The 112546-nt window shown below is 60.7% G+C and carries 116 protein-coding genes, 2 tRNA genes and 3 pseudogenes (2 of these 121 cut by a window edge); 49 read left to right on the top strand and 72 right to left on the bottom strand.

From position 1 onward, the window contains the following. Window positions 1–642 carry the 3' portion of an O-linked N-acetylglucosamine transferase, SPINDLY family protein gene (locus J3P73_RS04180; RefSeq protein WP_207579779.1) on the top strand. Its footprint begins 1332 nt before the window's first position, so only the last 642 of its 1974 coding nucleotides appear in the window; its start codon lies off the left edge, out of view; the stop codon is at window positions 640–642. Window positions 643–826: 184 nt separating this feature from the next. On the opposite strand, the gene fliP is transcribed toward J3P73_RS04180, so the two are convergent. The 13 genes from fliP to flgF form a co-directional block, all read right to left on the bottom strand. Next, window positions 827–1564, bottom strand: coding sequence for a flagellar type III secretion system pore protein FliP (gene fliP / locus J3P73_RS04175; RefSeq protein WP_130654613.1), 738 nt, complete (start codon window positions 1562–1564; stop codon window positions 827–829). After that, window positions 1561–2067 carry a flagellar basal body-associated FliL family protein gene (locus tag J3P73_RS04170; RefSeq protein WP_018072573.1) on the bottom strand — a complete coding sequence of 169 codons (507 nt, stop codon included), beginning with the start codon at window positions 2065–2067 and terminating at the stop codon, window positions 1561–1563. The genes fliP and J3P73_RS04170 overlap by 4 nt, the downstream gene beginning before the upstream one ends. Before the next feature lie 12 nt (window positions 2068–2079). Next, a complete protein-coding gene (gene flgH, locus J3P73_RS04165) occupies window positions 2080–2796 on the bottom strand; it encodes a flagellar basal body L-ring protein FlgH (protein WP_130771116.1) in 717 nt (238 codons plus the stop codon). Beyond that, window positions 2793–3335: a MotE family protein gene (locus tag J3P73_RS04160; protein WP_018493763.1), complete on the bottom strand. Its 543-nt coding sequence runs from the start codon at window positions 3333–3335 to the stop codon at window positions 2793–2795. Before J3P73_RS04160 ends, flgH begins: the two co-directional genes overlap by 4 nt. Next, entirely contained in the window at window positions 3332–4453 is a 1122-nt protein-coding gene (locus J3P73_RS04155) for a flagellar basal body P-ring protein FlgI (protein ID WP_003556532.1), read from the bottom strand. Before J3P73_RS04155 ends, J3P73_RS04160 begins: the two co-directional genes overlap by 4 nt. Beyond that, complete coding sequence (gene flgA / locus J3P73_RS04150; RefSeq protein WP_018072569.1) at window positions 4450–4932, bottom strand: flagellar basal body P-ring formation chaperone FlgA; 483 nt, start codon at window positions 4930–4932, stop codon at window positions 4450–4452. The genes J3P73_RS04155 and flgA overlap by 4 nt, the downstream gene beginning before the upstream one ends. Window positions 4933–4947: 15 nt before the next feature. Beyond that, the gene (gene flgG / locus J3P73_RS04145; RefSeq protein WP_018072568.1) at window positions 4948–5736 is read right to left on the bottom strand and encodes a flagellar basal-body rod protein FlgG; all 789 of its coding nucleotides are present in this window, start codon (window positions 5734–5736) and stop codon (window positions 4948–4950) included. A gap of 19 nt (window positions 5737–5755) precedes the next feature. Next, window positions 5756–6097 carry a flagellar hook-basal body complex protein FliE gene (fliE, locus tag J3P73_RS04140; RefSeq protein WP_018072567.1) on the bottom strand — a complete coding sequence of 114 codons (342 nt, stop codon included), beginning with the start codon at window positions 6095–6097 and terminating at the stop codon, window positions 5756–5758. 3 nt (window positions 6098–6100) lie between these two features. After that, complete coding sequence (flgC, locus tag J3P73_RS04135) at window positions 6101–6517, bottom strand: flagellar basal body rod protein FlgC (RefSeq protein ID WP_018072566.1); 417 nt, start codon at window positions 6515–6517, stop codon at window positions 6101–6103. 4 nt (window positions 6518–6521) lie between these two features. Further along, the gene (gene flgB, locus J3P73_RS04130) at window positions 6522–6914 is read right to left on the bottom strand and encodes a flagellar basal body rod protein FlgB (protein WP_018072565.1); all 393 of its coding nucleotides are present in this window, start codon (window positions 6912–6914) and stop codon (window positions 6522–6524) included. A 179-nt stretch (window positions 6915–7093) separates the two neighbouring features. Beyond that, complete coding sequence (locus J3P73_RS04125) at window positions 7094–7636, bottom strand: hypothetical protein (RefSeq protein WP_018072564.1); 543 nt, start codon at window positions 7634–7636, stop codon at window positions 7094–7096. 2 nt (window positions 7637–7638) lie between these two features. After that, complete coding sequence (gene fliI, locus J3P73_RS04120) at window positions 7639–9039, bottom strand: flagellar protein export ATPase FliI (RefSeq protein ID WP_018493761.1); 1401 nt, start codon at window positions 9037–9039, stop codon at window positions 7639–7641. Between the two features lie 119 nt (window positions 9040–9158). Next, window positions 9159–9893 (bottom strand): flagellar basal-body rod protein FlgF, encoded by a 735-nt coding sequence (gene flgF / locus J3P73_RS04115; RefSeq protein WP_017967023.1) that lies wholly within the window; start codon window positions 9891–9893, stop codon window positions 9159–9161. 254 nt (window positions 9894–10147) lie between these two features. On the opposite strand from flgF, the gene motA reads away from it, so the two are divergent. The 6 genes from motA (at window position 10148) to J3P73_RS04085 (ending at window position 15557) form a co-directional block, all read left to right on the top strand. Beyond that, window positions 10148–11020, top strand: coding sequence for a flagellar motor stator protein MotA (motA, locus tag J3P73_RS04110; RefSeq protein WP_003556508.1), 873 nt, complete (start codon window positions 10148–10150; stop codon window positions 11018–11020). Further along, window positions 11021–11971: a FliM/FliN family flagellar motor switch protein gene (locus J3P73_RS04105; RefSeq protein ID WP_130771114.1), complete on the top strand. Its 951-nt coding sequence runs from the start codon at window positions 11021–11023 to the stop codon at window positions 11969–11971. A gap of 65 nt (window positions 11972–12036) precedes the next feature. After that, window positions 12037–12624, top strand: coding sequence for a flagellar motor switch protein FliN (gene fliN / locus J3P73_RS04100; protein WP_130690831.1), 588 nt, complete (start codon window positions 12037–12039; stop codon window positions 12622–12624). Window positions 12625–12652: 28 nt separating this feature from the next. After that, complete coding sequence (fliG, locus tag J3P73_RS04095) at window positions 12653–13693, top strand: flagellar motor switch protein FliG (protein ID WP_003556501.1); 1041 nt, start codon at window positions 12653–12655, stop codon at window positions 13691–13693. Window positions 13694–14028: 335 nt separating this feature from the next. Further along, on the top strand, window positions 14029–15108 hold the full coding sequence (gene flhB / locus J3P73_RS04090; RefSeq protein ID WP_024320945.1) for a flagellar biosynthesis protein FlhB: 1080 nt from the start codon (window positions 14029–14031) through the stop codon (window positions 15106–15108). A gap of 5 nt (window positions 15109–15113) precedes the next feature. After that, window positions 15114–15557, top strand: coding sequence for a hypothetical protein (locus J3P73_RS04085; protein WP_024320946.1), 444 nt, complete (start codon window positions 15114–15116; stop codon window positions 15555–15557). A 210-nt stretch (window positions 15558–15767) separates the two neighbouring features. Here the strand turns inward: J3P73_RS04085 and visR are convergent, their stop codons facing one another. The 14 genes from visR to J3P73_RS04015 all read right to left on the bottom strand — a co-directional run bounded on the left by visR (window position 15768) and on the right by J3P73_RS04015 (window position 28971). Then, the gene (visR, locus tag J3P73_RS04080) at window positions 15768–16514 is read right to left on the bottom strand and encodes a transcriptional regulator VisR (protein ID WP_130685925.1); all 747 of its coding nucleotides are present in this window, start codon (window positions 16512–16514) and stop codon (window positions 15768–15770) included. Between the two features lie 8 nt (window positions 16515–16522). Then, window positions 16523–17269 carry a transcriptional regulator VisN gene (visN, locus tag J3P73_RS04075; RefSeq protein ID WP_075224312.1) on the bottom strand — a complete coding sequence of 249 codons (747 nt, stop codon included), beginning with the start codon at window positions 17267–17269 and terminating at the stop codon, window positions 16523–16525. A gap of 346 nt (window positions 17270–17615) precedes the next feature. Beyond that, entirely contained in the window at window positions 17616–18572 is a 957-nt protein-coding gene (locus J3P73_RS04070; protein WP_130771931.1) for an IS481 family transposase, read from the bottom strand. A 184-nt stretch (window positions 18573–18756) separates the two neighbouring features. Beyond that, on the bottom strand, window positions 18757–20448 hold the full coding sequence (gene fliF, locus J3P73_RS04065) for a flagellar basal-body MS-ring/collar protein FliF (protein ID WP_207579778.1): 1692 nt from the start codon (window positions 20446–20448) through the stop codon (window positions 18757–18759). A gap of 111 nt (window positions 20449–20559) precedes the next feature. Next, window positions 20560–20949, bottom strand: a complete 390-nt coding sequence (gene cheT / locus J3P73_RS04060; RefSeq protein WP_018072555.1) for a chemotaxis protein CheT — start codon at window positions 20947–20949, stop codon at window positions 20560–20562. Window positions 20950–20965: 16 nt separating this feature from the next. Further along, a complete protein-coding gene (gene cheD / locus J3P73_RS04055; RefSeq protein WP_003545509.1) occupies window positions 20966–21520 on the bottom strand; it encodes a chemoreceptor glutamine deamidase CheD in 555 nt (184 codons plus the stop codon). Next, window positions 21517–21906: a response regulator gene (locus J3P73_RS04050; protein WP_003556488.1), complete on the bottom strand. Its 390-nt coding sequence runs from the start codon at window positions 21904–21906 to the stop codon at window positions 21517–21519. Before J3P73_RS04050 ends, cheD begins: the two co-directional genes overlap by 4 nt. Further along, window positions 21907–22947, bottom strand: coding sequence for a protein-glutamate O-methylesterase CheB (gene cheB, locus J3P73_RS04045; protein WP_018072554.1), 1041 nt, complete (start codon window positions 22945–22947; stop codon window positions 21907–21909). Beyond that, window positions 22944–23852 carry a protein-glutamate O-methyltransferase CheR gene (gene cheR / locus J3P73_RS04040; protein WP_017992932.1) on the bottom strand — a complete coding sequence of 303 codons (909 nt, stop codon included), beginning with the start codon at window positions 23850–23852 and terminating at the stop codon, window positions 22944–22946. Before cheR ends, cheB begins: the two co-directional genes overlap by 4 nt. Continuing rightward, window positions 23849–24316, bottom strand: a complete 468-nt coding sequence (locus tag J3P73_RS04035; RefSeq protein WP_018072552.1) for a chemotaxis protein CheW — start codon at window positions 24314–24316, stop codon at window positions 23849–23851. The genes cheR and J3P73_RS04035 overlap by 4 nt, the downstream gene beginning before the upstream one ends. Before the next feature lie 4 nt (window positions 24317–24320). Then, window positions 24321–26597 carry a chemotaxis protein CheA gene (locus J3P73_RS04030; protein WP_130690829.1) on the bottom strand — a complete coding sequence of 759 codons (2277 nt, stop codon included), beginning with the start codon at window positions 26595–26597 and terminating at the stop codon, window positions 24321–24323. Between the two features lie 17 nt (window positions 26598–26614). After that, window positions 26615–26980, bottom strand: a complete 366-nt coding sequence (gene cheY1, locus J3P73_RS04025) for a chemotaxis response regulator CheY1 (protein WP_003545492.1) — start codon at window positions 26978–26980, stop codon at window positions 26615–26617. Then, entirely contained in the window at window positions 26977–27273 is a 297-nt protein-coding gene (locus J3P73_RS04020; RefSeq protein WP_003545491.1) for an STAS domain-containing protein, read from the bottom strand. The genes cheY1 and J3P73_RS04020 overlap by 4 nt, the downstream gene beginning before the upstream one ends. A 63-nt stretch (window positions 27274–27336) precedes the next feature. Beyond that, window positions 27337–28971 (bottom strand): globin-coupled sensor protein, encoded by a 1635-nt coding sequence (locus J3P73_RS04015; protein WP_130719654.1) that lies wholly within the window; start codon window positions 28969–28971, stop codon window positions 27337–27339. 728 nt (window positions 28972–29699) lie between these two features. Between J3P73_RS04015 and J3P73_RS04010 the strand changes: the two genes are divergently transcribed. Further along, window positions 29700–31142, top strand: coding sequence for an ArnT family glycosyltransferase (locus J3P73_RS04010; RefSeq protein WP_024320950.1), 1443 nt, complete (start codon window positions 29700–29702; stop codon window positions 31140–31142). Window positions 31143–31193: 51 nt separating this feature from the next. Here the strand turns inward: J3P73_RS04010 and J3P73_RS04005 are convergent, their stop codons facing one another. Further along, a complete protein-coding gene (locus J3P73_RS04005; protein WP_017990271.1) occupies window positions 31194–31493 on the bottom strand; it encodes a helix-turn-helix transcriptional regulator in 300 nt (99 codons plus the stop codon). 34 nt (window positions 31494–31527) lie between these two features. Here J3P73_RS04005 and ybaL point away from each other — a divergent pair, with 34 nt between their 5' ends. From ybaL to J3P73_RS03985, 4 genes are all read left to right on the top strand, one after another. Continuing rightward, window positions 31528–33348 carry a YbaL family putative K(+) efflux transporter gene (gene ybaL, locus J3P73_RS04000; RefSeq protein ID WP_018072548.1) on the top strand — a complete coding sequence of 607 codons (1821 nt, stop codon included), beginning with the start codon at window positions 31528–31530 and terminating at the stop codon, window positions 33346–33348. A gap of 54 nt (window positions 33349–33402) precedes the next feature. Beyond that, entirely contained in the window at window positions 33403–33783 is a 381-nt protein-coding gene (locus tag J3P73_RS03995; RefSeq protein WP_024320951.1) for a hypothetical protein, read from the top strand. A gap of 83 nt (window positions 33784–33866) precedes the next feature. Next, entirely contained in the window at window positions 33867–36413 is a 2547-nt protein-coding gene (gene secD, locus J3P73_RS03990) for a protein translocase subunit SecD (RefSeq protein ID WP_018072546.1), read from the top strand. Between the two features lie 262 nt (window positions 36414–36675). Further along, window positions 36676–37392: a sensor histidine kinase gene (locus J3P73_RS03985; RefSeq protein ID WP_018072545.1), complete on the top strand. Its 717-nt coding sequence runs from the start codon at window positions 36676–36678 to the stop codon at window positions 37390–37392. A gap of 3 nt (window positions 37393–37395) precedes the next feature. Here J3P73_RS03985 and J3P73_RS03980 read toward each other — a convergent pair whose 3' ends face one another. The 3 genes from J3P73_RS03980 to J3P73_RS03970 all read right to left on the bottom strand — a co-directional run bounded on the left by J3P73_RS03980 (window position 37396) and on the right by J3P73_RS03970 (window position 39426). Continuing rightward, window positions 37396–37833 carry a response regulator gene (locus tag J3P73_RS03980; protein ID WP_018072544.1) on the bottom strand — a complete coding sequence of 146 codons (438 nt, stop codon included), beginning with the start codon at window positions 37831–37833 and terminating at the stop codon, window positions 37396–37398. A gap of 30 nt (window positions 37834–37863) precedes the next feature. Continuing rightward, window positions 37864–38568, bottom strand: a complete 705-nt coding sequence (locus J3P73_RS03975) for a helix-turn-helix transcriptional regulator (RefSeq protein WP_018072543.1) — start codon at window positions 38566–38568, stop codon at window positions 37864–37866. Between the two features lie 480 nt (window positions 38569–39048). Beyond that, on the bottom strand, window positions 39049–39426 hold the full coding sequence (locus J3P73_RS03970; protein ID WP_130716703.1) for a response regulator: 378 nt from the start codon (window positions 39424–39426) through the stop codon (window positions 39049–39051). A gap of 28 nt (window positions 39427–39454) precedes the next feature. Between J3P73_RS03970 and J3P73_RS03965 the strand changes: the two genes are divergently transcribed. The 4 genes from J3P73_RS03965 to J3P73_RS03950 are packed head-to-tail and all read left to right on the top strand — an operon-like array spanning window position 39455 to window position 45411. After that, complete coding sequence (locus J3P73_RS03965) at window positions 39455–41758, top strand: sensor histidine kinase (protein ID WP_197726819.1); 2304 nt, start codon at window positions 39455–39457, stop codon at window positions 41756–41758. Then, window positions 41745–42170, top strand: a complete 426-nt coding sequence (locus J3P73_RS03960) for a response regulator (RefSeq protein WP_018072540.1) — start codon at window positions 41745–41747, stop codon at window positions 42168–42170. Before J3P73_RS03965 ends, J3P73_RS03960 begins: the two co-directional genes overlap by 14 nt. Window positions 42171–42174: 4 nt before the next feature. Continuing rightward, a complete protein-coding gene (locus J3P73_RS03955) occupies window positions 42175–43770 on the top strand; it encodes a response regulator (RefSeq protein WP_130654604.1) in 1596 nt (531 codons plus the stop codon). Window positions 43771–43791: 21 nt separating this feature from the next. Continuing rightward, window positions 43792–45411, top strand: a complete 1620-nt coding sequence (locus J3P73_RS03950) for a VOC family protein (RefSeq protein ID WP_174826518.1) — start codon at window positions 43792–43794, stop codon at window positions 45409–45411. 3 nt (window positions 45412–45414) lie between these two features. On the opposite strand, the gene J3P73_RS03945 is transcribed toward J3P73_RS03950, so the two are convergent. The 3 genes from J3P73_RS03945 to J3P73_RS03935 form a co-directional block, all read right to left on the bottom strand. Then, window positions 45415–46308: a DMT family transporter gene (locus J3P73_RS03945; RefSeq protein ID WP_130821388.1), complete on the bottom strand. Its 894-nt coding sequence runs from the start codon at window positions 46306–46308 to the stop codon at window positions 45415–45417. Window positions 46309–46519: 211 nt separating this feature from the next. Then, complete coding sequence (locus tag J3P73_RS03940) at window positions 46520–47971, bottom strand: FAD/NAD(P)-binding protein (RefSeq protein ID WP_207579777.1); 1452 nt, start codon at window positions 47969–47971, stop codon at window positions 46520–46522. An 87-nt stretch (window positions 47972–48058) separates the two neighbouring features. Further along, the gene (locus tag J3P73_RS03935; RefSeq protein ID WP_018486365.1) at window positions 48059–48487 is read right to left on the bottom strand and encodes an OsmC family protein; all 429 of its coding nucleotides are present in this window, start codon (window positions 48485–48487) and stop codon (window positions 48059–48061) included. Window positions 48488–48629: 142 nt separating this feature from the next. Here J3P73_RS03935 and J3P73_RS03930 point away from each other — a divergent pair, with 142 nt between their 5' ends. The 3 genes and pseudogenes from J3P73_RS03930 to ku (J3P73_RS03920) all read left to right on the top strand — a co-directional run bounded on the left by J3P73_RS03930 (window position 48630) and on the right by ku (J3P73_RS03920) (window position 50064). Continuing rightward, window positions 48630–48890: a hypothetical protein gene (locus J3P73_RS03930; protein WP_018072534.1), complete on the top strand. Its 261-nt coding sequence runs from the start codon at window positions 48630–48632 to the stop codon at window positions 48888–48890. Window positions 48891–48960: 70 nt separating this feature from the next. Next, complete coding sequence (locus tag J3P73_RS03925; RefSeq protein WP_018072533.1) at window positions 48961–49191, top strand: DUF2188 domain-containing protein; 231 nt, start codon at window positions 48961–48963, stop codon at window positions 49189–49191. Window positions 49192–49209: 18 nt separating this feature from the next. After that, window positions 49210–50064, top strand: a pseudogene (gene ku / locus J3P73_RS03920) (non-homologous end joining protein Ku). Between the two features lie 180 nt (window positions 50065–50244). Here ku (J3P73_RS03920) and ku (J3P73_RS03915) read toward each other — a convergent pair. Next, window positions 50245–51051 (bottom strand): non-homologous end joining protein Ku, encoded by an 807-nt coding sequence (gene ku / locus J3P73_RS03915; RefSeq protein ID WP_207579776.1) that lies wholly within the window; start codon window positions 51049–51051, stop codon window positions 50245–50247. Window positions 51052–51288: 237 nt separating this feature from the next. Between ku (J3P73_RS03915) and J3P73_RS03910 the strand changes: the two genes are divergently transcribed. From J3P73_RS03910 to J3P73_RS03900, 3 genes are all read left to right on the top strand, one after another. Beyond that, window positions 51289–52023 carry a GDSL-type esterase/lipase family protein gene (locus tag J3P73_RS03910; protein WP_130660923.1) on the top strand — a complete coding sequence of 245 codons (735 nt, stop codon included), beginning with the start codon at window positions 51289–51291 and terminating at the stop codon, window positions 52021–52023. Between the two features lie 43 nt (window positions 52024–52066). After that, window positions 52067–53422: an O-antigen ligase family protein gene (locus J3P73_RS03905; RefSeq protein ID WP_018072529.1), complete on the top strand. Its 1356-nt coding sequence runs from the start codon at window positions 52067–52069 to the stop codon at window positions 53420–53422. A gap of 67 nt (window positions 53423–53489) precedes the next feature. Beyond that, window positions 53490–54515 carry an acyltransferase family protein gene (locus J3P73_RS03900; RefSeq protein ID WP_018072528.1) on the top strand — a complete coding sequence of 342 codons (1026 nt, stop codon included), beginning with the start codon at window positions 53490–53492 and terminating at the stop codon, window positions 54513–54515. 101 nt (window positions 54516–54616) lie between these two features. Here J3P73_RS03900 and J3P73_RS03895 read toward each other — a convergent pair whose 3' ends face one another. Continuing rightward, a complete protein-coding gene (locus tag J3P73_RS03895) occupies window positions 54617–55762 on the bottom strand; it encodes a right-handed parallel beta-helix repeat-containing protein (protein WP_130654600.1) in 1146 nt (381 codons plus the stop codon). Window positions 55763–55836: 74 nt separating this feature from the next. Beyond that, on the bottom strand, window positions 55837–56487 hold the full coding sequence (locus tag J3P73_RS03890) for an esterase/lipase family protein (protein ID WP_130690819.1): 651 nt from the start codon (window positions 56485–56487) through the stop codon (window positions 55837–55839). 667 nt (window positions 56488–57154) lie between these two features. Between J3P73_RS03890 and J3P73_RS03885 the strand changes: the two genes are divergently transcribed. The 10 genes from J3P73_RS03885 (at window position 57155) to J3P73_RS03840 (ending at window position 66113) form a co-directional block, all read left to right on the top strand. Then, entirely contained in the window at window positions 57155–57637 is a 483-nt protein-coding gene (locus tag J3P73_RS03885) for an MSMEG_0572/Sll0783 family nitrogen starvation response protein (RefSeq protein ID WP_130690817.1), read from the top strand. A gap of 76 nt (window positions 57638–57713) precedes the next feature. Beyond that, complete coding sequence (locus tag J3P73_RS03880; RefSeq protein WP_207579775.1) at window positions 57714–58760, top strand: Nit6803 family nitrilase; 1047 nt, start codon at window positions 57714–57716, stop codon at window positions 58758–58760. Continuing rightward, a complete protein-coding gene (locus J3P73_RS03875; RefSeq protein ID WP_130690813.1) occupies window positions 58687–59805 on the top strand; it encodes an MSMEG_0568 family radical SAM protein in 1119 nt (372 codons plus the stop codon). Before J3P73_RS03880 ends, J3P73_RS03875 begins: the two co-directional genes overlap by 74 nt. Continuing rightward, window positions 59802–60344 (top strand): MSMEG_0567/Sll0786 family nitrogen starvation N-acetyltransferase, encoded by a 543-nt coding sequence (locus J3P73_RS03870; RefSeq protein ID WP_018072521.1) that lies wholly within the window; start codon window positions 59802–59804, stop codon window positions 60342–60344. Before J3P73_RS03875 ends, J3P73_RS03870 begins: the two co-directional genes overlap by 4 nt. A gap of 2 nt (window positions 60345–60346) precedes the next feature. Continuing rightward, on the top strand, window positions 60347–61321 hold the full coding sequence (locus tag J3P73_RS03865) for a sll0787 family AIR synthase-like protein (protein ID WP_018072520.1): 975 nt from the start codon (window positions 60347–60349) through the stop codon (window positions 61319–61321). After that, the gene (locus tag J3P73_RS03860) at window positions 61318–62487 is read left to right on the top strand and encodes an MSMEG_0565 family glycosyltransferase (RefSeq protein WP_018072519.1); all 1170 of its coding nucleotides are present in this window, start codon (window positions 61318–61320) and stop codon (window positions 62485–62487) included. Before J3P73_RS03865 ends, J3P73_RS03860 begins: the two co-directional genes overlap by 4 nt. Then, complete coding sequence (locus tag J3P73_RS03855; RefSeq protein ID WP_011650432.1) at window positions 62480–62767, top strand: MSMEG_0570 family nitrogen starvation response protein; 288 nt, start codon at window positions 62480–62482, stop codon at window positions 62765–62767. The genes J3P73_RS03860 and J3P73_RS03855 overlap by 8 nt, the downstream gene beginning before the upstream one ends. Window positions 62768–62779: 12 nt before the next feature. Beyond that, window positions 62780–64051, top strand: coding sequence for an MSMEG_0569 family flavin-dependent oxidoreductase (locus tag J3P73_RS03850; RefSeq protein WP_130654592.1), 1272 nt, complete (start codon window positions 62780–62782; stop codon window positions 64049–64051). 2 nt (window positions 64052–64053) lie between these two features. Further along, window positions 64054–64914 (top strand): Pnap_2097 family protein, encoded by an 861-nt coding sequence (locus tag J3P73_RS03845; protein WP_130719651.1) that lies wholly within the window; start codon window positions 64054–64056, stop codon window positions 64912–64914. Window positions 64915–65093: 179 nt separating this feature from the next. Next, window positions 65094–66113, top strand: a complete 1020-nt coding sequence (locus J3P73_RS03840; protein WP_207579774.1) for a LacI family DNA-binding transcriptional regulator — start codon at window positions 65094–65096, stop codon at window positions 66111–66113. Between the two features lie 14 nt (window positions 66114–66127). On the opposite strand, the gene J3P73_RS03835 is transcribed toward J3P73_RS03840, so the two are convergent. From J3P73_RS03835 to J3P73_RS03780, 12 genes are all read right to left on the bottom strand, one after another. After that, window positions 66128–67138 carry a zinc-dependent alcohol dehydrogenase family protein gene (locus tag J3P73_RS03835; RefSeq protein WP_207579994.1) on the bottom strand — a complete coding sequence of 337 codons (1011 nt, stop codon included), beginning with the start codon at window positions 67136–67138 and terminating at the stop codon, window positions 66128–66130. Between the two features lie 107 nt (window positions 67139–67245). Then, window positions 67246–68034: an L-iditol 2-dehydrogenase gene (locus J3P73_RS03830; RefSeq protein WP_130654589.1), complete on the bottom strand. Its 789-nt coding sequence runs from the start codon at window positions 68032–68034 to the stop codon at window positions 67246–67248. Window positions 68035–68168: 134 nt separating this feature from the next. Then, entirely contained in the window at window positions 68169–69227 is a 1059-nt protein-coding gene (locus J3P73_RS03825) for a carbohydrate kinase family protein (protein ID WP_130716683.1), read from the bottom strand. After that, window positions 69227–69898 carry a D-lyxose/D-mannose family sugar isomerase gene (locus tag J3P73_RS03820; RefSeq protein WP_130660893.1) on the bottom strand — a complete coding sequence of 224 codons (672 nt, stop codon included), beginning with the start codon at window positions 69896–69898 and terminating at the stop codon, window positions 69227–69229. Before J3P73_RS03820 ends, J3P73_RS03825 begins: the two co-directional genes overlap by 1 nt. Next, complete coding sequence (locus J3P73_RS03815; RefSeq protein ID WP_130660892.1) at window positions 69898–71052, bottom strand: Gfo/Idh/MocA family protein; 1155 nt, start codon at window positions 71050–71052, stop codon at window positions 69898–69900. Before J3P73_RS03815 ends, J3P73_RS03820 begins: the two co-directional genes overlap by 1 nt. A 22-nt stretch (window positions 71053–71074) precedes the next feature. Further along, complete coding sequence (locus J3P73_RS03810) at window positions 71075–71899, bottom strand: class I fructose-bisphosphate aldolase (protein ID WP_018072509.1); 825 nt, start codon at window positions 71897–71899, stop codon at window positions 71075–71077. A 137-nt stretch (window positions 71900–72036) separates the two neighbouring features. Then, on the bottom strand, window positions 72037–72810 hold the full coding sequence (locus J3P73_RS03805) for an SDR family NAD(P)-dependent oxidoreductase (RefSeq protein ID WP_130719649.1): 774 nt from the start codon (window positions 72808–72810) through the stop codon (window positions 72037–72039). Window positions 72811–72821: 11 nt separating this feature from the next. Further along, on the bottom strand, window positions 72822–73547 hold the full coding sequence (locus tag J3P73_RS03800; protein WP_018493718.1) for an SDR family oxidoreductase: 726 nt from the start codon (window positions 73545–73547) through the stop codon (window positions 72822–72824). 30 nt (window positions 73548–73577) lie between these two features. Then, window positions 73578–74855: a D-tagatose-bisphosphate aldolase, class II, non-catalytic subunit gene (locus J3P73_RS03795; protein ID WP_130719648.1), complete on the bottom strand. Its 1278-nt coding sequence runs from the start codon at window positions 74853–74855 to the stop codon at window positions 73578–73580. After that, window positions 74855–75832 (bottom strand): tagatose kinase, encoded by a 978-nt coding sequence (locus J3P73_RS03790; RefSeq protein WP_130719647.1) that lies wholly within the window; start codon window positions 75830–75832, stop codon window positions 74855–74857. The genes J3P73_RS03795 and J3P73_RS03790 overlap by 1 nt, the downstream gene beginning before the upstream one ends. Window positions 75833–75862: 30 nt before the next feature. Continuing rightward, entirely contained in the window at window positions 75863–77077 is a 1215-nt protein-coding gene (locus J3P73_RS03785) for an ROK family transcriptional regulator (RefSeq protein WP_130690797.1), read from the bottom strand. Window positions 77078–77139: 62 nt separating this feature from the next. Then, window positions 77140–78024, bottom strand: a complete 885-nt coding sequence (locus J3P73_RS03780; protein WP_062942414.1) for a sugar phosphate isomerase/epimerase family protein — start codon at window positions 78022–78024, stop codon at window positions 77140–77142. Between J3P73_RS03780 and J3P73_RS03775 the strand changes: the two genes are divergently transcribed. From J3P73_RS03775 to J3P73_RS03745, 7 genes are all read left to right on the top strand, one after another. Next, window positions 78004–78294 (top strand): hypothetical protein, encoded by a 291-nt coding sequence (locus tag J3P73_RS03775; RefSeq protein ID WP_130723058.1) that lies wholly within the window; start codon window positions 78004–78006, stop codon window positions 78292–78294. The two genes, J3P73_RS03780 and J3P73_RS03775, sit on opposite strands and share 21 nt — an antisense overlap. Window positions 78295–78321: 27 nt before the next feature. Continuing rightward, window positions 78322–79755: an extracellular solute-binding protein gene (locus J3P73_RS03770; RefSeq protein ID WP_012756006.1), complete on the top strand. Its 1434-nt coding sequence runs from the start codon at window positions 78322–78324 to the stop codon at window positions 79753–79755. 97 nt (window positions 79756–79852) lie between these two features. Continuing rightward, entirely contained in the window at window positions 79853–80728 is an 876-nt protein-coding gene (locus J3P73_RS03765) for a carbohydrate ABC transporter permease (RefSeq protein ID WP_003545408.1), read from the top strand. Window positions 80729–80732: 4 nt separating this feature from the next. Further along, window positions 80733–81569, top strand: coding sequence for a carbohydrate ABC transporter permease (locus tag J3P73_RS03760; RefSeq protein WP_003556379.1), 837 nt, complete (start codon window positions 80733–80735; stop codon window positions 81567–81569). Window positions 81570–81573: 4 nt separating this feature from the next. Continuing rightward, window positions 81574–81780, top strand: coding sequence for a DUF2160 family membrane protein (locus tag J3P73_RS03755; protein WP_003556377.1), 207 nt, complete (start codon window positions 81574–81576; stop codon window positions 81778–81780). Window positions 81781–81839: 59 nt separating this feature from the next. Further along, window positions 81840–82901, top strand: coding sequence for an ABC transporter ATP-binding protein (locus J3P73_RS03750; RefSeq protein ID WP_018493710.1), 1062 nt, complete (start codon window positions 81840–81842; stop codon window positions 82899–82901). 11 nt (window positions 82902–82912) lie between these two features. Beyond that, window positions 82913–83638 carry an SDR family oxidoreductase gene (locus J3P73_RS03745; protein WP_130690795.1) on the top strand — a complete coding sequence of 242 codons (726 nt, stop codon included), beginning with the start codon at window positions 82913–82915 and terminating at the stop codon, window positions 83636–83638. Between the two features lie 3 nt (window positions 83639–83641). On the opposite strand, the gene J3P73_RS03740 is transcribed toward J3P73_RS03745, so the two are convergent. The 3 genes from J3P73_RS03740 to J3P73_RS03730 form a co-directional block, all read right to left on the bottom strand. Further along, window positions 83642–83899 (bottom strand): hypothetical protein, encoded by a 258-nt coding sequence (locus J3P73_RS03740; protein ID WP_130690793.1) that lies wholly within the window; start codon window positions 83897–83899, stop codon window positions 83642–83644. Between the two features lie 118 nt (window positions 83900–84017). Next, entirely contained in the window at window positions 84018–84782 is a 765-nt protein-coding gene (locus tag J3P73_RS03735) for a response regulator transcription factor (RefSeq protein WP_130690791.1), read from the bottom strand. Between the two features lie 837 nt (window positions 84783–85619). Further along, window positions 85620–86714, bottom strand: a complete 1095-nt coding sequence (locus J3P73_RS03730; protein WP_130690789.1) for a hypothetical protein — start codon at window positions 86712–86714, stop codon at window positions 85620–85622. A gap of 590 nt (window positions 86715–87304) precedes the next feature. Here J3P73_RS03730 and J3P73_RS03725 point away from each other — a divergent pair. From J3P73_RS03725 to J3P73_RS03710, 4 genes and pseudogenes are all read left to right on the top strand, one after another. Then, window positions 87305–87880: a hypothetical protein gene (locus J3P73_RS03725; RefSeq protein WP_018072494.1), complete on the top strand. Its 576-nt coding sequence runs from the start codon at window positions 87305–87307 to the stop codon at window positions 87878–87880. A 90-nt stretch (window positions 87881–87970) separates the two neighbouring features. Continuing rightward, complete coding sequence (locus J3P73_RS03720; RefSeq protein WP_027689564.1) at window positions 87971–89686, top strand: type I secretion system permease/ATPase; 1716 nt, start codon at window positions 87971–87973, stop codon at window positions 89684–89686. Between the two features lie 14 nt (window positions 89687–89700). Continuing rightward, window positions 89701–91146: an HlyD family type I secretion periplasmic adaptor subunit gene (locus J3P73_RS03715; protein WP_130660885.1), complete on the top strand. Its 1446-nt coding sequence runs from the start codon at window positions 89701–89703 to the stop codon at window positions 91144–91146. 7 nt (window positions 91147–91153) lie between these two features. Continuing rightward, a pseudogene (locus J3P73_RS03710) lies at window positions 91154–91417 on the top strand (transposase); the annotation flags it as partial. 302 nt (window positions 91418–91719) lie between these two features. On the opposite strand, the gene J3P73_RS03705 reads toward J3P73_RS03710, so the two are convergent. From J3P73_RS03705 to J3P73_RS03650, 12 genes are all read right to left on the bottom strand, one after another. After that, on the bottom strand, window positions 91720–92067 hold the full coding sequence (locus J3P73_RS03705) for a helix-turn-helix domain-containing protein (RefSeq protein WP_003545376.1): 348 nt from the start codon (window positions 92065–92067) through the stop codon (window positions 91720–91722). Window positions 92068–92076: 9 nt separating this feature from the next. After that, complete coding sequence (locus J3P73_RS03700; protein ID WP_003545373.1) at window positions 92077–92322, bottom strand: type II toxin-antitoxin system RelE family toxin; 246 nt, start codon at window positions 92320–92322, stop codon at window positions 92077–92079. A gap of 151 nt (window positions 92323–92473) precedes the next feature. Then, window positions 92474–92549, bottom strand: a tRNA-Phe gene (locus J3P73_RS03695). Window positions 92550–92727: 178 nt separating this feature from the next. Continuing rightward, window positions 92728–92940 carry a DNA gyrase inhibitor YacG gene (yacG, locus tag J3P73_RS03690; protein ID WP_018072488.1) on the bottom strand — a complete coding sequence of 71 codons (213 nt, stop codon included), beginning with the start codon at window positions 92938–92940 and terminating at the stop codon, window positions 92728–92730. Window positions 92941–93075: 135 nt separating this feature from the next. Further along, window positions 93076–93696, bottom strand: coding sequence for a Maf-like protein (locus J3P73_RS03685; protein ID WP_003545339.1), 621 nt, complete (start codon window positions 93694–93696; stop codon window positions 93076–93078). A 57-nt stretch (window positions 93697–93753) separates the two neighbouring features. Next, a complete protein-coding gene (gene infA / locus J3P73_RS03680; RefSeq protein WP_003545338.1) occupies window positions 93754–93972 on the bottom strand; it encodes a translation initiation factor IF-1 in 219 nt (72 codons plus the stop codon). A gap of 123 nt (window positions 93973–94095) precedes the next feature. Beyond that, window positions 94096–94581, bottom strand: a complete 486-nt coding sequence (locus tag J3P73_RS03675; protein ID WP_018072487.1) for an arsenate-mycothiol transferase ArsC — start codon at window positions 94579–94581, stop codon at window positions 94096–94098. Further along, window positions 94578–95051, bottom strand: coding sequence for a UPF0262 family protein (locus J3P73_RS03670; RefSeq protein WP_018072486.1), 474 nt, complete (start codon window positions 95049–95051; stop codon window positions 94578–94580). The genes J3P73_RS03675 and J3P73_RS03670 overlap by 4 nt, the downstream gene beginning before the upstream one ends. 4 nt (window positions 95052–95055) lie before the next feature. Further along, window positions 95056–96354 carry a histidinol dehydrogenase gene (hisD, locus tag J3P73_RS03665; protein WP_130719622.1) on the bottom strand — a complete coding sequence of 433 codons (1299 nt, stop codon included), beginning with the start codon at window positions 96352–96354 and terminating at the stop codon, window positions 95056–95058. Window positions 96355–96408: 54 nt separating this feature from the next. Further along, on the bottom strand, window positions 96409–96840 hold the full coding sequence (locus tag J3P73_RS03660) for a DUF2948 family protein (RefSeq protein WP_018486320.1): 432 nt from the start codon (window positions 96838–96840) through the stop codon (window positions 96409–96411). Window positions 96841–96964: 124 nt separating this feature from the next. Continuing rightward, window positions 96965–98257 carry a UDP-N-acetylglucosamine 1-carboxyvinyltransferase gene (gene murA, locus J3P73_RS03655; protein ID WP_130685901.1) on the bottom strand — a complete coding sequence of 431 codons (1293 nt, stop codon included), beginning with the start codon at window positions 98255–98257 and terminating at the stop codon, window positions 96965–96967. A 107-nt stretch (window positions 98258–98364) separates the two neighbouring features. Next, window positions 98365–98559, bottom strand: a complete 195-nt coding sequence (locus tag J3P73_RS03650; RefSeq protein WP_003556333.1) for a hypothetical protein — start codon at window positions 98557–98559, stop codon at window positions 98365–98367. A 151-nt stretch (window positions 98560–98710) separates the two neighbouring features. Here J3P73_RS03650 and J3P73_RS03645 point away from each other — a divergent pair. Both J3P73_RS03645 and J3P73_RS03640 read left to right on the top strand, forming a co-directional pair. Continuing rightward, window positions 98711–98785: transfer RNA gene (locus J3P73_RS03645), tRNA-Thr, on the top strand. Between the two features lie 364 nt (window positions 98786–99149). Then, window positions 99150–100075, top strand: a pseudogene (locus J3P73_RS03640) (IS110 family RNA-guided transposase). 307 nt (window positions 100076–100382) lie between these two features. Here J3P73_RS03640 and J3P73_RS03635 read toward each other — a convergent pair. Next, complete coding sequence (locus J3P73_RS03635; RefSeq protein ID WP_207579773.1) at window positions 100383–101495, bottom strand: IS4 family transposase; 1113 nt, start codon at window positions 101493–101495, stop codon at window positions 100383–100385. 750 nt (window positions 101496–102245) lie between these two features. Between J3P73_RS03635 and J3P73_RS03630 the strand changes: the two genes are divergently transcribed. Next, window positions 102246–102488, top strand: coding sequence for a DUF982 domain-containing protein (locus J3P73_RS03630; protein WP_017990228.1), 243 nt, complete (start codon window positions 102246–102248; stop codon window positions 102486–102488). A 238-nt stretch (window positions 102489–102726) separates the two neighbouring features. Here J3P73_RS03630 and J3P73_RS03625 read toward each other — a convergent pair whose 3' ends face one another. Both J3P73_RS03625 and J3P73_RS03620 read right to left on the bottom strand, forming a co-directional pair. Beyond that, window positions 102727–102990, bottom strand: coding sequence for a hypothetical protein (locus J3P73_RS03625; RefSeq protein WP_024320995.1), 264 nt, complete (start codon window positions 102988–102990; stop codon window positions 102727–102729). A gap of 125 nt (window positions 102991–103115) precedes the next feature. After that, the gene (locus J3P73_RS03620; RefSeq protein WP_130690779.1) at window positions 103116–103376 is read right to left on the bottom strand and encodes a BON domain-containing protein; all 261 of its coding nucleotides are present in this window, start codon (window positions 103374–103376) and stop codon (window positions 103116–103118) included. Between the two features lie 168 nt (window positions 103377–103544). Between J3P73_RS03620 and J3P73_RS03615 the strand changes: the two genes are divergently transcribed. Further along, on the top strand, window positions 103545–103811 hold the full coding sequence (locus tag J3P73_RS03615; protein ID WP_026237233.1) for a PQQ-binding-like beta-propeller repeat protein: 267 nt from the start codon (window positions 103545–103547) through the stop codon (window positions 103809–103811). A 107-nt stretch (window positions 103812–103918) separates the two neighbouring features. Next, on the top strand, window positions 103919–105976 hold the full coding sequence (locus tag J3P73_RS03610; RefSeq protein ID WP_130773931.1) for an ATP-dependent helicase: 2058 nt from the start codon (window positions 103919–103921) through the stop codon (window positions 105974–105976). 11 nt (window positions 105977–105987) lie between these two features. On the opposite strand, the gene J3P73_RS03605 is transcribed toward J3P73_RS03610, so the two are convergent. From J3P73_RS03605 to mscL, 5 genes are all read right to left on the bottom strand, one after another. Next, window positions 105988–107052, bottom strand: a complete 1065-nt coding sequence (locus tag J3P73_RS03605) for an enoyl-CoA hydratase/isomerase family protein (protein WP_130690775.1) — start codon at window positions 107050–107052, stop codon at window positions 105988–105990. A gap of 83 nt (window positions 107053–107135) precedes the next feature. After that, entirely contained in the window at window positions 107136–109097 is a 1962-nt protein-coding gene (locus J3P73_RS03600) for a putative bifunctional diguanylate cyclase/phosphodiesterase (protein WP_130690773.1), read from the bottom strand. Between the two features lie 146 nt (window positions 109098–109243). Continuing rightward, window positions 109244–110278: a UDP-glucose 4-epimerase GalE gene (galE, locus tag J3P73_RS03595; protein WP_130690771.1), complete on the bottom strand. Its 1035-nt coding sequence runs from the start codon at window positions 110276–110278 to the stop codon at window positions 109244–109246. 220 nt (window positions 110279–110498) lie between these two features. Beyond that, complete coding sequence (locus J3P73_RS03590) at window positions 110499–111665, bottom strand: pyridoxal phosphate-dependent aminotransferase (RefSeq protein ID WP_130690769.1); 1167 nt, start codon at window positions 111663–111665, stop codon at window positions 110499–110501. Between the two features lie 111 nt (window positions 111666–111776). Next, window positions 111777–112214 (bottom strand): large conductance mechanosensitive channel protein MscL, encoded by a 438-nt coding sequence (mscL, locus tag J3P73_RS03585; RefSeq protein WP_018072471.1) that lies wholly within the window; start codon window positions 112212–112214, stop codon window positions 111777–111779. Window positions 112215–112420: 206 nt separating this feature from the next. Here mscL and J3P73_RS03580 point away from each other — a divergent pair, with 206 nt between their 5' ends. Next, window positions 112421–112546: the 5' portion of a PAS domain-containing hybrid sensor histidine kinase/response regulator gene (locus tag J3P73_RS03580; protein WP_130773930.1), read on the top strand. Its footprint extends 3399 nt past the window's final position; only the first 126 of its 3525 coding nucleotides appear in the window; it begins with the start codon at window positions 112421–112423; its stop codon lies off the right edge, out of view.

The raw sequence follows: 112546 nt of genomic DNA, 5'->3' as shown, positions 1-112546 counted from the left end.
GAAGACGCCTTCATCTTCGCGTCCTTCAACGGCAACCGCAAGATCACGCCGGAGACGATCGAAAGCTGGTGCCGCATTCTCAAGCGCGCGCCGAACACCGTGCTCTGGCTGATGGCGAACACGCCGCGCAACCAGGCAAACCTGCTGAAGCAATTCCAGGCGGCGGGGATCTCCGCCAAGCGGATCATCTTCTGCCCGCGCGCGCCCTATGAACAGCACATCGACCGCCAGCAGGCGGCCGACCTCGGCATCGATACCTTCCCCGTCAACGGCCACACGACCACCTCGGAGCAGCTCTGGGGCGGCCTGCCGGTCCTGACCGTCAAGGGTACCAATTTCGCGTCACGCGTCAGCGAGAGCCTGCTCAGGGCCATCGATCTGCCCGATCTCGTCGCGGACGACCTGCAGGCCTATGAGGACATGGCTGTCGAACTGGCTGAAAATCCCGGACGGATCGCTGAGTACAAGGCACATCTCAAGGAGAAGCGCTATATCGCGCCGCTCTTCGACGCCGAACGGTTCTGCGACCATCTGGAGCAGGCCTATGAAATCATGGCCGAGCGTTCCAAGCAGGGTCTTGCACCCGATCACATGGACATTCCGGCGCTGCCGCCGCGCACGGCGCCGTTCGCGGCCGAGTAAGGCTTTTTAACCGCCACGAAAAAACCCGCCGGAGCGATCCGGCGGGTTTTCGCATTGGCGAAGACTAGAGCGGCGGCGCAATCTTTCAGATTCGCTCCTCGCGCTTCAGGTCCTTGTTTTTACGCATGTCGTTATCGCAAAACCGCTGCACAGTTTTGCGCAACATGCTTTAAGCGGCAGCCGGTCAGTTGAACGATCGCACCAGGCTGCCGACCAGCAGGTTCCAGCCGTCGATCAGCACGAAGAAGAGAATCTTGAAAGGCAGCGAGATCGAGGTCGGCGGCAGCATCATCATGCCCATGGCCATGGTGATTGTGGCAACGATGAGGTCGATGACGAGGAATGGCAGCACGACGAGGAAGCCGATCTCGAAGCCGCGGCGAATTTCCGAAATCATGAAGGCCGGGATCAGCACGCGGTAGTCGATCGGATCGGTCGTCTGGATATTCTGTCCGCGTTCGCGCGCCAGATCGACGAAGAGCGCCAGATCCTTGTCGCGGGTATTGGCCGCCATGAAGGTGCGGAACGGTTCGGCGATACGCTGAACCGCCTCGGTCTCGTTGATCTGATTGGCAAGCAGCGGCTGCACGCCGTTCTGCCAGGCCTGATCGAAGGTCGGCGACATGACATAGAAGGTCATGAACAGCGACAGCGACAAAAGGATCATGTTGGAAGGCGTCGAGGAGAGGCCCATCCCTGAGCGCAGGATCGAGAAGGCGATGATGAAGCGCGGGAAGCTCGTCACCATGATCAGGATGCCCGGCGCGACCGAAAGAATGGTCAGCAGGCCGAATGTGCGGATGATCCAGGCGGCGACGGAGCCATCGACCGGCACGTTCAACAAGTCAGTCGGAAGCTGCTGTGCCACCGCCAGTTCCGGTACCGCCATCATGGCGGCAAGGAAAACTATGAATCGAATCATTCGATGACAAATGTCCTGAACATGACCTTCGATACCCGCCCTTGCGAGCGAAGGTCAACTCGTTCCTGTATGTCATCCTTGAGATATTGAAAGCCGCGCGGCCCCTCGATCTGCTGAAGGGAAACGGTTCTGATATAGGCGAGGATATCCTGATGAATATCCTCGGAAACCTTGACATCCGGCGGCCCGTTAAACAACAGCGCGACTTCGAGTCGGACCCAGTTTTCCGAGGGGTAGGCGAGGTTCGACGTGATCGGTTCAAGCTGGACGACGTTGTTGGCCTCGGTCGAGATGCGCGCCAGACCTTCCTCGGCCTTCTTCTTGGCCTCGGCATCCTTGGCCTGCTCGATCTCCTTGGCGCCCTTGATGTTGGGCGCGACGATCGTGCCGACCGCCCAGCCGCCGCCGGCGCCGAGCAGGGTCAGGACGGCGATGCCGATGATCGTCATCAGCGAGCCGGATTTCTTCTTCGATTGACCTGCGCTTGCGTCTGGCTCTGCCATCGTCGTTCAGCCTCAAAGCGGCGAGAAAAGATCGACGGCCTGCTGGCCGCGCGGAGGCTGCTGCACTTCCATCAAGCGGCCGCGGCCACCATAGGAGATGCGGGCTTCGGCGATCTTGTCGTAGGAGATCTGGTTTTCGGCATTGACGTCCTGCGGACGAACGATACCAGCAACGTTCAGGATGCGCAGTTCCTGGTTCAGGCGGACTTCCTGCGAGCCCGATATGACGAGGTTGCCGTTTTCGAGAATGCCGGTGACGACGGCGGCGACCAGAAGGGTGAGCTTGTCGGTGCGCTCGATCTTGCCCTTGCCGTCGGTGCTGGTGTCGGAACCATAGGTCAGGTCGGTCTTGGACTCGGGCGTCCAGCCGAAGATCTGGGCGTTGACGTCCCAGTTCATGCCGCTCGAATTCTTGCGGCTGCGGTTGGTCTCGTTGTCGAAGGAGCCCTTGTCGTTGATCTGGATGTCGACGGTCAGGATGTCGCCGACGTTGAGCGCGCGCGCATCCTTGAAGAGAGCGGCCTGCGAATCGCTCCACAGCGAATAGCCCTGGGCGACGGCGCGCGGCTGCTTCGGATAAAGCGCCATCTGCGGGGTCTGGCCATAGGCGAGGCCGCTGCCGATCGGGCTCATGGCAGGCGCACGGCCGATCTCGCTGACCGCCGTCGGAGACTGGCAACCTGCGAGGAGTACGAGGGCGGCGATCGCGGCCGGGAAACGCATATTCATGAAGGATCCTTCGACGTATTGGGATCGGACGCACTGGCGATGACGCTGGCGATGACAGCGGCCTTTTGCGGGTCCATCTCGTTAAGGATGAGGCTCGACTGCCGCGGGCCGAGCCGCATGATCACGGCGGAGGCCACCTCGATCTTCATGTCCTGCAGCTGAAGTGCGGCCGCATCCGGCTTCATCTTCCTGTAGATCTCGGTGAGGCCGGCTTCCGCCTGCTTCAGGAAATCATCGCGCCGCTTCAGCCAGTCCTGGTATTCGGTCTTGCGCTTGTCCATTTCCGCCATGCGGGCGTCGATGTCGGCGCGAAGCTTTTCCAGTTCCTGCTTCTGCAAGAGGTAACGCTGGTCGCGGGCGGGATCGGCAATGTTGGTGCAGAACTGCTTGATCTCGTCCTGGGAGGTGATGTCTCCCGCCGGCGCATGTTCCTGCGCGAAGGCGCCGGGGATCGACAGAAGGACGAGGCCCGCGGCCGGCAGCGCCAACCGGCGTAGCAGTTGCAGGACCGTCATGTCACGGTTGATGATATCAATCATTGCAGCACAAGCTCCGCCTGCAGGGCGCCTGCCGACTTGATGCCCTGGAGAATGGCGATGATGCCATCCGGTTTCACGCCGATATTGTTGAGGCCAGCGACGAGGGTCCTGAGGTCGGGGCCGTCGATGATCGCGACGCGCCCACCAGTCTGCTCGGCGGCAATATCGGTCTGCGGCTGGACGGCAGTCCGGCCTTGCGAGAAGGGTTCGGGCTGGATGATCTGCGGCGTTTCGGTGACCTGAACCGTGAGCGTGCCGTAGCTGACGGCAACCGGCGAGACGCGGACATCCGAGCCGATGACGATCGTTCCAGTGCGTTCGTTGATGACCACCTTGGCCGGTGTATCGGTCTCGACGATGAGATTTTCGATATCGGCCATCAGCCGGGTGAGATCGGCCGTGCGCGGCTTCTGGATCACGACTTCCTGCGAATCCTTGGCTTCGGCAACCGGGCCGCCGAAGCGCGCCGAGGCATAACCGTTGACGATGTCGGCGATACGGATCGCCGTCGAGAAGTCGGGGTTGCGCAGCTGCAGGACGAGATTGACAGAGTCCTTGAAGCGGGACGGCAGTTCGCGCTCGATAATCGCACCGCCGGGCACGCGGCCGGCGGTGGTGACGCCTTCGGTCACGGTCGCCGCCTGGCCCTGCGCCTGAAAACCGGAAACGATAGCGGCGCCCTGCGCAACGGCATAGATTTGGCCGTCGGCACCGGAAAGCGAGGTCATGACGAGCGTGCCGCCGCGTAGCGACGTCGCATCACCGAGCGAGCTCACCGTCACGTCGATACGGCTGCCGGGGCTTGCGAAAGGCGGCAGGTTGGCGGTGACCATCACGGCCGCAGTGTTCTTGGCGTTGGATTGGCCGCCCTGCGTCGAGATGCCGAGATTCTGCAGCATCGCGCGCATCGACTGCTCAGTGAAGGGCGAGGACCGGAAGCCGTCGCCGGTCCCCTGGAGGCCAACAATGAGGCCGTAGCCGATCAGCTGGTTATCGCGGCCGGCCTGAAGGGAGGCGATGTCCTTGATGCGGGAGGTCAGCGCCCAGGCGGGCGCGACATCAGCCAAACTCATGGCGAGAACCGCGACAAGAGTGACGAAACGGAAGAACAATTTCATTTTGCCCTCACATGGACCGTGCCGTCTGCAAGCACCGTGCCGCTGACGATGACGCCGGAATCCATATTGCGGGCGCGGACGACCTGCCCGGTCGCGCCGTCTTCAAGCGGCGTGCCGGCGGCGGAAATCGTCATCGCGCCGAGCGAGAAGACCAGGCGGATCGAAGAGCCACGGGTCACCGTATAGGCCTCGCGCAGGGCCGAGACCGAGATCGTGCGGCCCGGTAACAGCGTGCGCTTGGAAACCATGCCTTCGACCTGCGAAACGGATTTGGCATAATCGCCGGCGAGGTTGGGGTTGGTGACCTCGACCTCCTGGAGCTGGCTGGCCGACAATGTGTCGCCGGGGTAGATGATCGTCGTCGGGACGACGGCATAACCCATGCCGGCATCCGCCGACGCGGGCAAGATAATGCCCGCGACTGCGATCGTGGCTGCTGCCACCCATCCTGAGATGTGTCCTGCCCGGCAAAACATCATGTTTCGGCCCTTCCCTTACTTCAGGTTCTTGCTGACGATGGAGGCCATTTCATCAGCGGTGGTGATCACCTTGGAATTCATTTCATAAGCGCGCTGTGCCGAGATCAGCTCGGTGATTTCCTTCACCGGGTCGACGTTCGAAGATTCCAGATAGCCCTGCTTCATGTAAGCGAAACCTTCCTCATCGGGATTGCCGATGACGGCTTCGCCGGAGGCCGGCGTTTCCTGGAAGAGATTGTCGCCGAGTGGCTGGAGACCCGCCTCGTTGACGAAGTCGGCAAGCGTCAACTGACCGAGTACGGTCGCATCCGTCGCACCCGGCAGCTTGGCTGAAACCTGGCCGGAGCGGCTGATCGTCAGCTCGGTCGAGCCCGTCGGAATAGTGATGCCGGGAAGGACCTCATAACCATCGATGGTGACGAGCTGGCCCTGGTCGTTCTTGTTGAAGGCGCCGGCGCGGCTGTAAAGCGTCGTACCGTCGGTCGACTGGATCTGGAAGAAGCCCTTGCCGATCAGCGCCACGTCGAGATCGTTGCCGGTCTGGGTCAGTTCGCCCTGGAGATGCAGGTTGCGGACCGCCGAGGTCTGGACGCCGAGGCCGATATTGGCACCTTCCGGAACGACGGCCTGGTTGGCGCGGTTGGCGACACCCTTGGCACGTTCGGTCTGGTAGAGAAGATCCGAGAATTCGGCGCGGGCGCGCTTGAAACCCGTCGTATTGATGTTCGCGATATTGTTCGCGATGACTTCCAGATTGGTCTGCTGGGCATCCATACCCGTTGCTGCGATGGCGAGCGCTCTCATGTGTTCGTCCTCAAATCAGTTACATCTGCATCTTGGTGACTTCGAGAAAGGCCGAGACGACCTTGTCGCGGATGGCAATCGCGGTCTGCAGCGTCTGCTCGGCCTGGAGCATGGAATCGACGACTTCACGCGTCGTCGCTGTGCCCTTGATACCGGCAAAGGACATGCTTTCCGCACCCTTCAGGCTGTTGACCGCATCGCTCGCCATGTTGCCCATGATAGAGGCGAAGCTCATGCCATTGGCCGCACCTGCGGTGCCCGGCATGGTGGCGACAGAGGACGAGGCGGAATTTTCGGTGTCGACGGCGCCAAGCGCACGGGTCATCGACAGGTTGCTGACATTCTGGACGCTGCTGATCATTGATTATTGGCTCTTCAGGAGGTCGATCGTGGAGGAGATGAGATCGCGGGTCTGTTTGATGGTCTGCAGATTGGCGTCATACGAGCGATTGGCTTCGCGCATGTCGGCCATCTCGACCAGGATGTTGACGTTCGGCAGTTTGACGACACCCTTCTTGTCCGCAGCCGGATTGCTGGGATCGAATTCAGTGCTGAAATCGCCTTCGTCGACGCCGACCTTCTTGACGCCGACGGTCTCTACGTCGTTGGTGCGATCCATCTGCTGGCCGAAGGTGATCGTCTTGCGGCGATAGGGATCGGCGCCGGGCGTGTCGCCGGTCGAGCGGGCGTTGGCGATGTTTTCCGAGACGATGCGTAACCGCGTCGACTGCGCCTCGAGCCCGGAACCGGCGATTTTCATTGCTGCTGAAAGCGGATCCATGACTTTACCTTCTGACGGTCATCAACATCATGCGATTGAAGGAACTGACCAGCGAGGTGTTCAGATCGTACTGGCGCTTGATATCGCCCGACTTGGAAAGCTCCTCGGCCAAACCGACCGTATTGCCGGATTCCTGGACGCCGATTTCCTGGTCGAGCGCAGCTTCCTTGACGTCGATATCGCCGCTGTTGCTGAAATCGTTACCGCTGAGATGCGCCGGATTGGTGCGCGCCATGGCGATGTCGGACTTGTCGAGCACAGCGTCAAAGGGCGTGACGTCCTTGGCGTGGAACTTCGGGGTATTGGCATTCGCGATGTTGCCGGCAACAACCTGCTGACGGATCGTCAGCCATTCCGCCTGTCGCGAAGCCAAGTCGAAAAGTTGGATTGGTTGCATGAAACTCTCCGTTTTTACTGTCCCGAACCTAGTGCGGTAATCTTGCGTGGGACTTACGGGAATTCAGGCTTCGAGACGCTTTTCTGCGAACGCCGCCGCTATCGAATGAACAGGGGCAAAAGAACAGGGGCTCCGGCCGGTTCGCGGCGGAGCCCTGTTGCCTGGCTTTGCGGACAGATTCAGTTGTTCTGGTAGGTCTCGCCCTTTGAGGTGACGATCACCCATTTGCCGTCGCGCTGCTCGAGTGTCGCAAGGCGGCTCTCGTCGGGCAGGATCGAGCCGACGCGCACCACATACATGCCGGAGGGATCCTCGATCAGCGCCCGGCCGTTGGAGACGTGCAGCAGGCGAAAAGAAGACTTCCCGGGGAAGGGCTGTTCCTCCAATATGGGGCCGCCATCGCGCTCCTTGCCGAGATCAGACACCGTTGCGGTCGTCAGCGGATCGATCGGCGGGGCCTTCTTGTCTCCCTCGTTCTTGTTGACCATGGCAAGCGGCGAGACGCTGAAGACGTTGCGGGCCGGCCAATCCGGCAGTTCGCGCGAATTGCTGCTGGTGGCAACGTTGATGCCGAACTTGTCCGCGTTGAAGAATACGTACCAGGGGAAAAAAGCGGAGGCGCCGGCGAGCGCCAGGCCGCTGAAGGTCAGCAGCCGATCCAGCATGACGGTTTTCCTGCGCTGCTTCAGGGAAGCGATGCGTTCGTCGTCGAATTCAGCCACGTCTAGCCTCTCCTCTGAATGGGTGCGCCCTGATTGCCCATACCGGCTGCGGCCTTGAGTGCGCCGGCGAGATCGGCGAAGGCATCAAGCGAGTCGCGATCGCCCGGAGACTGTTTCAGAACGTCGTAAATGATCGGCACCTGCTTGATCGCCATGTCGAGATCGGGGTCGGCACCCTGGCGATAACCGCCGATCATGCGCAGGTCGCGCGTCTCTTCGAAACGATGGATCAGCACCTTCAGCCGCGACACCAGCTTTTCCTGATCCGGCGTCCAGGCCTTGCGGGCAAGACGCGAGATCGAGGCGAGCGGATCGATCGGAGGATAACGCCCTTCTTCGGCGAGACTGCGCTGCAGGACAATATGACCGTCGAGGATGCCGCGCGTCGAATCGGCAATCGGGTCGTTGTGATTGTCGCCGTCGACAAGGATCGAGATGATCGCCGTGATGGTGCCGGTGCCCTCGGGGCCGGGGCCGGCGCGTTCCAGCAAGCGCGGCAGCTCGGTGAAGACGGAAGCGGGATAGCCGCGCGCGATCGGCGGCTCGCCGGAGGCGGTCGCCACCTCGCGGATCGCATGGGCGAAACGCGTGACACTGTCGACGATGAAGAGAACGTTCTCGCCCTTGTCGCGGAAATGTTCGGCGACGGTGACGGCCGTCAGCGGCGCCATCTTGCGCAGCATCGGGCTCTCATCGCTGGTTGCGACGACGGCGATCGCCTTCCTCATATTGCTGCCGAGCGTATCCTCGATGAATTCGCGCACCTCGCGGCCGCGTTCGCCGACGAGCGCAATGACAACCTTGTCGAAAGCATCGGCGCGGGCGAGCATGGACAGAAGTGTCGACTTGCCAACACCGGAGCCGGCGAAGATGCCGAGGCGCTGCCCGAGGCAGAGCGGCGAGAAGATGTCGATCGCGCGCACGCCGGTCTTGAAGCCAGTCTCGACACGCTTGCGGGTCATCGAGGGCGGCGCGGTATTGGAGATCGAGCGGCGATCGAGCCCCTCGGTGATCGGACCCAGCCCGTCGATCGGCTCGCCGAGCGAGTTGACGGTGCGCCCGCACCAGCTGTCCGACGGAGAAATGCGGAAGGCGCCTTTGCGGATCACGGTATCGTGGATGCCGATCGGCTCGCCGGGTTCGATCGGGCAGACATAGATCAGTTCCGGTTCGACGCGCACGACTTCGCCGAGATGGATGCCGGTCGCGGATTTATGGGCCACGAACTCGCCGAGACGAACATGGCGGGAGAGACCGTGAACCGTGTAGTGGCCGGCGGCGATGGTCTGCACGCGACCGCCATGGGCAACCGCAAACTCCGGCGATGCGTATCGGTCGACGAGGCCAGCCAGATGCGCCAGCTTCGGGGAAAGGCCGTCCTCAGACAGTAGCGTGGTGCTCATGCTTCAACTTTCGCCCTAAGATACGTCGCGTGCAGCTTGCTGCATGCAACGTATTTTTGGTCTTTGTTCTTGTGCATGTCGTCCTCCCAAAACCGCCGGACACTTTTGGGCGACATGCATTAGCGGCTGCCCCCAAGTGTCTGGACGGCTTCCTTGAAGGAATCTTCGCTGTCGCGCATCAGCGACGAGACGCTTTCGAAGGCGCGGTTGACTTCGATCAGCTGGGTGATCTCACGCATGGCGTTGACGTTGGAGTTTTCGAGATAACCCTGCTCGACACCGACATTGAAGCGGTCGACGACGGCGCGCGGCTGGTCGGTGGTCATGATGCCGCTGTTTTCGTAGCGCAGGTAACCCTTGCTGATATCGGCCTCAAACAGGCCGAGGGAGCCGACCTGGCGACCGCCCTGATAGATGATGCCGTCGGTGCCGACGGCGGGCTCGCCCCCTTTGGTGTTGAGCTGGATCGGGGCACCGCCAGCATCAAGAACCGGATATCCCCGGATCGAAACAAGTTCGCCGGTTTCCTTGATCGTGAAGCGGCCATCCCTCGTCAACACGCGGCCGGCCGGCGTATCGAGCGAAAACCAGGCATCACCCTTGATGGCGAAATCGAGCATGTTGCCGGTGTGTTGCAGTTCGCCGTTTCCCTCGTTCAGATAGTCGTTGCCCTGGGAAACGAAGGCGACCTTGGTGTTCAGCTTGTTCTTGGTATTCGCCACCATCTCGTCGAACTTCACCTCAGTGGCGCGAAAACCGGTCGTATTCACGTTCGCCATGTTGTCTGCGATGGTGTTCAGACGTTTTTCGAGGGCCATCTGCGACGACAGAGAAACATAAAGACCGGATTGCATGTCGGTAAGCTCCAAGCATTGGCGATGAACGGGACGAAAAGCCGGGCGTCGTCTGATGTGGTTCGGCCGGGATTTCGCTGAGGCGGCATCTCAGAAACGGGTGCGGGCACCCATTCGTCTCCTTTAGAGTGACGGCAGATGCTTGCGCGAAGCTGGCACGCGGAAATGCTTGGCGATCGGGCCTTTCATCAGCCTCACGCAAGGCAGAAACCCTATCCGTCTCAAAGAAAAGCAACGTTCAGATTGGGCTGACGATGAATATCATTATCGGATTTATAGTGACTTGCGGCTGTATCGTCGGCAGCTTCATGGCGATGGGCGGCGAAGTGGACGCGCTGTTCCAGCCCTTCGAATTCCTCATCATCGGCGGCGCCGGCCTCGGCAGCTTCATCATGGCGAACCCGATGAAGGTGGTGAAGGACTCCGGCAAGGCGCTCAGCGAAGCCTTCAGGCACGCCGTGCCGAAGGAGCGCAACTATCTCGACACGCTCGGCGTGCTCTATTCGCTGATGCGCGACCTGCGCACCAAGTCGCGAAACGAAATCGAAGCCCATATCGACAATCCGGCCGAATCGACGATCTTCCAGTCGGCTCCAACGGTTCTGAAGAACAAGGAGCTGACGGCGTTCATCTGCGACTACGTACGCCTGATCATCATCGGCAACGCCCGCAGCCACGAGATCGAGGCGCTGATGGACGAAGAGCTCAACACCATCATGCACGACAAGATGAAGCCCTACCACTCGATCCAGATCATGAGCGATTCCTTCCCGGCGATCGGCATCGTTGCGGCGGTTCTCGGCGTCATCAAGGCGATGGCCCACATCAACGATTCGCCCGAAGTGCTCGGCCACCTGATCGGCTCGGCGCTCGTCGGCACCTTCCTCGGCATTCTCTTGTCCTACTGCGTCTGCTCGCCGCTGGTCTCCCAGATCAAGGTCGTGCGCAACAAGCAGCACCGCCTCTACGTCATCGTCAAGCAGACGCTGCTTGCCTATATGAACGGCTCGGTGCCGCAGGTCGCGCTCGAATACGGCCGCAAGACGATCTCGGCTTACGAGCGTCCGTCCATCGATGCGGTCGAGCAGGAAATGATGAACCCAGGTGGCGAAAACAAGGCGGCTTAAATGACTATGAGCAATGCTTCGCATGATAAACCGGCAATGGATCCTGCCCTCCTCGCCAAGCTGACAGGCGGGCTTGGCGACAGAGGCAGAGTCGCCAAGATCTGCAGCTCCTTCGGGGAAATCTACAGCGAATTCTTTCCCGACGTCATCAAAAGCGAGACCGGCCTCGACGTGACGGTCAACTATCTCGGCTGCGAGATCGGCTACAAGAATCACCTCATCGAAGACCTGAGCGCGAACGTCACACTCGTCGACGCGACGCTGCGCAACTGGTCGCAGAACATCACGCTTGCCTGCGGCAACGGCTTCGTCATCACGCTGATGGAGCATCTGCTCGGCGCCACAGCCGATACGATCGAAGAACCGGCCGACCGGCTGCTTTCGATCATCGAGCTCGATCTGGCGGTCATGGTCTTCGACAAGATCGCCAAGGTGCTGCGCTCGGCCGTCAACGCGCCGGGCGGTTTCGAACCGAGCCTTTCGGCCCCGCACGCCTATGACATGCGCGCCCGGCCGCAGGAGGATCGCCCGGATGAATTCGCGGCCGCCATCAACATGTCGATCACGCTTGCCGGCATCGTTTCGGAATTTTCGTTGATCGTTCCGCAGACGGCACTGCTCAAGACCAAGGTGACGCCGCCGAAGCCGAAACGCCAGGCCAGCAGCAACTCAGCGGAATGGACCGAACAGCTCGGCGACCAAGTCCGCCGCTCACATGTCACGCTCGAGGCCAAGATCAGGCTGCAGGACTTGACGCTGCGGACAATATCGAAGCTGATGGTCGGCGACGTCATTCCGTTCCGCGATCACGGCGATGTGCGCGTCGAGGTCAGCGCCAACAGCAAGGAATTGTATGTGTGCGAGTTCGGGCGTTCAGGCGAAAATTACATGGTCCGCGTCAAGGATACGATGAACTCGGATGACGAACTCATCCGTCATTTAATGAATTAATCGGTTCTCTGGCTTTTGGGCTGCAAAGGCAGTTTGAGGCAAGTTTCAACTGGAATAGTGATTTCATGGCTACGAAGAAAACACAGCAGAACAGTGACCTCTCCCAGGATCTTCCGGGCAGCGAAGCCGATCTCGATCAGGCGATCGACGATCTGCGCGGCGTGCTGAAGCAGGATGCCGACGGCGACCTGTCGCAGTTTGGCGCCGACCTGCAGAGCGACCCCTTCGCAGCAGGAACGGACCTGGCGGCCTTCGGCGGCGAGGCTTCGGAAAGTCCGTTTGGCAGCGACGATTTCGGCGGCGATTTCGGCGGTGGCGATGCCAGCCCGGCGGCTGGCATGGATTTCGGCAGCAGTTCCTCCTTCGAGGCGTCGCCGGCCCCGCTCGGCAGCGCTTTGAATTCCAACTTCGACCTGATCATGGACATCCCTATCGACGTCCAGATCATGCTCGGCACCAGCCGGATGCAGGTCTCCGGCCTGATGAACCTCAATGAAGGGGCGACGATCGCCCTCGACAAGAAGATCGGCGAACCGGTCGAGATCATGGTGAATGGCCGCAGGATTGCCCGCGGCGAGATTACGGTGCTTGATAACGACGACACGCGATTCGGTGTGAAACTGATAGAAGTTTTGAGTACGAAAAAAGCCTGATCCCTGTGTGGGACGGAGAGGTTAGACCATGATGGACTTTGACGATTTCGGCGGCGCGCTAGCCGGGAAACCGTTGACCCAGGCTGAAAAGGCAGCGGCTGTTCTTCTCGCTATGGGAAAGGGAGTCGCCGGCCGGCTGTTGAAATATTTCACCCAGGCCGAACTGCAGACCATTATCTCTTCCGCCCAGTCGCTGCGCGCCATTCCGCCGGACGAGCTGCTGTTGCTCGTCTCCGAATTCGAAGACCTCTTCACCGAGGGCGCCGGACTGATGGACAACGCCAAGGCGATCGAGGCCATTCTGGAAGAAGGCCTGACGCCCGACGAGGTCGACAGCCTGCTCGGCCGCCGCACCGCATTCCAGGCCTACGAAACCTCGATCTGGGATCGCCTCAGCGAGGCGGAGCCGACATTCGTCGCGCAGTTCCTGCTGCGCGAACATCCGCAGACCGTCGCCTATATTCTATCGATGATGCCCTCCTCCTTCGGCGCCAAGGTGCTGCTGCAGCTTCCCGACAACCGCCGCGCCGACATCATGAACAGAACGGTCAACATGAAGGCGGTCAGCCCGAAGGCTGCGCAGATCATCGAAAACCAGGTCATGACGCTGCTTGCCGAGGTCGAGGCAGAGCGCAATGCGGCCGGTTCGACGAAGGTCGCCGATCTGATGAACGAACTCGACAAGCCGCAGGTCGACACGCTGCTCACCTCGCTCGAATCGATCAGCCGCGAGTCGGTCAACAAGGTTCGCCCGAAGATCTTCCTGTTCGAGGACCTCATGTACATGCCGCAGCGCAGCCGCGTCATGCTGCTCAACGACATCTCGACGGATGTGCTCACCGTCGCGCTGCGCGGGTCGCCGCCCGAGATCCGCGAATCGGTTCTCTCCGCCATCAGCCCACGCCAGCGCCGCATGATCGAATCGGATCTGCAGAGCGGCATGGGCGGCGTCAATCCGCGCGAGATCGCGATTGCCCGCCGCGCCGTGGCACAGGAAGCCATTCGCCTGGCCAATTCCGGCCAGATCGAGCTCAAGGAAAAGGAAGGCGACGCTTCGGCGGCCGCCTAAAGCGCGTCGCGATCTTTGAGATTCGCTCCTCGCGCTTTAGGTCATTTTTTTCGCATGTCGTTATCGCAAAACCGCTGCACACTTTTGCGCGACATGCTTTGGCTCTTCGAGACTGTTGACAAATCCGGCATGCCGAAAGGCGGCTGTTGATCGCCGTGCCACAGGCGGCTACCCTTCCCGCAACAGGCTGCGCTCTAAAGCGCGTCGCATAGAACTCGGTTCGTGCGACGCGCTTTAGGTCTTTGTTTTGATGCATGTCGTCATCCCAAAACCGCTGCACGTTTTTGGGCGACATGCGTTAGCTGCGGCCTATTTCTTTGACGGAGGGCCGCGACTTGGCAGACGATGACAAGGACAGCAAAACAGAAGCCCCAACCGCGAAAAAGCAAACCGATGCCGCGGAAAAGGGCAACGTGCCGTTTTCGCGCGAACTTTCGATCTTTGCGACGATCCTCGCTACCTTCATTTACCTCGTATTCTTCCTTCCCGACAGCGTCGGACGCATGAGTGAAACGCTGCGCGACATCTTCGAACAGCCCGACCAATGGAAGATCGAGACGGGGCCGGATGTCCTGGCGCTGTTCGGGCGGCTCGGCTGGGCAAGTGCGGCGCTGCTGGCGCCCGCCTTCATCCTGTTTATGGTGTTCGGCGTTGCCTCCTCCGTCTTCCAGAACCTGCCGACTCCGGTGCTCGAACGCATCCGCCCACAGGCCTCGCGTATCTCGCCGATCAAAGGCTGGTCGCGGCTCTTCAGCCTGCCCGGCCTCGTCGAATTCGGCAAGTCGCTGTTCAAGGTGGTCATCGTCGGGGTGATCCTGTTCTTCGTGCTCAGGAGCGAATATTTCAGCTCGATCGACGCGATGTTCTCCGATCCGCAGACGATTCTCGTGCGAATGATGGCGGCGATGCGCAAGATCATCATCGTCATGCTGATCGCCACTGCGATCGTCGCAATCGCCGATCTTTTCTGGACGCGCCATCACTGGTTCACCGAGCTGAAGATGACGCGGCACGAAATAAAGGAAGAAAACAAGCAGGCGCAGGGCGACCCCTTCGTCAAGAGCCGGCAGCGCTCGCTGATGCGCGACCGGGCACGCCGGCGCATGATCGCCAACGTGCACCGTGCAACGCTGGTCATTGCCAACCCGACGCACTATGCGGTGGCGCTGCGTTACGCGCGTGAAGAGAACGACGCGCCGGTGGTGCTGGCCAAGGGTCAGGACCTCATCGCGCTCAAAATCAGGGAGATCGCCGAGAAGAACGGCATACCGGTGTTCGAAGATCCGCCGCTTGCGCGCTCCATGTTTGCGCAAGTCTCGATCGATAGTGTCATCCCGTCAGTCTTCTATAAGGCGGTTGCGGAGCTCATCCACCGGGTCTACGCTGCAGACGCCAAGAACAAACGGGTCAGATAAGCCGAATGAAAAAATGCCCTCACTCTACCCAGCGTGAAAAGATCCTCGCAGACGCGATCAGCCCGGTCGCCACTGAACTGCGCCTTCTGGATGCTTCTGACCTTATTTCACTGCTGCGCTTCGAGTATTACGGCAACCTTTCCGATCTCGTCGCTTCGGCGGCGGAGCTTTTCTTTCATCCAGGCACGGTGAATTTCGGCCTGGGCGGCAATTATACTCTGGAATGGGGCGGCAAGCCCGAAGTCGTTCTCGATCTGGAAATCAAGCCACGCGGCGTCACCGTCTACGCACAGCTCACCCTTGCCGAAGACCACGCCGGCATCGAGATCAATCATATCGCCTTCCAGAACCCCTCGGCCGATCCCGACGAGAACACCATCTTCCTCAAAAAGAGCCTTCGGGAAGCGCGCTACAGCGTCAACCAGCCGCCTCAGGCGCTGGCCGGCTGATCTCTTTCAAGACAACCAAGCTTTCAGTCGCCTGGCAATTCAAAGCGTTACAGCGTCCTACAGCGCGTCGCGATCTTTCAGATTCGCTTGTCGCGCTTTAGGTCTTTGTTTTTACGCCTGTCGTTATCGCAAAACCGCTGCACAGTTTTGCGCGACATGCTGTCGCGCGTCGGAGAAGACGTGCGGCGCTGTAAGGGACGGCACGCGCGTTCAGCTGATATAGCCGAGCCGGATCGCCTTGGCGATCGCCTGAATGCGATTGACGGAATCGAGCTTGATGGTCGCCGAACCGAGATAGGCGTTCACGGTGTGCACGGACAGGCCGAGCTTGTCGGCGATCTCTTCGCTGATGCGGCCGTCGCCGGCAAGCTGCAGACAGGCGATCTCGCGCTCGCTGAGCGCCTCGGCGGCAGCCGTGCGGCGTTCGTCGAGCGAGAGCAGATCCATCATGATATGGCAGCAGCGACCGTGCAGCTCGACGATGGTATCGCTCGAGGGATCGAGCTCATCGCCGGTGAAAAGGATGAAACCATTGCCGACGGCGCCGAGCCGCACCGGAAAGGCAAGGCCGGAGAAAGGCAGAATACCGTCCTGCAGCCGCGTCATGAACGGCGAGAAGTCTGCCGGACCGGGTGCCGCACGGTCGTAACCGCCGGCCCATGACAGCGGCAGCAGCGATTTGTCGATATGGTCGAGAAGAATATCGCCATAAGCGTCCGTGAAGGCCTTGCCGAAACCGGCATTGGAAGACCCCCAGTTCTCGAGCTCGCAGACAAGCCGCTGCTTTGCCGGAATGCCCGAGCCGCTGACGCGGAAGATTGCGAACCCTTGCGCATCGGCGAGCTTCTGCATCGCGATCAGCCGCGGAAAAAGATCGGACCGGCTGGAAATCCTGCTCACACGCACCATGCGCAGTTGCTCAGCACTGCTCATGGTCCTGCCTGATGGATACCCCATAGATCCCCCTATACGAGATTATTGCGGACGGCGAAGGCAATGGCCTCGGACCGGGTCTTGGTCGCCGTCTTGCGCATCACGCTGGTGATGTAGTTATTGATGGTATTGCGAGAGATTCCGAGGATCATCGCGATCTCGTCGCTGGTCTTGCCCTCGGCGATCCAGAACAGGCATTCCAGCTCGCGGTCGGTCAATTCGAAATCGCGATCGACTTTCGTACCACCGCAGCGAAGGAAGCTCGCGACATAACCTGCAAGCAGGCCAACATCGCGCAGGCGCTCCGGCGAAAGGATGAACCCCTCGCCGAACAGGAACATGAGAGCCAGCCGCGACCGGCCGACATTGAAGGTCACCGAACAATATTGGCGGCTGGCGCCGTCCGGAACTTCGGCACTATCAGGCAGAAGAGCAAAATTCGGCTGGAAAACCTGCATGCATTTTTCCAACTCGGTCGAGCGGGCATAACCGCGGACCAGATCATTGGCGATGTCCCTGACCAGGTCGAAGGGCCAGTCCGACGAGACGATGAAATCGAGGCCACTTTCCTGAAGGAGATCGCAGCGCGCCAGAAGGTACTGCGAAGCACCCACGTAGTCCGTCAATGCGCGCAAACCAGACTGCAACCTGCCGGTGCTAGCGACACCGTGGAGGCGATGGAGCAGCTCATCGCGTGGCAACAGATCCGGCACCACCGCACTCGCGAAATTCGCCATCTGCCTCTCGCCTTTGCTCGCCTGAATTACATTCATATCCATTGGCAATGTCCTGCGGCTGAGAAACGATCGAACTCGGTGCAACAGCAATTTTTCTGTAAGGGATTCAATTCAAGTCCCGCTCGAATCCCATTTCGAATCATCTAAGGGTAAGCCAGCCGATGCAAATCACCATCTCCGACTTCTAGGGATTTACTTTCGCTGTCGCCAATGCACTGATTCGATCACCCGTTCCAGCCTTCAAGATATAGGGAGGCTAAGGTGATTCTGGCGGTATCGCAACTTGCTTCGCGTTTTACGCGAGTCGATCTCATCATTTCTCCCTACAGCCGCATTTCGGTGCTCGGGTCTATCGTCTTATTCGAATTCCAGGCCCTGATTGTCGTGCCTAGTTGTGGATGCTCAAGAGGTTGTCTCGGTTGAGGCCGAGGCGACTGATGGGTGTTTTTGATTTGAGGCTGCCGTGCGGACGATGCCAATTGTACATATGGGTCCAGCTTGGCAGATGGGCTTTTCGGTGTTCGGATGACGGATAGGCGCATGCATAGGCCCACTCTCGCAAAGCCGTCTGAATGAAGCGCTCCGCCTTGCCGTTGGTTTTGGGGGTATAGGGTTTGGTGCGGATGTGCTTGAGGCCGAGTGCCTTGCAGGTGGTTGCGAAGTCCTTGGCCTTGTAGCAGGCGCCGTTGTCGGTCATCACCCGCGTGACTGTGATGCCCAGGCTCTGATAATAGGTGACGGCCGCCTTGAGGAAGGCAATGGCGCTAACGGCGGTTTCGTCGGGGAAGATATCGGTAAAGGCGATGCGGGAGGCATCGTCAATGCAGATGTGGACGTATTCCCAGCCGACACCACGCGAGTTGCTTTGGCCGGTCCGGTTGCCGGTGATGCGGTGGCCGACGCGATGAAAGCGGCCGAGGCGCTTGATATCGAGATGGATCAGACCACCCGGCTCGGCATATTCGTAACGTACAATCGGCTCGGCGGGATCGACATCCTTCATCCGTGACAGGCCTGCACGCCTGAGAACGCGGCTGACGGTGGCGGGCGACACGCCTGTTTCCATGGCGATGTGCTTGCCTGTCCGGCGCTGACGGCGAAGTGCGACGATGCGCTCTGCCAAGGACTGACCCGTCTGACGTGGACTGATTTTGGGCCGGGACGAGCGGTCCGCCATCCCGGCGCGTCCTTGTGCCCTGAACCGTTCGACCCAGCGCGAAACGATCTTTGACGAGACACCATAAAGGCGGGAAGCCTGGGCTTTGGACACTTGGCCTTTGGCAACGGCCAAAGCCATTTCCTCTCGACGCAACGGGGTCAGTCGGGCATTCTTATGGATGTTCATTCGGAGTGATCCTGGAAAACTGAGGTGTGGTAACTCCAGTCTCCTAAATCCGCTCCGAATGGACAACCTCCGGAAAGCTCACACCTAGTCTCTCGCAGCTCCCGTCACGGCTTTTCAGCAATGCGCGGTTAGGGAATCAAGCTTCGGTACCAACGTAAAAAAGGCCGGTTGCCCGGCCTTTCCTTTACGCTGCGTCGTCGATCGCCCATTTCCTGAGGATTTTCGCGGCGCGTTCCTCGTTGATCTCGACCATCCGGGAAAGCTTGCGTTCCGGGCCTTCCTTGACGCGCCGATTGAAGTTTCCATCGTCGTCGCCGAGACTGAGCAGGTCCTCGGTACTGTCGAAGCCGAAATCGGACCCGAAGCCGTCCATGAGAGCGCCCCCGGCAGCTCCTGATGCAGGCGCGAAGTCCGGAAGCTCGAGGCCGGCCGCTTCCGGCTTGGCGTCGCCGAAAGCCGTAGAGCTGCCGCTGCCGCTGACGCTGCGCACCAGAGGCCGCAGGCCCATCCAGACGACCACGAAGGCGACCGCGACAAAGGCGAGCGAGTTGATGATGCCGGCAAGGTTGCGGCTCAGCATGTCCATGACGCGGACACCCCCGGTGGCGTCTTCGAGCAGCTGGTTCTCGAGGAAGTCCATGGCCGTGACGGTGACGACGTCGCCGCGCTTGGCGTCGATGCCGGCCGCCGAAGCGACGATCTTCTGCATTTCGGCAAGATAGGCATCGACCTTGGTCTGGTCGGCGGGTTCTCCGACCATCTTGGCGATGCGGCCCTTGTTGACCACCACGGCGATCGAAAGCTTTTCGACCTTGTAGCTGTTGCGGGTCGTCGCCGTCGTCTTGCTGTTGATTTCGTAGTTGGTCTGTTCTTCGCGCTTGTCGGATTTGTCCTGCGATTCGGGCCCAGCGGAACCGCCGGCCTCAGGAGCCGCCTGCGGAATGTTCTGCTCGACCGTCGTCGCGCTATCGGACTGCTTCTGCTGCGACTGCTGGGCTTCCTTCGTCGAGCGGACCGAGCGTTCGACCTTGGATTCGGGATCGTAGGTCGTTTCCTGGATCTGCTGGGCGTCAGTGTTGAGATCGGCGGTGACGCTGGAGCGGAAGTTGTCCATGCCGAGGAAGGGTGCCAGCGCCTTGTCGATGTTGGATTCGACTTCCTGCTGAACGTTCTGGACGATGTTGAGCGAACGATTCAGCGAGCTGTTGCTCGCCTCGTCGCCGGAAGCCAGCAGCTGGCCGGCGGAATCGAGGATGGTCACGTCATCGACGTCAAGCCCCGGCACGGCCGAGGCGACGAGGTGGCGGATCGAGGTCGCTGCGCTGCGTCCAGTTGTGGCGCTGGCGCGAATCATGACGGAGGCAGTCGGTTTCTGCTCCGCCTTCCGGAAGTTTCCGACCTCCGGCATGACGATATGGACGCGTGCGGCCGTTATACCCGAGATCGACTGGATGGTGCGGGCGATTTCGCCTTCCAGAGCGCGAACCCGCGTCACCTCCTGCATGAAGGAGGTCAGGCCGAGGGAGCCGACATTGTCGAAGAGTTCGTAACCGGCGTTCGCGCTGTTCGGTAGGCCGCGCTCGGCAAGCATCAGCCGGGCCTTGCCCGTCATCCCCGCGGGAACGCTGATGCTGGAGCCGTCCGTGCCGACCTGGAAATCGACGTTGGCTTCGGCAAGCGCCATGCTGATCTGGTTGAGATCCGGCGAGTCCAGACCGACGTAGAGCGTTTCCTGTGCCGGCTTGTTGACGAAAAGGGCGGCCGCAAGGACGATTGCGATGGAGACGGCACCGACGCCTCCGAGAATCATCAGGCGTGTTCGGCCAAGGGAACCGAAGTTCTTAAAGATCTGAACTAATTGATTTAACAGATTCATTCTGTTCTCGCACAATCCGTCAAAGACAAAGCAGGCTTATTGCCTCATCTGACGAATAGTCGGCGAAACTTGTGCGAGCGTTTCGTGAAGCGGGTGCGGGCCGAAAAGACCCTAGAAGAAATCGAAGTCGCCGGCTGCCTTGCTCAATGGCTGGGAATGGCCGTGGCGGGTGGCGCCGCCCAAAGCCTTCTGCATCTCGGCCAGCTTGACGAGGCTGAGCGCGGTCGCGACGTCGACTGCCCAGCCGTGCGGGATTTCGCCGGTGATGGTATCGATAAATTCGGCAAGGCCGCGCGATTTCTGCACGGCCAGATCAATGCCCTGCATGACCTTCATGGCATCCGGCGAATTCAGGATTTCGGCGCCGCCGATTTCGAGAAGCTGCGGCTCGATGCGCTCGATGAGGTAGGCGACATCGTGCAGTTCGGACACGATGCGCATCAGGATGTCGCTCAGCGCTTCGACAGGCGCAGGCGGCTCCATCACCGGGTTAAATGTCATATGAAAATCCTCGCCATCAAAAAAATTCGATACTGGTTTCGACGGGCTTCTGCGGAGCGGCGGGGCGCTGCTCGAGAGCGACGGTTCTCTGCGTTTCGGCGCCGGTCAGGGGGTATTGCCGGGCACGACCGGAGACCGGCCAATATTCAAGCTTGCGTCCATGCTCGCCGCCGGTGCTGGAACCGACCACCGGAATGCCTTCATCCCTCAGGAACTGCACGGCGAAGGCCGCGTTCTGTTCACCGACATTGGAGAATGTCGAGATCGTCTTCGCGCCGCCGAAGATCTTTGCCTCCAGCCGGTCGCGCCGGGCGCCCTGCTTCAGGAGACCGTTGATCAGCAGTTCCATCAGATGCACGCCGTACCGCGTGGCATCGCCACCTGATGTCGGCGACGTCGCCGAACCGGGCAGCAAAAAGTGGTTCATGCCGCCGACACCGGCGACAGGATCTCTGAGGCACGCAGCCACGCACGAACCGAGAATGGTCGAGAGGACCGCATTCGGATCGTTCAGAACCTTGTACTCGCCCTGAATGATATGCACGCGGCGGGCTGCCCCCTCAGTGATCATTTCAGGGCTCCAAACACGGCTTCGATGGCCGCTTTCATCTTCTCGATCGTGAACGGCTTGGCGAGCACGTTGTTGGCGCCGAGCTGGGCCGCCTTCTGCACCAGTGCGCGGTCGCCCTGGGCGGTGAGGATGATGAAGGCCGCCTTCTTGGTGTTCGGGTTGGTGCGCACGGCCTGAAGGAAGCCGATGCCATCCATCTTCGGCATGTTGAAATCCGAGATCACCAGGTGGTGCGGCTGCTCGGCCATGATCTTCATGCCCTGCTCGCCGTCGCCGGCCGACGTGATCTGCTTGAAACCGAGCTGGGTCAGCGCATCGCTGAGCAGCAACCGGCTCGTTACCTGATCATCGACGATCAGAACTTTGATTTTCTCCGCGATCGACATTTATTCGGTCCCTTCCTTTCGGGCGGCTGTCATTTTCAATATTTCTTCACCGATGGCAGACAGCGGAAGCTGCTGCTCAACGGCGCCAAGTTCGTGAGCAACCCTTGGCATTCCGTAAACGACACAGGTTTTTTCGTTCTGGCCGAGCGTTCTGGCGCCGGCGTGGCGCATTTTCAACAATCCAGCGGCGCCATCGCGGCCCATGCCGGTCAAAATCACGCCGACAGCGTTGCGGCCCGCCAGTTCCGCGACCGAATCGAAAAGTACGTCCACCGACGGGCGGTGACCGTTGACCGGCGCCCGATCAATGAGACGGCAGCACGGCGCCGAGGCACCACTGACCTGCAGATGACGCTCGCCGCCGGGCGCCAGATAGATCTTGCCGATTTCGAGACGGGCACCATCGGTCGCTTCCTGCACCACCGGCGCACAGAGGCGGTTCAGCCGTTCGGCGAAGCTCTTGGTGAAGGTCGGCGGCATATGCTGGGTGATGACGGTCGGCGGGCAATTCGCCGGGAATTTCTGCAGCACGGCAATCAGCGCCTCGACGCCGCCGGTCGACGAGCCGATCGCGACGATCTTGCGGCCGACGCGGAAATCGGCGACCGAGGGCGGTGGCACGGCGGCAACAGGCTGGGAATACTGGCGTTGCGTGCGCGCGGCGGCCTTGACCTTCTCGGCGAGGTCGCCGAAGGGCCTGAGTTCGCCCGGCCCCGGCTTGCCGACGCAGTCGAACGCGCCGATCTCCAGCGCCGCAAGCGTCGCCTCGGCGCCGCGATGGGTCATTGTGGATACCATGATCACCGGCATCGGACGCAGCGTCATGATCTTTTCGAGGAAATCGAGACCGTTCATGTTCGGCATCTCGATGTCGAGCGTCAGGACGTCGGGGTTCAGCCGCTTGATCGCCTCGCGCGCTTCCAGCGCGTCGCCGGCCTGGCCGATGACGTTGACCTCGGGGTCGGAACTCAAGACGGCGGTGATCAGCCCCCGCATCGTCGGCGAGTCGTCAACAACGAGAACCCTTGCCGGAGCGCTCATGCCTTCCTCCCGAGACCTTTGGCCGTATAGCGATAGGTCGTGATGCCGATATTGTCGAAGACGTGTTTTGCCTCACCCGAAACACGCTCGGAATGGCCGATATAGAGGTGACCGCCTTCCGGCAACAGGCCGGCGAAACGCTGCCAGATCTTCATCTGCGTCGGCTCATCGAAATAGATGACGACGTTGCGGCAGAAGATGACGTCGAACTTGCCCTTGAACGGCCATTGCGCCATCAGGTTCAGCTCGTTGTAGGTGATCAGCCGCTTGACGCGGTCGTCGACCTGGAATTTCCTGCGGCCCTGTATCTCGACTTCGCTGAACCATTGTTTGCGCATGGCAGGCGATACGGTTTCGAGCGCGCTCTCGTCATAGGCGCCAGCCCGGGCGATCGCGAGGATCTTCGGGTCGATGTCGGTTGCCAGGATCTTGAAGTCGTAGTCCGCGACATTCGGCATCAGCGACAGCACCGTCAGCGCGATCGAATAGGGTTCCTGCCCATCGGAGGAGGCGGCCGACCAGATGCGCACTCTGCCGCCCGATCTCGCCCGCTGCAGAAGTTCCGGCAGGACATGGTCGCGCAGGTGGTCGAAATGGTGGTTCTCGCGGAAGAAGCGGGTAAAATTGGTGGTCAGGTGCGAAAGCATCTCGCGGCGCGGCGCGGCGCCGGCCGGCGAAGCGACGAGGTCGCAATATTCCCGAAAGCCGGACAGACCGAGATTGCGGATATGTTTCGAAAGACGCGAATAGACGAGCGACGCCTTCGTCTCGTTGAGGAAGATGCCGGCATCCGAATAGATCATTGCGGCGATCTCCGTGAGGTCGCGGCGCGTCAGCGGATATTCTCCGCTCGCCAGGACCTCGTCGGATCCCTGTCTCTGATCTTTTGCGCCCATTACACTCATGCGGCTTCGCTTTCGGTCTCTGGAAAGAGGGATTCGAGTTCGATCAGGCAGATCATGCGCTTCTCGATCGCGAGAACGCCGCGGGCAAATTGACGCTCGAGCTCGGAGGAGATTTCGGGCGTCGGCTGGATGGTTTCGTCGGTCACCGTCAGGATATCGGAAACGGCGTCGACCAGGAGGCCAACGACCTTACGCCGGACCTGGGCGACGATGATGACATGACGGGCGGTCGGATCGGCCGGCTTCATGCCGAGCCGGGCCGCAAGATCGATGATCGGCAGCACCGCGCCGCGCAGGTTGATGACACCCAGCATATAGGTCGGCGAATGCGGCATCGCGGTCGCCGGGGTCCAGCCCCGGATTTCGCGAACCGACATGATGTTCACGCAAAATTCCTGATCCCCGATGCGGAACGCGATCAGCTCGCGATCCCCCTCGTTCAGATTTTTTACAGTGTACGACATTCCCTTATCCCACCGCTGCTAGCGACATTTCCGCTTTGAGCGACTGGCCGCGCGAAGCGCCGACAACCGCATCGACATCGAGGATGAGAGCGACGCGGCCGTCACCGAGAATGGTGGCGGCGGCAATGCCCGGCACATGGGTGTAGTTCGCTTCCAGGCTCTTGATGACCACCTGGCGCTGACCCTGGATGGCATCGACCATCAGAGCGCGCTGGCCGCCGCCTTCGGATTCCACCAGAAGCGCCACGCCCTCGACCGGATTGGCCTGGGTGGCGCGGAAGTTCAGGATGCGGCCGACATCGACCAGCGGGCAGAAGCTGTTGCGGATCGAGATCAGCCGGTGGTTGGCACCGAAGGAGTGGATCGCGGCAGCTTCCGGCTGCAGGGTTTCGACGATCGCGGTCAGCGGCACGACCAGCGTCTGGCCGGCGACGGTGACCACCATGCCGTCGAGGACGGCGAGCGTCAGCGGCAGGCTCATGGTGAAGACCGAGCCGTGGCCAGGCTTCGAGGTGATGTTGATGCGGCCGCCGAGCGCCTGGATCGAGCGCTTGACGACGTCCATGCCAACGCCGCGGCCGGAGATGTCGGAGATCTTGTCGGCCGTCGAGAAACCCGGCAGGAAGATCAGGTTGTCGATTTCCTCGTCCGACAGATTGGAATCGGCCGGGATGAGGTCGTTGTCGATCGCCTTCTGGCGGACCTTCTCGCGGTTGATGCCGGCGCCGTCGTCGGCAAGCTCGATCAGGATGCGTCCCGAACGATGCTTGGCGGTGAGGCGGACCGTGCCTTCGGTGTTCTTGCCGGCGGCTGCACGCTTTTCGGGCGTTTCGATGCCGTGGTCGACGGCATTGCGGATCATGTGGGTCAGCGGCTCGGCCAGCTTGTCGATGACCGTCTTGTCGACTTCAGTGTTTTCACCTTCGGTGATCAGGCGGATCGACTTGCCGGTCATATCGGCGATTTCGCGGACGATACGCGACATGCGCTGGAAGACCGGCTTTACCGGCTGCGCGCGGATCGCCATGACCGAGTCCTGGATCTCGCGGGTGAGCTGCTGCAGCTCCTCGAGGCCCATATTGATCGAGGAGGTGCCGGTCGTGTCATTCTCGATGACGCTCTGCGACAGCATCGCCTGGTTGATGACCAATTCGCCGACGAGGTTGATCAGGCGGTCGACACGGTCGAGATCGACGCGGATCGTCTGGCCGGCGCCAGCGGCATTGTTCTGGGCGGCAGCACTTGCTGCGGCCGCTGCGGCGGCGGCCGATTCCTTCTTCTCGACGCGGGCGGCGACCATCTGCGTGACGTTGGAGGCGGTCTCCGCGGCGGCAACGGCGGCGGCCGTCTCTTCGGCGCGCGCGTCTGAGGCGGAAACCTCTTCCGTTGCGCCCGTTTCGTCCAGGATCGACAGATCGAAGGGAACCGGCACCATCGGCAGTTCGTCGTTGCTGGTCGCGTCGGCCCTTGCTTCTTCGACCGGCTTCACCGTCAGTTCGCAATCCCACTCGGCGAATTCGAAGACGGTGCGAATGGCGTCCTCGCCCTTGTCCGTCTTGATGGTGACGTTCCAGAAGAAATAAGCGCCTTCCGGATCGAGTTCCTCGAGGCCCGGCAGGTCATCCGTGTTGCAATAGATCGTCATTTCACCGAGGCGCGAGAGGTCACGCAGCAGCAGGGTGGCGTCATTGCCCTTGGAATAGAGTTCGTAGCGCGGCTTGAAGATGACTTCATAGGCCGGCATGCCGCCCGCATCGCCCTCGCCGCCAAAATCGTCGAAGGAAAAGGGGACCGGCTGGAAGCCGCTGTCGTCCGTCGGCTTGGGGGTCGGCGCCGGAGCGGCCTTTGCGGCTGCCTTCGGCGCAGGCGCCTCGACTGAGGCCGAGGGAGACGGCATCTCACCGTTGGCCAGCGCCTCGAGCTCCTTGACGAGGCCGCGGCTGCGGCTTTCATCGACACTGCCGCCGTCGCGCGCAGCGTTCGTCAGGTCGGCGAGCACGTCGGCCGACTTCAGCATCACCTTCAGGACATCCTGGTTCGGCTCAAGCTTGTTGGATCGAACGCAATCGAGAGTGGTCTCGAAGACATGGGCGAAGGCCACCAGATCGTCAAGGCCGAAGGCGCCGGCGCCACCCTTGATCGAATGCACGGCACGGAACACCGCATTGACGGTTTCCGGATCGCGATCGCCATCATTCATTTTCAGAAGACCGGATTCCAGCTCGGCGAGCTGTTCCTCGCACTCCTGGAAAAAGATCTCTTTGATTTCGTTCATATCCATAGGAGCAAATCCTGGGTTTAAGCGGTTACACGCTCAATGGCATCGATCAGCTTGGCCGGGTCAAAAGGCTTGACGATCCAGCCCGTGGCACCGGCCTGGCGGGCACGGTTCTTCTTTTCCGCGTCGCTTTCGGTGGTCAGAACCAGGATCGGGATCGCCCGATATTTCTCGTTGCGGCGAACACCTTCGATGAAGCCGAAACCATCGAGGCGCGGCATGTTGATGTCGGTCACGATGACGTCAGGATTGGACTCTTCGAGAACCTCGAGGCCCTCGATGCCGTCTTCCGCCTGGATCGTCTCGAAGCCGGCATTGTTCAGCGTCACGAGAAGCATGTTTCGGATGGTGCGGGAATCATCCACGGTCAGCACTTTTTTCTTCATTGCCGAATCTCCTTGGCAAGCAGGTGGTCAATATTGACGCCAACCAGCTGCATGGTTTTCTGAAATGCGTCGGACACCTTGGAGAAGGTGAACGGCTGCTTGTCCTGCTCCCAGGTCTTCTCGGCGGACATCAGAACCTGGGCGCAAAGAGCACCGATCCGTTCAACGCCGGAAGCGTCTATCGAAAGACCGCTACCCCTGAGAGAGAGGAGTTTATCGCGCAAGGCGGAAGCCTCGTTGAGGTCGAGCACCGCTGTCAAATCCAGCGTCTTGCCACTCTTCTTTGCTGCCATCAGCTTTTCCTTGTCCCCTTATCCCCGGCCCGAGAAGACGAGCTGAGGCGATCATCCGATAGGTTAGTAAACATTCCGCCCACCTCCGACGCTTGCGAAGGGCTGCGGAAGGCCAAAATCGTCATTTTCGTATCCGTCCTCGGTGAGTGCCGGACGGGCGGCGACCTCGATGGCGCGCGGCGGCGTCACGCGAACCGGCGCAGGGCGCCCGGCAGTCGCGTTTTCCCGGGCGATGCGGAATTCGCGAATCGTCTGGCCGAGCTCGAGAATGACGGTGTGGAGGTGGTCGGCGCCTTCAGCCGAACGCTCCGCAAGGCCGGCACTGTCCGCCACCTCGCCACCCAGGCCCTTGACGTCTGATGTCACGCTGTCGAGGCTTGCGGCATGTTCGCCGGTTCGGGTGGCGATGCCGGCGATGGCGGCGTTGATGTCGGTGACCTGACGTACGATGCTGCCGATCGAATCCTGTGTGCGGCCGACCATCTGCACGCCGGCATCGACCTGCGCCTTGGTCGTCGTCACCAGCGTCTTGATCTCGCGGGCGGCCTCGGCCGAGCGCTGGGCAAGGGCGCGGACTTCCTGGGCGACGACGGCAAAACCGCGGCCGGAATCCCCGGCGCGAGCAGCTTCGATGCCGGCATTCAGCGCCAGGAGATTGGTCTGGAAGGCGATCTCGTCGATCGCACCGATGATCTGGCCGATCTTTTCGGCCGACTGCTCGATATCGGCCATGGCGCTGATCGCGCGGCCGACGACCTCGCCGCTTTCCTCGACCGCAGCGCGCGTCGTGGCGGCCGCTTGTTCGGCAGCGCGGCTGTCGGCGGCGCCATGGCGGACGCTACCGGCGATGCCGGCAAGGGCCGCGGCGGAAAGCTGCAGCCGGTCGGCCTGGCCAGAAGCCGTGCCAGCAAACTGCCGCGACAGACCGGCAAGCGAGCCCGTCGCCGCTTCGGCCTTGACCGTGCGCTCGGTGATGGCGGTGAACTCGGCCTGGAGGCCATCCAACGCACCGTTCAGCGCGACGGCGATCCCGCCATAGGCGCCGTCGCCGTCGAGGGGCGCGCGTCGCGTCAGGTCGCGTGCGGACAGGCCTTCGATGACATCGCCGAAGATCCGGGCGATCTCGGCCTCGTTGTCGGCGCGCTGATCGGCGAGCGCGCGCTGCTCCCCGGCGCGCAGCGCATTGAAGCGGAGCGAGACGGCAATTTCCACATCGACCATGACGATGCGGATGATCGCTGTCATCAGATCGGAGATTTCGCGGGTCCGGCGTTTGGCCGACGGCAGCAGCGGACGGCCGGCGATCTGCTCGGCAAGGCCGGAAACGACATGTTCCAGCATGACGCCATGGCCGGCCACGTGCCAGCGCGGGTCGAGGCCCATCTTGCTTTCAGTATCGGAGAGAACCTTGACGCGCTCGGCATAGAGGCTGTCGAACCGCGCATCCGTCAGCACGTCCCAATGCGAGGACTGCAGATCGTGCAGGCGCTCGACCTGGCGCTCGCTCTCGAAATTGCGCGAGGCGTCGGGGAATGACTGGAACCTGTGGAAGAGATCCCTGAGGCCTGCCTTCAGATGTGCTTCGAGGGCCGGCCGGTTGCGGCGCACCAGCTCGCACTGGTCGGCATCGAGACCGGCAAAGCGCAGACGGTCGCGCAAGCTGCCTGCCTGCGCGCCACGAGCCTGATCTGATGGCATGTCCTGCCTCAACGCCTGTCCCCAACCACTTTCCGGGCGAACGCCCGGCCAAAAACTTGCGCAGCATCCGTTGAACGCGAAGCGTTGAGACGGTCCTCACCACCGGTTACAACCGGCGGATCGAGCCCCCTGATCAGCTATGTTTCGGAGCTGTCTGAAGAGATGGATACCGGATCAACCCGGTACGGCGGGACGGCGTCATGCCTGGTGGGAACGAGTGCATCTTCCCATTCCGACGTGTAAACCAATGTTTATGGTTAATTCCTTGCTTGAAGGTTAATAAGCCTTTCGCGGTGCAGGCTTTTGAAGCAATTCAAGGCCGTTCACAACAAATACTGCTGCGGAGTTGCACGGCTGCTACAAGGCACACGCAAGCTCCGTGTTATATGCCGGTCGATAACCAAGACATGACGTCGACAAGGACAGAGCAATGATTGTTCTCGGATTGGGTTCCTGCTTGATTGCAATGACGCTGCTTGCCGCCGTCGCCCGTCTCGATTTTCTCGCTGCAAACCGCGATCTCCGCGCACTTCGGGTGTTCTAAAGCGCGTCGCGATCTTTCAGAAACGCTCTTCGCGCTTTAGATTTTTACATTTACGCATGTCGGTACCGCAGCTGCACAGTTTTGCGCGACATGCTTTAGACTGATCTCCACCCTTCCCCGTTGGCAGTCCGGCACCTTTGGTGTATCGCACTCGCGCCTTTCATGTCAGCGGAACTATCGGTTCATGTCCCCCAGATCTGGTCTCCTCATCGTTCTTGGCTTCACGCTCTGGCGCGTCGTCACGCTCAATTTCGATGCGACGGACCTTTTCGTCGACGAGGCGCAGTACTGGTTCTGGTCGCAGAATCTCGATCTCGGCTATTATTCCAAGCCGCCAATGATTGCCTGGGTGATCCGGGCGATGACCGAGCTTTCCGGCTCCAACGCCATCTATTGGATCAGGCTGCTCGGACCGCTGATCCACATGGCGGCGGCACTGGTGCTGATGAAGACGGCAAAACGTTTCGTCGGGCCGGAGATCGAAGGCTGGACGGGCGCCACCTACATCACGCTCCCCGGCGTCGCGCTTTCTTCGGTGTTCTTCTCGACCGACGTGATCCTGCTATTCTTCATCGCGATCGCGCTGCTTGCCTATTTCGGCCTGACGCAGCGACGCTCGGTCGGGCTGGCGCTCGTCATGGGCCTTAGCGTCGGCCTCGCCTTCCTGACGAAATATGCCGTGCTGTTCGTCGTTCCGGGCGGCGCGCTTGCCCTCCTCCTCATTCCGGCGGCACGCATCGCCATCCGGGATTTCATCATCGCGGTCGCGGTCGCGGCGGTCGTCGCCTTGCCGAACCTCTGGTGGAACCTGCAGCACGACAACACAACGGTGCGGCATACGCAGGATATTGCCCATTGGAGCGAACTCGGTATCAGTGTCCGCCGCGGGCTTGAATTTTTCTCCGCCCAGTTCGGCGTCGTCGGGCCGATCATCTTCTTTGCAATGCTCTGGGCGGTCTATCGCATGATCAAGGGTAGGAGCGACGATCGGGAAAAGATGCTGGTCTGGCTGTCGATGCCGGTGGTGGTGCTGATCACGCTGCAGGCAACGGTCGCCAAGGCCTATGCCAACTGGGCGGTCACTGCCTATGTCGCAGGCACCATCCTTGCCGTCTGGCTGCTTTACCGGATGTGGCCGAAGGGGCTCAGGTTGTCGCTGACCATCAACGGCATCGCCAGCCTGCTCTTTCCGCTGGCGACGATCTTTCCGCATCAGTTGCTGCTGCCGAACGGCGACGCGCTGATGAAGCGCTATCTCGGCCGTGCCGAAGTCAGCCGCGAGGCGGCCGCTCTCGCAGCTCAGGCGGGCACGGACATCATCGTCACCGACAATCGCGACATGGTCGCCGATCTTTTCTATACGCTCCGCGATACATCCTACCGGATCTATGCGCGGGCGCCCGCAGGCCTTCCGGAGAGCTATTACGAGCAGGAATTCGCTCTGCCGGCCGACATCACCGGCAAGGTGGTTTTCCTGACGGACGGACCCTTCACCTGCGCCACCGAGACGCCCGAGGTACTGAAGAACTGGCAGCCGACGGAAGGCAACTACAAGGGCAAGGCGCTTTCAGCCTACAAGGTCTCTGCCGCCTGCCTGGCGCCTGAGCCGGTTCAGCCTGCCCGATGACAGAGCCACGCGTCTTTTCGAGAGACGCAGAGGGCACTGTAACCCTTTGAATTATGCAGTGGGCAGGCAGAGGCCGGTGCCCGCCCCTTCGATCTCCACGAATTTGACGCCCCCTTCCTCGAAGGCGAGGCGCAGCTGCGCCTCCGTCGCGCGATGGATGTCGTGGTGCCGGCCTTCATAATCGCGGATGGTGCTGCGCGAGACGGCGGCCCTCTCGGCAAGATCGGTCTGGGTCCAGTCGAGCAGGCCACGCGCCGCGCGACAGAGAGCAGGAGTGAGAATTGTTTCCCTTGCGCCTTGACCCATGATTTCAAGTTGCCCATATTGGTCGATATAAACCATATATGTCATATTACGAACGGGATTTCCAGATCGGGAGACAGCGATGCCACACGACACGCCCTTGATTTCGACAATCGTCGGCGGCCTCGTGCTGGCTTTCATTTTCGGCGCCTTCGCCCATCGACTGCGGATGCCGCCGCTCGTCGGTTATCTCATAGCCGGTGTGCTTGTGGGGCCACATACGCCAGGTTATGTGGCGGATCAGAACCTTGCGCCGGAGTTGGCCGAAATCGGTGTCATCCTGCTGATGTTCGGCGTCGGGCTGCATTTCTCCCTGAAAGACCTGCTGTCGGTGCGTGGCATCGCCGTGCCCGGCGCGATCGTGCAGATCGCCTTTGCGACACTGCTCGGCTGGGGGCTCGGCGCCTTCATGGGCTGGCCGACCGGCGGCAGCCTGGTCTTCGGCCTGGCGCTCTCGGTCGCCTCAACCGTGGTGCTCTTGAAAGCGCTGCAGGAGCGGCGTCTCGTCGAGACCGAGCGCGGCAGGATCGCCGTCGGCTGGCTGATCGTCGAGGATCTCGCCATGGTGCTGGCGCTGGTGCTGATCCCGGCCGCAGCCAGCATCGGCGGTGAGGGTCACGCTCCTGTCGAACCGCTCTCGGCCGGGTTGAACCGCCTGTTCGGCCTCGATCTCGGCATCGGCGGCATGATCGCCATGACGCTGGTGAAGGTGGCGCTGTTCGTGGCACTGATGCTTGTTTTCGGCCGCAAGCTCATTCCATGGACGATGCACCGCATCGCCCATACCGGTTCGCGCGAGCTCTTCCGGCTCGGCGTGCTGGCGATCGCGCTCGGCGTCGCCTTCGGCGCGGCGAAGCTCTTCGGCGTGTCGCTGGCGCTCGGCGCCTTCTTCGCCGGCATGGTGCTTGCCGAAAGCGAGCTCAGCCATCGGGCCGCGCAGGAAAGCCTGCCGCTGCGCGACGCCTTTGCCGTGCTGTTCTTCGTCTCGGTCGGGATGCTGTTCGATCCGAACATCCTGATCGACAGGCCGCTGCCGATCCTTGCCACCATCTTCATCATCGTTATCGGCAAGTCCGTCGCAGCCTTGCTGATCGTGCTTGCCTTCAAGAAGCCGCTCGGCACGGCGCTGACGATTTCGGCCAGCCTCGGCCAGATCGGCGAATTCTCCTTCATCCTCGCCGCCCTCGGCGTCGAACTCGGGCTGCTGCCGGAGGAAGGCCGCGATCTGATTCTTGCCGGCGCCATCATCTCGATCATCCTCAATCCGCTGCTGTTCTTCCTCTGCGACCGCATGCGGCCGCTGCTGGATGGTGCAAAGCGCGAAGACGTCGTGGCGGACCCTGCTCCCGATGCAGATGCGATAGCAGCGCAGGAGGAGATGCCGCCTGAAGACGACGAGGTGCACCCGACCGCCCTCAGTGGCCACGCCATTCTCGTCGGCTACGGGCGGGTTGGCAGCATCGTCGGACAGAATCTCAAGTCGTCGGCCACGCCCTTCCTGGTCATCGAGGATTCCGACAAGCGCATCGGCGAGCTGAAGGCGCAGGGTATCGAAACTCTGGCGGGCAATGCGGTGATGCGGGAAACGCTCGACCTTGCCAATCTTTCCGGCGCCCGCAGCATTGCCATCGCCATCCCCAACGCCTTCGAGGCCTGCCGCATCGCCGAGCAGGCGCGTAGCGTCAATCCATCGATCCTCATCGTCGCCCGCGCCCATTCCGACGCCGAGGTCGATGAGTTGACGCACTATGGCGCCGACACTGTCATCATGGGCGAACGCGAAATCGCGCTGGGCATGGTTGACCGGCTCGCCCAAGTGCATCATGAGAGTGTGCCCTATGAAGACAGGCATGGGCCTGATACAATTATGCCGACGGATGACCCTCCGCCGGAAAGAGAATGAGAGATTGGCGCGCTTTTGAGCCGATACGGGAGTGACATCGCCGGGACGGAGAAGATGGAGCTGGACCAGCGCCGTCTGACGAGCCGTATCGCCGCCTCCCTCCTCGTCGCCATCCTTGCCTATCTCGGCCTGCTTTTCGGCGGCAACCTGGTGATCTCGCCGGCCGCCGCCGTCAATACGCTTTCCTCTTCCGGTCGAGATCCGCAGCCGCCGCAGCTGACTGCGCGTGATGCCGTGCGCGGGCTGCTTGCCACGGAGCGCAAGCTTGCACCGAAGCAGGCGGCGCATGACGCCGGACCGCTTGCCCTTGCCGCCGCCCCGGTTGTCGATTTTTCCGGCTGGACCATGGCCGCGCCTTTTCCGGCATTTGAAGCTTCGCTTCATGCCGCAGTCTCCAGGACCTATCAGCCGCGCGCACCGCCGGTCGCTGCCTGACGCTCGCGCCGATCGGCGCTTCCGACCATTGACGACATGCCGCCAGCGCCCGAGCGCCGGCCCTCGATATCAAGGAATACAACATGCGTACTTCACGATGGCTGGTGGTCACCTATACGGTGATCATCCTACTCGGCCTATTGATCGCCCTGCCGAACGTCCTGCCGCAATCCGTCCTCCAGCGCGTGCCGGCCTGGCTGCCGCATGAGCAGGTGTCACTCGGCCTCGACCTTCGCGGCGGTTCGCACCTCGTTCTGGAAGTCGACGAAGCCGACCTGACCAAGGAGCGGCTGCAGTCGCTGCTTCAGGACGCGCGGCGCGTGCTGCGCGAAAAGGGCATCCAGCCGAAAGCCGTGGTCCGCAGCCAGAACCAGATCGTCGTGACGCTTGCCGATGCCGCGCAGAGCGATGCTGCCGTCACCGAACTCAAGACGCTTGCCAACCCGATCAGCACCGGCCTCAGCGCCGGCCAGTCGGATCTGGCCGTCACTGCGAACGGCGCCACCATCACCGTCGGCTTCTCGCCGGCCGGCATCTCCGCCAATGTCGACAATGCCGTCCAGCAAAGCCTTGAAGTCATCCGCCAGCGCGTCGACCAGGTCGGCGTCTCCGAGCCGACCATCCAGCGCATCGGCGCCAATCGCGTGCTCGTCCAGCTTCCGGGCGCGCAGGATCCGTCACGCCTGCGCGAACTGCTCGGCTCCACCGCCAAGATGTCGTTCCACATGCTGTCGCCGAACAATGCGCCCGGACCCGGCGTGACCATGCTGAAGGACGATGAAGGCAGGTCGTATCCGGTCCTCGACCGCGTCGAAATCTCCGGCGACCGCCTTTCGGATGCCCGCGTCAGCTTCGACTCGAACACGCATGAGCCGATCGTCAGCTTCCGCTTCGACAGCGCCGGCGCCAGCCGCTTTGCCGAGATCACCCGCCAGAACGTCGGCAATCCCTTCGCCATCGTCCTCGACGACAAGGTGCTGAGCGCGCCTGTTATCCGCGAGCCGATCACCGGCGGTTCAGGCCAGATCTCCGGCAGTTTCTCGGCCGATAGCGCCACGACGCTGGCCGCCATGTTGCGCGCCGGCGCCCTGCCCGCGAAGCTGACGGTCATCGAAGAGCGCACCGTCGGCGCCGACCTCGGAGCCGATGCCATCAAGATGGGCATTTATTCCGGCATCGTCGGCTTTGTGCTCGTCGCAGCCTTCATCTTCGTTCTCTATGGCACCTGGGGCTTCCTGGCGAATATCGCGCTGTTGATCCACACGATCCTGACCTTCTCGGCGCTAACGCTGGTTGGTGCGACGCTGACGCTACCGGGCATTGCCGGTGTCGTTCTCGGCATCGGCCTTGCGGTCGACGCGAACGTTCTCATCAACGAGCGCATCCGCGAAGAAACGCGCAAGGGAAGGAGCGCCTTCGCCGCCATCGACACCGGCTTCCGCCGTGCCTATTCGACCATTATCGACGGCAACATGACGGCCCTGATCGCTGCGGCCATCCTGTTCTTTTTCGGCTCCGGACCGGTTCGCGGCTTTGCCGTGACCATGGCGCTCGGCCTGATCATCTCGATGTTCACATCGGTCGCCTTCGTGCGTGTCGCGATGATCGAGATCACCCGCCGCAGCAAGCTCAAGGTGCTGAACATCCGGCCGTTGATCCCGTTCAGCCCCTATGACAAGCACATCCAGTTCATGAAGGCGCGCTTCTTCGGCATCGCCGTTTCGGCGCTGCTTTCGATTGCCTCCGTCGTGCTCTTCATTCATCCGGGCCTCAACTACGGCGTCGATTTCCGCGGCGGCATCCAGATGGCCGTCAGGACCACCGGCCCGGCCGATCTCGGGACGTTCCGTGAAGGCTTGAACACGCTTGGTCTCGGCGAAATCTCGCTGCAGTCCTTCGGCGACAAGAACAGCATTCTCGTTCGCGCTCAACGGCAGGAAGGCGGCGAAGAGGCACAGACGGCAGCGGTAACCAAGCTGAAGGCCGAAGTCGCCAAGATCGATCCGACCGCCACCATCGAAGGCACCGACGTCATCGGTCCGAAGGTCAGCGGCGAGCTTGCCTGGGCCGGTATCCTGTCGGTGGTGATCGCAAGCTTCGCGATGCTCATCTACATCTGGGTGCGGTTCGAATGGCCGTTTGCCGTCGGCGCCATCGTCACGCTGGTGCTCGATGTCACCAAGGCGATCGGCTTCTTCGCGATCACCGGCCTCGACTTCAATTTGACGGCTATCGCCGCCATCCTGACGCTCGTCGGTTACTCGGTGAACGACAAAGTCGTCGTCTATGACCGCATGCGCGAAAACATGCGGCTCTATAAGTCGATGCCGCTGCGCGAAATCATCGACAAGTCGATCAACGAGACCCTGGCGCGAAGCCTTTACACCAATGCGACGGCCTTCCTCGCGCTGGTGCCGATGGCGATCTGGGGCGGTAGTGCTGTCTCGAGCTTCGCGATCCCGATGGTCTTCGGCATTCTCGTGGCCGGCGCCTCGTCGATCTTCATCGCGGCACCCATCCTGCTCTTCCTCGGCGACTGGCGCCGCCGCCATGCCAAGGCAGCGGCAACCGATACGGCAGTCGAGATCATCCCCCCGGAACAGGGTCGCCCGCGCAAGTCCGCGAGCTAGCGCATAACCCCGAAAATCGGAATCGATTTTCGGCAAGGATTATACGCAATTCAAAGTGATAGAGCGTCCTTTGCGCGTCTCAAAAGACGCGCGGCGCTCTATTCCGTTTTTAACGCATCCTTGAAGAGGGCGCCGGTTGCAGAGCCGGCGCCCTCTTTCTATTGTCGGCTGCTGCATTATGTGCCAATTCAACGTGTTACAGCGTCCTTTGCGCGCCTGAAAAGACGCGCGGCGCTGCAATTGAGATCGGGGAAACCGCTAGATGTCATCCAACCCGACAAGACCGCCGGAAACCACCGTTGCCGGAGACAGCGAGGAGCGCATCAAGCGTTTTCTCGCGACCGCTTCGCACGACCTGCAATCACCGCTCCGCCATATCGCCATGTATGCCGAGTTGCTGCTCGATGATCTCGAGGAGACGCTCGACGGCGAACAGCTTCAGAGCCTCCGGATGATCCTGGAAAAGGCGCAGACGGCGCAGCGGCTCACCAAGGCGTTGATGAGCCTTGCCGGCGGCACACCTCAGGTGACGCCTGAAGAGGTCGATCTGCAGGCGCTGGCCGAAAATGTCTGGGGCGAACTGACCGACGAGGCGGCCGTCCGTGAGGCAACGCTTGAAAGCGACGGCCTGCCTTCCATCCGGACCGACCCTGCCCTCTTCGGTCTGGTGCTGCGGCATCTTTTGACCAATGCCCTCACCTATCGCAGCGAAGCGTCGCCGCATGTCGCCATTGCCGCGGAGCGCGAGGGGACGGACTGGTTCATCCGGATTTCCGACAATGGGACGGGCATCGATCCGGCTTATCGGGAGCGAATATTCGAGCCGTTCTGGAAATTGCCGAAGGCGGGAGCGGTCCAGGGCGCTGGTCTCGGATTGACGACGGCGCGGGAGTTTCTAACGGCGCTTGGCGGCGATATCAGCCTTGAACATTCGGATGCGAGCGGCAGCTGTTTCATCATCCGCCTTCCCATCGCTTGATGGTTAGATGCTGTAATCGTCCTTCCAGAAATCCGGAACGTCATAGGTTACATATTCGCGGATGATGTGCTGCAGCGTCTGGGCATCGATTTCGTCCTTGCCGATGCGGAAATCGACGCCGTAATCCGGGAATTCCTGAAAATAGCCACCCGATATATCGGTCGAGACGACGCCGATCGGGCCGGTGTAACCGATGCCGCGCAACTCCGGCACCGTTTCGCGGAAATCGGCATTTGGCAGCAGGCGGTTGTCGAGCAGGATGAGATCGAAGCGCGCCAAGCGGATCTTTTCCAGCGCGTCACCGATCGATGGCGAATATTCAACCTCGACGGCCGGCTCGGAGAGATCGGCGATCTTCTTCTTGAGCGCGCGGAATTCGATGAATTCGTCATCGACAAAGAGAACTTTGACGGTGTTCCTCCGGCTCGTTTCGGTGATCATCGTCTCATTTCCCCAATCCCGAAACCATCTTCACGAAACCAAACCATTCCTCAAGGCGATCGCCACCATATGAACGCGGTTGACAGCGTCAAGTTTGCGCGCGGCCGCGGTGATGTGCGAATTGACCGTATGTTCGGAGAGACCGAGAATGATGGCGATTTCCGCCGACGTCTTGCCTTCGCTCGTCCATTTGACGATTTCCGATTCGCGCTGGGTCAGCCGTCCGGACATTTCCGGCGTCAGGATTTCCTCGTAGAGCTTGTCGAAAATGCGCATGGCGTCGAGAAGCATGTCGGCGATCTCACTCTGATCCGGCTCCGGACGCTCGCCGCTGAGCACGAGGCAGTATCGCCGCCCTTCCGGCGTAAACAGCGGGATGAAGAGAAAGACGCCACCCAGGAATTCGTTGAAAACAAGATCGGACGGATAAACTTCCGGCTGTGCGCTCCTGCCATGGACCGGCGTTGCCAGGAACTGGGCGGTCTTTGCCCGGACGGTTCCCAGCGCTTCCTTCAACGTCGTGATGAAAAGGCCGACACGCCGGTCGGCGACATTGGTGATGACGATATCGCGTTCACCGAAAGGGGCCGAAGCCTCGGAAATGCGGGCAAGCGCGAAATTGTCGAAGTTGTAATGCTGCGCCGCCGACTTCAGCAGGCGGAAAAAATCGGTGCGGTTGATCGCCCGGCTAAGCTCCGGTCCGGCATGAAAGGGAATTGCCGGGGCATTGCTCATTCCCACTCTTCCTCTCCTCCCGCCGATACCTCTAATCCCGAAATCTTGGGATATACGTCTTAAACGCGAAGAGCTACAAAAATTGCGAGACGGTTGATGAGAGATATCGAAAACGGGGACTTTCGATATGTAAGGCGGAAATCATCAATTATCTCAACGACAGGTGATGCACGGGCAGATTTTACTGAGGGGCAGTAGTTCTTACCTGGGTATCGTATTCTTCCTGCATTCAACATCCATGAATGCGAGAAGGCAGTGCCAGACGTAAGCGCGAGAGAGCCGAAGACCCATTCAGCTAAGGGGTTGGCTGATGTTCGTGGCGGCGAACGCGGGTTGATCGGTTCTCTCAGCGCTTATTTTTGCGTTCCATATTCTTCGCTCCGGTTGCATCTTGTGATGCGTCCTCGACCTTGTCAATTGCGGTTTGTCATATGGCTTGGACGAATGAGAGAGAATAGGTCATACGGCTCTCGCCGTTTTCTACATCTCAAGATTGAGAATGATCGTGGCAAGGTCAAGTGGCTTTTCCAGATAGACATCGGCGCCGGCATCGAGTGAGCGTGCGCGGTCCTCGGCAGCATCCGATCCGCTGCAGATAGCAAGCCGCATCGCCTTGAAACGATCATCCAGGCGCAACCGAGTGATGAGGCTGATGCCGCTGTCGAGTGGCATGTAGAGATCGGCGACCAGCAGGTCAGGCGGGGCCTTGCCTTCCGCCGCGCGCGTCTCCAGCGCCTCCAGCGCCATTCCGGCCGTGGAGAAACAGAATAGATCGACGTCAATCTGCTGCTTTCTGCAGATATAGTCGAGATAGAAGAGGTCATCCTTACTGTCGTCAACATAAAATAGGGTGGTCATCTAGCACCGTAATTTGGATATTGTTCGAATGAACCTCGCTGTCCTTCGACATCACCATATCGCGGTTCCACTGAAATTCGATATACCTTATCGCAGATCATTTCGCAAAAAGCATGGCACCGCCCTGCCTTGCCTATTGAGTATTCCTCGATTTCGGAAAAGATGGCCGCGCGAACCGAAGGAGGACACACGGGTGCAGGATCAGGGCAACGTGGACCTGCAGGACCAGCCAAGGCGGCACTACCGTGCCTTTGCGATTGCGGTCGGCTTCATGATGTTCCTTCTCGGCGTGACTGCCCTTGCCGGCTGGCTGCTGCAGGTCGAGATTGTCATTTCGCTGGTTCCCGGCTTTCCGTCGATGGCCTTCAACACCGCGCTCTGCTTCGTGCTTTCCGGCGTGGGGCTTGCCGCCTCGACACTGGCGGCCCGCCGTTTTCGCATAACGGCAACGATCACGGCGGGGCTTGCGGCGGCGATCGCTGCGGCCCGGCTCGTGGAAATCGTCACAATCGGGCGGACTTTTCACAATGTCGACATGTTGATCACGCGTTTCCTGGTTCCGCCCGATTTCATCGCCAAGATCGGCGGCGGCATGGGGCCGAACACCGCTTTGGTCTTCCTGATCGCCAATCTTTCGGTACTGCTCTCGCTCCACGTGGAGAAGAAAAGCCAGGTCGTGCAGGAACTGACGAGCTATGTCGTTATCACGCTCGGCATGATCGCGCTGGCCGGCTATGTCACCGATGCCGAACAGGGTTACCGCTGGGGACCCTATGCGGCGATGGCGCTGCATACGGCGATCGGCATTGTGATCTTCGGCTCGGGGCTTCTCGCCCGCTCCTGGTGGATGCAGCCGACAAACCGGGCACAGATCCCGCTGTGGATCCCGGCTGCAGTCTGCTTCACCGGCATTCTCGTCGATCTCTACACGCCGCTGGGTGTCGCCAACGGCATTCTCTATGTGCCGCTGGTGTTGACGGCGCTCTGGTTCGGCAACAGAAATGCGCCGCTTTTCTTCGCCTTTGCCTGCACCGTGCTCCTGATGCTCGGCTTTTTCGCCGTCAGGCACGACGAAGCGGCGTTCTGGCAGGAGATCGCCAACCGCACTATTACAGCTGCCACGCTCTGGCTGATCGCGCTTCTCGTCTTCTATTTCATGCGCAACAATTATAACCTGGAAAGCGAGCGCGTCCGCTTCGGCGCGCTGGTGCGTGGCACCCCTGATGCCGTCGTCGTCATCGACGAGCGTGGAACGATCAAGAATTTCAATCCGGCGGCTGAAAGCATGTTCGGTTACTCCCTGCAGGAGACGATCGGCCGGAACATCAAGATGCTGATGCCCGAACCCTACCATTCCGAGCACGACGGCTATCTCGGCCATTACCGGCAGACCGGCGAGGAGCGCATCATCGGCAAGACGCGCATGGTCTCCGGGCGACGCAAGAACGGCATCGTCTTTCCGATCGATGTTTCCATCAGCGCCGTCGTCACCGGCCATACAAAGACCTTCGTCGGTATCGTGCGCGACATCAGCGAGCGCGTCCGGCAGGAAGAACGGATGAAAACGACGCTTTCCCAGCTCGAGGCTTATACGGCCGAGCTCGAGCGCAGCAACCACGACCTCGATGAATTCGCCTATATCGCCTCGCATGACCTCAAGGAACCGCTACGCGGCCTGCACAACCATTCCCGCTTCCTCTTGGAGGACTATGAAGACAAGCTCGACCAGGACGGCGTGCGCCGGCTGAACCGGCTCGTGCGCCTCAGCCAGCGCATGGAGAAACTCGTCAACGACCTTCTTTATTTCTCTCGGCTCGGGCGGCAGCAACTGGCGGTCAAACGCACCGATATCGGCCTGATCGTCAAGGATGTCGTCGCGACGATGGAGCTGTTGCTGGAGGAGCGGCATGCCAAGGTCATCATCGACGGCCGGCTGCCGGAGGTGGTCTGCGACGCGCCGCGGCTGACCGAAGTGTTCCGCAATCTCATCACCAATGCGATCAAATACAACGACAAGCCGGCGCCGCTCGTCTCGATCGGTTACCTCGATCGGTTCGTCGGTCAGGACGGCACGGTTGCCCGCAACGTGTTTTTCGTTAAGGATAACGGCAAGGGCATTCCGCAGGAATTCCACGAGGATATTTTCCGCATTTTCAAGCGGCTGGAAAAGTCGCAGGATTCCGACGACGGCACCGGAGCAGGCCTTACCTTCGTCCGCAAGATCATCGCGCGGCACAATGGCGATATCTGGCTGGAATCCGAGGTCGGCACCGGCACGACATTTTATTTCACCCTGGGAAAAAAGCGCGAGGGGCAGAATGCAGCAGCGTGACACGCAACCGATCCTGATCGTCGAGGACAGCGAGGACGATTTCGAAGCGACGATGCGCGCCTTCAAACGCACCAACCTGCGCAACTCGATCCGCTGGGCGGCCTCCGGTCAGGAAGCGCTCGACATGCTCGGCTCGATGGTGCCGAAACCGGGACTGATCCTGCTCGATCTCAACATGCCGGGCCTTGACGGCCGCAAGACGCTGGAGGCGATCAAGTCGAACGCCGGCTGGCGCAAGATCCCGGTGGTGATCCTCACGACCTCCGACGACGAGCGCGATATCGAAGGCTGCTATGCGCTCGGCGCCAATACCTATGTGCAGAAGCCGGTCGATCTCGACGGGCTCTTCGCCGCGATCCAGCGGCTGAAGGAATACTGGTTCGAAATCGCGATCCTGCCGCTCGAGGACTGACAGATTGGCGGAACACTGCTCCATTCTCATCATCGACGACAACATCGACGATCGCGAGGTCTATCGCCGCATACTGGGCCGCGTTTCCAGCACCGCCTATACCGTCGTGGAGGCGGAGACGGGCGAAGAGGGCCTTGCACTGAACGGCCGGAAACGGCCGGACTGCATCCTGCTCGACTATTCGCTGCCGGGTCGCGACGGGCTCGGCGTTCTTGCCGATATCCTGGAGAGTGATCCCGCCGCCAACGTCATCATGCTGACCGGCCAGGGCAACGAAACCGTCGCCGTCGAGGTGATGAAGAGCGGAGCGCGCGACTATCTGACAAAGGATTCGCTTTCGCCTGAAACACTGCATCGCTGCATCCAGAATGCCATCATGCACGGCATGCTGGAAGCAAAGCTGGAGCAGAAGCGGCAATCGCTTGAGATCTTCACCCGCGCCATGGCCCATGATTTGAAAGAGCCGCTCCGGACGATCAAATCCTTCAGCCGCATCCTGCACGGTTCTGCCGCGCTTCCAGCCGAAGACCGGGAATTGCTCGATTACGTGCTCAGCGCCGCCGACCATATGGAAGACCTGATCGTCAAGGTCTCGGGTTTCACCAAGCTCGAGGCCTACGGCGGGCTGGAGCTCAGGCCGGTCTCGCTATCTGATGTGCTCGACCAGGTGGAGGACAATCTGCGTCAGCAGACCGAAAGCCGCGGCGCCGTCATCATCCGCGGGGCGCTGCCGGAGGTCATGGGCGATGCGACGCTGCTGACCCAGCTCCTGCAGAACCTGGTGTCGAATGCCATCCGCTACTGCGAGCAGAAGGTTCCGGAGATCAGCATCACAGGCGAAGCGCAGGGCGATATCTGCCGCCTCACCGTGCGTGACAACGGGCCTGGCATCGATCCTGAGCATCGCGAGCTGATCTTCCAGCCGTTCAAGCGCCTCGTCGGCCGCGGCATCGAAGGCACCGGGCTCGGCCTTGCCATCTGCCGCCGCATCGCGCAGATGCATGGCGGCTCTATCTGGTGCGAGGCAGAAAATGGGCCGGGCGCCACCTTCATTCTCGAAGTGCCGCTCGCCGAGACTAGGTCCACGCCGCCTGCCGCATCGGCCATCCCGCACAGCGCCAGGCCGGCGGAGCAGCCAGGCGAAGGTTCGGGTAGGCTCGCCGAAGTGCTGCTGGTGGAAGACAGCCCGGCCGACATCCAGATTCTGAAGATCAAGCTGATGCGGCGGGAGAAGGTGAATTTCAACCTGCATGTCGCCACCAACGGACGCGAGGCAATGCGGCTGCTCGAAGAACGCGCTGGCATCGCCGATGTGCCGCAGATCGACTTGATGCTGCTCGACATCAACATGCCGATCATGGACGGCTTCGAGGTGCTGCATGCGCTTTCAGCCGACGTCCGCCTCAAGCAAATTCCCGTCTGCATTCTCAGCACGTCAAGCGACGAGAGCGACATGCGACGGGCCAGAAATCTCGGCGCGCGCGCCTATATGGTCAAGCCGCCAACCTTGCAGCAACTGGAAGAGGCACTCGAAGATGTCGAACATTTGGAGTTGTTGCAGCGCGGCGATTCGCTTGCGCTTTGTGCGGAACAAAACTAAGCGATCGTCATTGGCAACGGTATGACCTTCGCAGCTCTCATACTCGCGCTCCTGACGACGCCGCTTCAATCAGGACTGCTCTCGATGGTATCAGGCATACATCACGTCACGGCCGTCACCCGAAAGGTGCAGGCGAACGTGGACTTCTACGCGGGATTTCTCGGTATGCGGCTCGTCAAGCAGACAGCCGGTTACGAGGACGCGACCCAACTTCATCTTTTCTATGGCGATGCGGCAGGGACACCAGGGTCGCTCCTGACCTTCCTCGCCTGGGAAGATGGTGCGCCCGGCCGGGCCGGCTATGGCCAGATCAGCGAAATATCGCTGTCGATCGACCCCGCCAGCATCGGCTACTGGCTGACGCGCGCGATGAGCTTCGGCCTGCGCTCGGAGGGACCAGCCGACGAATTCGGCGAGCCTGTCCTGCGGCTGAAGGACCCTGACAACATCATCCTCAAGCTCGCAGGCGCAAAGAACCTGGTATCGCCGGCCGCCTGGGACGGTGCCTCGATCCCGGTCGAGCATGCCATCCAGCGGGTGCGCGGCGCGACCATGCTGACGGAGAAGCCCGCCGCAAGCCGCAGCTTCCTTGAGAGCCATTTTGGTTACCGTTTCCAGGCCAGCCGCGGCACGATCGACAGGCTGGTTTCGCAATCCGGCGACATCATCGACGTGCGCGATGCGCGCGGCTTCTGGTCCGGCGCGCCGGGCACCGGCACGGTCGATCACGTCGCCTTCCGCGCCGCCGACGAGGAGACGCTGCTTTCGGTGCGCAAGGCGCTGGAAGCGACTGACGCGTCACCGACCAACATGCACGACCGCAAATATTTCCGCTCGCTCTACGCTCGCGAGCCCGGCGGCACGCTGGTGGAGCTCGCGACCGACAAACCCGGCATGACCGTGGACGAAGAGCACGCCGCCCTCGGGGGCAAGCTCTTCGCGCCACCCGAAGCCATCACCAATCTCCATGACCTGAAGGTGATGCTGCCGCAATTTTCAATGCCCGGCCAGCCGCGCATCAATTATCGCGAGCTGCCATTCGTCCATCGCTTCTATACGCCCCCCGACCCAGACGGCAGCGTCTTCGTGCTCCTGCACGGATCCGGCGGCAATGAGACGACGCTGATGCCGCTCTTGAACAAGGTGGCGCCGCGGGCAACGCTGCTCGGCGTGCGCGGCCGGGCGACGGAGGAAGGTTTTCCGCGCTGGTACAAGCGCATTACCCCCTTCTCCTTCGACCAGAACGACATCAAGACCGAGGCGGAAGCCTTTGCGGCCTTCATCGAGGGGGCCGTCAAATCCTACGGGCTCGACCCTCAGAAAGTCGTCTATGTCGGCTACTCCAATGGCGCCAACCTTTTGAACTCGCTGCTCTACCTGCATCCGAACCTGGTTCATAAGGCGGTGCTGCTGCGCTCCATGCCTGTTCTCAGCGACTTTCCGCATGCCGATCTGAAGGGCACGGACCTGCTCGTCATCAGCGGCAAGACGGATGCCTACGGCAAATATGCGAGCGAGTTGGAAGAGAGGCTGAAGAGTTCGGGCGCCACCGTCGATTCCGACGTCATCGCCGGCGGCCACGATCTCGGCGATGCCGACGTGCCGATCATCCAGAAATGGCTGCTGCAGGAAAATCGCTGACGATCAGCCGCGGCGGGCAACCATGATGCCGGCAAGCACGACGGCGCCGCCGAGCGCCTGCATCGTCCCGATCGCCTCGTTGAGCAGCGCCCAGGCGAGGATGGCCGCGACGACCGGCTGCAGCAGCAGTGTCAGCGAGGAAAAGGCCGCCGGCAGATAGGCGAGCGCATAGGTGATCGCCACCTGCCCGCCGGCATGGCTGATAAAGGCGAGGCCGAAGACGATCGACCAGCCATAGACGGTCGCGGGCAGCATGTGACCTTCGTAGAAGAAGCCGACCGGAAAGATGAAGGCGGCAGCCGATGCCGTGCTCCACAACATGATGCGGATCGTATCGAAGCGGCTGCGCAGCCTGCCGATCGCAAGGATGTAGCAGGCATAGAAGAAGGCGGCGATCATCGCGATGCCGTCGCCGCTGAGGTCGCCATTGCCGACGGCTGCTGGTCCGCCCTTCAGAACGACGACGCCTGACAGCGCCAGGACAAGCCCGAGCAGGAAGACGCGGCTGATCCTCGCGCTGAAAAAGGCGAAGGAGATCAGCGTGACGAAAACTGGTGCGAGGTTGGCAAGCAGCGTCGCATTGGCGACCGACGTCATAGTGAGCGAAAGGTGCCAGGCGCCGAGGTCGAGCGCCAACATGACGCCTGGGAGAATGAGCATGGCATAGTCGGAAAGGCTTTGCGGCTTCGGTCCCGCATCCTTCTTCATGAACGAGACGATGACGATCGGGATCAACGCCAGCGCCACGCGCCAGAAGGCCGTCGCCATCGGGCCGACTTCGGACAGCCTGACGAAGATCGGCGAGCCGCCGATTGCCGCCCCGCCGAGAAGGAGCGCCGCAAGGGCGAAACGATTGGAAGGCGAGGCTTCGGAAAGGGTGGAGGCAGCCTGCGACATGGTCTCGATATTTCTGCTCGCCCGAACGGCGGGCCGGCGGGAGATTACAGCGCCGCGCGTCTTTTCAGACGCGCCAAGGACGCTGTAACACTTTAAATTGCTGCATAATTTTATCCTTAAATCGATTCCGATTTAAGGAATTATGCAGTGCCGAGTGACTATCAGAAGTCGATCACCGGGGACAGTCGAAGAGCGACATATTGGTGGAAAATCAGGCAGGATGCCTATTCGTCGCGCTCGTCCGTAGCTTTTCGGCGATCTCGCCGGCGACGAAAAAGGCATGCTCGGTCACCTGCGGCAGTCCCATCAGCTCGCCGAATGTGCCGCGCGCCAGCGGGCCGGAGATCAGCAGCGAAGGATCTGCCTTTCCCGTCGGGCCGATCGCCTCGGAACGATCGGTGCAGGCAAGGCCGAGGCCTGTGGGATCAAGCGACAGGTGGTCGCTTGCCGCAAGTGCCGCGAGCCAGGACTGGGTTTCGAGAATACCTCCATGCGCCGGGCCGGTGGTGACGACGACGGCGTCATAGCGCCGCTCCAACGGCTGGCGCAGATGACGCGGCTGCAGGGTGCAAAGAATGAACTCGCCTTCAATGCTCGCATCGGCGACCGAGCCGGCCAGGATATCGAGGCGGCCGGAGGCAATCGCCGCGTCGAGCACGGCCTCGACCTGCGGGGCGATACGGAAACGGTGGACATCCCAATAGGGACGCAGATGGCGGACGAGGCGGCGTCGTTCGGCAACCGGCAGCGCCTGCCAGAGATCGTATCCCTGCGCCCGCACCTGGTCGATCACGCCATGCCAGCTTATGCCCTCCGCCTTCGCCGCTTTTATCGCAGTGCGAATCCCTGTCAGCAGCGACACGGCGGAATGGGTCGCATCGGAGACGAAATCGCCGAAGAGCTGCTGCGGCACCGGCGCATGCCCGCGAGACCGCAGCCCGCGGCGCGAGATCGCCGTTACCGGACCGTCATGCCCGCGCTCAGCAAGCGAGGCAATGACATCAGCGGCCGTCAGGCCGTTGCCGATGACCAGCACCTGGTCATGCGGGCGGATCACGTCGAGCGCGCCGGGCTTGGTGGTATCGGCGACGAAACGGGGATGGGCCGCAAGCCGGCTCGCAAGCTGGCCGGGGGCTGCCGGCGGCGGATGGCTGGTGGCGATCGCGACGATATCGGCCTCCGTCACGCCGCCTCTGTCGTCGAGGATCGACCAGCGGCCGGCACGGCGCTCGACACCGGTCACTGCGGCGCGGCAATGACGCACTGCACCGTCTTCCAGCAACGGCTTCAGCAGGGAGGCGACATAATCGCCGAACAGCTGGCGCCGGGGGAAGAGCAGGCCCTCGGGCTGTTTGGCCTCAGGGTCGTCGGCGACGGCGTCGCGGGCTTCGATCCAGGCCTGGAACTCCCCCAGATCGTCGGGCTGCAGGCTCATCTTGGCGGCTGGAACATTGATGCGGTGGGCCGGATCGGCCGTGTCATAGGCAAGGCCGCGGCCAAGCTCGGCGCGCGGCTCGAAGACCACGATGACAGGGCGCTCGCCGCAGCTGGCTCTCGCGAGATGATAGGCGACGCCGGCGCCGGAGACACCGCCGCCGATGATGGCGACGACGGGCTGTTCAGACGTCGGGAGAGGCTTGGGCTGCATGGTGGCCGGGATCATTGCTTTCGATGCCCGAGCATAGAAGCGGGGCAATGGTCACGCAATCCTCCTCCCCCAATTGTCTATAATTATTATGTAGATTTAGCCTTACCCCGATACCGTTGTCGAGAACTCGGGATCGCCGCGGATCGTGTTGCTCACCGTGCAGATCTCGTCTTCCGCGGCATGGGCTATATTCCGGCGGGTTTCCTCGTCAATATCGCCCTTGATCGAGAAGGCAATATTGAACTTCGCAACGCGCGAAAGCCCTTCCGCCGCCTTCTCGCCGGTGACGTCGGCGGTGATTTCGCTGATCTTGTCGAGGACGCCCATCTGGCTGGCGGCAATGCGGGCGCTGAGCACCAGACAGGCCGAGAGCGAGGAATAGAGCAGATCGAGTGGATTGAAGCCCGGCTGCGACGGCGTGGTGACGATATCGATCTCGCCTCCGGTGGCGGAGGTGACATGCGGAAAACCGGTGCGGCCGAGAACGGCGGTGGCGCCGGTTGGACGGGGACGAGCCTTGAGATCGGCCATGATGAAATCCTCCAACGAATATCCTTGAAATAGTGTTCTCCGCCTCCGGCGGCAATGGCGCTGCCGCCATCGGTTTCGGAACCTTTCCACCCGTCATCGGTTGAATACATCTGAACGAAATCAGCGACAAAGGTGAGTTGCAATGCGCAATGTCCGCAGCATGGATCACCAGGGCCGGCGGATGGATGCTCGCGATCGACTGATCGTTGCGCTCTATGCGCAGCTGAAGGCCGAGCGGGCAACGCGCGAAACGCTGGAATGGGCCATCCGAAACGGCGCGGTCTCACAGGACGTGCTGGAAGCCATCGCTGCCGATCCGGTTCCTGTCGTCACCAGCGAGGATATCGCATCGTTGGAGAAGATCATTGCGCTCGACGAACGGCGCAAACCAAATCGGAAGTAGAACATGATGCCGAAAACCGTGAGCGGTTTTCGGCATCATGTTCACTGTTGAATAAAAGAGGAGATCCGAAATGGCCGATATCACCTATCAGGTCGTGCCGCATGACAATGGTTGGGCCTATAAGCTCGGCGACACACTTTCGGAGACCTATGCGACTGCGGATGAAGCGATTGTCCATGCCAAGGACGCCGCGTCGCGCCAGAAGATCGGAAATGGCGATGCGCTGCTCGCCTATCCCTCACCCGACGGTGGCTGGGAATTCCAACCGCTCGAAACCGACAAGAGCGGCAGCCGGCTCTGATTTGCGACGGAGGATGGAATGGCCGCTCGGGCAAGCTGGAAAGGTCATCTGAAGGTGGGCGACCTTACATGCGCCGTCGGACTCTACACCGCCGTTTCCTTCTCCGACCGCGTCTCCTTCCACATCATCAACCGCAGAACCGGCCACCGGGTGGAACGGCAGTTCGTCGACAGCGAGACCGGCAAACCGGTCGAGCGGGACGACCAGGTCAAGGGCTACCGGATGGAGAATGGCGACTACATCGTCATCGAGGGCGACGAGATCGCCGAAATCATGCCGGAAAGCGACAAGGTCCTTGATGTGAAGGCCTTCATTGCCAGCGACGATATCGACAAGCTTTATTTCGACCGCCCTTACTACCTCGCACCCCTGGACGAGCATGACGAAGAGGCGCTGTCGCTGATCGCCAGGGGCATGCGTGACGGCAAGGTCGCGGCGCTGGCCGAAGCCGTGCTTTTCCGGCGCAACCGAACGCTGCTGATCCGCCCTCATGACGACTACATCGTCGCGACGATGCTGAATTTCGACTAGGAGGTGCGCTCGGCCGACACCGTCTTCAAGGACATTCCAGACATCAAGTTCGACAAGGAGATGCTCGAACTCGCAGGCCTTATCCTGGAGACCAAGCGTGGCAGCTTCGAACCGAGCGAATACGAAGATCGCTACGAGGCTGCCCTTGTCGAACTGGTGAAGGCGAAGATCGAGGGCTGGGCACCACCGAAGAAGAAGCAGCCGCCGGAACGCAAGGTCGTCGACCTGATGGAAGCGCTGCGTCAGAGCGCGAAGATGGGTGGCAAGGCCCCAACAAAGAAGGCCCTGGCGAAGAAGATGGCGCCGGCGCGCAGCGACAGCCACAGCAAGAAGGCAAGCTGATATGGCCTCGACCCCTGGCGGGCGATAGGCAATCTCAGGCGCACCCGACCTCGCGCGAATGCATCGGTTTGTCGCGCCGGCGAAGCCGCTGGACCTGAAGCGCGTCAAAGTGGATTCCCGCGGTGCGTCTTAAGTCTTTGATTTATGTATGTCGTTTCCCCAAAACTGCTGGCCGTTTTTTCATTGGCGCGACTTCTGGCCGCCTTCCGCGGCCAGGCTCTTTTTCAGCGCATCCATGATATTGATGACATTGCCCGTCGATTTCACCGGTGCGGATTTTTTCGCGGGCGCGGCCTTCTTCAGGCTCTTCTGCTTGCCGCGGATCATCGACTTCAGGCGTTTCTGGATCGGGTCCTGCACCATGGTGGGGCTCCAATCCATTGTCTCTTCCTTCACAAGTTGCGTCATCAGCGTCAGCAGCTTGCTGTCGATCTCGGTCTTATCGTCGAGTTCGGCCACGGGTTCACGCACCTCGTCGCCGTAGCGCAGGGTCCAGAGAACGATGCCTTTGCCTTGCGGCTCCAGCAGCACGGCACGCTCACGACGATAAAGGACAAGCCGGGCGATGCCGACGACATCATTCGCCTTCATCGCCTCGCGGATGACGCAGAAGGCTTCCAGCCCGACCTTGTCCTCGGGCACCAGAAAATGCGGTTTGTCGTACCAGATCCAATCGATCGAGCCGCGCTGCACGAAACTGTCGATCTCGATGGTGCGGGTGCTTTCGAGCCCGACTTCCTCGATCTCCTCATCTTCGAGAAGAACATAGTCGTCCTCGCCGCGCGGATAGCCCTTCACCTGGTCCCGCTCGGCCACCGGTTTATGGGTGACGCTGTCGACATAGCGGCTTTCGATGCGGTTCTTCGTCTGGCGATTGAGGACATGGAAACGGACCTTGTTGCTTTCGGTCGTCGCCGGCGTCAGCGAGACGGCGGCAGTGACGAGCGAGAGCTTGAGATAACCTTTCCAGAATGTCTGACGTGCCATGTCTGTCCTGTCTCCCGGACACGGTGAGGCATGGCAATCAACGGGCGGGTTCGGCCTTTGGTTCCGGCAATTGAAGACTTCGTTGATCAGATGCGGTCAGTAATCTCCATTTCATGGATCGGCTGCCAACGGGGCCGAGCATTGCGGGCGGAGAGGCCAGAGCCACTCTTTCCTTGCCACCGCCATTTTCCTCTTCAATAATGAAAGCCCCAAGACGTCAGGATATCGGTAATCTGAATGTTGCGACTTTTCGCCAACCTCGTCATCGTCCTCGCATGCAATTTCTTTCTCATCGTCGGCAATGCTGGCCCGTCCTTCGCACAGGAATGCCCCGACCCTGCAAAAGTGTCGAATGCCTCGGCCCAACAAAAACAGGCAAGCAAGCGATATGATCGCGCTCTTCCCAGCTATCGCGACAAATCAGCCCGATACAATCTGGCTCTTGTCGGCGATTCGCTCATCGAGCTCTGGCAGCCCTGGATCAAGGACAGCTTTCCCACGCGCCCAGTGATGAACCTCGGGGTCGCTGGGGATACCACGCAAAATGCATTGTACCGCCTCGATGGTCTAAACCTTCCGGATTTCCATCCCGCCGATGTCGTCGTGCTTATCGGCACGAACAATCTGGGTGCGAAAACTGCGCCATGCGCCGTGGCAGCTGGTGTCGTCGCTGTTGTCAGCAAGGTTCGCGCTCTTTGGCCAGGCGCCCATATTTATGCGTTGTCCATACCGCCTCGGGGCAAGCGCTATGCCTTTTACGAGGATGTACGAATTCCGGCCAACCAGCTTGTAGCATCGTCATTGGCTGAAATGCCGGGTGTCACGTTTGTTCAAATGAACGATGATATGTTGCGGTGCGGTAAGCCAAGCGATAAAGAATGTTCCAACTACAAGCCTGACCATCTTCATTTTAATGAAGGGGCATACAAGCTGATCACGAGCTTCCTCGCCGCAGCGGGTCTACAGCTTTGATTTTTGCCGCTCAGGTGGTTACCAAAACGTAAGGCGGAATGTCATGAGCACCTCATTTGACAGCTACCAACCGATTGGCCTGCAAAGACATAGACCCAGAGCTCGCGCGCAATATCGCATTCGGCGTGAAACCTTCGTGCGGATCGTCCTCTCGGCGATATTTTATATTTCCCTCTGGCGAGCGACCGGCATGTGGTATGGGCTGCCGGCCGACTTCCAGGAGGGCGTCGGCAAAGACCCCATGCCGATGCGACTGTTGCTGATGTCGCTCGTTCCACTCATTGGCCTCTACTGCATCCTGGAGCCCAGGCGAATCTTTGAATTGATTCGCAGCGCCTCGCCGCTGGTCGGCATAGTTTGCTTATGCGTCTTTCTCTCGATTGCTTTTTCCGTCAGCGTCGGAGCCTCGCTTCGGGCCCTCGTTGCGGTCGCATTGCTGACAGCTGGACCCATTCTTTACCGGGCCCGTTACGGAGCCGTTGACACATTTGAAAGCCTGGCGAAATTTGCGATTGCAACGGCTTTCATCAATATTCTTTACACCGCAGCCTTTCCACGGTTCGCCGTGATGAGAGGCAGTTATGCCGGGATGGTGAAAGGGGCATTTTACCACAAAAACATGCTCGGCCAGTTTTCGGCAACAAACTTCATCTTGCTGCTGCCGGCCCTGCCGATGTGGCGTCTGCGCTACTATGATCTCCTGCGATGGGCGGCAATGCTGCTCTACCTCGTGCTCATCGTGCTGGCGAAATCATCGACGGCGATCATCCTGCTTTCGATCGGAATAGCCGTATTCTACGGAATGAGCTGGATTCAGCGCTTTCCAGGCCGCATCTTCAGATCCTTCGTCGTTCTTCTTGCATTCGCCCTGCTGGGCTTTGTCGTCTCCGTCGCGTTGATGGGTGTGGCACAGGCGATTGCCGAGTCATTCGGGAAAGACCTAACGCTCAGCGGACGTACGAATGTCTGGGAACAGTTGCTGCCGCTGATCTACGAGCGGCCGCTTTCAGGCTGGGGATTTGCCTTGTTCCGACAGCCCGACATCATGGAGCAATATGTTCGCCTTACGTGGGACGCTCAATCCACCCACAACACCTATATCGAACTTGCGCTGAATATGGGCATACCCGCGACCATCATCTGGACGTCGTTCGTCGTGGTGCGGCTCGTGGCGAAGATGACCTCGTCGCCTCTCAATCAGGCGCTCGCCATCACCAAGAGGAAGGAGGTTGTCATTATCCTCCTGATCTTGATCGGCGCATTCACCGAAGCCGGAATGATGCTCGCCCCCTTCATCTTATGGCCCCATACCGTGATCGCGCTTACGAGCCTTGGCCCGGAGTTCCTGTCCCGCTTCCGCAAACCGACCCAGGCAGGCGCGCAACATGCATCAGGCTAAAAAGATGACTTCAAATAATCGTAGACTGGTTGGCCTCGATGGGATTCGTGGCCTGGCGGCTATTTGTGTGGCAGTGCATCATACCGAAGGGTTTGTCGGATTTGATGCAGCACCTGCTGCATACCTCGCCGTCGACCTGTTTTTTTGTCTCAGCGGCTTCGTGATCGGCCACGCCTATGAGAAGAAACTCATTCAAGAGTCTTCGCTCTCCGCCAATGATTTCGCCATCAAGCGTCTCATCCGCTTATATCCCCTCTATCTGCTCGGTTTGTTGCTCGGCGTACTCGCATATGCAGGCATGTCGCTCAGCAGAAATCAGCAAATGGATCCCATGCTATTTGCCACCTCGTTGATTGCCTCGATGTTCTTCATGCCGGCGATCGGTGGGACGTCGCTGAAGGCGCCGAACCTGTTCCCCTTCAACGGTCCGTCATGGTCGCTATTCCTGGAGATCGTGATCAACCTCGCCTACGGCTATGCGGCGAGAATGCTGTCCAGCGGCGTGCTCGCCATCATCCTGCTGGCGTCATGGGTTTGGCTGGCGGCGCAAACGCTGGCCCATGGAAGCGCCGACCTGATCCCGCTCGACGGCGCTTTGCTCTCCGGATTTCCCCGCGTTCTCTTTTCCTTCACCCTCGGCATCTTGATGTACCGCTACCGTGAGCGGCTTTCCCCTTCAGGCATCGGAAAAGCAGCCGCAGTGGCAGTCATCGTCGTCGCGACTGCTCTTCTCGTCTTCCAGGCGCCAGCCGCCTTGGTTGGCATAAAGGACCTGATTGTCATCACTGCTTTATTTCCTCTCGCCGTGCTTGTCCTTTACACAGCCAACTTCGATGGCGTGCTGCGACAGCCGCTTCTTATTGCGGGAGAGGCATCTTACGCGCTCTATGCAATTCACGTTCCGCTGCTGGGCTTGCTGTTGGGAGCCTGGAAGGCCGCTGGCCTGGGACAACCGCCGGCCTGGGCGATCTTTGCCATCGTTCTTCCACTGATCGTCCTATTGGCCATTATCGTCACCCGCCTCTACGATGAGCCGGTTCGCAAAGCGCTCAGTGCAGGTAAGGCCATGAAGCTTGGCTGGCGTCGATCCTGATTTTGACGCGACCGCTAAAGCATGTCGCAAACTTTCAGATTCGCTCCTCGCGCTTTACATGTCGTTGTCGCAAAACCGCTGCAGAGTTTTGCGCGACATGCTTAAATCGAGAGATAGCGCTTCTGCCAAGGCAGCCTGTGTTCCTGCCATGCGCGCGGCGTGAAGTCGTCATAGGCAGTCTCAGCGATCGCCAGCATCCAGTTCTGCGCCTTGCGGGCCAGCAAGACGCATGACAATTCCATGCCAGGCTCAACCGCAATGGAAGGCCGATTGGCGCCTGGGATATCGATCCCCTTATCACGCCACTGGATGCGGATTTCGTCGGGCTCGGATGTCCACTCTCCGGAGGAAACGGAAGCCTTGCCGTCAGGCTTCAAGCGAAGCGGCGGCGGGGTGACGTTCAGAAAGCTGCCATCGTTGCGATAGTTGCCATCGATATCACCCGCAGTCGCTTTGCCGTTTCTCTCGAGAACGATGTCCTGCTCGCACCGCAGGAATATGTTGCGCCGAAAGCTGCCGGACCACCGACGGTTGGCGAAGAACGCGATGTCGCATTGGCTAATGACGTTATCGTGGATATCGACGTCTTTGCGAAATGCCAGCTCCTGATCCGAAAAACCGCTCAGGCTGACGCCACGATTGGTGTTCTCGATCCAGTTGTCATAAACGTGATGCCCGGCGTGGTCGGCCTTGTCGCCGATGCCGTAGCCGAAGGAATAATCATTCATCCTGCCATCGCGCATGATGTTGCTGCGCACCACGGCGTCATCCCCAATCGACGAAAAGGAGAAATTCTTGCCGCCGATGAAATTGTATTCGACCAGGTATTTTCGAGTTTTGTCGCAGACCAGCGCGCCCTTGTTCGATGCGCTCGCCGGCGACTGCAGGAAGAGGTTGCCGCGGATCACGATATCGGAGCTGATATTGTCGTCGCTGTTTTGATAGGCGAACTGGCAGCAGTCTGCTCCCTCGCCCGGTGCCGCGCCGATGCGATTATTCTCCAGCAACACGTGCGTCGTCTTCGTCAGGTAGATGCCGTCGCCGTTCACATTCTCCGTTTCACAGCGCCTGACGGTGAGATTCTTGCCATTGTGAAATTTGAAGCCTCGAGGAGAATTCTTGACGATAACATCTTCGATCACCGTATCGGAAAACACCTGATAGGCGACGCCGACATCGGGCGCACCATCGATGACCTGTCCGCGTGTAGACGCGCCGTGAACTTTCTTTCGCAGGATGGCGGTCATTACATTTCCTTCGATACCGGTGCCGCGGGGAATTAAGCAGAGGGCATGTGGCGGATGTTTGAATATTTGGAAATTCAGCTTGTAAACCGCCCATCTTGCAGAAACGACAGGGTCTCGCTCCACATCGTCTTGTTGACGGGCAAGAAAGTGTGGTTTGCCGGAATGACGATATGCGCCGACGCGCCGTCGAGACGGGTGCTCTCAACCGAGACCTTTCCATCATTCGGAACCCTGATGCCGATGATAAGGGAGGAGACCGGGTCGATGGTCCGATTCCCGGCGATGATGCCAAGTTCATAATCCACCGTGCCGAACAGCTCGGTCATTGCGGTTTGATCGGTAATCAGCTGCTGTCCTGCCGGTCCATAGACCTTCCTGTATAAGGGCCAGTTCTTGAGGAAATCGGCAATCTGACTGCCGTTGTTCGGCGTTCCGACCATCACCACCCTTCCCAGGTTGGCTGGGCGATAGCTCCTGAGAAAAGCGCGGATGATCAGCCCGCCCATCGAATAACCGAAAAAATGGACCCGGCCGTCGCCGGCCTCCTTCGCAGCGCCGTCGATCTCAGGTCGGATGATGTCGATGAGGTCGCTGATCGAAAACTTGGTAGAGGGGTAACCGACGTTCACAACCCGATAACCGTGGCCGGACAGGAAGCCGGCGAGCTTCGCCATGCTTTTCTTCGTCCGGGCAATGCCGTGAAAAAGGAGAATTGTGTCGTTCATCAGTGTCCGCTCAACGTGCTGCTATCGATCGGGTCTATCCTGTAGCTTTCACGGTGAACATTGTCGATCAATGCCGAACGGCCAGACATCCGAACAGTTTCGTTGTGGCGCACACGTGCTCGAAGCTAAGAGCGACACGCCCGTGATCGGTGAGAACGGAATCCAAGCATCCCCTTTCGACGCAGGAGAGGCGCAGGCTAGCCTCCGCCCCGTTGGCGGACGAACAGCCCTCGCAATACATCCAAATACATTGATTGATTGCATTCAATATAGTTAGATTTTTCCGATTTGATGCAGCAAGGCATCTTGACGCAGGGCCCTCCCTCGCATCCATGGCCATGTGACGAGAACCAGAAGAGGCAGAAAGTTCGAAGAACTTCCCCGAAACCCCGCGCGCGAAAGCAGCTCATGCCGAACAAATATTACGTCTCCCTGCGCTAATTGACGACCAATTGAATGCATCCGTTTTGAGCTTTCATGCATTCGCTTTTTGCATTCGATCGCCCAGAAAATTAGCTTTAAAACTTTAATCCTGACTATTGATCGCATAGTTGAATGCATTATTGGTGTATTTGACTGCTATTTATGCATAATCAATGTGGCATGGCGCTTGCAATTGGATGGATGCTCCCCGGATGGGGATCGGATTTCAATCAAGGAGCCATCCATGCCCGCAGTGACCAAGCCAGCCAATCAAAAAGGCGACTTTCTTGTCGATTACGAGGACAAGGTTTTCGAAGACGTACAGGCCGGCGAAGGCGAAAAAGCCCTCGTCACCTTCCATACCGTGGCCTTCGAAGGATCGATCGGATTCGTCAACCTGCTGCAGGCGACACGCCTGAAGCGGAAAGGTTTCGAAACCTCGATCCTTCTCTACGGCCCGGGCGTGACGCTCGGCGTCCAGCGCGGTTTTCCGACGCTCGGTGCGGAGGCCTTTCCCGGCCATCTGAATTTCAACAACCAGATCGTCAAGTTCATGGAAGAAGGCGGCAAGGTCTATGCCTGCCGTTTTGCCCTTCAGGCGCTTTACGGCCATGGCGAAGGCGCGCTGATCGCCGGCATCACGCCGATCAGTCCGCTCGACGTTCTCGACCTGATCCTGATCCATCGCCGCGACGGCGCCTTCATCCTGGATACCTGGACGCTCTAACCACCAGGCGCGCTCCGAAGAATAAGAGGCGGAGCCTTGGCGCTCCGCCTCATGCCCCGTTAATCGAGGATTCGTCATGGAGAAAAAACCGAGCGTCCGGGTTGCCGCCGCGCAGATCGCGCCGGATCTGACCTCACGCGAGAAAACACTGGCCCGCGTGCTGGATGCAATTCGTGAAGCGGCAGCCAAAGGCGCCGAACTGATCGTCTTTCCCGAAACCTTCGTCCCCTGGTACCCCTATTTTTCTTTCGTGCTGCCGCCTGTTCTCTCCGGCAAGGAGCACGTGCGACTTTACGAGGAAGCCGTCACGGTGCCGAGCGCTGCCACCGATGCCGTCTCGGCAGCCGCCCGCGAGCATGGCATCGTCGTGGCGCTCGGCGTCAACGAGCGTGACCACGGATCGCTCTACAATGCCCAGCTGCTGTTTGATGCCGATGGCACGCTCATCCTCAAGCGTCGCAAGATCACCCCGACCTTTCACGAGCGGATGATCTGGGGCCAGGGCGACGCCTCCGGCCTGAAGGTGGTCGACAGCGCCGTCGGACGCCTTGGGGCGCTGGCCTGCTGGGAGCATTACAATCCTCTGGCACGCTACGCCCTGATGGCGCAGCACGAGGACATCCATATCGCCCAGTTTCCAGGCTCGATGGTCGGGCCGATTTTTGCCGACCAGATGGAAGTCACCATCCGCCACCATGCGCTGGAAAGCGGTTGCTTCGTGGTCAATGCCACCGGCTGGCTGACCGACGGGCAGATCGCCTCCATCACGTCCGACGCCGGCCTGCAGAAGGCCCTGCGCGGCGGCTGCATGACCGCGATCATCTCACCCGAAGGCAAACACGTCGTGCCGCCGCTGACAGAAGGCGAAGGCATCCTGATCGCCGATGTCGACATGAGCCTGATCGTCAAACGCAAGCGGATGATGGATTCGGTCGGCCATTATGCCCGACCCGAGCTGCTGCATCTTGTCATGGACAGCCGCACCACGGCGCCGATGGTCACCACCAACCAGCCGTCCCTCCCCACAGCCGAAGCAAGGACCCTTTCCGATGGAGAATACGACACGTCTGCCGACCGAGGTTCTGATCAACGAATTGCAGTCCTACGGAGCCCGGCTCGTTGACCCCAAGGCCGGACATGAAAGCCGCCGCGGTGGTGCCGGACCTTCCGACCACAAGGCGCTGACCATTGACGGCATGACGGTGATGGTGCCGGTCCACACCGCACCTGCGTTCGAGAGCCCCTATCTGGTGGAAAAGCCGGACGAGATGGGTCGCAGCCGTATCAGCCGGGATGGCACGGTGCTGGGCGAAGTCTCCTTCCCCTTGCGCCCGCGCTTTTACGAGCGCTCGACCGCCGACGGCATTCCCTATTCGCAGATCGCCGTTCTGCACGGCAAGGACGTGCTGGCCACGACCGTGCTGCAGACCTGCATCCGCTATCAGAGCCGCACCAAGACCTGTCAGTTCTGCGCCATCGGCCAATCGCTGGCCGCCGGCCGCACCATCGCCCACAAGACGCCAGAGCAGATCGCGGAAGTCGCCAAGGCCGCCGTCGAACTGGACGGCGTCAAACATATGGTGATGACCACCGGCACGCCGAAGGGCGACGACCGCGGTGCTGCGATCCTCGCCGACAGCGCCCGCGCCATCAAGGCGGCCGTCAATATTCCCATCCAGGCGCAATGTGAGCCGCCGGAAGACGATCTATGGTTCACCCGCATGAAAGAGGCCGGCGTCGATGCACTCGGCATGCATCTGGAAGCCGTGACGCCGGAGGTGCGTGCCCGCATCATGCCGGGCAAAGCGCAGGTCTCGATCGCCAAATACATGGCCTCGTTCAAGGCCGCAGTGGAGATCTTCGGGCGCGGCCAGGTCTCGACCTATATCCTGGCGGGGCTTGGCGACAGCCGTGAAGCCATTCTGGACATCTGCGAAAAGCTGGTTGCGCTCGGCGTCTATCCCTTCGTCGTGCCCTTCGTGCCGATCTCCGGCACGCCGCTCGAAAGCCATCCGGCGCCGAGGCCCGACTTCATGCACTCGATCCTCGGCCCCTTGTCCAGGATGCTGGTCGCCAGCGGCTTGAAGGCCGTCGACATCAAGGCTGGCTGCGGCAAATGCGGCGCCTGCTCCGCCCTTTCCACCTATGAAAGGATGCTCACCAAATGATGCTCGAAACCTTTGCTCCCTATCGCTCGAGCGAATTCCAGGTGAAGTTCGCGACCTCCGCCTGGGAACGCAGCCAAGCGCATGCGCTGCGCCGTACCGTCTTCTGCGAGGAACAGCAGATCTTCGAGGGCGATGACCGCGACGCGATCGACGATCACGCCATCCCGATCGTGGCGCTCTCCATGCTCGGCATTGCCGCCGATCAGCTGGTCGGAACGGTGCGCATCCATCAGGCCGAACCCGGTCTCTGGTGGGGCTCGCGACTGGCGGTCCATCAGGATTTCCGCAAGATCGGCGCCCTGGGGGCGACCCTGATCAAACTCGCCGTGTCCTCCGCCAACGCGATCGGATGCCACACGTTCCTCGCCAATGTGCAGGTTCAGAACGGTCTGCTGTTCCGCAGGCTGCACTGGGATGTGATCGAGGAGTTCGAGGTCTATGGAAAGCCGCATCTCAGGATGAAGGCCGATCTTGCCTATTATCCGCCTTGCGCCACACCCGAGGCAGGCTTCACCGCCCTTTCCAGAAAGGCGGCGTGAGGATGGCCGCGATCGACATCAAGGCCCTGGCGGCAAAACTCTCGACAAGCAGCGGCATCGCCGCCAAGCAGGATATCGGCGCGATCGCGGCAAGGCTCGGCCTGCAGGGGCAGCAGATTGCCGTCGGCGACGATTGCGCCGCGCTGCCCGACGGCGACGGTTATCTGCTCTTTGCCATCGAAGGCTTCATGAACGAGTTCGTCGCCGCCGACCCCTGGTTCGCCGGCTGGTGCGGCGTCATGGTCAATATCTCTGACGTCGTTGCCATGGGCGGCCGGCCGATCGCCGTGGTCGATGCCGTCTGGGCTAATGGCGAGGCTGGCGCGACACCCGTTCTCGAAGGTATGCGGGCGGCATCCAGCGCCTTTGGCGTGCCGATCGTCGGCGGGCACACCAATATCCGCAGCGAACGCGGCCAATTGTCGGTCGCCATTCTCGGTCGTGCCAAGACGCTGCTGACGAGCTTCGATGCAAAGCCGGGCGATGTGCTGGTTGCAGCCATCGACCATCGCGGCCGTTACCGCGAACCCTTCAACAACTGGGAAGCGGCCACCGATGCCGCGCCGGCGCGCCTGCGCGGCGACCTCAAATTGCTGCCCGAGATCGCCGAGGCCGGGCTAGCACTGTCTGCGAAGGATATCAGCCAGGGCGGCATCGTCGGCACGGCCATCATGCTGGCCGAATGCTCGCATGTCGGCATCGACATCGACGTCACCGCCATTCCCCTGCCCGCCGGTGTCAGCCTCGATCGCTGGCTCGTCACCTTTCCGAGCTTCGGCTATCTGCTCTCGGTCGCGCCGGAAGATGTGGCCGATGTCGTCACCCGCTTCACCGCGCGCGGCATCAGCGCTGCGGTCATCGGCGCGGTCGTGGCCGGCGCCGAAGTCGCGCTGGTCGACGGCGAGCGCCGTGCAGTGGTGCGCAATCATGCCGAAACACCACTGCTGCAGCTCGGCCGACAGGATGTCGCCGCATGAGCCTCCCGCCGCACCGAACGCTACGCATTGCCATGCTGACCCATTCCACCAATCCGCGTGGCGGCGTGGTTCATGCCATGCAGCTTTCGGAAGCACTGACCTCGCTTGGCCATGAGGTGGTCCTGCACGCGCCGGATGCCAAGGGGACGGGTTTCTTTCGTCAACCCTCCTGCGGCGCGGCCTGCATTGCCGTGCCGCCGGCACCCGCCGACATGACGCAAATGGTCGAGCAGCGGATTGCAGACTATGTCGACTATTTCCGGAGAACGGGAACCGATGGCTTCGACCTCTTTCACGCCCATGACGGCATTTCCGGCAATGCGCTGGCGACGCTCAAGCTGGAAGGCCTGATCCCGAATTTTGCCCGCACTGTCCACCACATCGACCAGTTCGCCGATCCGCGCCTGATGGCTTTGCAGGATCGCGCGATCGATGCGGCCGATATCTTCTTCGCCGTCAGCCGCCTCTGGCAGGACAGGCTGAGAGACGAGCGCGGCATCGAGGCGACAGTGGTCGGCAATGGCGTCGACGCCAACCGCTTCTCGCCGGCCTGGAGCGGGGAGCAGGTCGCTCTGCGCGACAGGCTGCAGCTGGGAAGCGGGCCGATCTTCCTCAGTGTCGGCGGCATCGAGGCGCGAAAGAACACCCTTGGTATTCTCGAAGCCTTTCGTCAGGTCCGCGCCATCCGGCCGGATGCCCAGCTTGTCATTGCCGGCGGCGCCTCCCTCCTGGACCATGGCGACTATCAGGAGGAGTTCCGTTCGTGCCTCGCCTGCCTCGGTCGGGACGCCGCGGCGGTGCACATCACCGGTGCGATCGCGGATGCCGACATGCCGAGCCTCTACCGGTTGGCGGATGCGCTGGTGTTTCCCTCGCTAAAGGAAGGCTTCGGCCTCGTCGTTCTGGAAGCCATGGCCAGCGGCATTCCGGTCGTGACATCCTCGATTGCGCCCTTCACCGAATATCTGGGTCCGGGCGATGCGATCTGGTGCGATCCGCATCACCCGGTCTCGATTGCCGAAGGCATGGCGCTGGCGCTGGTCGCACCGATCCGCGAGCAGATCATTCCCCGCGGTCTCGCGGTTGCCGCCCGCCATGGCTGGCAGCAAACCGCAACAGCCCATCTTGCCCGCTATCACACGCTGCTGGAGCCCGACCATGCCTGAAATGCGCTTTGTCATAACCTGGCCCGATGGCCAGGAAGAGAGCTGTTATTCCCCCTCGCTGATCATCCGTGAGTTTTTCACCGAGGGTGAAAGTTATTCGGTCGCCGATTTCGTCGATCGCAGCCGCAGGGCGCTTACCATCGCCAGCGATCGCGTGGAGGCGAAGTTTGGTTTTGCCTGTTCATCCGCAAACGACCAACTCGCCCGAATTGAAAGCGCCGCTGTCGCCTTCCTGCATGACGCAGATGCCCGCGTCCACTGCAAAACCTTCATCCTCTGAAAGGACTAGTCCATGCCCCAGAACCTGAAGCAGCATTACAGCACCGCCGTCATCGGTGGTGGCCAGGCCGGCCTGTCCGCCAGTCATTACCTGAAGAGGCACGGCGTCGACCATGTGGTCTTCGAGAAGAAGACCGTTGCGCATAAATGGAAGAACGAACGCTGGGACGCCTTCTGCCTGGTGACGCCGAACTGGCAGTGCCAGCTCCCCGATCATCCCTATGACGGCACGGATCCGCACGGTTTTATGGTCAAGGACGAGATCCTTGCCTATGTAGACCGCTTCGTGAAGAAGGTCGATGCTCCGATCTTCGAGCAAACCGGCGTGACGTCGCTCGAAAAGCATGGCGGCCTCTTCCGGCTCGAAACCTCGGCTGGCGCGGTGACCGCCGATGCCGTGGTGATCGCCACCAGCCTCTATGCGGATCCGGCCATTCCGCGTGCGGCCGAGCGCCTGCCCGAGGACATCACGCAGATCCACACCGCCGCCTACCGCAATGCCGATCAACTGCCGGACGGCGGCGTCATCGTGGTCGGCTCCGGCCAGTCCGGCTGCCAGATTGCAGAGGATCTGCATCTTGCCGGCCGCAAGGTGCATCTCGTGACCGGCAATGCGCCACGTTGCGCCCGGTTCTATCGCGGCCGCGATGTGGTCGACTGGCTTTCCGATATCGGCCAGTACGACATCACTGTCGAACATGATGGCATGACGAAGAAGAAGCACGACACCAACCATTACCTGACAGGACGCGACGGCGGACGCGATATCGATCTGCGCAAGTTCGCGCTGGAGGGCATGGCGCTGTATGGCCGCATGTCCGGCATCGCCGCCGGCCGGATGCTGTTCGAGCCGAACCTGAAGGCCAATCTCGACGGCGCCGACCGTGTCTATAACGGCATCAATGCCCTGATTGACCGGCATATCGCCGAAAAGGGCATCGATGCCCCGGCCGCATCCCCCTATGTCCCTATCTGGGAGCCTGAGGCTGAGATTGCAGAACTCGACCTGAAGGCGGAGGGGATCACCTCGGTCATCTGGGCCACGGGATTCAGCCCGGATTGGTCCTTCGTCGGACTGCCGATCTTCGACGGCAACGCCTATCCCGTTCATCGCCGCGGCGTCACTGCCGTCGATGGCGTCTACGTGCTGGGACTTCCCTGGCTCTGGACCTGGGGCTCGGGCCGGTTCCTCAGCGTCGGCAGGGATGCCGAACATGTGGTCGGGCATCTTGCGGCTCGACGTTCGGCACAGACATCGTCTCTCAAGCAATCGGTCAGCGCCTGATCATGAGCGCGGCCCTTCTCGATTTTCCGCCCGCAGGACCTTCGGCACGCGACTTGATGGAACGTGCCCTTGATCCGCATATGCTTCTCGGCATGCCGCATCTGAATGGAAACGGGCTGTCCGAGACCTGGCTGATGAAGGAACTCGGCCACCGTCACTGGCTGATGCTTGCGTGTCATCTCAGGCTCGACAATGCTGATTTCAGAACGGCCGATGGAGAGGAGGCCTATGCCGCGATCTGTGCAACGTCACTGACGGATGCACGTTTCGACGTCGTGCAGGCGAACGACATTTTGACCATCCACTCGAGACTGTCCGCAGTCTCGCGAACCCGGACGTCGACCCGGCACGAGTTGTCCATCCACGGACGAAGCGTCGGCGCGGTCGAACTCATCTCAACCTTCGTTCACAGAACGATCAAAGACAACAATCACTCGATCGCCCGTGTGACGTTGCCTGAGCCGCAGGGAGAGCGGTTCCAGCCCAGCCGCCTGGCTGAGAAGGCTGCAGACATCCGGAATGGGCGGTCAGCAACGCATTTCGGGTTTCAGGTCCCCGCCAACAAAGCGCTCAGAGCCTTTCAGTTCGATCCCAGCGCCTCGCAGGAGTTCAACGGCGCAGGCCTGTTTTACTTTGCCGAGTATCAGGCATTGGCCGATCGCGCCTTGGAAACTTGGTTTCCCCGCAAGGGGCCAGCCGTCCGAAAAGACGTTTTCTTCCTCGGAAATATCGAACGAAATGAAAGCGTCTTCTTCGACCTTATTGATTTTTCTGACGAGCAAAAAACTGTCCATGGGCAGCTACGACGCGAAAATGGGAAAGTGATCGCCAAAATATTCGGCACCTGGAAAAGTCTTTGCTGAGCCTGCACGGGAGTGCACCAGCGGCGCGCTTGATGCGGCGTCCCGCTAGTGATCTAGTGGATGATGAAATGAAGGTGAACTTCAGCAGCCCGTCTCATGAATGTTCGACCGCTCCTGTGCTAGCGTCCTATGCGCGTCTGAAAAGACGCGCGGCGCTGTAGAGAAAGAAATGCGAGCACGTGACGACCAGCATCCGACATATCGCTAAACTTGCAGGAACATCGGTCTCTTCGGTCTCGCGCGTGCTCAACAACAGCGGTTACGCCTCGACTGAGCTCAGGGAGCGGGTCGAGGCGGCTATCCGAACGCTGAACTACACGCCCAGCAAGGGTGCCCGTATGCTGCGCGGTGCACCAAGCCGGATGATCGGACTGATGCTGCCGTCGATTGAAGTGCCTTTCTTCGGCATCCTGGCCCATGCGATCGAACAGGAATTGTTTCAGCACGGCTATCAGACGCTGATCTGCAGCACGGCGGAAAATATGGACCATGAGGTGCGCTACATCTCGATGCTGCTCGCCCAGCGCGTCGACGGCGTCATCGTGGCAAGCGCCTTCGGCAGCATCGAGCATTTCGGGGTGCTGCGGGACGCCGGCATTCCGATCATCGCCATTGACCGCGAGCTGAGCGGCATCGCTGACGACGCTGTCATGGCCGATCACGAGGAAGGCGGACGGCTGATGGCACGCCATCTGATCGATCTCGGCCACCGGGCAATCGCCATCGTCGGTGCGCCGGCTCACAGCCAGCCTATCCAGCTTCGCCTTCAGGGCATCACTGCGGAAATGGTGAAAGATGGCATCGCGCCTGCCGTCGTGGCGATGGCGGAAGAGCACAGCTTTGCAGAGACCTACCGGCTGGCGCGAGAATTGCTGGCGTCTCGACCTGAGGTCACCGCGATCATCGGCACGACCGACGTTTCGGCGATTGCCGCAATCCATGCCATCCAGGATCGCGGATTTTCCGTTCCGGGCGACTATTCGGTCGTGGGCTTCGACGATCTGCCGGAGGCTGCCTACGTCTTTCCACGGTTGACAACGGTCGCGCAGCCGATCCGCGATGTCGGACAGCAAGCAGCACGGCTGCTGGAAGCGCTGATCGAGGAGCACCAAACAGGAGACGAATCTCGGCAAGGTGCGATCGTAAAAGTGCCGGTCACCCTGATCGAGCGCGATTCCACCGGCCCCGTCCGCAACTGAGTTGGACCCCGAAGCTAGGGCCGGACGATGACCTTGATCTCGCCTGGCAATGGCGCGTTGCCCACCACGTCGGCGACCTCCTCGAGACCGATGGTTTTGGTGACCAATGCATCCAGCTCCAACGCCCCGCTCGCGACCATTGCCGCAGCCCGCGAATGGGTGAAGGGGTTGAGGTAGGCCGGCCTGATATCGACTTCGTTTACCAGCAGATCGAAGGGCAGAACCGGCACCTCGACACCCGCCGGTGTGACCCCGAAAAGCACGAAGGTACCACCGCGCCGCGCCATTTTCAGACCGGTTTGAAGCGTGTCGCTGACGCCGGCGCACTCGATGACCACGTCGGTCCCGCCTTTGGTGACCTCTCGAACGGAAGCGATTGTATCCGAAGAGATCGGGTCGAAGGCGTGGGTGGCTCCCAGGCGCAGAGCGGTTTGGCGCCTGGATTGCTGCCGCGTAATTAAAATGATCTCGCCTGCCCCAGCCAGGCGAGCCAGTTGCACCATGAGCAGACCGATCACGCCCCCGCCGAGGATCGCGACGCTGTCGCCCGGACGGATCCTTGCCTTGTCGATGGCGTGGATACAGCAGGCCAGCGGTTCACTGAAGGCGCCGTGAACGGGATCGAGGCCGGCCGCCAGGACGAAGGCCTGGGCCTGCGGCACCGCCACATATTCGGCAAAGCCGCCATCCCGTGTCACGCCGATGGCAGTCAAGCTCTCGCACAAATTCGGCCGCGCCTGCGTGCAAGCCCGACAGGTGCCGCAGGAGATATTCGGGTCGACCGTCACCAACTCACCGCCGGTAAACCGTGTCACCCCATCGCCGATCCCTTCGACGATGCCGGAGAATTCGTGGCCCAGCGTCACGGGGATCGCTGTCGGATATTCGCCCTTGTACATGTGGCGATCGGAACCGCAGATGCCGGCCGCCGCAACCCGGACCAGCAGCTCGCCCGGCCCGGCAACCGGTTTCTCAACGCTGCGCATGGTCAAAGACCCGATCGACTCCAAGCGTACAGCCTTCATTTCACTCCTCCAGACATCAAGTTCGATTGCCTCTTCGTGCTGATGAAGCCGTATGCTGGATGACATCCGCCCCGCGGCATCAACCATTCCGGGCACGGCTCAAGCGCTCAGCTCATGACATTGCCGCCATCGACATTGTAGCACTGCGCCACGATGTATGCTGCATCAGGCCCGGCCAGGAAGGCGGCCATGGCAGCTTGTTCGTGGGCGGCGCCGAATCGTCCGGCGGGAACGGCGGCGGCCACGCGGCGCTTGACGTCACCGGGTTTCAAACCTTCCCGGCTGCCGAGCTTTGCATCGACGACGTCCCACATCGGCGTATCGACGACGCCGGGAGCGATGGCGTTGACGTTGATGCCATAACGGATCAGCTCCAGAGCGCAGCTTTGCGTGATGCTGATGACGGCCGCCTTGGACGCACAGTAAGCCACGGCCGGTCCTTCGCCCCGACGCCCGGCCTGGGATGAGAAGTTGATGATGCGTCCACCCTCCCCTCTCTCCACCATGTGCCGGGCAACGGCCTGCGTCATGAAGATCAGGCCTTCGATGTTGACCTGAAATACCCTCGCGGTCCGCTCCCGGGATATTTCCAGAATGGACTCGACCTCGTAAATGCCTGCGGCATTGACCAGGATGTCGATCTTGCCGGCGGTTGATATAGTGAAGCGCGCAGCTTCTTCGATGCTGTCCTGGCTGGTCACGTCAAGCGCTACACCCCAGGCATGAGGGCCGATCGCTTCGGCCACCCGTGCGCATCGTTCACTGTCGAGGTCCGCCACGACAACCCTCGCGCCTTCGGCGGCAAAACGTTCGCATACCGCCTTGCCGATGCCGCTCGCTCCCCCCGTGACCAATGCCACCTTACCGGAGAGCCGCGCCGTTTCCGCATATGTCATTGCATTGCCTCCCCGGTCGCGCCTAAATTGGCAAAGGCGCCGTGCGCGGCTGCCATAACGAATAGCTTCATGTTTGCTCCTCCCCTTTTGACTGAACGATAATCGGAGCCGCCCTCCTGAGCGACGCCAATGGGCTAAGCGGATTCCGGGTTCGTCTCCTTCGCCTCGCGAAGAAGGACGGACATGTCGGGGATACCATCGGTGGCCGTCGCCCCCTTGAGACAACGCGCAGCTGCGGCATGCGCGACGGCGCAGATATGCTCGACCGGCCAGTCCTCATGCAGGCCGTAGAGCACGGCGGAGCAGAAAGCGTCCCCAGCGCCGACGGTACTGACGATGTCACCGGGATCGACAGGTCGTGAACGCGTGATGATCGGGGAAGCGCCTGATGCAAACCAGAAGCAGGTTTCCGGCGCATGGATGATCGCGCCCTTGGCGACGCCTGCGGCAAGCAGGCGCTCGCCCGCTTCCAAAAGCCCCGCCTCGATCAAATCTCCCTCCGCATCGCGAACGATAACGCCGGTTGCCCGCCCCGCCTCCATCTCGTTGATGATCAGGAAATCGCAGAAGGGCAGTGCGACGCCGACCTTGGCCGCAAATTCCGGGTCTTCGCTCGATACGAAATCCACACAGGTCGTCAGGCCGGCGCAGCGCGCGGCTTCCAGCAGGCGCGATGCTCCCGAACGGCCGTCAAGGCCAATGCGGTCGAGACCCGGCAACAGCATGAGATAACCGAGATAGAACAGCCGATAACCGGCCTTGGCGAAGGCTGCGGGTGAGACAAGCTTGTCGGTGACGGCATCGTTGGCGCCGCCATGATAGAAGAAGGTCCGGTTCTGGCCGGGCACATTCATGACATGCGTATGCGCCGTCACCCGGTCGGCAAGCGCGGTCAGCCCACCGACATCGACGCCGGCAAGTGCAAGGCGGGCCTTGACGATCTCTCCGTCCTGATCGGCGCCGATGCATCCCGCCGCCGCCAGCTTTCCGGGAAATCCAAGCGAGGCCAGATCGGTGACGACATTGGCCGCCCCGCCCCCCACGCCCAGATCCTGGTTCAGGATATGCGCGAGATTGCCCTGTTCGGGCCAATAGGACAGGGTGTGGACGCGATCGACGATGAAGTTTCCCGCGCAGACGATGCCGCCCTGCTTCCGACTGTCGCGATCGTGAACCCCCTCCCCAGCTCGCATCAGCTGACTCCTTCGTTCCACAAGGGTCTCAGCGGCGGCTCATCTTCCTCGATCGCGGCAAAGCGTGCGATCGGCTCCAGAAAGAAATTGTCGCTGTTGTCGTCGTTGACCTCGCTGACCTCGCCGACAAGGACAGGTCCGCCGCCTTTCCTGCCGTAAAAGCGGTGGTAAAGCCCGGTGCGGATCGTCACGCTCTGGCCAGGTTGGAGAACCAGCGGCTCCCATGCAGCGAGCCGGTGCTGCAGCCCGTCTACCGGCACCGTCACATCCTCCGCCAGCACATTGCCATCGGCATCGGTTGCGGCAAATTCGATGACGAGATCGCCGCCGGCGCGATTGATGATGTCTTCCATCTTCGCCGCATGACGGTGGGTCGGCGTAACCTGCCCTTCGCCAACGAAGAGCAGCTTTTCGGCATAGGTCCGTTCACCCCAGATATCGACGATGCCATTGCGCAGGCTAAACAGCACGAGACCGCATTCGGCGAACCGGTCCGAGCCGAAATCGGTGACATCCCAACCCAGCTGATGGGCGCGCAAATAGGCTGATGCCTCGGGATGAGCGGCAAAATCCGCCGCCGTCCAGGAGCCCCATGCCGGCAAGGACCAGTGCCAGCGCTCGAGGGTCTCGGTTGCCCGCAGCAACGCGGCGTTGATCTCGGAGCGCCTCATCAGGCTGACGCCCCGTCATACGCGACCGGTACCACGACGTCCTCGCGACCGGATTTGAGGGCTGCCGTCAGGACTGCGTGATGCGCCTGGGCCTCGGCCGGCGTCGCGCAGCCGAAACCGTTGGCATCTCCTCCGGCAAGCTCATCTACAAAGGCCGCCCACATCTGCTGTATGGCGTCGGCAAAACCGAATTCGAAGATCTTGCCTGTTATGGCTGGAAACAGCGAGCCATAACCAAGATCCTCGGTGCTCCAGGCCTGGACACCGCCATTATAGTCCATCCACTGCCACTGGCGCGGCGACTTCGTGCTGAAGAACGCGCTCTTCTTCATGCCGAGAACGCGGATGTACCAGGTGTTGGATTCGCCGGGCGCGATGCGCCAGGTTTTCAGCACCATCGGGAAATCTTGATCCCCGGTGCGCACGCGGCTGCTGATCGTGGCATTGTCCCAGGTGGTGCAGGGCAACATGCCGCCCTTGCCGTCAGGACGTTCGGTGACCTTCTTGACCAATTGCGCATGCAGGGTGGTCGGGCGCCAGCCGAGACGCAGCGGCACGTGCAGCACATGCATGCCGAGATCACCCATGCAGCCATAGTCGCCATTGATATCGGCCATGCGCTTCCAGTTGATCGGCTTCTGCCGGTCGATATCCGAAGAGTGCAGGAAACCCGCCTCGACTTCGAGGATATTCCCCATCTCGCCGCTTTTTGCGAGCGCGATGACCTTCTGCGCGCCGGGGAAGAAAGGCATTTCCGACGAGCAGCGGACCAGAAGTTCGGGGTGCTCGGCGAGAACCGCCATGATCTCCCGGTTCTGAGCGGCATCCATGCCGAAGGGCTTTTCGCCGAGAAGATGCTTTCCGGCCTTCAGGATGTCGATGTAGAATTGCTGGTGCAGCACATGCGGGACAGCGCAATAGACCGCATCGACCTCGGGATTGGCCAGAAGCTCCTTATAGTCGGCGGTGAACTGCCGAACGGTCGGCACATGATCCCTGAACCAGTCGAGCAGCGTTGCGTTGGTATCACAGGCGGCGACGATTTCCGGTCGCGCCTTCACATCGGCCAGATGCAGCCAGCGCGCCGCGGCGCTGGCGAACTCGCGCCCCATCAGACCGCAGCCGATGACGCCGAAGCGGAATATTTTCGTCATGACATCTCCTCCCAGACGTGCGTCAGCCAATATGCAGCGAGGCTTGCTCGACGGAAGCCTTGTCATGGACGATCGCCATCAAGGCCCGCGTCATGCCGCCGGGATTGTGATGCTGGATGACGTTGCGGCCATAGACGATGCCACGGGCGCCCTGCTCCATCAACTGCTTGGTGCGGATCAGGATTTCCTGATCCGAAACGCGGCCGCCGCCGCGCACGAGCACCGGCAGGCCCTGGGCGATTTCGACCACACGGTGATATTCCTCGACATTGTCGCAGGGGTCGGCCTTGATGATATCGGCGCCGAGTTCGGCCGCCTGGCGCACGAGTGGCAGGATCTTGTCGATCGCGCCGTCGACCATGTAGGCGCCCTTGGAATTGTCCTGCATGACGAGCGGTTCGACCATCAGCGGCATGCCGTAGATCTCGCATTCGCGCTTCAGGCTGTTCACATTGCGCACACAGGCGCGGTAGACTTCCGGCTGGTCCGGCAGCATCAAAAGATTGACGACGACACAGGCAGCATCCAACGCAACGCCCTGCTCCACCGCCCTGTCGATCATTTCGGAAAACAGCTGAGACGGTAGGGGATTGCCATAGATGTTGGCGATGTCGGTGCGCAACACCAGTGCCGGACGATGCTTGCCGGGAATAGCCTGCAACATGGGTGCCGTCCCCGGCGGCAGCTGAATGGCATCCGGCGCCGCTTGCGCGATCACCTCGATGGCCGTCTTCATGTTCTCGATGCCGGCGAGGAAGGTTCGTTCATTGAACATGCCGTGATCGATGGCAACGTCAAAACAATTTCCAGACACGCCGAAAAGTCGGTTCAATCGCGCGGATTTCATCAAACTTCCTCCCAATATGGTAACGTTTCCACATTTGGATAAACGCAGCAGGAATGCGAGTCAAGATAATGTGGTAACGTTTCCATACTGGTTTCCAGGTGTGGACGAAGCGCCGCTCGCACCTCGTCCGGAAAGGACTACCAGCAGGTGAATCCTGCATCGACGTTGACGATCGCCCCGGTCATGAGGCTGGCGGCGCCTGACGCGAGGAAGAGGACCGCGCTGGCAACCTCTTCCGGCGTTCCCATCCTGCCCATCGGCGTGTCGGCGAGCCAGAGCGGAATACGCTCGCGATTGGCTTCGACGGCCACCACCATCGGTGTCTCGATATAGGTGGGCGCGACGGCGTTTACCCTGATGCCATGATGCGCCCACTCGGCGGCCAACGAGCGCGTGAGGTGATGGACCGCCGCCTTGGAGACGTTATAGGCCGTCTGAGGCTGAGGCCGGTTGCAGATGTGACCTGACATCGAGCCGAGGTTGACGATGGCGCCGCGTTTCATCGAAATCATCGGACGGCCGAAGGCGCGCGAGCACCAGAAGACGCCGTTGAGATTGACGTCCATCATGCGCAGCCAATCGGCGTCGGTGAGGTCCTGCGCCGGGATGCCGCTCTGGCCAATTCCGGCATTGTTGACAAGGATCGTCGCCGGCCGCCCGCCGTCGGCGAGCTCAGCCGCGATCGCGTCCATTCGGGCCGCGTCGGTGACATCGCCCACCCGGACTTCGACGTCATAGCCTCTGTCCCGGAGAGCCAACGCCTGCTCGGCATCGGCCTCGCTCCGTTCGATGACGACGATGGCAGCGCCCGCCTCCGCCAGCGCCTCGGTGCAGCATAGTCCGATCGCACGCCCTCCGCCTGTGACCACCGCCCGTTCACCGTCGAGACGAAATTTCTGCTGGTAGCTCATCTCACGTCTCCTCAAATGTCAAAGGCGCTTGGAAGCACCACGATATCGCGGATGGTGACGTTGCGCGGCCGGGTCAGCATGAAGATGATCGCGTCGGCGACTTCCTTGGGCTCGATCAAGGCTCCGGCCTCCTTGGCCTTGCGAAGGTTTTCCTCCGGCCAATCCGCAAGCAAAGCGCTGATCACCGGCCCCGGAGAAACCGACCCCACACGAATGCCACTTTTCAGAAGCTGGCGTCGCATCGTCTGGACGAAGCAGGTCATCGCCCATTTCGATGACGAATAGACCGGTTCCCATGGAATCGCCGAATGTCCAGCGACCGAGCTGGTGACGACAATGTCGCCAGTGCCGCGTTCGATCATGTGCGGAATGACGTTTCGAACGTTCTTGATGACGACATTGACGTTGAGATTGAGCATCCGATCGATGGAATCGAGATCGGTTTCCATCAGGTCGCCACCGATATAGGTGCCTGCATTGGCATGCAGGATATCGAGCTTGCCCGTCTTCGACAGGATGCCCTCGAGCAATCCCGCGCACTGCTGCGGATCCAGCAAGTTGAGCACCAGCGGAATAGCGCGCTCGCCAAGCCGGGCACAAACCGTCTCAAGGGCCTTCTCATCGCGGTCGACCAGCACGACCGTCGCGCCAGCGGCGAGCATTGCCTCCGTCGAAGCCAGCCCTATTCCGGACGCAGCACCCGTGACCGCCGCGATCTTCCCATTCAATTCCGTCATCGATTTTTCCTCCTGTCTTGATCCTGATTGTCAATTCTTCCCGACGCCGCAAGCGGCGTGATAGTCCGCGAGACTCTTCGTCACTCTCCAGATCAAAACCTGTTCCGGATCGAGCGGCGCATCTGCGAAATCCTGTGCAGCCGGCATGTGCTGCCAAAGCAATGGCAGCGGTACGATTTGCCCTCGAAGGGCCTCGCACAGGCGCCGGACGGCATCTTGTACCTCCGCCGACGCCCAATAATAGCGGATGCGGTCAGACAGCGAATAATGCCGCAGCCAGCGCATCTCGGCGTTCGTGCCGTGGTAGTGGCGGCTCCAGTTGCCGGGTTGATCGAGCATCAGCGCCTCTATCGCCGCATAGAGCGGACGCTGGCCGTAATCGGGCAAGAGGTCCGAAGCGATCGCATCCAGCGCATAGAGCGCCTCGCGCAGGACGAAGGTCAGCTCGGGACCGACTTTCAGAATGGGAAAGCCGTCCTCGACCAGCGCGGTCAAAGGCCGGGTCCCCTGATAGTCCGTCGAGTGGGCCTCGAAGACGAATTGCGGCTCGTCGGTGAGCACCGATTTCAGCGCGTCTATCTTGCTGCGGTCGTACAGGATGACATTCTGATTGCCGAACTCGACGCCCGGCTGAACGACCAGCCCGATGGCCCGTTCAAACGCTTGGCCGAGTCCTGCCTCCGCAAAGATCCGGCGGTGGACTTCGATCGTCTTCAGCGCCGCAGCGGCCGCCGTCGGATCGATGGTTGTCAGAGCATGATCGGCCCCGCCTGGAGGCGGCACTTCGGTGCCGATGACATAAACCGGCATTGCGCCGCCGCTCTTCTTCGCCGAGGCCTCGGCGACCGCCGCGAGCCGGGCGGCGCGATGGGCGGTGGTTTCGTCATCGAGCGCCACCGGCTCGCCCTGGCAGCCCATCGACGCATCGAGGTGAATCTTGCGGAACCCGGCCTCGACATAGGCGGCAACCATCTTCTCCGCCTCGGCCATGGCCTCTTCCGCCGGGTGGTCGCGCCAAGGATTGGGGCCGAGGTGATCGCCGCCGAGAACGATGAGATTTTCGGGGCACCCTTCCTCGACTGCTATTTTGCGGACGAGGGACGCAAAGTCGCTTGGCGTCATTCCGGTGTAGCCGCCAAGGTGGTTGACCTGGTTGCAGGTCGCTTCGATCAGGACCGTGCTTGCCTGTTGCCGCCCGTGTCGGAGTGCGGCGCGAAGCACGATCGGATGGGCGGAGCATACGGAGGTCACGCCTCTGGGGTGGCCTTCGATCCTCAGCTTGGCCAATTCGTTGAGATGCACCTGCATCACGGATGCCTTTGCGTTGAAGCGATGAACGCATCGAGTTCTTGCTGAGTGCCGGCGCCTTCCATCGGACCCAGCACCGTCACGTTGCGGGCGCCAGCAGCCGAGCCATAGGTCAGAGCTTGCTGCGGAGACATTCCGAGCCGCCGGCAGGTGAGATAGGCACCGCCGAAGCAGTCGCCGGCGCCCGTGGGGTCAACCTCTTGAACGACAAATGCCGGAGCGTCGATGCGGTCTCCTTGCCTGCCGAAATAGGTCGCGCCGTCGGCTCCGCGCTTCAGCACGATCTCCTTGACGCCCATCTCGAACAAGCGGCGGATCGCTTCTGCCTCGCCTTCGATACCTGCGGCGCGCTCAAGCTCCTCTCCGGACGGCAGAAGCAGATCGGCGGCGGCGACAAGCTTGGAAAAGCGGCGCTCGGTGTCCTTGTCCAGCTTCAATTCCTTGCGAATGTTCGGATCCACCGAGAGCGTTCCCCCGCGTGCCTTGACGATGTCGACCGCCTTGTCGATCACCTCGCGCGCACTAGGCACCGACAGAGCCGAGCCCATCACGTGAAGATGCCCGCTCCGATGGATGAGGTCGCCGACCGTTTGAGACCAGCCGAAGCGCGCGGCTGCTGATGTGGCGATGTTGTAGACGAAATCCCGGGAGCCATCCTTGCGGTAGCGGACAAAGGCGCTTCCTGTGGGATAATCCGGATCGATCGAGATCGTCGAAACATCGACGCCGTCGCGTTTGAGGCGATCCGTATTGACACGACCGAAATCATCATCACCGACGGCGCCGACCATGGCGGCCTTGCCACCCAGGCGGCCGCACTGCGAGATGAAGATCGCCGGCGCGCCGCTCGCGAACGGACCGACGAGCGGCTGGGCTTTGAGAAACCCGTCTCCCACCGTCGTGGCGACGATCTCGACAAGGATCTCCCCTACGCAAACCGTGGGACCAAGCGGGTCCGGAGCCAGTACTGAAGTCATTTGCAATCCTGCTTTCGATCGTTCTTGTCGTCAACTCGTCGCCGATTGGACCGGCCCGCCGTCCTCGCCGCCGAACTCCTCGCTCTCCAGTGACAGAAAGCGCTGGTGCAACATGCATGCCGCGCCGAAGGCGGAACCGAACTCCGCGTCATCGTCCACGACGATCTCCGGCATGGGGAAAGGTATGTTCTGGCCCTCCGACATGTGGACCGCCACGCGGGCGGCGACCATCGGGTACAGAGACGCCACGGAGCCACCCAGCACGATCCTGTCGGGATCGAGCAGCCGACAGGCCTGCAGCAATGCGTAAGCGAGATGGCGCGACCAGGTTTCGGCGATATTGACTGCGGCCGGGACACGGTCATGAACGTCGCCAAGGAACTCCTGCAGATCGACGTGCTTACGTCCAATAGCCTCGCGATACTGCCTGATCAGCACCTCGCGACCGATCAGCTGTTCAAATTTCTGACCGCCGCTTCCCGGCACCAGGGTGTGGCCGATTTCTCCCGCCAGGCCGTGGCCGCCCCGGAACAGCTTGCCGTCGATCATGATGCCGCCGCCGACGCCGGTTTCCATCAGCAGGAACAGGGTCACACCTGAGACGCCGTGACGATAGCTGTCGCCGATCGCAAAGGCGTTGGCGTCGTTTTCAACCGCGATCGGGACGGCGGCCGGGAAGGCGGATCGGCCAATCTCCTTCAACGACACCTCCCGCCAGCCGATGATGGGTGCGAGGGTGACAATTCCGTCCGGCCGGATGTGGGCCGGCGCAGATATGCCGAGACCCTTGCACCGTCCGATCATCCCCTTCGCCATTGCGCCGATAATCAGCTCGACGCCCTGCGCCACGGCCTCCTCCACGGTCGACGACATGGTGTCGAAGGCAATTTTCCGACATGCCCGGACTTCGGCGGAGAGATCGACAACTGCAGCCGATATATGCTCGACGCCAATCTCGATCCCGACGAAAAATGCGGCATCGGGGACCAGTTCGAGCATGATACCAGGACGACCGGCACGGGAATGCTCCAGGCGCTGCTTGCCGCTCTCGTCCGACTCCTGAACGAACCCGCCTTCCGTCAGCTCGGCAACGATCTCTCCCGAGGACGAGCGATTCATCCCGAGCTTCCGGGCGAGATCCGCCCGGCTGAGGCTTCGGTGGGCATAGATCGTCTGCAAGGCGGCGACGATATTGTTCTGTCGGATCCTGCGCGGCGAACTTCCGATGGAGACGGTGTCGTTCATGTTTCAATTCCCTTCAGTCGGCCCAACCCTTACACGACTGGAACAGGCTGTCAGAGGGATCATCAGGGCCGCGCGTTTGTGGCGCGGCGGCGCTTGGCCTCGTCATATTTCAGCTCGATGTAGCGCTTCGCGTGCGCCGCAAGCGGATCATTATCCTCCCAGGTGTCGCGCCAGATCGCACAGGCGAGCGACAGGCCTTCGTCCACGACCGTCGTTGAGAAGCTTTCGAACACGATGTCGCGCTTGTAGTCGATGTCGAGCAGAGCGTCGAAGATCAGATCGAAGTTGATGACGCCGTCGCCGAGATAACCGCGATTGCTCTCGCCGATGTGGAAGTAGCCGATCTTGTCGCCGGCCAGACGGATCGCCGCGGCCGGATTGGCTTCCTCGATGTTCATGTGGAACGTGTCGAGGTGGAGACGGACATGCTCCGATCCCGTCTCGGCGATGAACTTCAGCCCCTGCGCCGCCGTATTCAGCAGGTTGGTCTCGAACCGGTTGACAACCTCCAGCACGAGGTCGACGTTCGCTTGTCTGGCGACTTCGGCGGTCGCGGCGATCGCGGCGACGCTGTTGTCCCAGCCCTTCTTCGTCGGCTGGCGATTGTACTTGGTGTGCGCGGAATAGAGAATTCCGCCCAGCTTGTTGCCGCCGATATCACGGACCGCCCGAACGGCGTCGGCCAGCGTCTGCTTGCCGGCGGACACCGCAGACATGTCCTCGCTGGATACGTCCTTGTCGAGCGGCAGGCCCATCGTCACGCCAATCTCCACGTCAAGCGACCGCGCAAGCTTTGCCAGTCGATCGAGATTGAATTTCTCGGGGCGCAGATAGGCAAATTCGATGGTGCGATATCCGTGTTCGGCCGTCTTGTTGAGGGCCATCTCCAGCCCTTCCTGCGTTTGGCCGCCTGTCCATACAAATGAATGGATACCCAATCGACGCATAGCCTTTTCCTCCAAAAAATGCCTTTGGCTGCGGACAGTGCTATGCCATTTAGTTTGGCAAGACAACAAATAATTTTGGCTGAAAATCTTTTGTTGCTTTGCAAAATTACCTTGCAATGCAATATTTTAAGCCTGCGCACATTGCTTTCCACCCTCCGCCGGAAATTACTTTCTGCAAAAATCAATGGGATAGATCCTCCATTTGCATGTTTAGACAACAAATGTTGCGCCGGTGATTTTTTTGGCCTACACAAAGGACCGGCGAAATGATCTCGCTGCACTTTGGGAGGATTGAAAATGAACTATGCTTTGAAGGCTAGCGCGCTTGCGCTGACGCTCAGCCTCGCCGCCACTGCTTCGCCTGCCTGGGCTGATTTCTGGTCCGACGCCGGCGCCAAATTCAAGGGCGTGACACTGCACGGCGTCACCGAAAGCACCCCGCCATCGAACTACATCAGGAACGTGCTTGCTCCGGAATTCGAAAAGAAGACCGGCATCAAGGTCGACATCGAGACGACGTCCTGGGATCAGATGTACGACAAGGCCATCAAGGACATGGAAGCCAAGACCGGCATCTATGACATGGTCTACATCGAGCAGGACATTATCTACTCCTATCTGGCCAGGAATTTCCTCGTCGACATCACGAAGACGCTGAAAGACCAGCCCGATCTGAAGGCGCCGACCTACGACGATGCGAACTTCACCAGCTTTGCCGATTATTTCAAGGACGCGAGCGGCGATCTCTTCGGCGTTCCGATGGAAGCCTTCCTGAAGGCGTATCTCTATCGCAAGGACCTGTTCGAAGATCCGAAGATCAAGGAAGCTTTCAAGAAGGAAACCGGCAAGGACCTGAAGCCGGCGACCACACACGCGGAATACACCGAGATCGCCGAATTCTTCACGAAGTACGGCAAGGACAACGGTATGGAGCTCTGGGGCACCACCGCTCAGGCGCATACCGGCCATCCGGCGTCCTGGTATGAATTCTTCGAGTCCATCGCGCCGACTTTCGGCGTCTACAATTGGGGCATCGACGCCAAGAACAATTATGCGGCGACGGTCGAACATGGCGGCGCAATGAACGGCGACAAGGCGAAGGCCGCGTTGAAGTACTGGCTGCACCTGCGCGACATCGCTCCTCCGGAATCGACGCAGTCAACCTGGACGGAAACCGCAACGACCTTCGCCGCGGGCCGCGTCGCCCAGGGCCTGATCTACGGTGAGAACGCCGCGTGGATCGCAAGCGATCCGGCGCAGTCGAAGGTGGTCGGCCAGGTCGGTTTCGCTCTGCCGCCGCTCGAGCCGGGCGTATTGGACGACGCGAAAGCCGGAAAGGGCTATATCGGCTACTACGATGGCGGCGCCTTCGGCGTGCCGGTCACGTCCAAGAACAAGGAAGCGTCGCTGCTGTTCCTCGAATTCATCGGTCAGAACGAAGTGCAGCCCGATTGGGCGATCGCCGCGCCGCGCATCACCAACAAGGCGACGTTCGACGATCCGAAGGTGAAGGAGATGGACGTCAAGCTCGGCGGCTTCTACACGATGCTGAAGGACGACGGCAAGCTGTTCGCCGGCGCTCCCCCCTACCCCTTCCATGCGCAGGTGCGTGAAGCGACCGCTCCTATCTTCTATGACATCCTGACCGGCAAGATCGGGCCCGATGAAGGCCTCGACCAGATGGCGGCCAAGGCTGAAGAAGAGCTCACCTCGCTCGGCTATCGCAAATAAAACATCCTCCCCAACTTGACGGGTCGTTCCGACGACCCGTCATCTTCCGTTCCCAGATGGAGCGGACGTCCACATAACGTTCAATGGGGGATAGGCGATGCATTCGCAGAAGCTCGGGTGGCTGTTGCTGTCACCGACCATAGTGATCCTCGGACTGTTCGGGATCTTTCCTTTCATCTACGTCCTCTGGGTCTCTTTCCATTCATGGAATCCCTTCGCGGCCAATCCGGGCATGATATTCAACTGGGCTGAGAACTATCGGCGGCTCGTCTTCGACCCGCAGTTCCTGGCATCGCTCGGCATCACATTGACATTCGTCTTCTTCGCGGTCGTGTCGGAGCTGGTCCTTGGCTACATCCTCGCCCAGGCGCTGCTCAAGGATTTTCCCGGAAAAGCGGTGTTTCGCACGATCCATACGCTGCCGCTGATCATGGCGCCAATCATCGTCGGCTCAGTCTGGAAGCTGATGACCACCCCGTCCATCGGCATCATTCCCTATCTTCTGAGGAGCTGGTTCGGCTATGATCTGAATATCGGCCAGAGCGCCGTCGCGGCCTTCACCGTCACTGTCATCATGGACATCTGGCACTGGACGCCGCTCGTCACCCTCTCGCTGATCGCCGCACTCGTCTCGCTTCCATCAGACCCGTTCGAGCAGGCGCAGATCGACGGCGCCGGCAAAAGCCAGATCTTCTGGCACATCACGCTCCCCCTGATCCGCCCGGCCCTGCTCGCCACAGTGTTCATCAGGCTGATGGACGCGCTGCGCACCGTCGACGAAGTCCTGATGCTGACCGGCGGCGGTCCGGGTTCTTCGACGCGCTACATCGGCGTCCATATCTTCAGGGAAGTTTTTCCCAAGACGAATTACGGCTACGGTTCGGCGATCTCCGTCATCGTCCTCTATCTCACCATCGTCGTCTGCTGGCTGCTCTACGTCGGTCTGATTGCGCCCCGCGTGAAGAGAGGTTGAAGCGATGAAGACCCGTTTTCCCTGGCTTCCGGTCGTCCTGTGGACCTTGATAAGCCTCGCGACCCTTTTCCCGATCTACTGGCTCTTCGTCATATCGGTGAAACAGCCCTTCGACCTGTTCTCGACGCCCGATGTCATTCTCCGGAGCTTCTTCTGGAAGAACTACCAGGACGTGCTGACCAATCCGACCTTGCGCGGATACATGCTCAACTCGATGATCATTTCGTCAGGCAACGCGCTGCTCGTCACCACGCTCGGCTTCCTTGCCTGCTACGCCCTGACGCGCTTCGACCTCGCCGGCAAGGAAAGCATCTTCTTCTGGACGATCACCAACCGCATGGCGCCGCCGGCGGTCTTCCTCCTGCCGCTTTTCCTGCTGCTGACGCAGGTCTACAGGATCGGCGACTTCTCGCTCGCCGATTCCAAGCTGGGCATGATCCTGGTCTATTGCTCCTTCAACCTTCCCTTCGCCATCTGGACACTGCGTCCGACCGTGGAAGGCATTCCGAAGGAATTGGACGAGGCGGCCTACATGGACGGCGCGAGCCCATGGACCGTCCTCTATGACATCATCTTTCCTTTGGCACGGCCCGGACTTGCGGTGACGCTGATCCTCACCTGGGTGTTTGCGTGGAACGAATACCTGCTGGCAGCGACGCTCACCAACTTCCATGCGCGGACCCTGACCACCGGCCTGTCTGAATATGTGACGACGACGGGGACGGCCTGGGGCATCATGGCCGCGATCTCAATGCTGACATTGGTTCCGGCGCTCATCGTCTTTTCGGTGGTGCAGCGTCACATCGTCGCCGGCCTGACCTTCGGCGCCGTGAAAGGATGAAACGATGACGTCTCAATCAGGAAATAACGAACGCAAGCCGGGATTTCTGCCGATCGAAACGAACTGGTTCGACCGACTCTTCATCTCGATCGTGATCTGGGTCGCGCTCTCGCTGTTCTGGATGCGGTTCATCGAGCCGTTCGGGCCTTCGGTATGGTTTGCGGCGGCAATCTCGGCGGTCCTTGGCGCCTATGTCGTCTGGAAGGGATGAGCCGATGAATTCCGTCAACAACACCAAAACACAAGCCTTGCTGCTTTAGGAGAACGACATTGGCAAACGTACAGGTTAGCGACGTCACCAAAAAGTATGGCTCTCTTCAGGTCATGCATGGCGTGAGCGTCGACATCGAGGACGGGGAATTCGTCGTTCTGGTCGGTCCCTCCGGATGCGGCAAGTCCACCCTGCTCCGGATGATCGCCGGGCTGGAGACGGTCAGCAGCGGAGACATCCGGATCGGCGGCCGTGTCGTCACCGACGCTCCTCCAAAGGAGCGTGACATCGCGATGGTCTTCCAGAGCTACGCGCTCTATCCCCACAAGACAGTCGCCGAGAATATGGGCTTTCCGCTGAAGATGGCCAAACGTCCGAAGGCGGAGATCGACGAGAAGGTCGGGAGGGCTGCCGAGATCCTCGATCTGACGCGTTATCTCGACCGCTATCCGAAGCAACTGTCGGGCGGACAGCGTCAACGCGTGGCGATGGGTCGTGCCATCGTCCGAGACCCGAAGGTCTTCCTATTCGACGAGCCATTGTCGAACCTCGACGCTAAACTCCGCGTCACCATGCGCGTCGAGATCAAGGAGCTTCACCAGCGGCTGAAGACCACCACCGTCTACGTCACGCACGATCAGATCGAGGCGATGACGATGGCCAACAAGATCGTGGTGATGCGCGATGGTAGGGTCGAGCAGATCGGCAAGCCTCTCGATCTCTACGACTTCCCCGTCAACCTCTTCGTCGCCGGCTTCATCGGCAGCCCATCGATGAACTTCCTTGAGGGCCGCATAGCCACCCGCGACGGCAGGAAGATCGTCGTCACCGACCAGGGCATCACCCTTCCGATGGCAGATACAAATGCGGATGAAGGAAGAGCCGTTACCTACGGCATCCGGCCGGAGCATATCACGATCGGCGAGGAAGGCGTTCCTGTGGAGGTATCGGTATTCGAGCCCACGGGTTCGGAGACATTGATCTTCGGCCGCACGGGAGGCGTGCCGATCGACGCGCTGATCCGCGAGCGCATCGAGGTGGATCCCGGACGGACAATGTACTTCCATATCGATCCCCGACGTGCACACATCTTCGATCGGGAAACAGGCCAAAGACTGTAGGAGGACGACCCATGGACTTCAAAGGAAAGACGGTCATCGTGACCGGTGCCGGAAAAGGCATCGGACGCGAAATTGTAAGGATGCTCGTCGAACGGGGTGCGCAGGTCGTGGCCCTGACCCGGAGTGCTGCTGACGTCGAAGCGCTGCGAGTGGAGCCCGGCTGCCGGGCAATCCAGGTCGATCTCGCAGACGCCGATGCGACCAGACAGGCTGTCATCGCTGCCCTTCCCGCAGATTTCCTCATCAACTGCGCCGGCACGACCGAACTCCAGCCGTTCCTGGATACGACAGTCGAAGCATTCGATCGTCTCGTCGCGGTCAACACGCGCGCTCCGATGATCGTCGCTCAGGAATATGCCCGTTCGCTGATCAAGGACGGCCGCAAGGGCGCCATCGTCAATGTCTCGTCGGTCGCATCCTTCGTCGGCATCCCCGATCACGCGGCCTATTGTGCATCGAAGGGTGGGTTGGATGGCTTGACGCGTGTCATGGCAAAGGAGCTTGCGCCTCACGGCATCCGCGCCAACGGCGTCCACCCAACGGTAACGTTGACGCCAATGGCGGTGAAGGCATGGAGCGATCCCGAAAAGGCCGCGGGAATGATGAAGCGAATTCCGGTCGGTCGGTTCGCGGAGCCAGCAGACATTGCCGAGGTTGTTCTTTTCCTGCTCTCCGATGAGGCGGCCATGGTGAACGGGATATCGATGCCGGTGGACGGCGGCTATATGATTGCCTGACGCTCAGGACGAACGTGCGGCACGACCCCGCGATTGCAAAACCGGAAGCGGCGACGTTGGCCGCCGCAGCAATCGGCGCAGTTCATCTTGATCAACAAAATGATCCGTCACGCCGGCCTCTTTATCCGGATGACTGAAGACAAGGCCATCGGAATCCTCAAGCTTTAAAGCTTGCTCCGTATTCATGATCCCGAGCGCCTGGCGCTCGTACTCGGATTCGAGCGCCGCCTCGACGATGGCTTTTTTCTTGCGCATGTCCATGTCCTCCATTCCTCAAAGGGTAACGGACGGCCGGACTCGCGGTTCCGATCAAGGCATCACGATATGAGACCCGTTGAAACGAAGGCACGCCGATACCCGCCGGTACTGGCGACACCACCTAACTCGGCGAGGCGTCAGGCTCACTGGCGGCTCTTTGAATTAAGCGGGCAACCACTTCAGTGCGGTTCTGCGCCTGCAGCTTGCGCATTATGTGTTGCAAATGCATCTTCACCGTATGCCCCGACAAATTGAGTTTTCCTGCAATGACCTTATTTGAACAGCCGCATTGCAGCTCTGCGAGGACATCCGCTTCCCGGGGAGTGAAATCAGCGATCGCCAAGTACTGCGTCCTATCATCCAAGCTCTTTTCGGCTTCATTTCTGGCCGGACTATGCTCGCTTGAGCCTGCTGTACCAGCTCCCAATAGCTGCGGGAAAAATGTTCCTCCTGCCAGAACGAGACGAAGACCGGCAAGAGCAATGTCAACGGGAAGTGAAGTCGAGAAAAAGCCGCGGATGCCCATCTTGAGTGCTTGACGGGCTATGATGGCGTCATCCGTACCTGAGAGCAACGTGACAGGAGCCTCAGGAAAACGTGCAGCAATCGCCGCGAGATCGTCACGCAGGCTGGTGCTCTCAACACTTCTGCCGGCCAGACCCAATACAATCAAACGCACCTCAGCTCCAAGAGCACTATCGAGACTCTCGGTCGAGATCAAATCTATAACGTTCCATCCGGCGAGTTCACGCTCAAGAAGCTTCACCACGGTGGTGCGCGCCAATGTAGAATGCTCGACGATGATCACAGTTGGTGCATTGCGCCCCATACGGCGCCTAGTTCCAGTAATGTCGGACACTTGCGTGCTCCCCACGAATATTTGCAACGCAACAGCTATTCATATTATTCCTGTTCTCACTACATGTCATGAGAAAAAGTGAGTGTATTTCAGATATTAATAGTCTGATATCTCATGATAATTCTTATAGTCTATAAAATATCAATGATAGATAACTGGGCTTGCAGAGAACTTTTAAGAGATTTTCATGAAGTCTTGCTGGTTCGACTTGTCGCTGCAGACTTTCCAGCCTTCGCCGAATTCACGTACGGCAAGCGGGTCAACAAAGCTTTCAAAGGCACTGAAAAGGCAGCCAATCTGCTACAGACCCATTTAGGAAAGCGCCATTGGATATAACGAGGTGCCGATCGGCTCGACTTTGTTTCCATATCTCAATTCAAAGCAGTCGCAGACCCGACAGCAAAACGACAAACGCGAAAAGCAACAAAAGCCTGAGATCGCTGACTACCCGTTATGATTAGTGAAACTGTGCTCTAATGACGCATTAATACCAGTTAGCATTGTTCTCCCGCAGGCAGCACTACGCCGGCACCGACCGATAGCGGCCGGAGGTCACGGTCCCCGGCGGGCGAAATCGGCGACAATGCGGATGAGGTCATTGTGGAATGTTCGGGATCTCAGTGAGCCGCCGTTCAGTGCAATGTCGGCCCAAGGAGCCGAATGCCGGGCGGAGGAAACAATTCAACATATGGCTTGAAAGATCGCACGAAGAACGGTTTCGTGCAGTTGAGCCTCCGCAATGCAAGTGGGGAGGCTATCCGCCAGAGCAATTCCAGCAAAAGTGCATTGCGGTTTTTGCGTCCGGAATTACGTGGAAACAAAGAGATAGAGCATTTCCGTGCTTCGAAGAAAAATGGAAAGGCTCTAGCCATGCATGAAGCTCAGAATGTCGTCTACGAGAGCCGAATGGGCGTCGGTGAGGTTGCCTTCTCCGCCGTGACCCGCGATGCCGGCCAACTGGAGCGCATGTTGATCATAGAGAACATGATCGACCTGTTGGGCGTCCGCCGTCCCACCGGCGGGAACGGCAATGTTGATGGGATGGAAATAGCCGAAATTGACATCGACCATGCTGCCGGTTGACGATCCGACCCCGTCACCGCCACCGCCGAGCGCATGGTTGCCGGTGAAAATCGTGTCTGACGACAGGTTGAAGCCACCGCCATTGCCGCCGATGCCTGCGATCTGCACAGCGCCCTGATCGAAAATGACATTGTTTGTCTGATGGGCTTCCGCCGAGCCGCCCGCGGCGCCGATGGCGATGTTGATCGGCGAGAAGATGGCGATACTCACGTCGACCATAGTGCCGACGAAATATCCATCGCCGCCATGACCCGCATAAAAGTCGCCGGTCAATGTGAGCGCAGTTCCCGGACTCATCGACGGGCCATGGCTCGCGACGTTATGGTCTCCGCCCGAGCCGCCCATGCCGCCGATCTGGGTTGCGCCCTGCAGGAACAGGGCGTTGTTCGATTGCTCGGCGTGAGCCTCCGCGCCAGGGCCCGCAGCCACGGCGGTATTGACGGGGGCAAACAGCGCGACTTCGGTGCTCACGAGTCCGCCGTAGAAAAGCCCACTGCCCCCGGTGCCGGCATGATTGGCGCCATCGCCGCTGCCGACGGCAACATTGCCGCTTCCGCCATTCCCGCCTATCCCCGCCATTTCGGTGGGATGCTGATTGATGAGGGCATCATTGCCCTGGAAAGCGTCGGCACCCGAATGAGGTCCCGCAATGGCGGCATTGGACGGCATGAAGACGGCCAGCGCGTTGCTGCTGATCACGCCTTCGCTTATCCCATCACCACCGCTGCCGGCGGAATTATGGCTCGGACCAGAAGCGACATCCAATGGAAGCCAAGTCGGCACCAGCGCCAGATGCCCCGCGGCCACATTGGAGGCGAGGAGTTGATCGGTGCCCGCCTTGGGCAAGTCTTCCAATAAGGAACGAGTTTCGGCCATTACCGTCTCCATCCGCGGTCAACCGCACGTCCACCGAGCGTGCGGCGCCATGCAGCCTGAATTGTTCGGGCATTGTGCCTCTGAACGTCAGAAAAGCAGAGCCTGCAATTCGTCTACATCCCATCGGCTAGTTCTGTAGCCATTTGGCCGTCATGACCGCGGTGCCCGTTGTGCGAGTTTGCGAGCACTCAATCCGCCTTTGGATCAGAGGTCCTGCATCTTTCTCGCGGCGGAACATAAACGTTTTCAGCCCCGAACAGGATCGTCTTTGCCAAGCGCAAACCTGATGAGAACCCCGGATACAGGTGGTTTTCTTGGGCGGGTGTTGCTTCAAAAAGCGGCGCTGCTTCGACGAGGTCGCAGACATGATCGTGGCCATGCCAGCCGACGCCAAAGCACTAAGTACCAATCCAAATAACGCTTCGCCGCTCTGAAGTATACATCCGAATGAATATCACCGAATATCTAGATGGCTCGCAGATTAAATCGCAGGCAGTATTTGTCGGCGGATGTATTGGCTGGCGGTGACATGCTGGATACCTACACCGCAAAAGTAACACTGACGAAACGAAGTAGAAGGAGTGACATCAATGCCTATTCCACAGATATCCGACACGATTCATCTCAACAACCCGGATGCGGGTGACGCGAAGGCCGGCAACGGCGGAGATGGCCACAACGATGGGAACATCAACTACAACCCGGTTGCATATGTGGACCCCGTGCAAACGGTCTACGGGGCGGATACCCATCTGCACAATGGCGATCACGTTTGGCAGAAGGCAGGTTGGGACGCCGGCAGTGGCGGAGACGGTGGCTTTGCTCAGGCCAAGAACGGCTTCCTGGCGGCGGTCACGAACAGCGGCGACGGCGGCGCGGGGGGAGATTCCCACTCCAACGGCAGCCAAGGAAACTCGAGCGGCGGCGACACGGCTACCGTGAATGCGGCGACGACCGCGACACAATATACGCAGCTTCTGGCCGATCAGCATGCGACCATCCTCGCAGGCGTCGGCGGCAACGGCGGCAACGGAAACAACGCTCTGGGCGGCGATATCTCGTCAGCTCTGGTTCACACGGATCCCGAAACGACGACGGTGAACAATTCTCTCGATCACTTCATAAACGCCTTCGGCCATATCGACGTCGACCATCTCGGCTCCTGAACTCAGACCTCAAGGGCCGCTGGTTTCGGCCGGCGGCCCTCAAGGTAAGCAGCCTCTTCTTGTCAGTATCAAGTGCAGCGAGATCTGATAATGACAACAATTTCCATAAAGCCACCGCGCCCGCCGACACAGCTTGTTGTTGCGCTCCGGGCTTGTGCCGGGGCATTCGGGCTGGTCTTCCTCTATAGCTGCGGCTACAATCTCTTTCTTCTCGCGCCGTCCATCTATCTCCTGCAGATCTATGACAGGGTCCTGTCGAGCCGAAGCGCTGATACGCTCCTGATGCTGACGATGATCATCGCCATCGGCGTGATGGTCGGGTCCACGCTGGATATCGTGCGCAGAGCAGCTCTTTCGCGCATCGGCAGTTGGCTGGACCACAGGCTGCGGCCCATGGTGCTGACAGCATCGTTCGAATATGCCGCTCGCGCCGATACGGGAGCCGCCACGGAATGCTACAGGGACCTGGCCGCACTACGCCAGTTCCTCGATTCACCGGCTAGCTCGCTCTTTTTTGATGTTCCCTGGGCACCGGTATTCCTGTTCCTGCTCTTTCTTGTTCATCCGCTGCTTGGGACCATCGGTCTTCTGAGCGCGCTTGCACTTCTGCTGTTTGCGTTCCTGACGGACCTGGCGACGAGAGAGCCGCTTGCCTACGCCAATCTTGCCCTTTCGAGGAGCTATATCCGATTTGCGACCGCCCTCAAAAACATCGAGGTGATCCGGGCAATGGGCATGCAGGATGGCGCAGCGCTGATCGTCTATCGCGATGCGGAAATGGCAAGAAGGGCGCAGGACATCGCGATGCATCGGACGGAGATCATTCTTGGTTTCTCCAAATCGATCCGCACCCTCGCGCAGATCCTCATGATGGGATCCGCCACCTGGCTGGTGCTCGCAAACAATGGCAGTGCCGGGATCATCTTCGTTGCGAGCCTGCTGCTCGGACGCGGGCTTGCACCAATCGAGGGCGCAATAGGTGCATGGCGCTCCTTTACGTTTGCGCGTAGTGCCTTCAATCGCTTGAACAGAATGCTGATATCAGTTGCATCTGAACACGATGCCCGAATGGTGCCGCTACCGGAACCCAATGGCCTCGTTCTCGATAACGTCAGCTATATCAAGCCATTCGCCGATCGGCCGATATTGACAGGCATCACATTGCGCCTCGCACCCGGCGATTGCATAGCGCTCATCGGTCCGTCGGGATCGGGAAAATCGACACTCGGTCGCGTCATAGCAGGCGTTGTGCAAGCAACGAGCGGATGTGCTCTTCTCGGCGGGGTGGATATCTCGGCTCTGCGCCTTTGCGGGGGAACCCGCCACGTCGGATACCTGCCGCAGGACATCGAACTTTTCGGCGGAGCGATCAAGGATGTGATCGGCCGGCTGGACGGAGGAGATCCCGGCAAAGCGATCGACGCCGCAAAGCTGGTTGGCTTGCACGACGCGATCATGCGGCTGCCCCAGGGCTACGAGACCGATATCGGTGAAGGTGGAAACCTGCTCCTTCGAGCTCAGCGCCAACAGCTGGGACTGGCACGGGCGGCGTATGGAAATCCGTCCCTGATCGTTCTCGACGATCCGAATTCGAGCCTGGATTATGACGGCGAACGCATGCTGTTCACGGCAATCGAACGCATGAAATCCAGGGGGATGACCGTCGTTATCATAACTCACCGGATGGGGATCCTGCCGGTCACCAACAAGATTGCCATCATGCGTAACGGGACGGTGGCTGCCGTCGGCGACAGCGAGCGGATTTACGAAACCTATCTTCAACCACCGTCTCGAACAGGAACATAGGGAGAAACGCTGCCATGGCCCTTGTTCAACTGGACGCAACGCCGGCGAGATTTTCAAACTCGTCAAGGACGGCTCCGCAGTTGGTTCCACGATCGACAGCGACGGCCAGGCAACAGACGGCCTATTTGCCGGTGATCGAGTCGAAACAGCGCGGACCCGCCCCCCCTTCGCCCATGCCGGGGCTCAGAGGTGTTGTTTGGACGGGGAACTTGTTGATCCTGGTCTTCATAGTCGGATTGGGAATCTGGTCGGTCCTGGCGCCACTGAAAAGCGCTGCGATCGCATCCGGCGTCGTCGAACCGGAGTCCAGCCGCAAGACCATTCAGCATCTGGAAGGCGGGATTGTCCGACGGATACTCGTTAAAAACGGCGATGCGGTCATGGGCGGGCAAATCGTGATAGAGCTCGACGATACGAAGTCCCGCTCGGAGCGCGACAGCATTCAAGGGCAACTTTGGGACGCCGAAGGAAGCCGCGCCCGCCTGCTTGCGGAGCAGACGGGCGGCGACCATGTCGCCTATCCTGAGGATCTCAGGGGAGCAATGGACAGATATCCCTCGGTCAGCGCAATTCTGATCGGGCAACAGAAAATCTTCGAAGCCCGTCGCCGGGTCATGCAGGCGGAAATTCAGATCGCCAACGAAAAGATCGCGCAGGTGCGGCAAGAAATCGTCGGACTTGGCGCGCAGAAGGCAGCACTGGCCGACAGAGCGACAATCTCGAGCCAAGAACTAGATCAGGTTACGATCCTCAGCGCCAAAGGACTGGAAAGAAGGAGCAGACTTCTCAACCTCCAGCGGGAAAAAGCAGACCTTGATGGCCAGCAGGGTCAAGTCGAGGCACAAATCTCTCGCGCCTACCAGGTGATCAGCGGGTCACAGGCCGATCTCGCAAAGCTTGAGAGCGACCGGTTGAGCGAAGTCGCCCAAGGCATGCGCGATACGGAGAGCCGGATCATGCAACTGCGAGAGCGTTTGCTGGCGATCGACGACCAACTCTCAAGGACCGATATCCGTGCTCCCGAAGATGGAACAATCATGAACCTGCGCATCCACACATCAGGTGGGGTGATCGGCGCGGGTGAACCGCTCGTCGATCTTCTGCCGCGCTCCGATCGCCTTGTCGTGTCTGCCCACGTCAGACCGGAAGACATCAATCTTGTCCATGCCGGGCTCGAGGCACAGGTCCACCTCCTTCCATACAATCAGCGGCGCGTTCCACTCCTGAAAGGTCAAGTGGAGTATGTATCAGCGGACCGTCTCACCGATCCGCAGAGCGGCCAGCCCTACTTTGCCGCGACGATCCGTGTAACGGACGAGCGGTTGGCGAAAATGAAAGATGTCGAGCTGGTCGCCGGCATGCCCGCACAGACACTGATCGAAACCGGCAAAAGCAGCGTGGCGCTTTATGCCATCAGACCACTCCTCGACAGTTTCAACAGAGCATTTCGCGAGGACTGAGACCGTGATGGGCAAGCGAAAATTCGACGACGACCAGATTACCGGTATTCTGAAGGAGCACCAAGCCGGAGTGACGGTGGCAGATGTTTGCCACAAGCACGGGATCAGCGAGCCGACCTTCTATCGGTGGCAATCCTTGCAGTCCGGAAATGTCGGTCTCCATGCCAAAAGGTTGAGAGCACTGGAGGAAGAGAACCAGAAGCTCAAGAAGCTTTTGGCCGAATCCATGCTCTCGGCGGCAACACTGAGCGAGATGCTGGCGAAGACATTGAAAGGGCGACACTAACCCTTCAAACTGAGGGGTTTGTTGGCCGCCTTCTGGCCCTGCATATCAGGAGGGCGGGATCATATTTTTGGACGAGGGAGCCTCCCCAAGTGGGGCAAAGGGATACGGCTCGAAAAACAGTAAGCTCGATCACAACGTGGCCGCCCGGCGCGTCTACGTCTTCAAGCGCCGGCTGCCGATCGTTACTTCCGGTGTAATGAACAGGTCCAACATGTTGCGGAATGCGGCATTCGCGAATTCACGATCGTCGGTGCTCATCAGTCCTCCCATGTGGGGATGCGTATGCATCAAGCCACATCGTCAAGGTCGACGTCCAGCGCGCTGGCGATCGACCTGAGTGCGTCCAGGGAGCCCTCCTTCTTTCCGGTCTCGATTTCGGAAAGGTAGGGCTGGGAGAGCCCGGACTTTTCAGCCAGCTCCTTGATACTCATGCCGCGATGCTTACGGAACACCCGGACAGGATCTTCACCGGCGATCAGCGCCTTGACGACGTCTTCAGGCCAGGTCTCTTCGCCAGCGTCGATACGCGCCTTTGCGGCACGCGCGTCGCTGACGTCGACAAGGTCCTGATAGTCGTCTTCGGAAAGCAGCACGTACCCCTTGCCGTCGATAGTCAGTTTCTGGATTTCACCCATGGTGGTCTCCTATTCGTTATAGATGTCGCCGCGTGGGCCGGCCTTGATGACGAGGACCTGCATGGTCTGATCGTCGATGATGACGCGGTCCTGCCCGACACGAATTCGAAAAAATTCGCTGCCTTGCAGCTTCTTGAGGTCGACCGTCTCGCCGTTGGCGAAGGCTTCGACCTTGGCGACGATCGCCGCTGCGCGCTTCGGCTGCATCTTGCGGAGTGCCTTCGCGGCAGCCTTGCTGTAGGCGATCCTTTTCATGAGCCAAATATAGCTGAAAGCGAATTATTTTTCAACAATAATATTGCCAATGGCGATATTTGTGAAATTCTGCAGGTTCTTTCGATCGGATGCCCGCGCGCATCGATGATGCGGATATAAAAAAATACAATGAAAACTACGTTGATAGCAGTGGTGCCCAGGACCGGAATCGAACCAGTGACACGCGGATTTTCAATCCGCTGCTCTACCAACTGAGCTACCTGGGCTAACCTGCTTCCGATGGTCCCTTTTCGAAAAGAACCGTGGGGCCTTGGTTCACCCCGGAAGCGAGCGGGGTTATAGCATCTTGTTCGCCCATGGCAAGCGTCAAATGACTCTTTTTTGACGGTCTTGCCGGCTTTGCGGATTCATGAGGAAAAATAAGAGCTTCGCGGGCGGAATTCTCTAGTTTTCCTCATCCGGATAATCAGCCTTCGTCTCGTCGTCGGCAACCGGAATGGCATAGGCTCCGGTCAGCCAGCGGGAGAGGTCGGCCTCGCGGCAGCGGTTTGAGCAGAAGGGGTAATGCTCGCGGTGGGAAGGTTTGCCGCATTCGGGGCAAGGGCGCGTCTTGCGCAGCGGTTCGACCTTGGCGGCCGGTTTCTTGTCTTCAGGCATATCGGTCCGTCCTAAAGCATGTCGCGTAAAAGTGTGTAGCGGTCTTGCGACAACGACATGCGTAAAAACAAAGCCTTAAAGCGCGACGCGCGGATCTGAAAAATCGTGACGCACGTTAAGCATCGGCCGTCGGGCTCAGCCCTCGGGCCACCGGCTATGCACATCAAAGCCTTCGCCGGTCAAAAGCAGAATGGTTTCATAAAGCGGCAGGCCGACGACATTGGTGTAGGAGCCTACCATCTTCTGCACGAAGGTGCCGGCGAGGCCCTGGATGCCGTAGGCGCCTGCCTTGCCGCGCCACTGGCCGGAGGCCAGGTAGTTCTCGATCTCGAAGCCGGAGAGACGCTTGAAGCGCACCTTGGTCTCGACGATCTTTTGACGGACCTTGCGATCCGGGGTCACCAGGCAAACGCCGGTGTAGACCATATGGTTGCGTCCCGAGAGGAGATGCAGCGAGTTCAACGCCTCGTCAGCGAACTCAGCCTTGCCGAGAATGCGCCGGCCAACGGCGACCACCGTATCGGCAGACAGGATATAGCTGCCCTTCCAGGTGATATCGCCCTTGATGGCGGCAAGGGCGGCTTCGGCCTTCTCAGCCGAAAGCCTGCGGGCAAGCGAACGCGGATGCTCCGATTTCTTCGGCGCCTCGTCGATATCCATCGGCATCAGGCGCGAGGGTTCGATGCCGGCCTGGTTGAGCAGGTCGACGCGCCGGGGCGAGCCTGAGGCCAGAATGAGCTTGTATTTCAGCGCCATGGAACCTCGACCATCGGCAGACGGGAGCAAGAACCCTTGCAGGACCTTCGGGCAAACTTACTTGAAACGGTAGGTGATACGGCCTTTGGTCAAATCGTAGGGCGTCATTTCCACAAGCACCTTGTCGCCGGCGAGAACGCGAATGCGGTTCTTGCGCATGCGGCCGGCGGTGTGGGCGATGATCTCGTGTTCGTTTTCGAGCTTCACGCGGAACGTCGCATTCGGCAGAAGTTCGGTGACGATTCCCGGGAATTCGAGGACTTCTTCTTTAGGCATATAAGTGTTTTCTTCCTGTGGGTTGAATAGGCAGCGCAGCGCGCGCCTTTAAAATTTGGGCGGAAACTACACAATCAACGCAGGTTTGTGAACCTTGTTGAACGGCCTTTCCTTTATTTGTTTTCATGCCGATTGCGCGGCAATACCATTTCGTTTGAGTAGCCGGCTTTCGATGAGGCCGGCCAGATGATCGCGGACCTCGCGATAGCTCTCCAGAATCTGCTCGCGCGTTCCGATTGCAACCGTCGGATCCATGGTCGGCCAGTAGACGACATCGACCGCATTCGACCGGGTCAGCTCAAGTGCTGCATGATGGGCCTGCGGTGACAGCGTGATGATCAGATCGAAGTAATCGTCCTCGAGTTCTTCCAGCGTCTGCGGCTGGCGGCGCCCGAGGGAAAGCCCGATTTCATCGAGCACGGCATCCACGAAGGGATCGCGCTCGCCGGCGCGAACGCCAGCAGACCTGATATAGGTGTTGGCCGGCAGAATGCTACGGGCGATCGCTTCGGCTATCGGCGAGCGGATGGCATTCATCCCGCACATGAAGAGGATGGCGCCTGGCCGCTTTCCCTCCTCGACATCGGCGGCGCGCTCCATTGCCGTCATCCGCGCCAGTAGAGCACGCAGACCAGCGTGAAAAGGCGCCGGGCGGTATCGAAATCGACCTCTATCTTGCCGGCCAGCCTATCCTTCAGCGTCTGCGAGCCTTCATTGTGGATGCCGCGCCGGCCCATATCGATCGCCTCGATGCGGCTCGGCGTCGACGAACGGATCGCTTCGTAATAGCTCTCGCAGATCATGAAGTAATCCTTGACGATCCGCCGGAAGGGCGTGAGCGACAGGATATGGGTGGCGACGCCGCCGCCCTCTTCGGTGGTGATGGCAAAAACCAGTTTCGAATCGACCAGCGAGATGTTCAGCCGGTAAGGTCCGCCGACATGGCCGAGCGGCTCGAACTTGTTCTCCTCGATCAGATCGAAGATGGCGACCGCGCGTTCATGCTCGACATCGGGCGTCGAACGGCCGATCGTATCGTCAAGGACGACGTCGCAAAGCCGGAATTCGCCCTTCGCCATGCCCTCACCTTTCGAGGTTGAGGCGGATCGCGACCGATCGCGCATGGGCATCGAGGCCTTCGGAAACGGCAAGGGCGATCGCCGCCGGGCCAAGGGTGCGGAGCTGCTGGGGCCCAAGGCGCAGGATCGAGGTGCGCTTGACGAAATCGAGCACCGAAAGGCCGGATGAGAAGCGCGCCGAACGCGCCGTCGGCAGAACATGGTTCGAACCGCCGACATAATCGCCGATGACCTCAGGCGTATGGGCGCCCATGAAGATCGCGCCGGCATTGCGGATGCCGTCGAGCAGCCGGTCCGGATCGACGACGGCGAGCTCCAGATGCTCGGCAGCGATACGGTTTGCCAGCGGAATGGCCTGTTTCAGATCGGAAACGAGGATGACCGCGCCGAAATCGCGCCAGCTTGCTGCCGCCGTCTCAGCCCGGTTCAGCGTCTTCAGCTGGCGTTCGACCGCCTGCTCCACCGCCTTGCCGAATGCGGCATCGTCGGTGATCAGGATCGCCTGGGAGCTGACGTCGTGCTCGGCCTGCGCCAAGAGGTCGGCGGCGATCCAATCCGGATTATTGTCCTTGTCTGCAATGACAAGCACTTCGGAGGGGCCGGCGATCATATCGATGCCGACGGTGCCGAAGACATGGCGCTTGGCGGCAGCGACATAGGCATTGCCGGGGCCGGTGATCTTGGCGACCGGGGCGATCGTCTCGGTGCCGTAGGCAAGAGCCGCGATCGCCTGGGCGCCGCCGACACGGTAAATCTCCGTGACGCCGACGAGCTTGGCGGCGGCAAGCACCGCCGGATTGACGGCGCCGCCGGTGGCAGGAACGGCGATGACGATGCGATCGACGCCGGCGACCTTGGCCGGCACGGCATTCATCAGCACCGAGCTCGGATAACTCGCGGTGCCGCCCGGAACATAGAGCCCGACTGCTTCGATCGGCGTCCAGCGCGAGCCGAGACCGACACCGAGGTCGTCCTCGTAGATATCGTCCTTCGGCAGCTGACGGCGATGATGGGATTCGATGCGCAGTGCCGCGAGCTTCAGCGCGCCCAGCACTTCCGAAGGCACCGCCTCGACGGCGGCGTCGATCTCTTGAGGCGTGACACGCATCGGGACGGTGGCGTAATCGATGCCGTCGAATTTCAGCGAATATTCGGCAAGCGCGACATCGCCGCGGGCGCGCACGTCATCAATGATGGCGCGAACGACCACGTTCACATCCTCGGAGACTTCACGCTTCGTCGTCAGAAAGGCGGCAAAATGCTGCTCGAAACCTTCCGATGCCTGATCCAGCCAGATTGCCAAGGCCGATATTCCTTCTCAACTCGAAACTGCGATGTTCAAATTTCCGGCGTCATGTCAGCGGTGGCGAGGCTTCGAGGAAGCCTCCCAGGCACCGCCGATATCGGCCAGCTGGACCTCGATGCATTCGACATCGAGCGCAATCGAGGCCGTGCCAGACAGCGACAGTTCGATCGTGCCCTCCGGCCCCTCGCCCTTCTTCTCGAAGCGCAACGCCAGCAGCGACAGCACCTCGTCCCGTTTCTGACGGTCGATGCCGAGCGAGCGGACGGCAAGCGCGCGTTTGAAGACCAGGGCAGCACGGCGGCGCTCGAAACCCCTGCGCTTGCGCTCGGCACCTTCCCAGACGAAACGATTGACGGCAAGCGCGAACTGCGCGTCGCGCGGCGACCAGTCGATGTCGCCGACCTTGAAGACGCTGTCCTGCATATGCGCGGAAATGATCGCAAGGTCTTCGTCATCGAGCGCAACAAGCTTCAGATCAGTCATTCAGGCTCAATCCCACTGCCGGCCGGTGCCGGGCACCGCCGGAATGGCGATGCGTCAGACAAGGGAAATAAGGCGCTGCGGCCAATTACGCAACCAGGATAAAGGGCGCCTTAGCACCCTCCCCTCATTCGCTGATACGCTCGACGATGGCGCCGCAGCGGGTCAGCTTCTCCTCGAGCCGCTCGAAACCGCGGTCGAGGTGATAGACGCGGGAGACCGTGGTTTCGCCCTCGGCGGCAAGGCCGGCGATGACGAGCGAAACGGAGGCGCGCAGGTCGGTCGCCATAACAGGCGCGCCGCGCAGGCGTTGGACACCCTCGATCTTCGCCGTCTGGCCGGACAGCGAGATCCTGGCGCCGAGGCGGGCAAGCTCCTGCACATGCATGAAACGGTTTTCGAAGATGGTCTCGGTGACATGCGAGACGCCGGAAGAACGGGTCATCAGCGCCATGAACTGCGCCTGCAGATCTGTGGGGAAACCCGGGAAGGGATCGGTGACGATATCGACCGGCCTGATGCCGGCGCCGTTGCGCTTGATGCGCATGCCGTTGTTGGTCGACGAGATTTCCGCGCCGGCGCGGCGCAGCGTTTCCACTGCGGTCTCGAGCAGCGCCACATCGGTATTTTCGAGCACGACGTCGCCGCCGGCCATGGCGACAGCCATGGCATAGGTGCCGGTCTCGATGCGATCCGGAAGGACGCGGTGACGGGCGCCGGAGAGCGAGGTGACGCCTTCGATAGTGATCGTCGCTGTACCCGCGCCCGATATCTTGGCGCCCATGGCGTTCAGGCAGTTGGCGAGATCGGCGACCTCAGGCTCGCGGGCGGCATTGCCGATCACCGTCGTGCCGCGGGCAAGCGTTGCCGCCATCATCATCACATGGGTGGCGCCGACGGAGACCTTCGGGAAGGTGTAGCGTGCGCCGATCAGGCCGCCGGCGGGCGCCTTGGCGTTGATATAACCGGCATCGATTTCCATGGTGGCGCCGAGCGCCGTCAGGCCTTCGATGAAGAGATCGACGGGGCGCGTGCCGATGGCACAGCCGCCCGGCAGCGAAACGCGGCAATGGCCTTCGCGCGCCAGCAACGGGCCGATGACCCAGAAGGAGGCGCGCATCTTCGAAACCAATTCATAAGATGCGGTGGTATCGACGATGGTGCGGCAGGTGAAATGGATCGTGCGCGAATAGGCGTCTTCCTGGCGCTCGCGGCGGCCGTTGACGGCGACATCGACACCGTGATTGCCGAGGATGCGCATCAGCAGTTCGACATCGGCCAGATGCGGCACGTTTTCGAGCGTCAGCGTATCGCTGGTCAGAAGCGAGGCGATCATCAGCGGCAGTGCGGCATTCTTGGCGCCGGAAATCGGAATGATGCCATTCAGCTCATTACCGCCGACGATTCTGATACGATCCATGTGCGCTTACGGGCCGAGCCCGCCTTTCCTGAAAGTTCTGCCTTGGAATAAGGAGTGAGGTGTTTAGGGGATTTCTCGACACGCTTCAATTCGTGACGGACGGAACATTACGATTCGTCCATTTTTGCGGCGGGCAGCCCATTTGTTTCGTCGGCCTGGCCCGAACGGCGGGCGCGGACCTGCTGTTTGCGTCGCCCCAGATTTTCCCTGAGCTTTTCGGCGGCGCGCTCGCGGCGCAATTTCGCCTGCGCTTCGATCGCCTGTTTGCGGCTCTGCTGGCCGGTTTCGGTCTTTTCATTCATGCGACAGGATTAGCTGAATTCGCGCCAATCCAAAAGTCCCTTCATCCCAATCGACGCGAAGTTGGAATTTGCGGCTTGCGCTGGCCGCCAAGCTGTGGCAATAGCCCCCCGTTCTCGCGATTGAGCCACACGGCTCGCGCGGTCTGGTCCTGCTGCCGTAGCTCAGTGGTAGAGCACACCCTTGGTAAGGGTGAGGTCGGTGGTTCAATCCCACTCGGCAGCACCAGTTTTCTCTTAGATATCGGGAAATCACTTTTCTCCCTCAGCGAGGCGGGCGACAACTGGACAACAGTTCGCTGCTGTAAAAGTGTGGACTGGGCGGAGGGCGTTATTTAACGTCACACGCAACATTCCGACTTAGTAGATCGGCGAGACCAGCCCCTCATCCGGCTGCCGCCACCTTTGTAACTTCCCTTTACCCGCTCCTGGCGCTGTAATGCCTCTTGCGGTGGCGGATGGAAGACCGATGCACCTTTGGGACACCAAGCCCCGTGGGAGAGCCTGGGTCTCCGTCCGCCGTTCCATTGAACCCGAACAGTCGCCAGGGCCGCTTGCGAAAGCAAAGCCCGATTAGGCAAGGATGGGATCAGATGGAGATTGTTGTTGGGATCGACGTTTCGAAAGAGCGCCTGGATGTTGCGATCCTGCCGCAAGAAGAGGTCTTTGCCGTCGGCAACGACCATGCCGGCATCGATGAACTGGTCGAGCGGCTCAAAGGCATCGGTGTTGATGCAATTGCGCTGGAAGCGACCGGCGGCTTCGAGATGCTGGCGGTTGCCGGACTGTCCGCAGCCGGATTGACGGTGCTCGTCGTCAATCCGGCGCAAGTGCGCGCCTATGCCCATGCGATCGGCCGCAGGGCCAAGACCGATCCGATCGATGCCGCCGTCATCGCCGCCTTCGTTTTGGCGACGAAGCCCGAGATCCGGCCGTTGCGCGATGCCGAGACACAGGCGCTTTCCGAGCTTGTGGCCCGCCGGCGCCAGATCGTGCAGATGGTCGTGGCCGAGGAGAACCGGTTGCGCATGGCGCTGGCAAAGCAGGCGCAGAAAAGCATCAAGCGCTTGCTGAAAGCCTTGCGGCGCGAGCTCGAAAGCCTCGATATCTCGACAGCCACATCCGCAAGTCGCCGGTCTGGCGGGTGCGCGAGGCGCTGTTGACCTCGGTGCCGGGTGTCGGAGCGACGACAGCGCGCACGCTGCTGGCCGAACTGCCGGAGCTCGGCAGCCTCGACCGGCGCCAGATCGCCTCGTTGGCTGGTCTTGCCCCATGGACGCGGCAGTCGGGAAAATGGAAAGGCAAGAGCTTCATCGGCGGCGGCCGCGGCAAGGTGCGCGCCGTCCTATTCATGGCCGCCCTCGTCGCCAGCCGATACAACCCTGACCTCAAGGCCTTCCGCGACCGGCTGGTCGCGGCCGGCAAGCCCAAGATCGTCGCCATCGTCGCAACCATGCGCAAGCTACTCACCATCCTCAACGCCATCATCAGGGACGGACGACCATGGCAAACCGCTTGACAAACAAGACAGTCGCTCTCCCCGTAAACGGGGCGAAGGGGATATGCCGCAGCCTCTCCGTCTCCCGCTCACCTCTCGCAGGGCACGTCCCCTCGCCCCGTTTTTACGGGGAGAGGGTTAGGGTCATATGCGCTAGGTTAGGCGGGCGCGGAGATCGTCGCATTGTTTTCGGCGTCGTCGCGGCGGCTCGCAGAGGTGGCGACGACTTCGTGTGAAGAGATTACAGACGGCCTGCCACAGAAGTGGTCCGCGGATGGCGGCGCAAATGGTGGCCAGGGCTATCTTCATGAGACGCCAGCGCGATGGGCTAGCCCGTGGGGTAGCCGCATCCAGAGGGGGGAGAGTCCGGGACTTGCCCGGCAATCTGTTCGGCGATGATGGCAACGATCAGTCTGGCGTAGAGCCATGCCCGGGCCAGTTCAGGCTTCTTGGCCGGCAAGCTGTCGAGGCCGGCCAGGCTCTTGAACCGTTTGAACGCCAGCTCGATTTGCCAGCGGAAGCGATAGAGGGTGAGGATGTCGGCCGGTGCAAAGGTGGCGGTCGGCAGCGAGGTCAGCAGCAGAATGTACTTCGCCGCCTCGAGACTGCGCGGATCGGGCTTTTTGCCGCGCTTGCGGGCGTCCTTGAGTAGACGCTCCTGCTCGGCTTGGGCCTGTTGCGGATCCTTGCGCCGGACAATGAGGCGCAGGACCAGTGGCGGCGGCGTCCCCGTCATGCCTTCGTGGACACGAACCTGCACCTCGCCTTCCTGCTCTTGCTGAGCGGCGAGCGCGGCAAACAGATCAAAGGGCTCGCCATTCGTCTGCAACAGGCGCAACGAGTTCCAGCCGGTCCGCACGATGAAGTCCGCACCGGCGTCGATCACCGGCCGCAGGTCGCGCGGCCTTGCATAGTAGCGATCGGCCAGCACAATATCGCCGGGTGCGTAGGTAAGGCGCTGAAGGTTTTCGCCACCATGGATGTCGGTCAACTCAAGCTGATCGACCTGAGCCGTTGCCAGGTCGTAGCCGACATGCAACCGCCATGTCGTGCGGTCAGCGCCCGGATGGCAGATCGACGTTCCATCGAGCACACGCAAGCGATACCCCGCGAAGCGCCCCGCCGGCGCTTTGGCCTGTTCGGCAATCAGCGCGGCCAAGATGTCGCCAAGCCAAGGCGCCGCTTTGCACAGCCGCTCGAGCAGCGATGGGTCTGACAAACGGGCGATTCCGCCCACTTCGGCCCATGCACAGGTCTCGCGTAGCGACATGCCAAGGCCGCCATAGGCAAGCGCCAGCCGCAACAGCGTCTCGGCATTCTTGATTTCCCGCACCCGCGTAAAAGCACCACGCAACCGCGCCGTTGCTTCCAAGTCAAAATCCGCCGGAAGCCGCTCGCGCACTTCCGGCCAATGATCCAAAATCTCAGGACGAATCTTCATCCAAAGCTTGAATCACAACCAGATTCCTTATGTCCAGGGCTAAACCTAGCGCATATGAGGGTTAGGGTGAGGGGCAGCCATCCGCATGAACCGGATAGCCACGCAGCGCAATCGGGAAGCTCGCTTACTTCGAGATGATAAGGTATGAACGGGGATAACTGCCACAGTTCGAACAGTTCTCCGGTTACCACCATTTCTTCGCCTGGAATCGGCGCGTGGGGTCGCGGGGACACTCCATCATCAATGCCTTCGATATACCAACGAGGCGCATTCTCCGACATGAAACGGGAAGTGAGGTCGATCGCCGTCCCTTCACCGTGCCGAGGCAGGGTCGCCCGTAAATATTCCCGCTGCAGTCTTGGGATGGCCTCGATGGAGAGACGCGCGAAGAAAGCGTCTTCAGCAGACGGCGCCGTGCCGCCGGCGAGGGCCGGCATTGCCAGCGCCCCGCAGAGAAAAGCAGCCTGGATCAATTGTCGATCTAACCGCATGTCGAGCCCTCAGCTTGCCGAACATGGTAGCGATGGCAGCGCGCCGGCGCTATACAACTTATTTGCGACCGATAAAAATTCCTCTTGGCGTGCGTGCGCAGGCACCTCACCCGCAATCTGACATTTCGCCTCATCAGCAACCAACGATTCACCATTGTTGACCGTGAAAATCACGCTAGAATGGCGATCATGGCGGCGTCTCCCCGGAGGAATGAGAGGCGCTGCGCTCGTTTCTGTCGAAAATCGTGGAGGAGCGTCGATGGCAACTGAAAGATGGAACAGCCCGGTCAAGGTTGGTTTCGAAGATGCCGATGCGCGAACGGTCAATGGGCCGTTCGATGCGCTGAAGTGTCTGGCGGATCTCTGGCCGAGTATGCGCGGGCTTCGTTATATCAAGGCCCGTAGTACCTGCCGGGCAGCGCTCGACGGGCGCAAGAGCGTGGAAGAAGCAAGAGCCGAGTTTCTGGCGGCAGCCGAAGAGGCGAAGCTGAAGCTGCATTAGCAGTTCGGCAAGGAATTTCGGGCGGTTTTCGCCTTCTGGGCGCGCAAGCGTTCCGGGACGGGACAATGCATTAATTTTAGCTTAACCCTGCAACAAGTGCGTGCCGGGTTTCGGTGCAAAGGGCGTTGCGCCTGGTACAGGTGCATCCATAGAAGACGACCAGCCATCATGATGATGGTTAGAGGCTCGTCACCTCTGCGGAAACGCAGGCGAGCCTCGTCCGAGCAAAGCGGACGCCTCAGCAGTCCGCGCCGCCCTCACTCTCCACCTCGATATAACCGACACCGATGATCGTGCCATCCGATGCGCGGATGAAGGATGGCAAATACTGAGGCTCTGCCGGCGTGCAGGCCACGGTCCCGGTATATTCGTTGAGGGCGATCTGGTCCTTCGGCAAAGCGGAATAATTCGTGCCAGTTTCCAGCGAGGCATGGGCGGAGCCGGCAAAGACACCGCAACCCACTATCAAGGTCGTTGCCCAGAGGCGAGGAAGCAACTGCATGAGAGTCTCCAGCGTTTAGGTCCGGCCTTTCAACACGCAGGGGAGCATTTTGGTTCCCTCGTCCAACAGAAAGACATGAGCGCGCGGCTGTTCCAAAACCGCTGCACAGTTTTGCGCGACATGCATTAGCGTCGCAGCAGCCGGCTGCGCACATAGCCTCGGCCGACGACGCCCTCGGCAATCTCGATCGCCCGCTCGACATCACCCCGCCGGCGCACGAAACCTTCCAGGATGACATAGGAGCCCGCCATGCTGACGCTGATTTCCGCCACTTCGATATCGCCGGCCGCATGAAGGGCACTCTCCACCGAGGCGCGCGTTGCCGCGTCGCTGTGATCCTGCCGGCCGGATTCCCCATGGTCCGTGAATGCTGGAAAGCCGAGCACAGTGACCGTCTCCTGATGTCAGTTGATATCGGTTAACGCCGCGGCAAAGCATTTCGTTGCGCATGCCCGGCTATTCGAGAGCGATTCCTGTGGACCCTGGCATGGACGGCCTTGGCGAAAGACGCCGCGGTTTCCATATCTGGCGGCAGTCTGAGAAGGATGACGACGATGAAAGCGCTTCTGCCCGCCTTGTTTGCCGGGGCATTGCTTGCCGGCTGCTCCTCGGCCGATACGCCGGCGCTGGAACCCATTCCCGGCAGCATTACCTATGGCGGCCAGCCGCGAACGAAGCTCACCAAATCGCCGGTCGGCAGCGCCGTCTACAACCAGTTCTACAACGGGACGGGCCAGCGCGTGGAGGAAACCTATATCCTTCAGCCCGACCGCAGCCTGAAGCTGGTACGGCGCGAGATCGGCCCGGATTTTCCCGACTGAGATGTTGCGCGCGCGCCAGATCGCTTGACAGGGACGGCAATCGCGAACATTCAAGGAACATCTAATCTTTCCCCAGTGATTCTGCGGGAGCCCGACCGGACGGCTGGATGTATCTCGAAAAGCTCAATCCGCAGCAGCGCATGGCCGTCGAGCACGGCACGCTCATCGACGGCACCCATATTGCCGGGCCGCTGCTGGTCATTGCCGGCGCCGGCTCCGGCAAGACGAATACCTTGGCGCATCGGGTCGCCCATCTCATCGTCAAAGGCGCCGATCCCCGCCGCATCCTTTTGATGACCTTTTCGCGCCGGGCAGCCGCCGAGATGGCGCGACGCGTCGAGCGCATCTGCCGCGATGTGCTGGGTTCGAATGCCGGCGTCATGGCGGATGCGCTTTCCTGGTCCGGCACCTTTCACGGCATCGGCGCGCGGCTGTTGCGCGATTATGCCCAGCAGATCGGCCTTGATCCCGATTTCACCATCCACGACCGCGAAGACAGCGCCGATCTGATGAACCTCATCCGGCACGACCTCGGCTTCTCCAAGACGGAAAGCCGCTTTCCGACAAAGGGCACCTGCCTTGCCATCTATTCCAGGGCGGTGAATTCGGAAACCGCGCTCGACCTCGTGTTGCGCGACGTCTTTCCCTGGTGCGCGACGTGGGAGAAACAGCTGCGCGAACTTTTCGCCAGTTATGTCGAGGCCAAGCAGAGCCAGAACGTGCTCGACTACGACGATCTGCTGCTCTACTGGGCGCAGATGGTCGGCGAGACTGTCATTGCCGAGGATATCGGCAGCCGCTTCGACCATGTGCTGGTCGACGAATATCAGGACACCAACCGGCTGCAGGCCTCGATCCTGCTGGCGCTGAAACCCCAAGGCCAGGGGCTGACCGTGGTCGGCGACGATGCGCAGTCGATCTATTCCTTCCGTGCCGCGACGGTGCGCAACATCCTCGATTTTCCCGCCGCCTTCAGCCCGGCCGCCAATATCGTCACGCTCGACCGCAACTACCGCTCGACGCAGCCGATCCTCGCCGCCGCCAACGCCGTCATCGATCTCGCCTCGGAGCGCTTCACCAAGAACCTCTGGACCGAGCGGCAATCATCCGAGCGGCCGCGCCTGGTCACGGTGCGCGACGAGGCCGAGCAGGCGCGGTATATCACCGACATGGTGCTCGACAATCGCGAGGAAGGCCTCACGCTCAAGCAGCAAGCCGTGCTCTTCCGCACCTCGCATCACAGCGGGCCGCTGGAGGTCGAGCTGACCCGGCGCAATATTCCCTTCGTCAAGTTCGGCGGGCTGAAGTTTCTCGACAGCGCGCATGTGAAGGACATGCTGGCCGTCCTTCGCTTCGCGCAGAACCCGCGCGACCGGGTGGCGGGCTTCCGGCTGATGCAGATCCTGCCGGGTGTCGGGCCGTCCACGGCGCAAAAGGCGCTCGACCTGATGGCCGAGGATGCCAGCCCGATCTCTGCTCTTGCCGCCATGCCGGCGCCGCCGCGCTCCGGCGAGGACTGGACTGATTTCGTTGCCATGCTGCAGGAGTTGAAGTCGGGCAAGGCCGGCTGGCCGGCGGAAATCGGCCTGGCACGGCAATGGTACGCGCCGCATCTGGAACGGCTTCATGAGGACGCAACGACGCGGCAGGCCGATCTGCTGCAGCTCGAGCAGATCGGCAGCGGTTACGCCTCGCGCGAGCGCTTTCTGACCGAACTCACCCTCGATCCGCCGGATGCGACCAGCGACCAGGCGGGCGTGCCGCTTCTCGACGAGGACTATCTCATCCTTTCCACCATCCATTCCGCCAAGGGCCAGGAATGGACGAAGGTGTTCATGCTGAACGTCGTCGACGGCTGCATCCCGAACGATCTCGCTGTCGGCACCACCGCCGAAATCGAGGAGGAACGCCGGCTGTTCTATGTCGCGATGACGCGCGCCAGGGATGGTCTCGACCTCGTCGTGCCGCAACGCTTCTTCACCTACGGGCAGAACTCACAGGGCGACCGGCATGTCTATGCCTCACGCAGCCGCTTCATTCCCGCGACCCTGCTGCAGTTCTTCGAAGCCTGCAGCTGGCCGCAGGGGAAATCGGAGGCCGCTCAAGCGCAGGCGCGACAGGTGCGCATCGATGTCGGCGCCCGCATGCGCGGCATGTGGCGATAACCGGATCGAGTTTAGAGTGAAAGCGGCGGCTCGGCCGGTTTCAGGAAATGCTCGACCCTTGCGGACTCCACAGCCTCGACTGACGCCGGCGACCATTTCGGGTTGCGGTCCTTGTCGATGACGGCAGCGCGGATGCCCTCGAAGAAATCGGGATTATCAAGCATCTGCAGACAGGCGCCGAGTTCACGGCCGAGGCATTCGGCAAGCGAGGCGCTGCGGCGGCCGGCTCTCAGCAGCCGCAAAGCGAGCTTCAGGCTGGTCGGTGAACGCGTCAGCAGCACCCGGCGCGTCTCGACGGCGAATTCGCCCTCCTCCTCGGCGAGTGCTGCCAGGATCTCCTCGACGCTGTCGAACCGAAATGCGCGATCGACCATCGCCGCGTTCTGCTTGAGCCGGCCTTCTCCCTGAGGCTCCGAAAGCGCCTGCAGCACGGCATCGACATCGCCGGATGAACTGCCGCGCGGCAGGCCCGAGAGAGCATCGATCACCTCGCCGAGCCGCGACGACGCGATCTGACGGTCGGCAAGCCCAGCGTGGATCGCATCGGCCGCACCAATATCGAGCCCTGTGAGACCGAGCCATGTTCCGGCCTCACCCGGCGCACGTGGCAGCAGCCAGGTGGCGCCGACATCCGGGACATAGCCGATGCCGGTTTCGGGCATGGCCAGCCGCGTGCGCTCGGTGACGATGCGGTGGCGGCCGTGCGACGACAGGCCGACGCCGCCGCCCATGGTGATGCCGTCCATCAGCGCGACATAGGGTTTGGGATAGGCGGCAATCAGATGGTTGAGGCGGAATTCCTCGCGCCAGAAGCTTGCCGCCAGGCCATCGCCGGCGCGGGCGCTCTCATGCAGGGCGCGGATATCGCCGCCGGCACAGAAGCCGCGTTCGCCCACTCCCGTCGCCACGACGCTCACCACCTCGGGGTCATCGGCAAAATCGTGAAGGGCCGCAGTGATCGCACCGATCATCGGCAGCGTCAGGCTGTTCAGCGCCCGCGGCCGGTTGAGCCGGATGACGCCTGCAGTCCCTCGCCGTTCAATGATGACTTCGTCTGGCCGTTCGCCGTCCTGCATGGTTCACCTCGTCTGTTGCGACCATGAATAGACGACCCCGCGGCATCGCTCCAGTCGATTTACGGCGGATCGAGATTGATCGGTCAGGCAGACAGCGAATTGCGGGCGGAGGCTTCGGCCTCGCACCGGGCAGCGTAATCGATGGCAAGTTCCAGCGGCAGCGGCCGCGAGAAATGATAGCCCTGCGCCAGACGAACGCCCATCGCCTTCAATCCCTCGGCGATCTCTTCGCTTTCGACGCCTTCGGCGACGGAGGCGATGCCGAGATTCTGGCAGAGATTGGCGACCGAGCGGGTGATGTTCATGCAACGGGCGTCGCGATCGAAATTCATCACGAAGGACTTGTCGATCTTCAGCTTGTCGAAGGCGAGACGATGAATATGGCTGAGGCTCGAATAGCCGGTGCCGAAATCATCAAGCGCGATCGAGATGCCGGCAGCGCGCAGCATTGATATCACCTGGTCGGCGGTGTCGAAATCGGAAAGCAGCGCCGTCTCGGTGATCTCGAATTCGATGCGCCTGGGATCGATGCCGGAGCGGGTGATCATGGCAAGCAGCGCCATCGAGGTTTCGTGGTCGCAGATATCGCGCGCCGAGAGATTGAAGGACAGCCTGAGATGCCGTGGAATGATCGCCAGCGCTTCGAGCGCCTTGGCGAAAAGGATGCGCGTCATGCGGCCGATGACGGCCGTGCGCTCAGCAGCCGGGATGAAGGCGTCTGGACTGATGCGGCCGAAGCGGGCGCTGTCCCAGCGGGCAAGCGCCTCGTAAGCGACGACGCGGCCGCTCCTCAATTCGACGATCGGCTGATAATCGAGTTTCAATTCCTTGGCGAAATCGTTCGCCTGCAGTTCGAGTTCGATCAGGTGGCGCTGCGTCAGGATCTTCTCGTGGTCGGCCGAGAAGAATTCGACGCCGCTGCTGCGCTTGCTCTTGACCTGGTAGAGGGCGAAATCCGCCTTCTCGTAGAGATCCTCGGCGGTGTATGCGCCGATATCGGGATAGACTATGCCGCAGGAGCCGAAGACGCGGACCGAGCCGTCGGGGATTTCGAAAGGGTCGCGGACGGCAGCACAGAGCGCCTGGCCGAGATCGGCGATCGCCTGGCGTGTCATTGAGCAGGGAAAGATGATACCGAACTCATCACCGCCGAGACGGGAGACGATGCCCTCTTCGCCGACCAGCGCGACGAAGCGGCGGGCGGTCTCCTTGAGCACGAGATCGCCGGCGGCATGGCCGAAGACATCGTTGACCGGCTTGAAGCCATCGAGATCGAGAATGCCGAGGACGGGCGGCGAGGACGGATCTTTCTGCAGCCGTTTTTCCAGCGAGAGAAAGAAGCTGCGGCGATTGGCAAGGCCGGTCAGCTGGTCATGCAGGGCGTTGCGGCTGTTGACGAGGTTCAGCTCCTCGGCTTCCGCCTGCTTCTGCTTCAGTTCCTCGGTCAATTGCACGAGACCGACGAAATTCTGGAAATAGCTGTTGATCACCCGGAGGAAGGGCAGGATCAGGAAGAGACCGCTGACGGCAGTCGCGACGAAAACGGGATTGCCCGAAAACATGAAGGTCGCGACCATGGCCGAGAAAGTGATGACCGTGGTCAGCGCCGCCGCCATCGGCAGATGCATCAGGCAAAAGATGCAGGAAATGCCGGTGACAACGAGGAAATAGGCGATCTGGCCCTGCTGGGAGGCATCGCCATACTGGTAAAGCGCAATCGCCCAGCCGCCGAAAGCGACGGTCAGGATACCGGCGCCTGCCATCGTGAGCTTCATCAGCCTGTAGGCCCGCTCGGCGGTCACATCTTCCTTGCCCCTGATCTCCCACCAGCAGAGACGGAAGACGCAGACGACGCTCAAGGTCACAGGAATGTAGAGCGAGAGCCAAAGGGGGGCGGATTTGAGGTGGGTGATCGCCACTGCAAGGGCGTTGATGATCAGCAGGACATAGAGAATGGGGATCTGCGACGACAGGGCCCGGAACTGCGCCAGCAGAAGCGTCGGATTGTCTTTTTGCAGCTGCAATGAGGCCAGAAAGTTCTTCATCGTCTCTTTTCCGTTGGCCAGAGCCAGCCAGACAAAGCTTGATTTTCCTTATTCACGTCACGGCATGCGGCCCCGCAGCCGCGGGGATGATAAACAGGCTATTGCATCAGGCGCCTGAAGCGCTGCGCACTTTTGCTGGACGTGCTCTAGAAAGAAGCGGCAGCCAGTGCCCGGTGGATGCTATGCAGGTCGTCGACGCTCTTGTTCGACAGGAACAGTTCCCAATCGAGCGAGCTCTGGACGATGGTTTCCAGCGAATCGTATCTGGGCTTCCAGTCGAGCACCTGGCGGGCGAGCGAAGCATCTGCGACGACGCTTGCCGAATCGCCGGCGCGCCGCGGCGCCATGTGGATCTTGAAGGAATGCCCGTACAGGCGGGTGACCATGTTCAGCACGTCGAGCACCGAATAGCCGCTGCCATAACCGCAATTGGCAACGAGCGAACCCTTGTCCCTGCGCAGGTGCTGCAGCGCTTTCAGATGCGCATCCGTGAGATCGCTGACATGGATGTAGTCGCGAACGCCGGTGCCGTCATGGGTGGGATAATCGATGCCGTAGACATTGACGCTGTCGCGCCTGCCGAGTGCTGCCTCGCAGGCGACCTTGATGAGGTGCGTGGCGCCTGAAGTCGACTGGCCGGCGCGATGATGCGGGTCGGCGCCGGCGACGTTGAAGTAGCGAAGCGCGACATAGTTGAAATCATAGGCGGCGGCGGCGTCGCGCAGCATGAATTCGGTCATCAGCTTCGACTGGCCGTAAGGATTTTCCGGATTGAGAGGGGCCGTCTCCTTCACCGGCAGGTCGGTCTTTTGCTGACCGTAGACGGCCGCCGTCGAAGAGAAGACGAAGTTGCGGATACCGGCCTTGACCGAAGCGCTCAGCAGCGCCCGGGTCTTGCCGGAATTGTTGTCGTAATAGGAAAGCGGATCTGCGACCGAGACCGGGACGACGGCGGAGCCGGCGAAATGGATGATCGCCTCGATGTCGTTTTCGATGAAGACCTTTTTCAATATGTCGGGATCGGCAATGTCGCCGAGATAAAAACGCGCCGCCGGCGCCACGGCCCAGCGAAAGCCCGTGGAGAGACGGTCGAGCACGACCACATCCTCACCCGCATCGAGCAGCGCCCAAACCATGTGACTGCCGATATACCCGGCCCCGCCCGTCACCAAAACCGCCATGTCCCGCGTCCCTGCTTTCGTTTTTATAAGCAGGGGCATCAGGCGCCGGTTTTTCTTTCCAATTTTCTTATCGAACGGCCATTGGAAGGCCTTTGAACGGGTATGTTTGGAGTCGTGGTTAGAGGCCGATTTCGGGCTTTGCTAGAGTTTTATCGATCCGGCGATTCCGGCACAAAATCGACTTGGCCGACGCCACGATATCTCTTGCGGCCAGCGCTTCTCAGAGCTTGAGGATATAATCGCAGAGACGCCCGGCCGCGGTCGCCACCTGCGCGGGGTCGCGCAGGAAGCAGGCGCGCAGGAAGAGTTCGCCGCCTCGGCCGAAGGCCGTTCCGGGAGCGAGGCCGACGCCTGTCTTGTCGACGATGTCGAGCGCTGCCCTGCGGCTGTCAGCGACGCCGTCGATCTTCAGGAAGGCGTAGATCGCGCCGTCCGGCTTCAGCGTCTCGACGCGGTTGGTGGCGACAAGCGCATCGCAGAGGATATCGCGGGAGCGGGCCGCCTTGGCGATATTGGCAGCGACGAAATCGTCGCCGTGATCAAGGGCTGCGACGGCGCCCTTCTGCATGAACTGCGCCACGCCCGATGTCGAATACTGGATGAGGTTTTCGAGCACCTGGCCCATCTCAGGGGGTGCTACAATCCAGCCGACGCGCCAGCCGGTCATCGACCAGTTCTTCGAGAAGGAATTGACGAAGATGACCTTGTCGCCCTCTTCCATCACGTCGAGGAAAGAGGGCGCGCGGCCGCCGGCAAAGTAGTAGCGGGCGTAGATTTCATCCGCCATGATCCAGAGATCGTGCCGGCGGGCGAGCGCCAGGATATCGCCAAGATCCTGCTTCGTTGCCGTCCAGCCGGTCGGGTTCGACGGCGTGTTGATGAAGATGCCCTTGGTCTTCGGCGTGATCGCGGTTTCGATGCGGTTCAGATCGACCGCCCATTTACCACCTTCGAACTGCAGCTCGACACCAACGGAGCGCGCACCGGATATTTCGAGAGCGGCGGCGATGTTCGGCCAGGAAGGCGAGAGGTAAACCAGTTCGTCACCCGGCGAGGTCAGCGCCTGCACGGCGATCTGGATCGCCTGCATGCCGGAGCCGGTGACGTAGAAATGCTCGACCGGAAGCCGGATTCCGAAATGTCTGGTGTAATAATCCGAAAGCGCCTGGCGAAGCGCCGGAATGCCGCGCTGCCAGGTGTAGAAGGTCTCGCCGGCGGCAAGCGCGTCCATCGCCGCCCGGCTGATGAAATCGGGCGTCGCCAGATCGCCCTCGCCCACCCAGAGCGGCAGCAGACCCTCGCGGCCACGGGCGTAATTGACGACTTCGACGATCCCGCTTTCGGGCGCCGCTACTGCGCGCGGGCTAAGGCTGCTGACGATCGACATGCATATCTCCGGTTTCCGCCTTCATAGCGGATTTGTACCGGCAAATCCCATGACATCCAGTGATGGCTTATCGATTTTCGTGATGATTGAGCCCGGCCGCAGCGGACGGGATCAAGCCGTCGGGCGCTTGGCGAGAAGATCGCGGATTTCCGTCAGCAGCTGAACGTCTGCCGGCGGCGGGGGCAGCTCTTCCGGTGCCGCCTTTTCCTGGCGCTCGATCTGGGCACGCATGGTGTTCACGCCCTTGACCATCAGGAAGATGATCCAGGCGAGAATGAGGAAGTTGATGAGCACGGTGAGAAAACTGCCATAGGCAAAGACCGCTCCCTGGGCGCGGGCGGCGGCAAGCGTCGGCGCGTTGACGGCCGACGACAGTGGAAAGAAGTAATTCGAAAAATCGAAGCCGCCGAAAATGGCGCCGACGATCGGCATAATGAGGTCATCCACCAGAGATTTGACGATGCCACCGAAGGCGCCGCCGATGATAACGCCGACCGCAAGATCCATGACATTGCCGCGGGCGATAAAGGCCTTGAACTCATTGAGCATCGGATCCGTCTCCCTCTGATACAATTGTTTTTATTAGCTACATCTTCATTGCAATTAATCAATCGGCAATCGTAATTATTTGGGGATACCCCGTGCGGTCTTTGACTTAAGGCCTAGACCGGCGGGAATTCTCAAAGTGCTCGAAATAACTTAAGCTGACCCATGTTGCGGGAGGTCCCGGCGGGTTTTCCGCCGGCGGAGGGTCAATGCTTCCAGGCTGGGTCATATTCGCGTCTGCCTTCGGCTATCTGCTCCTGCTTTTCGCCGTGGCGAGCTATGGCGACCGCAAGAACCGCGGCCCGGGCACGCGGCAAGGCGGCCCGGGCACGCTG

Origin of the sequence: Rhizobium ruizarguesonis, assembly GCF_017357285.1 — a bacterium.
GTDB lineage: Bacteria > Pseudomonadota > Alphaproteobacteria > Rhizobiales > Rhizobiaceae > Rhizobium > Rhizobium ruizarguesonis.
This window is presented reverse-complemented; position numbering and strand designations above follow the sequence as displayed.

Bases quoted from the DNA above. Each gene is read 5' to 3' on its own strand.
- fliP (WP_130654613.1), bottom strand. From the start codon at position 1,564: ATGATTCGATTCATAGTTTTCCTTGCCGCCATGATGGCGGTACCGGAA.
- J3P73_RS04170 (WP_018072573.1), bottom strand. From the start codon at position 2,067: ATGGCAGAGCCAGACGCAAGCGCAGGTCAATCGAAGAAGAAATCCGGC.
- flgH (WP_130771116.1), bottom strand. From the start codon at position 2,796: ATGAATATGCGTTTCCCGGCCGCGATCGCCGCCCTCGTACTCCTCGCA.
- J3P73_RS04160 (WP_018493763.1), bottom strand. From the start codon at position 3,335: ATGATTGATATCATCAACCGTGACATGACGGTCCTGCAACTGCTACGC.
- J3P73_RS04155 (WP_003556532.1), bottom strand. From the start codon at position 4,453: ATGAAATTGTTCTTCCGTTTCGTCACTCTTGTCGCGGTTCTCGCCATG.
- flgA (WP_018072569.1), bottom strand. From the start codon at position 4,932: ATGATGTTTTGCCGGGCAGGACACATCTCAGGATGGGTGGCAGCAGCC.
- flgG (WP_018072568.1), bottom strand. From the start codon at position 5,736: ATGAGAGCGCTCGCCATCGCAGCAACGGGTATGGATGCCCAGCAGACC.
- fliE (WP_018072567.1), bottom strand. From the start codon at position 6,097: ATGATCAGCAGCGTCCAGAATGTCAGCAACCTGTCGATGACCCGTGCG.
- flgC (WP_018072566.1), bottom strand. From the start codon at position 6,517: ATGGATCCGCTTTCAGCAGCAATGAAAATCGCCGGTTCCGGGCTCGAG.
- flgB (WP_018072565.1), bottom strand. From the start codon at position 6,914: ATGCAACCAATCCAACTTTTCGACTTGGCTTCGCGACAGGCGGAATGG.
- fliI (WP_018493761.1), bottom strand. From the start codon at position 9,039: ATGAGCACCACGCTACTGTCTGAGGACGGCCTTTCCCCGAAGCTGGCG.
- flgF (WP_017967023.1), bottom strand. From the start codon at position 9,893: ATGCAATCCGGTCTTTATGTTTCTCTGTCGTCGCAGATGGCCCTCGAA.
- motA (WP_003556508.1), top strand. From the start codon at position 10,148: ATGAATATCATTATCGGATTTATAGTGACTTGCGGCTGTATCGTCGGC.
- J3P73_RS04105 (WP_130771114.1), top strand. From the start codon at position 11,021: ATGACTATGAGCAATGCTTCGCATGATAAACCGGCAATGGATCCTGCC.
- fliN (WP_130690831.1), top strand. From the start codon at position 12,037: ATGGCTACGAAGAAAACACAGCAGAACAGTGACCTCTCCCAGGATCTT.
- fliG (WP_003556501.1), top strand. From the start codon at position 12,653: ATGATGGACTTTGACGATTTCGGCGGCGCGCTAGCCGGGAAACCGTTG.
- J3P73_RS04085 (WP_024320946.1), top strand. From the start codon at position 15,114: ATGAAAAAATGCCCTCACTCTACCCAGCGTGAAAAGATCCTCGCAGAC.
- visR (WP_130685925.1), bottom strand. From the start codon at position 16,514: ATGGGGTATCCATCAGGCAGGACCATGAGCAGTGCTGAGCAACTGCGC.
- visN (WP_075224312.1), bottom strand. From the start codon at position 17,269: ATGGATATGAATGTAATTCAGGCGAGCAAAGGCGAGAGGCAGATGGCG.
- J3P73_RS04070 (WP_130771931.1), bottom strand. From the start codon at position 18,572: ATGAACATCCATAAGAATGCCCGACTGACCCCGTTGCGTCGAGAGGAA.
- fliF (WP_207579778.1), bottom strand. From the start codon at position 20,448: ATGAATCTGTTAAATCAATTAGTTCAGATCTTTAAGAACTTCGGTTCC.
- cheT (WP_018072555.1), bottom strand. From the start codon at position 20,949: ATGACATTTAACCCGGTGATGGAGCCGCCTGCGCCTGTCGAAGCGCTG.
- cheD (WP_003545509.1), bottom strand. From the start codon at position 21,520: ATGATCACTGAGGGGGCAGCCCGCCGCGTGCATATCATTCAGGGCGAG.
- J3P73_RS04050 (WP_003556488.1), bottom strand. From the start codon at position 21,906: ATGTCGATCGCGGAGAAAATCAAAGTTCTGATCGTCGATGATCAGGTA.
- cheB (WP_018072554.1), bottom strand. From the start codon at position 22,947: ATGAGCGCTCCGGCAAGGGTTCTCGTTGTTGACGACTCGCCGACGATG.
- cheR (WP_017992932.1), bottom strand. From the start codon at position 23,852: ATGAGTGTAATGGGCGCAAAAGATCAGAGACAGGGATCCGACGAGGTC.
- J3P73_RS04035 (WP_018072552.1), bottom strand. From the start codon at position 24,316: ATGTCGTACACTGTAAAAAATCTGAACGAGGGGGATCGCGAGCTGATC.
- J3P73_RS04030 (WP_130690829.1), bottom strand. From the start codon at position 26,597: ATGGATATGAACGAAATCAAAGAGATCTTTTTCCAGGAGTGCGAGGAA.
- cheY1 (WP_003545492.1), bottom strand. From the start codon at position 26,980: ATGAAGAAAAAAGTGCTGACCGTGGATGATTCCCGCACCATCCGAAAC.
- J3P73_RS04020 (WP_003545491.1), bottom strand. From the start codon at position 27,273: ATGGCAGCAAAGAAGAGTGGCAAGACGCTGGATTTGACAGCGGTGCTC.
- J3P73_RS04015 (WP_130719654.1), bottom strand. From the start codon at position 28,971: ATGCCATCAGATCAGGCTCGTGGCGCGCAGGCAGGCAGCTTGCGCGAC.
- J3P73_RS04010 (WP_024320950.1), top strand. From the start codon at position 29,700: ATGTCCCCCAGATCTGGTCTCCTCATCGTTCTTGGCTTCACGCTCTGG.
- J3P73_RS04005 (WP_017990271.1), bottom strand. From the start codon at position 31,493: ATGACATATATGGTTTATATCGACCAATATGGGCAACTTGAAATCATG.
- ybaL (WP_018072548.1), top strand. From the start codon at position 31,528: ATGCCACACGACACGCCCTTGATTTCGACAATCGTCGGCGGCCTCGTG.
- J3P73_RS03995 (WP_024320951.1), top strand. From the start codon at position 33,403: ATGGAGCTGGACCAGCGCCGTCTGACGAGCCGTATCGCCGCCTCCCTC.
- secD (WP_018072546.1), top strand. From the start codon at position 33,867: ATGCGTACTTCACGATGGCTGGTGGTCACCTATACGGTGATCATCCTA.
- J3P73_RS03985 (WP_018072545.1), top strand. From the start codon at position 36,676: ATGTCATCCAACCCGACAAGACCGCCGGAAACCACCGTTGCCGGAGAC.
- J3P73_RS03980 (WP_018072544.1), bottom strand. From the start codon at position 37,833: ATGATCACCGAAACGAGCCGGAGGAACACCGTCAAAGTTCTCTTTGTC.
- J3P73_RS03975 (WP_018072543.1), bottom strand. From the start codon at position 38,568: ATGAGCAATGCCCCGGCAATTCCCTTTCATGCCGGACCGGAGCTTAGC.
- J3P73_RS03970 (WP_130716703.1), bottom strand. From the start codon at position 39,426: ATGACCACCCTATTTTATGTTGACGACAGTAAGGATGACCTCTTCTAT.
- J3P73_RS03965 (WP_197726819.1), top strand. From the start codon at position 39,455: ATGAACCTCGCTGTCCTTCGACATCACCATATCGCGGTTCCACTGAAA.
- J3P73_RS03960 (WP_018072540.1), top strand. From the start codon at position 41,745: ATGCAGCAGCGTGACACGCAACCGATCCTGATCGTCGAGGACAGCGAG.
- J3P73_RS03950 (WP_174826518.1), top strand. From the start codon at position 43,792: ATGACCTTCGCAGCTCTCATACTCGCGCTCCTGACGACGCCGCTTCAA.
- J3P73_RS03945 (WP_130821388.1), bottom strand. From the start codon at position 46,308: ATGTCGCAGGCTGCCTCCACCCTTTCCGAAGCCTCGCCTTCCAATCGT.
- J3P73_RS03940 (WP_207579777.1), bottom strand. From the start codon at position 47,971: ATGATCCCGGCCACCATGCAGCCCAAGCCTCTCCCGACGTCTGAACAG.
- J3P73_RS03935 (WP_018486365.1), bottom strand. From the start codon at position 48,487: ATGGCCGATCTCAAGGCTCGTCCCCGTCCAACCGGCGCCACCGCCGTT.
- J3P73_RS03930 (WP_018072534.1), top strand. From the start codon at position 48,630: ATGCGCAATGTCCGCAGCATGGATCACCAGGGCCGGCGGATGGATGCT.
- J3P73_RS03925 (WP_018072533.1), top strand. From the start codon at position 48,961: ATGGCCGATATCACCTATCAGGTCGTGCCGCATGACAATGGTTGGGCC.
- ku (WP_207579776.1), bottom strand. From the start codon at position 51,051: ATGGCACGTCAGACATTCTGGAAAGGTTATCTCAAGCTCTCGCTCGTC.
- J3P73_RS03910 (WP_130660923.1), top strand. From the start codon at position 51,289: ATGTTGCGACTTTTCGCCAACCTCGTCATCGTCCTCGCATGCAATTTC.
- J3P73_RS03905 (WP_018072529.1), top strand. From the start codon at position 52,067: ATGAGCACCTCATTTGACAGCTACCAACCGATTGGCCTGCAAAGACAT.
- J3P73_RS03895 (WP_130654600.1), bottom strand. From the start codon at position 55,762: ATGACCGCCATCCTGCGAAAGAAAGTTCACGGCGCGTCTACACGCGGA.
- J3P73_RS03890 (WP_130690819.1), bottom strand. From the start codon at position 56,487: ATGAACGACACAATTCTCCTTTTTCACGGCATTGCCCGGACGAAGAAA.
- J3P73_RS03885 (WP_130690817.1), top strand. From the start codon at position 57,155: ATGCCCGCAGTGACCAAGCCAGCCAATCAAAAAGGCGACTTTCTTGTC.
- J3P73_RS03880 (WP_207579775.1), top strand. From the start codon at position 57,714: ATGGAGAAAAAACCGAGCGTCCGGGTTGCCGCCGCGCAGATCGCGCCG.
- J3P73_RS03875 (WP_130690813.1), top strand. From the start codon at position 58,687: ATGGAGAATACGACACGTCTGCCGACCGAGGTTCTGATCAACGAATTG.
- J3P73_RS03870 (WP_018072521.1), top strand. From the start codon at position 59,802: ATGATGCTCGAAACCTTTGCTCCCTATCGCTCGAGCGAATTCCAGGTG.
- J3P73_RS03865 (WP_018072520.1), top strand. From the start codon at position 60,347: ATGGCCGCGATCGACATCAAGGCCCTGGCGGCAAAACTCTCGACAAGC.
- J3P73_RS03860 (WP_018072519.1), top strand. From the start codon at position 61,318: ATGAGCCTCCCGCCGCACCGAACGCTACGCATTGCCATGCTGACCCAT.
- J3P73_RS03855 (WP_011650432.1), top strand. From the start codon at position 62,480: ATGCCTGAAATGCGCTTTGTCATAACCTGGCCCGATGGCCAGGAAGAG.
- J3P73_RS03850 (WP_130654592.1), top strand. From the start codon at position 62,780: ATGCCCCAGAACCTGAAGCAGCATTACAGCACCGCCGTCATCGGTGGT.
- J3P73_RS03845 (WP_130719651.1), top strand. From the start codon at position 64,054: ATGAGCGCGGCCCTTCTCGATTTTCCGCCCGCAGGACCTTCGGCACGC.
- J3P73_RS03835 (WP_207579994.1), bottom strand. From the start codon at position 67,138: ATGAAGGCTGTACGCTTGGAGTCGATCGGGTCTTTGACCATGCGCAGC.
- J3P73_RS03830 (WP_130654589.1), bottom strand. From the start codon at position 68,034: ATGACATATGCGGAAACGGCGCGGCTCTCCGGTAAGGTGGCATTGGTC.
- J3P73_RS03825 (WP_130716683.1), bottom strand. From the start codon at position 69,227: ATGCGAGCTGGGGAGGGGGTTCACGATCGCGACAGTCGGAAGCAGGGC.
- J3P73_RS03820 (WP_130660893.1), bottom strand. From the start codon at position 69,898: ATGAGGCGCTCCGAGATCAACGCCGCGTTGCTGCGGGCAACCGAGACC.
- J3P73_RS03815 (WP_130660892.1), bottom strand. From the start codon at position 71,052: ATGACGAAAATATTCCGCTTCGGCGTCATCGGCTGCGGTCTGATGGGG.
- J3P73_RS03810 (WP_018072509.1), bottom strand. From the start codon at position 71,899: ATGAAATCCGCGCGATTGAACCGACTTTTCGGCGTGTCTGGAAATTGT.
- J3P73_RS03805 (WP_130719649.1), bottom strand. From the start codon at position 72,810: ATGAGCTACCAGCAGAAATTTCGTCTCGACGGTGAACGGGCGGTGGTC.
- J3P73_RS03800 (WP_018493718.1), bottom strand. From the start codon at position 73,547: ATGACGGAATTGAATGGGAAGATCGCGGCGGTCACGGGTGCTGCGTCC.
- J3P73_RS03795 (WP_130719648.1), bottom strand. From the start codon at position 74,855: ATGCAGGTGCATCTCAACGAATTGGCCAAGCTGAGGATCGAAGGCCAC.
- J3P73_RS03790 (WP_130719647.1), bottom strand. From the start codon at position 75,832: ATGACTTCAGTACTGGCTCCGGACCCGCTTGGTCCCACGGTTTGCGTA.
- J3P73_RS03785 (WP_130690797.1), bottom strand. From the start codon at position 77,077: ATGAACGACACCGTCTCCATCGGAAGTTCGCCGCGCAGGATCCGACAG.
- J3P73_RS03775 (WP_130723058.1), top strand. From the start codon at position 78,004: ATGGATACCCAATCGACGCATAGCCTTTTCCTCCAAAAAATGCCTTTG.
- J3P73_RS03780 (WP_062942414.1), bottom strand. From the start codon at position 78,024: ATGCGTCGATTGGGTATCCATTCATTTGTATGGACAGGCGGCCAAACG.
- J3P73_RS03770 (WP_012756006.1), top strand. From the start codon at position 78,322: ATGAACTATGCTTTGAAGGCTAGCGCGCTTGCGCTGACGCTCAGCCTC.
- J3P73_RS03765 (WP_003545408.1), top strand. From the start codon at position 79,853: ATGCATTCGCAGAAGCTCGGGTGGCTGTTGCTGTCACCGACCATAGTG.
- J3P73_RS03760 (WP_003556379.1), top strand. From the start codon at position 80,733: ATGAAGACCCGTTTTCCCTGGCTTCCGGTCGTCCTGTGGACCTTGATA.
- J3P73_RS03755 (WP_003556377.1), top strand. From the start codon at position 81,574: ATGACGTCTCAATCAGGAAATAACGAACGCAAGCCGGGATTTCTGCCG.
- J3P73_RS03745 (WP_130690795.1), top strand. From the start codon at position 82,913: ATGGACTTCAAAGGAAAGACGGTCATCGTGACCGGTGCCGGAAAAGGC.
- J3P73_RS03740 (WP_130690793.1), bottom strand. From the start codon at position 83,899: ATGGACATGCGCAAGAAAAAAGCCATCGTCGAGGCGGCGCTCGAATCC.
- J3P73_RS03730 (WP_130690789.1), bottom strand. From the start codon at position 86,714: ATGGCCGAAACTCGTTCCTTATTGGAAGACTTGCCCAAGGCGGGCACC.
- J3P73_RS03725 (WP_018072494.1), top strand. From the start codon at position 87,305: ATGCCTATTCCACAGATATCCGACACGATTCATCTCAACAACCCGGAT.
- J3P73_RS03720 (WP_027689564.1), top strand. From the start codon at position 87,971: ATGACAACAATTTCCATAAAGCCACCGCGCCCGCCGACACAGCTTGTT.
- J3P73_RS03715 (WP_130660885.1), top strand. From the start codon at position 89,701: ATGGCCCTTGTTCAACTGGACGCAACGCCGGCGAGATTTTCAAACTCG.
- J3P73_RS03705 (WP_003545376.1), bottom strand. From the start codon at position 92,067: ATGGGTGAAATCCAGAAACTGACTATCGACGGCAAGGGGTACGTGCTG.
- J3P73_RS03700 (WP_003545373.1), bottom strand. From the start codon at position 92,322: ATGAAAAGGATCGCCTACAGCAAGGCTGCCGCGAAGGCACTCCGCAAG.
- yacG (WP_018072488.1), bottom strand. From the start codon at position 92,940: ATGCCTGAAGACAAGAAACCGGCCGCCAAGGTCGAACCGCTGCGCAAG.
- J3P73_RS03685 (WP_003545339.1), bottom strand. From the start codon at position 93,696: ATGGCGCTGAAATACAAGCTCATTCTGGCCTCAGGCTCGCCCCGGCGC.
- infA (WP_003545338.1), bottom strand. From the start codon at position 93,972: ATGCCTAAAGAAGAAGTCCTCGAATTCCCGGGAATCGTCACCGAACTT.
- J3P73_RS03675 (WP_018072487.1), bottom strand. From the start codon at position 94,581: ATGACGGCAATGGAGCGCGCCGCCGATGTCGAGGAGGGAAAGCGGCCA.
- J3P73_RS03670 (WP_018072486.1), bottom strand. From the start codon at position 95,051: ATGGCGAAGGGCGAATTCCGGCTTTGCGACGTCGTCCTTGACGATACG.
- J3P73_RS03660 (WP_018486320.1), bottom strand. From the start codon at position 96,840: ATGACTGATCTGAAGCTTGTTGCGCTCGATGACGAAGACCTTGCGATC.
- murA (WP_130685901.1), bottom strand. From the start codon at position 98,257: ATGGATCGTATCAGAATCGTCGGCGGTAATGAGCTGAATGGCATCATT.
- J3P73_RS03650 (WP_003556333.1), bottom strand. From the start codon at position 98,559: ATGAATGAAAAGACCGAAACCGGCCAGCAGAGCCGCAAACAGGCGATC.
- J3P73_RS03635 (WP_207579773.1), bottom strand. From the start codon at position 101,495: ATGAAGATTCGTCCTGAGATTTTGGATCATTGGCCGGAAGTGCGCGAG.
- J3P73_RS03630 (WP_017990228.1), top strand. From the start codon at position 102,246: ATGGCAACTGAAAGATGGAACAGCCCGGTCAAGGTTGGTTTCGAAGAT.
- J3P73_RS03625 (WP_024320995.1), bottom strand. From the start codon at position 102,990: ATGCAGTTGCTTCCTCGCCTCTGGGCAACGACCTTGATAGTGGGTTGC.
- J3P73_RS03615 (WP_026237233.1), top strand. From the start codon at position 103,545: ATGAAAGCGCTTCTGCCCGCCTTGTTTGCCGGGGCATTGCTTGCCGGC.
- J3P73_RS03610 (WP_130773931.1), top strand. From the start codon at position 103,919: ATGTATCTCGAAAAGCTCAATCCGCAGCAGCGCATGGCCGTCGAGCAC.
- J3P73_RS03605 (WP_130690775.1), bottom strand. From the start codon at position 107,052: ATGCAGGACGGCGAACGGCCAGACGAAGTCATCATTGAACGGCGAGGG.
- J3P73_RS03600 (WP_130690773.1), bottom strand. From the start codon at position 109,097: ATGAAGAACTTTCTGGCCTCATTGCAGCTGCAAAAAGACAATCCGACG.
- galE (WP_130690771.1), bottom strand. From the start codon at position 110,278: ATGGCGGTTTTGGTGACGGGCGGGGCCGGGTATATCGGCAGTCACATG.
- J3P73_RS03590 (WP_130690769.1), bottom strand. From the start codon at position 111,665: ATGTCGATCGTCAGCAGCCTTAGCCCGCGCGCAGTAGCGGCGCCCGAA.
- mscL (WP_018072471.1), bottom strand. From the start codon at position 112,214: ATGCTCAATGAGTTCAAGGCCTTTATCGCCCGCGGCAATGTCATGGAT.